Annotated in this window: 98 protein-coding genes and 1 pseudogene (2 of these 99 cut by a window edge); 53 read left to right on the forward strand and 46 right to left on the reverse strand. The window is 41.5% G+C overall.

Annotated features, from left to right (window positions below):
• Nucleotides 1–1269, reverse strand: partial view of an EAL domain-containing protein gene (locus NOS7524_RS03385; RefSeq protein ID WP_015137066.1) — the beginning only. Its footprint begins 1404 nt before the window's first position; only the first 1269 of its 2673 coding nucleotides appear in the window; the start codon lies at nucleotides 1267–1269; its stop codon lies off the left edge, out of view.
• 360 nt (nucleotides 1270–1629) lie between these two features.
• Here NOS7524_RS03385 and NOS7524_RS30390 point away from each other — a divergent pair, with 360 nt between their 5' ends.
• Together NOS7524_RS30390 and NOS7524_RS03390 are read left to right on the forward strand one after the other, a co-directional pair.
• Nucleotides 1630–1725: a DUF1466 family protein gene (locus NOS7524_RS30390; RefSeq protein WP_216087503.1), complete on the forward strand. Its 96-nt coding sequence runs from the start codon at nucleotides 1630–1632 to the stop codon at nucleotides 1723–1725.
• A gap of 1297 nt (nucleotides 1726–3022) precedes the next feature.
• Nucleotides 3023–6658, forward strand: a complete 3636-nt coding sequence (locus tag NOS7524_RS03390) for an NB-ARC domain-containing protein (RefSeq protein ID WP_015137067.1) — start codon at nucleotides 3023–3025, stop codon at nucleotides 6656–6658.
• A gap of 34 nt (nucleotides 6659–6692) precedes the next feature.
• Here the strand turns inward: NOS7524_RS03390 and NOS7524_RS03395 are convergent, their stop codons facing one another.
• Both NOS7524_RS03395 and NOS7524_RS27710 read right to left on the reverse strand, forming a co-directional pair.
• Nucleotides 6693–8123, reverse strand: a complete 1431-nt coding sequence (locus NOS7524_RS03395) for an MBL fold metallo-hydrolase (RefSeq protein WP_015137068.1) — start codon at nucleotides 8121–8123, stop codon at nucleotides 6693–6695.
• A gap of 17 nt (nucleotides 8124–8140) precedes the next feature.
• Nucleotides 8141–9592: a UPF0489 family protein gene (locus NOS7524_RS27710; RefSeq protein WP_015137069.1), complete on the reverse strand. Its 1452-nt coding sequence runs from the start codon at nucleotides 9590–9592 to the stop codon at nucleotides 8141–8143.
• A gap of 325 nt (nucleotides 9593–9917) precedes the next feature.
• Here NOS7524_RS27710 and NOS7524_RS03405 point away from each other — a divergent pair, with 325 nt between their 5' ends.
• The 3 genes from NOS7524_RS03405 (at nucleotide 9918) to NOS7524_RS03415 (ending at nucleotide 13633) form a co-directional block, all read left to right on the forward strand.
• Nucleotides 9918–10193: a Nif11-like leader peptide family natural product precursor gene (locus NOS7524_RS03405; protein ID WP_015137070.1), complete on the forward strand. Its 276-nt coding sequence runs from the start codon at nucleotides 9918–9920 to the stop codon at nucleotides 10191–10193.
• A 386-nt stretch (nucleotides 10194–10579) separates the two neighbouring features.
• Entirely contained in the window at nucleotides 10580–12079 is a 1500-nt protein-coding gene (locus NOS7524_RS03410) for an FAD-binding oxidoreductase (RefSeq protein WP_015137071.1), read from the forward strand.
• A 222-nt stretch (nucleotides 12080–12301) separates the two neighbouring features.
• Nucleotides 12302–13633 carry a tryptophan 7-halogenase gene (locus NOS7524_RS03415; protein WP_015137072.1) on the forward strand — a complete coding sequence of 444 codons (1332 nt, stop codon included), beginning with the start codon at nucleotides 12302–12304 and terminating at the stop codon, nucleotides 13631–13633.
• 67 nt (nucleotides 13634–13700) lie between these two features.
• On the opposite strand, the gene NOS7524_RS03420 is transcribed toward NOS7524_RS03415, so the two are convergent.
• A complete protein-coding gene (locus tag NOS7524_RS03420) occupies nucleotides 13701–14798 on the reverse strand; it encodes a GAF domain-containing protein (RefSeq protein WP_015137073.1) in 1098 nt (365 codons plus the stop codon).
• Nucleotides 14799–14877: 79 nt separating this feature from the next.
• Nucleotides 14878–15654: a MinD/ParA family ATP-binding protein gene (locus tag NOS7524_RS03425; protein WP_041555126.1), complete on the reverse strand. Its 777-nt coding sequence runs from the start codon at nucleotides 15652–15654 to the stop codon at nucleotides 14878–14880.
• A gap of 109 nt (nucleotides 15655–15763) precedes the next feature.
• Between NOS7524_RS03425 and NOS7524_RS03430 the strand changes: the two genes are divergently transcribed.
• The 5 genes from NOS7524_RS03430 to NOS7524_RS03450 are packed head-to-tail and all read left to right on the forward strand — an operon-like array spanning nucleotide 15764 to nucleotide 24909.
• Nucleotides 15764–16939: a DUF7005 family protein gene (locus NOS7524_RS03430; protein ID WP_015137075.1), complete on the forward strand. Its 1176-nt coding sequence runs from the start codon at nucleotides 15764–15766 to the stop codon at nucleotides 16937–16939.
• Nucleotides 16940–16981: 42 nt separating this feature from the next.
• Nucleotides 16982–18088 (forward strand): cyclic nucleotide-binding domain-containing protein, encoded by a 1107-nt coding sequence (locus NOS7524_RS03435; protein WP_015137076.1) that lies wholly within the window; start codon nucleotides 16982–16984, stop codon nucleotides 18086–18088.
• 30 nt (nucleotides 18089–18118) lie between these two features.
• A complete protein-coding gene (locus NOS7524_RS03440) occupies nucleotides 18119–19741 on the forward strand; it encodes an NHLP bacteriocin system secretion protein (RefSeq protein WP_015137077.1) in 1623 nt (540 codons plus the stop codon).
• 6 nt (nucleotides 19742–19747) lie between these two features.
• Nucleotides 19748–21961, forward strand: coding sequence for an NHLP family bacteriocin export ABC transporter peptidase/permease/ATPase subunit (locus NOS7524_RS03445; protein WP_015137078.1), 2214 nt, complete (start codon nucleotides 19748–19750; stop codon nucleotides 21959–21961).
• 11 nt (nucleotides 21962–21972) lie between these two features.
• The gene (locus NOS7524_RS03450) at nucleotides 21973–24909 is read left to right on the forward strand and encodes an NHLP bacteriocin export ABC transporter permease/ATPase subunit (protein ID WP_015137079.1); all 2937 of its coding nucleotides are present in this window, start codon (nucleotides 21973–21975) and stop codon (nucleotides 24907–24909) included.
• Between the two features lie 233 nt (nucleotides 24910–25142).
• On the opposite strand, the gene NOS7524_RS03455 is transcribed toward NOS7524_RS03450, so the two are convergent.
• The 6 genes from NOS7524_RS03455 to NOS7524_RS03480 all read right to left on the reverse strand — a co-directional run bounded on the left by NOS7524_RS03455 (nucleotide 25143) and on the right by NOS7524_RS03480 (nucleotide 31763).
• Nucleotides 25143–26744 (reverse strand): tryptophan halogenase family protein, encoded by a 1602-nt coding sequence (locus NOS7524_RS03455; protein WP_015137080.1) that lies wholly within the window; start codon nucleotides 26742–26744, stop codon nucleotides 25143–25145.
• A gap of 27 nt (nucleotides 26745–26771) precedes the next feature.
• Nucleotides 26772–27386, reverse strand: a complete 615-nt coding sequence (locus NOS7524_RS27715; protein WP_015137081.1) for a TIGR02466 family protein — start codon at nucleotides 27384–27386, stop codon at nucleotides 26772–26774.
• Nucleotides 27387–27476: 90 nt separating this feature from the next.
• Nucleotides 27477–29000, reverse strand: a complete 1524-nt coding sequence (locus tag NOS7524_RS03465; RefSeq protein WP_015137082.1) for a radical SAM/SPASM domain-containing protein — start codon at nucleotides 28998–29000, stop codon at nucleotides 27477–27479.
• A gap of 276 nt (nucleotides 29001–29276) precedes the next feature.
• Nucleotides 29277–29603, reverse strand: a complete 327-nt coding sequence (locus NOS7524_RS03470) for a Nif11 family protein (protein ID WP_015137083.1) — start codon at nucleotides 29601–29603, stop codon at nucleotides 29277–29279.
• 268 nt (nucleotides 29604–29871) lie between these two features.
• The gene (locus NOS7524_RS03475) at nucleotides 29872–30198 is read right to left on the reverse strand and encodes a Nif11 family protein (protein WP_015137084.1); all 327 of its coding nucleotides are present in this window, start codon (nucleotides 30196–30198) and stop codon (nucleotides 29872–29874) included.
• A gap of 245 nt (nucleotides 30199–30443) precedes the next feature.
• Nucleotides 30444–31763, reverse strand: coding sequence for an MBL fold metallo-hydrolase (locus NOS7524_RS03480; RefSeq protein WP_015137085.1), 1320 nt, complete (start codon nucleotides 31761–31763; stop codon nucleotides 30444–30446).
• Nucleotides 31764–31954: 191 nt separating this feature from the next.
• On the opposite strand from NOS7524_RS03480, the gene NOS7524_RS03485 reads away from it, so the two are divergent.
• Complete coding sequence (locus NOS7524_RS03485) at nucleotides 31955–33373, forward strand: TfuA-like protein (RefSeq protein WP_015137086.1); 1419 nt, start codon at nucleotides 31955–31957, stop codon at nucleotides 33371–33373.
• A 26-nt stretch (nucleotides 33374–33399) separates the two neighbouring features.
• Nucleotides 33400–34566 (forward strand): YcaO-like family protein, encoded by a 1167-nt coding sequence (locus tag NOS7524_RS03490; protein ID WP_015137087.1) that lies wholly within the window; start codon nucleotides 33400–33402, stop codon nucleotides 34564–34566.
• 216 nt (nucleotides 34567–34782) lie between these two features.
• Here NOS7524_RS03490 and NOS7524_RS27720 read toward each other — a convergent pair whose 3' ends face one another.
• Complete coding sequence (locus NOS7524_RS27720) at nucleotides 34783–35829, reverse strand: hypothetical protein (protein WP_015137088.1); 1047 nt, start codon at nucleotides 35827–35829, stop codon at nucleotides 34783–34785.
• 196 nt (nucleotides 35830–36025) lie between these two features.
• Here NOS7524_RS27720 and NOS7524_RS03500 point away from each other — a divergent pair, with 196 nt between their 5' ends.
• On the forward strand, nucleotides 36026–37171 hold the full coding sequence (locus NOS7524_RS03500) for an NAD(P)/FAD-dependent oxidoreductase (protein WP_015137089.1): 1146 nt from the start codon (nucleotides 36026–36028) through the stop codon (nucleotides 37169–37171).
• Here NOS7524_RS03500 and NOS7524_RS29815 read toward each other — a convergent pair whose 3' ends face one another.
• The 3 genes from NOS7524_RS29815 to NOS7524_RS30550 form a co-directional block, all read right to left on the reverse strand.
• On the reverse strand, nucleotides 37172–37324 hold the full coding sequence (locus NOS7524_RS29815; protein ID WP_015137090.1) for a hypothetical protein: 153 nt from the start codon (nucleotides 37322–37324) through the stop codon (nucleotides 37172–37174).
• A 48-nt stretch (nucleotides 37325–37372) separates the two neighbouring features.
• Nucleotides 37373–39154: a ShlB/FhaC/HecB family hemolysin secretion/activation protein gene (locus NOS7524_RS03505; RefSeq protein WP_171815340.1), complete on the reverse strand. Its 1782-nt coding sequence runs from the start codon at nucleotides 39152–39154 to the stop codon at nucleotides 37373–37375.
• A 448-nt stretch (nucleotides 39155–39602) separates the two neighbouring features.
• Complete coding sequence (locus NOS7524_RS30550; protein WP_015137092.1) at nucleotides 39603–40439, reverse strand: PEP-CTERM sorting domain-containing protein; 837 nt, start codon at nucleotides 40437–40439, stop codon at nucleotides 39603–39605.
• 484 nt (nucleotides 40440–40923) lie between these two features.
• Here NOS7524_RS30550 and NOS7524_RS03515 point away from each other — a divergent pair, with 484 nt between their 5' ends.
• Nucleotides 40924–41184: a hypothetical protein gene (locus tag NOS7524_RS03515; RefSeq protein WP_015137093.1), complete on the forward strand. Its 261-nt coding sequence runs from the start codon at nucleotides 40924–40926 to the stop codon at nucleotides 41182–41184.
• A 154-nt stretch (nucleotides 41185–41338) separates the two neighbouring features.
• On the opposite strand, the gene NOS7524_RS03520 is transcribed toward NOS7524_RS03515, so the two are convergent.
• Both NOS7524_RS03520 and phnF read right to left on the reverse strand, forming a co-directional pair.
• A complete protein-coding gene (locus NOS7524_RS03520) occupies nucleotides 41339–41647 on the reverse strand; it encodes a hypothetical protein (protein ID WP_015137094.1) in 309 nt (102 codons plus the stop codon).
• A 149-nt stretch (nucleotides 41648–41796) separates the two neighbouring features.
• Nucleotides 41797–42531, reverse strand: coding sequence for a phosphonate metabolism transcriptional regulator PhnF (phnF, locus tag NOS7524_RS03525; RefSeq protein ID WP_085999901.1), 735 nt, complete (start codon nucleotides 42529–42531; stop codon nucleotides 41797–41799).
• Nucleotides 42532–42837: 306 nt separating this feature from the next.
• Between phnF and phnG the strand changes: the two genes are divergently transcribed.
• The 13 genes from phnG (at nucleotide 42838) to NOS7524_RS03590 (ending at nucleotide 53873) form a co-directional block, all read left to right on the forward strand.
• Nucleotides 42838–43278 (forward strand): phosphonate C-P lyase system protein PhnG, encoded by a 441-nt coding sequence (phnG, locus tag NOS7524_RS03530; protein WP_015137096.1) that lies wholly within the window; start codon nucleotides 42838–42840, stop codon nucleotides 43276–43278.
• A 26-nt stretch (nucleotides 43279–43304) separates the two neighbouring features.
• Nucleotides 43305–43898 carry a phosphonate C-P lyase system protein PhnH gene (phnH, locus tag NOS7524_RS03535; RefSeq protein ID WP_015137097.1) on the forward strand — a complete coding sequence of 198 codons (594 nt, stop codon included), beginning with the start codon at nucleotides 43305–43307 and terminating at the stop codon, nucleotides 43896–43898.
• The gene (locus tag NOS7524_RS03540; RefSeq protein ID WP_015137098.1) at nucleotides 43898–44356 is read left to right on the forward strand and encodes a GNAT family N-acetyltransferase; all 459 of its coding nucleotides are present in this window, start codon (nucleotides 43898–43900) and stop codon (nucleotides 44354–44356) included. Before phnH ends, NOS7524_RS03540 begins: the two co-directional genes overlap by 1 nt.
• 51 nt (nucleotides 44357–44407) lie before the next feature.
• Nucleotides 44408–45604, forward strand: a complete 1197-nt coding sequence (locus NOS7524_RS03545) for a carbon-phosphorus lyase complex subunit PhnI (RefSeq protein WP_015137099.1) — start codon at nucleotides 44408–44410, stop codon at nucleotides 45602–45604.
• Nucleotides 45601–46020, forward strand: a complete 420-nt coding sequence (locus tag NOS7524_RS03550; RefSeq protein WP_015137100.1) for a fosfomycin resistance glutathione transferase — start codon at nucleotides 45601–45603, stop codon at nucleotides 46018–46020. The genes NOS7524_RS03545 and NOS7524_RS03550 overlap by 4 nt, the downstream gene beginning before the upstream one ends.
• Before the next feature lie 18 nt (nucleotides 46021–46038).
• Entirely contained in the window at nucleotides 46039–47226 is a 1188-nt protein-coding gene (locus tag NOS7524_RS03555) for an alpha-D-ribose 1-methylphosphonate 5-triphosphate diphosphatase (protein ID WP_015137101.1), read from the forward strand.
• A 23-nt stretch (nucleotides 47227–47249) separates the two neighbouring features.
• Entirely contained in the window at nucleotides 47250–47795 is a 546-nt protein-coding gene (locus NOS7524_RS03560; protein ID WP_015137102.1) for a phosphonate degradation HD-domain oxygenase, read from the forward strand.
• Entirely contained in the window at nucleotides 47792–48742 is a 951-nt protein-coding gene (locus NOS7524_RS03565; protein ID WP_015137103.1) for an alpha-D-ribose 1-methylphosphonate 5-phosphate C-P-lyase PhnJ, read from the forward strand. The genes NOS7524_RS03560 and NOS7524_RS03565 overlap by 4 nt, the downstream gene beginning before the upstream one ends.
• 20 nt (nucleotides 48743–48762) lie before the next feature.
• A complete protein-coding gene (gene phnK / locus NOS7524_RS03570) occupies nucleotides 48763–49533 on the forward strand; it encodes a phosphonate C-P lyase system protein PhnK (RefSeq protein ID WP_041555530.1) in 771 nt (256 codons plus the stop codon).
• Nucleotides 49534–49579: 46 nt separating this feature from the next.
• Nucleotides 49580–50326 carry a phosphonate C-P lyase system protein PhnL gene (gene phnL, locus NOS7524_RS03575; protein WP_015137105.1) on the forward strand — a complete coding sequence of 249 codons (747 nt, stop codon included), beginning with the start codon at nucleotides 49580–49582 and terminating at the stop codon, nucleotides 50324–50326.
• A 29-nt stretch (nucleotides 50327–50355) separates the two neighbouring features.
• The gene (gene phnM, locus NOS7524_RS03580) at nucleotides 50356–51492 is read left to right on the forward strand and encodes a phosphonate metabolism protein PhnM (protein WP_015137106.1); all 1137 of its coding nucleotides are present in this window, start codon (nucleotides 50356–50358) and stop codon (nucleotides 51490–51492) included.
• Nucleotides 51493–52012: 520 nt separating this feature from the next.
• A complete protein-coding gene (locus NOS7524_RS03585) occupies nucleotides 52013–52804 on the forward strand; it encodes a GGDEF domain-containing protein (RefSeq protein ID WP_235622392.1) in 792 nt (263 codons plus the stop codon).
• A 604-nt stretch (nucleotides 52805–53408) separates the two neighbouring features.
• The gene (locus NOS7524_RS03590; RefSeq protein ID WP_041555531.1) at nucleotides 53409–53873 is read left to right on the forward strand and encodes a response regulator; all 465 of its coding nucleotides are present in this window, start codon (nucleotides 53409–53411) and stop codon (nucleotides 53871–53873) included.
• A gap of 249 nt (nucleotides 53874–54122) precedes the next feature.
• Here the strand turns inward: NOS7524_RS03590 and NOS7524_RS03595 are convergent, their stop codons facing one another.
• The 3 genes from NOS7524_RS03595 to NOS7524_RS03605 all read right to left on the reverse strand — a co-directional run bounded on the left by NOS7524_RS03595 (nucleotide 54123) and on the right by NOS7524_RS03605 (nucleotide 56976).
• Nucleotides 54123–55769, reverse strand: a complete 1647-nt coding sequence (locus NOS7524_RS03595; protein WP_015137109.1) for an alpha/beta hydrolase — start codon at nucleotides 55767–55769, stop codon at nucleotides 54123–54125.
• 284 nt (nucleotides 55770–56053) lie between these two features.
• Nucleotides 56054–56425 carry a zinc ribbon domain-containing protein gene (locus NOS7524_RS03600; RefSeq protein WP_015137110.1) on the reverse strand — a complete coding sequence of 124 codons (372 nt, stop codon included), beginning with the start codon at nucleotides 56423–56425 and terminating at the stop codon, nucleotides 56054–56056.
• 53 nt (nucleotides 56426–56478) lie between these two features.
• Complete coding sequence (locus tag NOS7524_RS03605; protein ID WP_015137111.1) at nucleotides 56479–56976, reverse strand: hypothetical protein; 498 nt, start codon at nucleotides 56974–56976, stop codon at nucleotides 56479–56481.
• A gap of 172 nt (nucleotides 56977–57148) precedes the next feature.
• On the opposite strand from NOS7524_RS03605, the gene NOS7524_RS03610 reads away from it, so the two are divergent.
• On the forward strand, nucleotides 57149–58846 hold the full coding sequence (locus NOS7524_RS03610) for an NAD-binding protein (protein WP_041555532.1): 1698 nt from the start codon (nucleotides 57149–57151) through the stop codon (nucleotides 58844–58846).
• Nucleotides 58847–58883: 37 nt separating this feature from the next.
• Here NOS7524_RS03610 and NOS7524_RS03615 read toward each other — a convergent pair whose 3' ends face one another.
• The 5 genes from NOS7524_RS03615 to msrA all read right to left on the reverse strand — a co-directional run bounded on the left by NOS7524_RS03615 (nucleotide 58884) and on the right by msrA (nucleotide 64922).
• Nucleotides 58884–60044, reverse strand: a complete 1161-nt coding sequence (locus NOS7524_RS03615) for a hybrid sensor histidine kinase/response regulator (RefSeq protein WP_015137113.1) — start codon at nucleotides 60042–60044, stop codon at nucleotides 58884–58886.
• A 1-nt stretch (nucleotide 60045) separates the two neighbouring features.
• A complete protein-coding gene (locus tag NOS7524_RS27725) occupies nucleotides 60046–62727 on the reverse strand; it encodes a GAF domain-containing protein (protein WP_015137114.1) in 2682 nt (893 codons plus the stop codon).
• Between the two features lie 59 nt (nucleotides 62728–62786).
• Nucleotides 62787–63425, reverse strand: a complete 639-nt coding sequence (locus tag NOS7524_RS03625; protein ID WP_015137115.1) for a histidine phosphatase family protein — start codon at nucleotides 63423–63425, stop codon at nucleotides 62787–62789.
• A gap of 141 nt (nucleotides 63426–63566) precedes the next feature.
• Nucleotides 63567–64364: a peroxiredoxin-like family protein gene (locus NOS7524_RS03630; protein ID WP_015137116.1), complete on the reverse strand. Its 798-nt coding sequence runs from the start codon at nucleotides 64362–64364 to the stop codon at nucleotides 63567–63569.
• Nucleotides 64365–64463: 99 nt separating this feature from the next.
• The gene (gene msrA / locus NOS7524_RS03635) at nucleotides 64464–64922 is read right to left on the reverse strand and encodes a peptide-methionine (S)-S-oxide reductase MsrA (protein WP_015137117.1); all 459 of its coding nucleotides are present in this window, start codon (nucleotides 64920–64922) and stop codon (nucleotides 64464–64466) included.
• 327 nt (nucleotides 64923–65249) lie between these two features.
• Between msrA and NOS7524_RS03640 the strand changes: the two genes are divergently transcribed.
• Nucleotides 65250–65453, forward strand: coding sequence for a hypothetical protein (locus NOS7524_RS03640; RefSeq protein WP_015137118.1), 204 nt, complete (start codon nucleotides 65250–65252; stop codon nucleotides 65451–65453).
• A 139-nt stretch (nucleotides 65454–65592) separates the two neighbouring features.
• Nucleotides 65593–66777 carry an alpha/beta hydrolase family protein gene (locus tag NOS7524_RS03645; protein WP_015137119.1) on the forward strand — a complete coding sequence of 395 codons (1185 nt, stop codon included), beginning with the start codon at nucleotides 65593–65595 and terminating at the stop codon, nucleotides 66775–66777.
• Nucleotides 66778–67173: 396 nt separating this feature from the next.
• Here the strand turns inward: NOS7524_RS03645 and NOS7524_RS03650 are convergent, their stop codons facing one another.
• From NOS7524_RS03650 to NOS7524_RS03690, 8 genes and pseudogenes are all read right to left on the reverse strand, one after another.
• Nucleotides 67174–67365 carry a hypothetical protein gene (locus NOS7524_RS03650; protein WP_015137120.1) on the reverse strand — a complete coding sequence of 64 codons (192 nt, stop codon included), beginning with the start codon at nucleotides 67363–67365 and terminating at the stop codon, nucleotides 67174–67176.
• A gap of 329 nt (nucleotides 67366–67694) precedes the next feature.
• A complete protein-coding gene (locus tag NOS7524_RS03660; RefSeq protein WP_015137121.1) occupies nucleotides 67695–69050 on the reverse strand; it encodes a (Fe-S)-binding protein in 1356 nt (451 codons plus the stop codon).
• A gap of 27 nt (nucleotides 69051–69077) precedes the next feature.
• Nucleotides 69078–70370 carry an FAD-binding oxidoreductase gene (locus tag NOS7524_RS03665; protein ID WP_015137122.1) on the reverse strand — a complete coding sequence of 431 codons (1293 nt, stop codon included), beginning with the start codon at nucleotides 70368–70370 and terminating at the stop codon, nucleotides 69078–69080.
• 745 nt (nucleotides 70371–71115) lie between these two features.
• Nucleotides 71116–72117 (reverse strand): arsenosugar biosynthesis radical SAM (seleno)protein ArsS, encoded by a 1002-nt coding sequence (gene arsS / locus NOS7524_RS03670; protein ID WP_015137123.1) that lies wholly within the window; start codon nucleotides 72115–72117, stop codon nucleotides 71116–71118.
• A 40-nt stretch (nucleotides 72118–72157) separates the two neighbouring features.
• A complete protein-coding gene (locus NOS7524_RS03675; protein ID WP_015137124.1) occupies nucleotides 72158–73117 on the reverse strand; it encodes an inorganic phosphate transporter in 960 nt (319 codons plus the stop codon).
• A gap of 15 nt (nucleotides 73118–73132) precedes the next feature.
• Entirely contained in the window at nucleotides 73133–74101 is a 969-nt protein-coding gene (gene arsM, locus NOS7524_RS03680) for an arsenosugar biosynthesis arsenite methyltransferase ArsM (RefSeq protein WP_015137125.1), read from the reverse strand.
• Nucleotides 74102–74329: 228 nt separating this feature from the next.
• A pseudogene (locus tag NOS7524_RS03685) lies at nucleotides 74330–74719 on the reverse strand (response regulator transcription factor); the annotation flags it as partial.
• 265 nt (nucleotides 74720–74984) lie between these two features.
• Entirely contained in the window at nucleotides 74985–75272 is a 288-nt protein-coding gene (locus NOS7524_RS03690) for a Mo-dependent nitrogenase C-terminal domain-containing protein (protein WP_015137127.1), read from the reverse strand.
• Between the two features lie 314 nt (nucleotides 75273–75586).
• Between NOS7524_RS03690 and NOS7524_RS03695 the strand changes: the two genes are divergently transcribed.
• Nucleotides 75587–76222, forward strand: a complete 636-nt coding sequence (locus tag NOS7524_RS03695) for a class I SAM-dependent methyltransferase (protein WP_015137128.1) — start codon at nucleotides 75587–75589, stop codon at nucleotides 76220–76222.
• Nucleotides 76223–76686: 464 nt separating this feature from the next.
• Here the strand turns inward: NOS7524_RS03695 and NOS7524_RS03700 are convergent, their stop codons facing one another.
• Nucleotides 76687–77433 (reverse strand): creatininase family protein, encoded by a 747-nt coding sequence (locus tag NOS7524_RS03700; RefSeq protein WP_015137129.1) that lies wholly within the window; start codon nucleotides 77431–77433, stop codon nucleotides 76687–76689.
• Nucleotides 77434–77686: 253 nt separating this feature from the next.
• Between NOS7524_RS03700 and NOS7524_RS03705 the strand changes: the two genes are divergently transcribed.
• The 4 genes from NOS7524_RS03705 (at nucleotide 77687) to NOS7524_RS03720 (ending at nucleotide 83582) form a co-directional block, all read left to right on the forward strand.
• Nucleotides 77687–78541, forward strand: a complete 855-nt coding sequence (locus NOS7524_RS03705) for an S-layer homology domain-containing protein (RefSeq protein ID WP_015137130.1) — start codon at nucleotides 77687–77689, stop codon at nucleotides 78539–78541.
• A gap of 225 nt (nucleotides 78542–78766) precedes the next feature.
• Nucleotides 78767–80488, forward strand: a complete 1722-nt coding sequence (locus NOS7524_RS03710) for a cation:proton antiporter (RefSeq protein ID WP_015137131.1) — start codon at nucleotides 78767–78769, stop codon at nucleotides 80486–80488.
• A gap of 228 nt (nucleotides 80489–80716) precedes the next feature.
• Nucleotides 80717–82342, forward strand: coding sequence for an alpha-keto acid decarboxylase family protein (locus NOS7524_RS03715; protein WP_015137132.1), 1626 nt, complete (start codon nucleotides 80717–80719; stop codon nucleotides 82340–82342).
• Between the two features lie 76 nt (nucleotides 82343–82418).
• Nucleotides 82419–83582, forward strand: a complete 1164-nt coding sequence (locus tag NOS7524_RS03720) for a Glu/Leu/Phe/Val family dehydrogenase (protein WP_015137133.1) — start codon at nucleotides 82419–82421, stop codon at nucleotides 83580–83582.
• Nucleotides 83583–83590: 8 nt separating this feature from the next.
• On the opposite strand, the gene NOS7524_RS03725 is transcribed toward NOS7524_RS03720, so the two are convergent.
• Nucleotides 83591–84574, reverse strand: a complete 984-nt coding sequence (locus NOS7524_RS03725; protein ID WP_041555538.1) for an SDR family NAD(P)-dependent oxidoreductase — start codon at nucleotides 84572–84574, stop codon at nucleotides 83591–83593.
• A gap of 420 nt (nucleotides 84575–84994) precedes the next feature.
• Here NOS7524_RS03725 and NOS7524_RS03730 point away from each other — a divergent pair, with 420 nt between their 5' ends.
• The 9 genes from NOS7524_RS03730 to NOS7524_RS03770 all read left to right on the forward strand — a co-directional run bounded on the left by NOS7524_RS03730 (nucleotide 84995) and on the right by NOS7524_RS03770 (nucleotide 94499).
• On the forward strand, nucleotides 84995–85591 hold the full coding sequence (locus tag NOS7524_RS03730; RefSeq protein ID WP_015137135.1) for a hypothetical protein: 597 nt from the start codon (nucleotides 84995–84997) through the stop codon (nucleotides 85589–85591).
• Nucleotides 85592–85605: 14 nt separating this feature from the next.
• Nucleotides 85606–85983, forward strand: a complete 378-nt coding sequence (locus NOS7524_RS03735; RefSeq protein ID WP_015137136.1) for a hypothetical protein — start codon at nucleotides 85606–85608, stop codon at nucleotides 85981–85983.
• Nucleotides 85931–88678, forward strand: coding sequence for a hypothetical protein (locus NOS7524_RS03740; RefSeq protein WP_015137137.1), 2748 nt, complete (start codon nucleotides 85931–85933; stop codon nucleotides 88676–88678). Before NOS7524_RS03735 ends, NOS7524_RS03740 begins: the two co-directional genes overlap by 53 nt.
• Before the next feature lie 140 nt (nucleotides 88679–88818).
• Complete coding sequence (locus NOS7524_RS03745; RefSeq protein ID WP_015137138.1) at nucleotides 88819–89598, forward strand: hypothetical protein; 780 nt, start codon at nucleotides 88819–88821, stop codon at nucleotides 89596–89598.
• A 28-nt stretch (nucleotides 89599–89626) separates the two neighbouring features.
• A complete protein-coding gene (locus NOS7524_RS03750; protein ID WP_015137139.1) occupies nucleotides 89627–90673 on the forward strand; it encodes a hypothetical protein in 1047 nt (348 codons plus the stop codon).
• Between the two features lie 52 nt (nucleotides 90674–90725).
• Entirely contained in the window at nucleotides 90726–91538 is an 813-nt protein-coding gene (locus tag NOS7524_RS03755) for a hypothetical protein (protein ID WP_015137140.1), read from the forward strand.
• A 63-nt stretch (nucleotides 91539–91601) separates the two neighbouring features.
• Nucleotides 91602–92294 carry a hypothetical protein gene (locus NOS7524_RS03760; RefSeq protein ID WP_015137141.1) on the forward strand — a complete coding sequence of 231 codons (693 nt, stop codon included), beginning with the start codon at nucleotides 91602–91604 and terminating at the stop codon, nucleotides 92292–92294.
• Between the two features lie 10 nt (nucleotides 92295–92304).
• Nucleotides 92305–93855 (forward strand): TrbI/VirB10 family protein, encoded by a 1551-nt coding sequence (locus tag NOS7524_RS03765; RefSeq protein WP_015137142.1) that lies wholly within the window; start codon nucleotides 92305–92307, stop codon nucleotides 93853–93855.
• Nucleotides 93856–93857: 2 nt separating this feature from the next.
• On the forward strand, nucleotides 93858–94499 hold the full coding sequence (locus NOS7524_RS03770) for a hypothetical protein (protein ID WP_015137143.1): 642 nt from the start codon (nucleotides 93858–93860) through the stop codon (nucleotides 94497–94499).
• Between the two features lie 319 nt (nucleotides 94500–94818).
• On the opposite strand, the gene NOS7524_RS03775 is transcribed toward NOS7524_RS03770, so the two are convergent.
• Together NOS7524_RS03775 and NOS7524_RS03780 are read right to left on the reverse strand one after the other, a co-directional pair.
• Nucleotides 94819–95655, reverse strand: coding sequence for a DUF3153 domain-containing protein (locus tag NOS7524_RS03775; protein ID WP_015137144.1), 837 nt, complete (start codon nucleotides 95653–95655; stop codon nucleotides 94819–94821).
• 106 nt (nucleotides 95656–95761) lie between these two features.
• Nucleotides 95762–96280, reverse strand: a complete 519-nt coding sequence (locus NOS7524_RS03780; RefSeq protein ID WP_041555540.1) for a tetratricopeptide repeat protein — start codon at nucleotides 96278–96280, stop codon at nucleotides 95762–95764.
• Between the two features lie 172 nt (nucleotides 96281–96452).
• On the opposite strand from NOS7524_RS03780, the gene NOS7524_RS03785 reads away from it, so the two are divergent.
• Nucleotides 96453–96863, forward strand: coding sequence for a hypothetical protein (locus NOS7524_RS03785; RefSeq protein ID WP_015137146.1), 411 nt, complete (start codon nucleotides 96453–96455; stop codon nucleotides 96861–96863).
• 110 nt (nucleotides 96864–96973) lie between these two features.
• Here the strand turns inward: NOS7524_RS03785 and argB are convergent, their stop codons facing one another.
• The 3 genes from argB to NOS7524_RS03800 all read right to left on the reverse strand — a co-directional run bounded on the left by argB (nucleotide 96974) and on the right by NOS7524_RS03800 (nucleotide 100157).
• A complete protein-coding gene (argB, locus tag NOS7524_RS03790; protein WP_015137147.1) occupies nucleotides 96974–97867 on the reverse strand; it encodes an acetylglutamate kinase in 894 nt (297 codons plus the stop codon).
• Between the two features lie 130 nt (nucleotides 97868–97997).
• Nucleotides 97998–98549, reverse strand: coding sequence for a shikimate kinase (locus NOS7524_RS03795; RefSeq protein ID WP_015137148.1), 552 nt, complete (start codon nucleotides 98547–98549; stop codon nucleotides 97998–98000).
• Nucleotides 98550–98555: 6 nt separating this feature from the next.
• Nucleotides 98556–100157, reverse strand: a complete 1602-nt coding sequence (locus NOS7524_RS03800; protein ID WP_015137149.1) for an NB-ARC domain-containing protein — start codon at nucleotides 100155–100157, stop codon at nucleotides 98556–98558.
• A gap of 465 nt (nucleotides 100158–100622) precedes the next feature.
• On the opposite strand from NOS7524_RS03800, the gene NOS7524_RS03805 reads away from it, so the two are divergent.
• On the forward strand, nucleotides 100623–100817 hold the full coding sequence (locus NOS7524_RS03805) for a hypothetical protein (RefSeq protein WP_015137150.1): 195 nt from the start codon (nucleotides 100623–100625) through the stop codon (nucleotides 100815–100817).
• A 112-nt stretch (nucleotides 100818–100929) separates the two neighbouring features.
• On the opposite strand, the gene NOS7524_RS03810 is transcribed toward NOS7524_RS03805, so the two are convergent.
• From NOS7524_RS03810 to NOS7524_RS03820, 3 genes are all read right to left on the reverse strand, one after another.
• Nucleotides 100930–101634 carry a hypothetical protein gene (locus tag NOS7524_RS03810; protein WP_015137151.1) on the reverse strand — a complete coding sequence of 235 codons (705 nt, stop codon included), beginning with the start codon at nucleotides 101632–101634 and terminating at the stop codon, nucleotides 100930–100932.
• Between the two features lie 117 nt (nucleotides 101635–101751).
• A complete protein-coding gene (locus NOS7524_RS03815) occupies nucleotides 101752–102393 on the reverse strand; it encodes a flavin prenyltransferase UbiX (RefSeq protein ID WP_015137152.1) in 642 nt (213 codons plus the stop codon).
• A 17-nt stretch (nucleotides 102394–102410) separates the two neighbouring features.
• Nucleotides 102411–104762 carry a ribonuclease R family protein gene (locus NOS7524_RS03820; RefSeq protein ID WP_015137153.1) on the reverse strand — a complete coding sequence of 784 codons (2352 nt, stop codon included), beginning with the start codon at nucleotides 104760–104762 and terminating at the stop codon, nucleotides 102411–102413.
• Between the two features lie 997 nt (nucleotides 104763–105759).
• On the opposite strand from NOS7524_RS03820, the gene NOS7524_RS03825 reads away from it, so the two are divergent.
• The gene (locus tag NOS7524_RS03825; protein ID WP_015137154.1) at nucleotides 105760–106566 is read left to right on the forward strand and encodes a hypothetical protein; all 807 of its coding nucleotides are present in this window, start codon (nucleotides 105760–105762) and stop codon (nucleotides 106564–106566) included.
• A gap of 454 nt (nucleotides 106567–107020) precedes the next feature.
• On the opposite strand, the gene clpP is transcribed toward NOS7524_RS03825, so the two are convergent.
• Nucleotides 107021–107632 (reverse strand): ATP-dependent Clp endopeptidase proteolytic subunit ClpP, encoded by a 612-nt coding sequence (gene clpP, locus NOS7524_RS03830; RefSeq protein ID WP_015137155.1) that lies wholly within the window; start codon nucleotides 107630–107632, stop codon nucleotides 107021–107023.
• 105 nt (nucleotides 107633–107737) lie between these two features.
• Nucleotides 107738–107923, reverse strand: a complete 186-nt coding sequence (locus NOS7524_RS30400) for a hypothetical protein (RefSeq protein WP_041555132.1) — start codon at nucleotides 107921–107923, stop codon at nucleotides 107738–107740.
• On the opposite strand from NOS7524_RS30400, the gene NOS7524_RS29820 reads away from it, so the two are divergent.
• From NOS7524_RS29820 to NOS7524_RS03855, 5 genes are all read left to right on the forward strand, one after another.
• Nucleotides 107922–108074: a hypothetical protein gene (locus NOS7524_RS29820; protein ID WP_171815342.1), complete on the forward strand. Its 153-nt coding sequence runs from the start codon at nucleotides 107922–107924 to the stop codon at nucleotides 108072–108074. The two genes, NOS7524_RS30400 and NOS7524_RS29820, sit on opposite strands and share 2 nt — an antisense overlap.
• 195 nt (nucleotides 108075–108269) lie before the next feature.
• Complete coding sequence (locus NOS7524_RS03840; RefSeq protein WP_015137157.1) at nucleotides 108270–110336, forward strand: thioredoxin domain-containing protein; 2067 nt, start codon at nucleotides 108270–108272, stop codon at nucleotides 110334–110336.
• Nucleotides 110337–110396: 60 nt separating this feature from the next.
• Nucleotides 110397–110780, forward strand: coding sequence for a VOC family protein (locus NOS7524_RS03845; RefSeq protein WP_235622393.1), 384 nt, complete (start codon nucleotides 110397–110399; stop codon nucleotides 110778–110780).
• A 71-nt stretch (nucleotides 110781–110851) separates the two neighbouring features.
• Complete coding sequence (locus NOS7524_RS03850; RefSeq protein WP_041555541.1) at nucleotides 110852–111427, forward strand: molybdenum cofactor guanylyltransferase; 576 nt, start codon at nucleotides 110852–110854, stop codon at nucleotides 111425–111427.
• Nucleotides 111428–111969: 542 nt separating this feature from the next.
• The gene (locus tag NOS7524_RS03855; protein WP_015137160.1) at nucleotides 111970–112893 is read left to right on the forward strand and encodes an ABC transporter substrate-binding protein; all 924 of its coding nucleotides are present in this window, start codon (nucleotides 111970–111972) and stop codon (nucleotides 112891–112893) included.
• Between the two features lie 210 nt (nucleotides 112894–113103).
• Here the strand turns inward: NOS7524_RS03855 and NOS7524_RS03860 are convergent, their stop codons facing one another.
• On the reverse strand, nucleotides 113104–114369 hold the full coding sequence (locus tag NOS7524_RS03860; protein ID WP_015116159.1) for an IS701 family transposase: 1266 nt from the start codon (nucleotides 114367–114369) through the stop codon (nucleotides 113104–113106).
• Nucleotides 114370–114510: 141 nt separating this feature from the next.
• Here NOS7524_RS03860 and NOS7524_RS03865 point away from each other — a divergent pair, with 141 nt between their 5' ends.
• A protein-coding gene (locus NOS7524_RS03865) for an ATP-binding protein (RefSeq protein WP_216087504.1) crosses the window boundary here: on the forward strand, nucleotides 114511–115343 show its 5' portion. The gene runs 718 nt beyond the window's last position; 833 of the gene's 1551 nt are visible here — the first part of the coding sequence; its start codon is at nucleotides 114511–114513; its stop codon lies off the right edge, out of view.

The raw sequence follows: 115343 nt of genomic DNA on the forward strand, positions 1-115343 counted from the left end.
AGATTCTTCTTGCTTTGACCAGACACGCTCTTGGTGACAATCCGCTAAACCCAAAGCACCCCAAAATTGGTCTTCTAACCGCAGTGGCACTAACAGCAGGGATTGAATACTGTCTCGCATCAGGATTTCAGTTTCGGCAACAGGAAATTCCTGAGTCAGTCCCTGAATTGACTGTCCACTAGATAGAACAGTATACCAACGTGATAAAGCCGGAGACTGATAAACTTGATTTTGCCAGTGATGTTGTGAGGATTCTAAAGGTGAGCGTGTCCATTCACATTGCAGGCTGACTGCTATTTCTGCTGTTTGGGGATGGAGATGATTCTTAAATAGATAAGCACGATCTGCTTGGGCTGCTTCACCTAGTACAGCCAGGGCTTTTTCTAGGGCAGTTTCGTAGTCCATTTCTACAAGCAAATAATTGGCTGCTTCTGCCACTGCTTGCAGTAAGCGATCGCGTTGGCGCAGTTCTGCTTCCGCTTGCTTTTGCTCAGTAATATCTCTGATAATATAAGTTCTAATTAAATCACTTTCCGCTAAATGATGGACGGATTGTTCAAAAACTTTTTGACCAAAGGTGACTTCTCGGACAAAAGAATTAACTTTACGGCTTTTTACTTCAGTGATGATTTCTTTTAAGATGGGATGGTGTTTTCCCAACTCCCTCAATCTGGGAAACTTCACAGATGCGGCTGGATTGAGATAAGTTAAGTTACCCTCTAAATCTGTCTCAATGATGGGATTGGGGATGAGTTCAGGAAAAGATGCTAAACGAGCTAGAGCCGTTTCGGTAGCTCCTTCAAATTCAGGATCAACTATTGCGGTTTGAAAAGGTTGGACAGGACTAGATTGCTCAGATAGAAAATCTGATAAGTCTTCGACGTTAACCGATTCAGAAAAGGCCTGTTCTGATAGATTGGAAATAGCATAGTATTTAGCCTGAGCTTGGTTGCAACCAAAGGTGATGACATCTCCATGTTGGAGATTATGGGAGACGCATCTGTTGCCATTCACAATTAAGCCGTTGGTACTGCCTTGTCCCTTGAAGTTACCATCAATAATCCGAAAGCTATATTGCTCAGTTTTAGGAAGAGTTACCCGCAATAAAATGGCGTGCTGCCTTGATACTGAGCGAGAATGAAGGACAATGGCGTTACTGCTATGCCGTCCAATAGAATATGTCGCCTCTTGTAAAGGTATAGTTCGTTGTCCTTGTAAGTCCTGAACAACTAACAGGTGGCGTATTTTTTCTCGCTCTTTACCAGACATCGTTTCCTCTCACACACTCATGTCTTTGGATCTTTGATTTGCAATATACTCATTACACTAGGCGTTAACTTTTAGCTTTTATCAAGAAAGGCAGAGGGCAGAGGGCAGGAGGCAGAAGGAATACTGGCCTCTGTCCTCTGCCGCGACCATTCCCCGAAGGGGTTCCCGCAGGGTAGGGAGCAAGGGTTTAAGACCCCCACCAAATTGAAAATTTGGTGGCTCTTGTTTAGGAGGGGTCGGAATCCCCTTCTAAACAAAACCTTCTGCCCTCTGCCTCCTGCCTCCTGCCTTCTTCAATTTCCACAACAGCTATATTACCCAGATCAATGACAATGTATGAGGTTACTGGTGTTCTTCACAATGGACAATCCTCTAGAGGAAGATACTCATTTACCAGTCGGTTCTGCCATTAGACATCTCCAGAAATTAAATATGCGTTTTCCAGAAACCTTGTAGAAACGTTCTATAGAACGTCTCTACATTCTTTTTTGGAGATGTCTATTGTAAATCCTGTTATTTGTTTCCCCTCCCAAACAAATTAGACAAATCTAGGACTTGCGGCCGCTCTCTTTGACATTAGTCTTCTTAACTACCAAGAATAAATCAAATGCGTAATATTATACTTGGTATATTTGCGGATTTTTGTGTGAAATATCAGAGTGTGATTTTTAGCGTATACATATCTAACTTGTTAAAATTAGGAATTTTAACAAGTTAGATAACGCAAAATCATCATGAATGCAAATACTACTTATCTTATGTAAAAAAAGGCATAAGGCGACATTTTTAACACACGATTAACACTGATGATTGATATTTTGAACCATTCTCAATCATTATAGGGTGGGGAATGCCAACGCCCCTTGGAGCGATTGTGTTGGGCAGGGTAACAGTCCCCGTCCAACACCTTCCCTGTTGCCTCTTGCCTGTTCCTTGTTCCCTTTTAAGCTGTCCCGTTCGCGGTAGCGTTGCGTATTCAAGGAAAGGGCGATGCGGGGAGTATGCCAGTATTACAGTTTCTATTCATTAATTTAGGTTTTGGACAAGTTTTAGTATAATCAGTGGCCAAGCGCAAATAAAAATTTAATTAAAACAATCAAAATTTTGAATAGACCAAGCTAAGTTATTTTTTTAAAGGTCTTCTGTTGGGGAGCATCCACTTTGGCAAGAAACACCGGACGATTGGCAATCACGCCTATACAAACTAAACCCGCACAGGCGAGTTTTAGATAGTCGGCAAAGGCTGACTTCCGTACCAGACGCTACGCAAACGTTTGCGTACCCCCAGACTTCAGTTTGTTAGGGAGGCGGTACTAAGTATGGATCTATTTTTTCAGTGAGCTTTTTAATGATTGAGGAAAAACAGAAAAATGACAGTAAATTTACGCAAAAACATAAACGATTTTAGTCAAAAAAGCGAAAATTATGTGATGTGCTTTTGAAGCAATTAAGCAAAATTATTTATCAACCCTGGGGGGAGATAATGCTTTGAGGTTGCTACCGACCACACTCCGTATCAGTGAATGTAGCTTCTTTCTTGAGGAGTGGAGTTGCCACATTTTCCGAAATTCCACTGATATGTACGTCTGTACGATAAAATAATAAAAACTTCGCTGAGAACCTAACCGTGTCGAGACAAACAGACTAATCTGAGGTACTATCACCGCAGAAAGACCGGACTTAGGGAATGAGTAAACTTAAAAAACTTGATATTTCTGTTTTTGTTACTTCATTTAAAACAAATCTATAATTTATGGACGTTCAACAAGCCTTAGCCTTTGTTGACACTTTAATCTTTGAGAAAAAAGGTAAGCATCTAAGTGATTTGCAAAGGCTACTTCTGCATTCATCTTGGTCAGATCCGCACTTACGCTACCATGATATCGCCAAAACCTATGGCTATTCAGTGAATTATCTGAAGCAGGATATTGGTCCGAAGTTATGGCAGCTGCTGTCGGAGGTTTGCGGTGAAAAAGTGAGTAAAAGCAATTTTCGCTCGGCCTTAGAAAGGCGATTGCATCAAACAGATGTTACTGCTGTTGTTGAGGACAGTTTACCGTTGACAACTTTGAGTGAGCAGGTGATCGACACGCCAGATATAGTCAACACCCCTGTATGCGAGATGACAAGATACCAAGACTGGGGAGATGCACCTGATGTTTCCGTGTTCTACAATCGGACTGAAGAACTGGCAACCCTAAAACAATGGATAGTCGGTGATGGCTGTCGCTTGGTAGTTCTGCTAGGTATGGGAGGAATCGGCAAAACCCATCTCAGCGTTAAGTTGGCCGAAAAAATTCAGGATCATTTTGAATATTTGATTTGGCGATCGCTAGTTCCTGCCCCTCCGTTACAACAACTTGCCCTGGAACTCCTGAAATTTTTGACACAAGGAGAAGAAAACAATTTACCCATCAGACTTGAGGAGCAAATTTCTACTCTGATGCAAATTTTGAAAAAAAAACGGTGTTTATTAATATTAGATAATGTTGAGACAATTTTGAGAGGTGGTGTCTTAGCAGGTCAATATCAAGAAGGCTACGAAGACTACAGAATGTTTTTCCAAAGGTTAGGAGAATGCCATCATCACAGTTGCTTGCTCTTGACTACGAGAGAGAAACCGAAAGAAATTACCTTCATGCAAGGAGAAACCTTACCAGTTCGCTCTTTAAAAATAGAAGGACTAAATTTTCAAGCAGGACAACAACTTTTACAACTCAAAGGATGTTTTTTAGAATCCGAAGCATCTTATGAAGAATTTATTACCAACTATGGTGGTAATCCCTTAGCCTTAAAAATTGTTTCGGCAATCGCCAAGGATTTATATAATGGCAATATTTCCGAATTTATTAGAAATAAATCATTGATTCTAGGAGAGATTAACGGGATTTTAGATCAACAATTTAATCGCTTGCTTTTTTCAGAAAAGAGTTTTTTATACTGGCTAACTATCGAACAAGAAGCAATCTATGAGAGCGATTTGAGCGCGGGGATAATTCCCGAAATTTCCCCTGGAATCATCATTGAAACTGTTCAATCTCTTTTGCATCGCTCCCTGCTGGAGAAAAAAAACAAAAAGTTCTTCTTACAACCTGTAGTTAGAGAATATTTACAAAATAAGATAGTTGAGCAAATTTTTGCAGAGATAGAGAGCGAAAATATTCGCTTATTAAACCAATACCCTTTAGTAAAATCAGCAGCTAAAGAATATCTCAAACAAGTTCAGATGAAGCTATTTATCCAACCTTTAGCAGAGAGGTTGTTAACATCCTATAAAAATCTTGAAAAAATTGCCAGAAAATGCCAAAAAATTCTTGCAGATTTGCGAGATAACGTGAACTTAGAACCCGGATATGCGGCGGGAAATATCATTAATATCTTATGTCACTTACAAGTGGAACTCACGGGTTATGACTTCTCTAACTTAACTGTTTGGTCTGGCTGTTTACAAAAAACCAACCTCCACAATGTTAATTTTACTCACGCCGATCTTAGTCAATCAGTATTTGCCAAACAGTTAACTAGCATTTTATCTCTAGCCTTTAGTCCCAATGGTAAATTACTGGCTACTGGCGATGTGAATGGGGAAATTCATCTCAGGGAAATTGCCAATGGGCAGCTAATTCTCAGCTGTAAAGGACACGCCGGGTGGGTACATTCGATTACTTTTAGCGCCGATGGCAAAATGCTTTGTAGTGCTAGCAGCGATCATACTGTGAAACTATGGGACGTGTTCGACGGCAGTTGTCTGAAAACACTTGTAGGGCATCATCAGCGAGTGCGTTCAGTCGCCTTTAGTCCCGATGGCAAGCTTGTAGCTAGTGGCGGTAGTGATGCCACAATTAGGGTTTGGGATGCTAACACTGGTGAATGTCTCCAAGTTTTGTTAGGACATGAAAGTTATGTTTGGTCTGTCGCTTTCTCTCCTGATGGCAGAATGATCGCCAGTGGCAGTGAAGATAAGAGTATTAAGCTTTGGGATGTGAATAGGGGTGAATGTCGGCAAACCCTATTAGAACATCATCGTTGGGTGCGGGCGATCGCCTTTAGCCCCGATGGTAAACTGCTAGCCAGTGGTAGTGGCGATCGCACCCTCAAAATTTGGGAAACCGACACTGGCAAATGTTTACGAACCTTAACCGGACATACCCAAAGATTGCGATCGGTCGCCTTTAGTCCCGATGGTAAGCTGGTGGCTAGTGGTAGTGGTGATCACACAGTCAGGCTGTGGAGTGTTGCTGATGGACAAAGCCTCAAAACTCTACACGGTCACAACAGTCTTTTGACATCTGTTGCCTTTAGCCCCAATGGCACAATCTTAGCTACTGGTGGAGAAGATCGGTCTGTGCGACTGTGGGAAGTTAGCACGGGTAGCTGCATCGACATTTGGCAAGGTTACGGTAGTTGGATTCAATCAGTCGCCTTCAGTCCCGACGGCAAAACCCTAGCCAGTGGTAGTGAAGATAAAACCGTCCGCTTGTGGAATCTGGAAAAGGCTGATTCTGTCAAAACTCCCCCCGATTCTATGGTCTTAGAAGGACATCGCGGATGGGTTTGTTCTGTCGCCTTTAGTCCCGATGGCAAACATCTTGCTAGTGGCAGCAGTGACTATACTATTAAGCTTTGGGATGTGAATACGGGTCAATGCCTGAAAACCTTGCAAGGACACAGCCGTTGGATTGGTTCAGTGGCCTTTAGTCCCGATGGACTCACACTAGCTAGTTGCAGTGGTGACTACACCATCAAGTTATGGGATATCATTACGGGAAACTGCCTAAAAACTCTCAAGGGACATGAGGGTTGGCTATGGTCTGTGCAATTTAGTCCCGATGGAGCTACCTTAGCCAGTGCTTCTGAAGACAAAACTATTAAACTGTGGGATGTTGCCACGGGTAAATGTATCAATACGCTGGTAGGACATACTAGCTGGGTACAAGGTATCTCTTTTAGTCCCGATGGTAAACTTTTAGCGAGTGGGAGTTGTGATTGTACTATTCGCTTGTGGGATGTCGTTACAGGAGAATGTTTAGAAACATTACGGGGTCATACAAGTTGGGTACAGTCAGTAGCGTTTAGTCCTCATGGGGAAATTTTGGCTAGTGGTAGTTGCGACCAAACCGTGAAGTTTTGGAATATCAATACAGGTAAATGTCAGCAAACAATCCCAGCTCATCAAAGTTGGGTATGGTCAGTGGCTTTTAGTCCCAATGGGGAGATTGTGGCAAGCGGTGGTCAAGATGAAACGATTCAACTGTGGGATATTCATACAGGAAAATGCCTAGATATTTTGAGAACAAAACGACCTTATGAAGGTATGTGTATTACAGGAGCAAAAGGATTAACAGATGTACAACGAGAAGCCTTAAAATTTTTAGGTGCAGTAGATTAGATCATGTGCTGTCTTCTCTGTCTGCAATCCCCTGCTATAACTTGATAAGAGTATTACCCATCCGCATCATCACCTTTCTGGGTTCGCTGGGTTTTTCCCCATTGCTATTTTCATGACTCCATTGAGCGATTTCCTGATCTAATACCTTCTTTAATATCTGACGGTAAGGAAATTTCAAAGCAAGGGGATCAGACATTTGTTCTTCATCTGGTTTAATGATTCCTTGTGAAGTGGGCAAGTATATTTTTTGAAATCTGCGATAGTAACCACCAAGATTAGCATAATCCCAACCTTTAAGTTGTTTTAAAATTCCATAAAGACTGGAAGCAGTCATATAAGTAAATAGATTTGCTAAAGGATTTCTACCGACTTGAGCTTGAATATTGGGTTCTGAAAAATCAAAATTCCAAATTTTCGAGCCATCAGGAAAAATGATTTCCAATTGATAAATCACCTGCCATCGGCAATGCTCTATAAACAGAAACTTTTTATTTTTATTAATAAATTCAGCTAGATTAACACTAATTTCTTGACAAATTACCTCCTGCATATAATCGAGATCATAATTATCGGGATTACCATCTATCATTTCATTCCCGACTTGCACTGGTGAAAAATCCAAATCTGCTCTCTGATCAGAAATTTTGTTGACAAATTTGCATTGACCTGTTAAATGATTAAATTCGCCATGCTCAAAATTTAAAATATCGCCAGGATCTAACGCAAAAATATTTTCACCTATTTCTGGACAAGCAATTTTGATATCATGACAAAACCGTTCTCGCGTTACCGGGAATACAATTTTATTCAGCCATGAAGCACCACCATTACATCTAAAAGCATTAGAACCGGGAGCTACGGCTTTGGGCTGAATCGTACTAATCGTCTCGATTAACTTGCCATAAATATAATAGGGAAAAGACAAACTCATATTCATCTGATAGTTCATCTCTAACATTGGTTGCCATGTCGCTAAGAGGAAATCTATTTTTTCATAGCGAGATTTAATCAGACGAATAGTATTAAGACTCACAACTGTATCAACTTGGTTCCAAAAACATCCTGATTCGTCAGTAAAGATGACACCATATTCAGGTACTCGGTTTTCTGAACGAGTGGTTAACAAACTTGTGGAACCAAATTTTACTTGATTAAAATCTTTTAAAGTGTAGATATAAGAATATCCTAATTGACGCAGACAGTCTTCTATCAATTTGTCTTCGGGAATTAGTACATCGACGTTTTTTGGTAAATAAGCCAGAGAACGAATATGAAAGTGATCTAAGTGTTGATGGGAAATGATTAATACATCAAATTCTGGAATATTTTCATGAATCACTTCTCTCTGTGGACAAATATCAAATAAGCCTTCTTGGTGTGGGTCCCAGAGAACTGGGTCCATTAAAATTTGACAATCTTGTGTTTTAACGAAAAGAGAGGCGTGTCCAATTACATGAATTTCCATATTCTTAAAAGCTAGAATTAATTTGCTAATTTTTGAACTAACATTGCAGCAGCAAGCTGGATGCGTTGATATTTTTTAGACATAGCTTGAGAATTAGATTCGTCTCCCATCTGGTGGTAAATTTTGGCGAGTACGTTCACAGGGGGACTAAATGCTGGCATTAGTTCGCTTACCTTCAAGAAATGCTCGCACGCCTGTTTTAAATTGCCTTGTTTGGCGTAAATTCTGCCGAGTAATGAATGAGCGCCACAGGCCGTCATATCATCTTGTAATGCGGCGTGCAGAAAGTTGGCTGCACGTTGGGGATATCCTGCTTGTAGAAGCAAATTTCCTAACCTAAAGTTGAGTTGGGGGTGGCGATCGCCTATTTTCTTGTAAATTTGATGGTGCTTGAACACCGGGCGCAAATCACCCAATTTGCTATACAACAGCCCTAACGTAAAGTGAGCGATCGCCAATTCCTGTTGATTCACTTGGCTTACTTCTAGACGTTGTTCCAATTCTTCTAAGTTTTGCCGCTCAAATTCTAAATTACGACTTGCTAATTCGCTGATGGAACGTAGAACACTATCCCGATAATTAGCATCTAAACTGGCCGCTTGGTTTTGATAGTCTTGGGTAAGTTCAGGATGGGATTCTGCTAGGCTGAGTAGGTAGTAAGTTGCAGCACAGTTAGGGAACTGTTGTAGTTCCTCCAGGCAACCAGTGACAACAGATCCAGCGTCTCCTTGTCGCAATTTTTTGTCGAGATCGAATAAGCGCGAGTAATGGCTGGAATTTTGGCGATCGCCTTGCCACAAAGCAGCAAGATAATCTGCAAAAAACCGATAACGCAATGGTGTGTAGCCACTACTAACTGAACGAGTGATAGTCACAAAATCGGATGTTAAAGGCAACTGTTGCAAGCTAGTAAATACCTCTTGCGGATCGATCCAAGGTTCGTCAGCAGGCAATTCAATAAAATAGTCGATATCGATATCAATTAAGCTGTCTTCTGGCAGCTGCAATTGAGCTAGATCGCGATAGTCGCAAATAACTACATCCAATCCCAGCAATTTGCCTTCTACGATATTACCAACTAGCTTAAAACTCGCTAAATCTTCCAGGCTGAGTCCTTCCATTGATTGCAACTTGCCGAGAATCTCTTGGGTTTTTCCTTCCTGATTTTGCTCTTGTTGTTGCGGGGGATTCACCCAAATCAAACGTGAAATCATGCCCAAGCGATAAGCCGGATATAAGAAATCTTCAATACTATAGCTGTAACCGCGATCGGGCAGCATATGATGGGGCTTATCTAATTTAGCTAATTCCTCAGCCGTCGTACAATTTTCTAGTGCGGCCATGCGCTTCTGGCTGACTACCTGAAGGTCTATATGTGCATCTAAATAAATTAAAGTCTTACCTTGAATTCTCTGCTGCTTCCACTCTGGTAAGACAGCAGAATGCTCTTCAAATATGATAGTTTTCATGATTTTTTTTGGTTTTATGGGTATTATTTTAGTAAATAACCACTATAAATTGCATTCTAAATGTATTTAAAAAAAAGGTAAGATACGTGTTAAAAAAGTTTACGAACTAGAGTTGTAAATCTCAACTCAAAATCAACATCCTGAACTTTCCATAACTTTTATCAACTTGCAAAAAAAAATTGCAACGAACTCCTGAATTTTTAAGAACTTATCCAGATTGCGGTTCAATAACGGTTGGATTATAAAAGGATTATGTCTGATTTCTGATGATTTGATTCAGAAAACATAAATTCAATCTGGTTAAATAATTACTAGGAGAATTCAAATGTCTAAAGAAGCTGTTGAACAAATGTTCCAAGCTGCTAGAGAAGATGCAGCTTTACAACAGAAACTAGAAAGTGCTAGTGGATATGCAGAAGCTGTGAAAATTGGTGCTGACAATGGTTTTAGCTTTACTGAAGAAGAAGCACAAGCTTTCCTAGCTGAACGTGGCTTAATAGAAGGAGCCGAAGGAGAATTATCAGAAGAAGCCCTGGAAGCTGTTGCAGGTGGACTGTTCGACAACTGGAGAATTAGGATCAGATGGGGTGGTGGCTGGTAGTTCCTAGTTGTGATAACTCTACAGCACGGTGCAGTTTTGACTTGCTAGCTCGATTCATTGAGTAGGTTTTGGTTACGTTAGAGGTAAGTCATACAATAGTCCAAGAGAAAAGGGTTTATATCATTCCAGTCATGAAACCCTTTCTCTTGCCTAACTTTAAAATTACAATTTTTAATTAAGCTAAAATTTTATCCTTTTTTTTAAGATGTTTTTAATTGATATCTCAGACAAAGCTCAAAATTTCAACTAATTTAATTTATTGGTTTAGAGTAATTTAATTAGTCTTTATGAATTCAGCCATGAGTGTGAGTAATAAACTGAGAGTTAATCATGTTCTCAAATAAAACTCACGCGATCGCCCAACGTTAAGCAAGAGCAAAAATCTGATGGATGTACTGAAAGCTTGGCAAGAACTCCTACAACCAGAGAATGTTTTAACAGACGAAGCAAATATTGGTGCTGTCCAAACAGCAACATTTGCCACCAAACAGCGAGTGCTGGCAATGATTCGTCCAGGCGATCGCACAGAAGTACAAGAATGCGTCAGAATTGCGAATCAATATCAAACTCCCATTTATCCTATCAGTCGGGGCAAAAATTGGGGCTTGGGTTCACGAGTTCCTGTTCAAGATAACTGTGTAGTGATGGATTTGAGCAGGCTGAACCGCATTGTTGAATATAACGAAAAGCTGGCTTACATCACTGTAGAACCTGGAGTCACCTTTCAACAAGTATATGAATACTTGCGTGATATTAAGTCCAACTTATTTCTGTCTGTGATTGGCGGTTCTCCCTATGCTAGTTTAATCGGCAATGCCCTAGAAAGAGGAGATGGCTTTGGGCCTTATGGCGATCGCGCTAGTTACGTTTGTGGTTTTGAGGTAGTTTTACCAACGGGGGAACTTATTCATACTGGATTTGGACGGTTTGCCCACGCCAAAACTACATCTGTGAGTCGTTGGGGAGTCGGCCCTTCCCTAGATGGCATATTTGCTCAGTCTAATTTGGGAATAGTTACTCAAATGACTGTGTGGTTAACACCCATACCCAAAGATTATCAATCTTTTAATTGTATTGTTAAAGATCATGATTCGTTAGAAAAACTTATAGATATTATTCAAAAATTAATACTGCAAGGTACAATTCAGGAAAACTGTTTTAGTTTTTGGAATTGCTACAAAGTTTTAGCCAGAGAAGGGCGATATCCCTGGCAACTTTTAGGCGGAAAAACACCTTTTTCCCTCAAAGATTTAAAAGGTGTCGAACCTTGGGTTGGCAGTGGAAGTTTATATTGCGCCAGTCGAGAACAAGGATTAGCAGTACGAAAAATAATTGAGGAAGCATTAACTGGACAAGTAGCTCAAATATTTTTTAGAGACGATGACGATAGCAGTGAATCATCAGATTTAGGCCTTGGTGTTCCTAGTGAACTCAACATTAAAAGCACTTATTGGCGCAAGAAAATCAAAATTCCTTCTCATCTCGATCCCGATAGAGATGCTTGTGGTGTTCTTTGGCTTTGTCCACTATTTCCTTTCGATGGAAAGCAAATTGTCACAGTCTTAACAACCATTGAATCGACAATTAAATCCTATGGATTTGAGCCAAATATTGCCATGAGTTGTGCAACAAGTAGAAGTGTCAAAATGTTTATTGCTATTATGTATGATCGCGATGAATCTGACGCAGATCATCGAGCTATGTCATGTCACGATCAGCTATTACAATTCTTGCTGCAATCAGGATATATTCCTTATCGGTTAGGGATTCAATCGATGAATTCTTTACCTGTCGCCACAGATGATTATGATCAGTTAATTAGAAACTTGAAAAAGCAATTAGACCCTAATAATATCCTGGCTCCCGGTAGATACGATAGTCAATAATCATTACTCATTAGTTTTTACCCTATACCCCCATTTCTTATACCATTTCACGCAAAACCTGATACAGATCTAAACCCTGAAAGCTTTGCTGCATCTAAGTTTTTAATTGCGTTAGCGGAGCGGGGCGTTAGCCCATTGCGTTAGCGGAGCGGGACGTTAGTCCATTGCGAATTGCGAATTGGTATTATTTATAGGACTATTAAATTTGGAGTATAAAATACTATGAAAATTGCTGTCATTGGTGGAGGCACAGCAGGATATATTGCAGCATCACATATCAGCAAACATTTTCCTCAGTTTAACCTGTATCATATTTATGACTCTACTATTCCCACAATTGGGGTAGGGGAAGGTACAATACCGTACTTTTTAACATGGTTAGATAAAATTACTAACTTGAGCTATGCCGAACTAGAAAAACGATGCCATATTACTCGTAAATTTGGTATTAGTTTTGAAAATTGGGGAGTCGAACACGAACAGTTTTTTCATCATTTTTACCCCGTCGGTGAGACGTATGCTTATCATATTTCTGCCGTTGAAATCGTGAATCTTCTCCAAGAGTATATTTGTGCTACAAAAATTGATTGCCAGGTGATTGATGTTAAAAGTAACGGAATTTCAGCCAATATAATCTTCGCAAATAATACTAATCTAGAAGTCGATTTGGCAATTGACGCGCGTGGTTTTCCCAAATCTTTTGATGATGATTACATTCAAATGTCTTGGATTCCTACCAATGCAGCTTTAATTCGCCAAACTCCAGGAGATAATGATCATCTGATTGAGCTAAAAATGGGCAGCCATTTGTTGAAGTATCAATCTGCTACTAGAAGTATCGCTCGACCTCATGGTTGGATTTTTACAATTCCGCTTACCAATCGCACATCTTATGGTTACATTTATAACCGTAATCTTAATTCTCTTAGCGAAATAGAAGCAGATTTTGATGAATTTTTTCTGCATGAAAAAATTACCTACAGTGGACAGCCTAAAAATATAAATTTTCCTAATTTTACTGTACGCAATTGTTTTGATGGCGCTGTTTTTAAAATTGGCAATACATCTGCATTTATTGAACCTTTAGAAGCAACCGCCATCGGATATATTTTGCAACAAGTAGAAGCAATATCTTGTTGGGTGCTTCGTGCTTTTGCTAAAGTTGATCAGCGAGAGAAATTAGATGAAACCCAGTTGAGAGTATTCAATCAATATTTTCTCAACTACGCTTATAAGATTTCCATATTTGTTGGCTGGCATTATACGATGGGATCTCGCTTCAATACAAAATTCTGGGAATTTGCTAAAGATAATTTTTACCAAGAAATTACCAAATTAGAAAACGATCAGCTGTTAGAAGAATTTTATAGTCTTTTAGAATTGGCAGCCCAATTACCTCATCCAATTGAAAACTTTCCTGAATTCTCATCAACATTAGCAGAGATCACAAATATTTTCACAGCTTTGCTCGCAGGCTTTACCAAAACATTCGGACAGTGGACTAAGCCAAGTTTTACCGAAGTCGGATATGGTATTGGATATTTTTCTAATTAGAATTATGGGAAAAATCTACAAACAAACATGAACATGGGTATGGGGCATTTATCCCTATTCCCTTGTTTCAAATAGGATTATTGTTGTTTCTAAGTTGCTCGGCACGTTGCTGCAAATTTTGAAAGAAATCCTGGTTAACAATCTCTGCCACTTCGCTTTCTTTTCTCGATTGATCAATTTGAATTTGTAATTCCATTACTTGTTGTTTTAGTTTCTGTTCTCGTTTGTGAAATTCGCGAGACATATGAATCGCAGCTGCGGCTTGGTTAGCCAAAGCACTCAAAAACTCTAAATCTTCCTCTGTATAGCGGACAAGAGGAGATAAATTATCGACGTATAACACCCCGATAGTTTCCTGATAGTTTTTGAGGGGGACACACATACAATTCTGAATTTTGTCTATAAAAACAGAGACAGAATCAGAAAATCGCTGATCGTGCTTGGGATCTTGAGTAATAATTGCATCCCCACTTTGATAAGCGACATTGACTATCCGGCGACTGTAAAACTGTTGGTCATGATTAATATAATCTCGTAACTTCACAGCTTTTGGTTCAAGTTGTTGAGACTCTTCGTCAAGCAAGAGAATTACTGCCCGATCAATTCCCATAGTTTGAAACAGCAAATCCAGGATTTTTTGGAGAATTTGTTCAGGTTCATCAGGAGAACAGAGCTGTTTGCTAACTTCTAACAGAATTTTGAGTTTGTTAACTGATTTCTGCTCACTATTGTGAGTATTAAATTTGAGAATTGACGCATCTTTAGGCTGCTGGTTGACTAAATTTTCTAGTTGAACTGCCATTTGAGGCAGAGGAATTTGTTTGAAATTACCGCTTAATACTTCTTTAGCATCGATATGATGCACCTGGGATGTAGTTAGGTGATGCACAAATTTGAACGGAGCTGTACCGCAACAAATAACATCACCATCACCCAGTTGATAGGTATTGATTGGCACTTGATTGACAAAAGTATGATTGCGACTTTGACAATCTTGAATAGTCACTCCGTTGGCGGTGACGTGAATCTGTGCATGGTAACGGGATACGGTTTCTTCTAGTAAGACAATAGTATTACCGATTTGGCGACCAATGGTGTTAACCCCTGGCTTTAATTCATAAACTCTCTCACTTGGCGTTCCAGGAGCGTAGATTAAATAAGACACGTTTACTGCTGGGATATTCTGTAGCTATTACTTTACATCAGTGCCAAAAAATAGACACTTAGCTGGTAACTGAAAACAATTAAATTGTAACTGTCTTGCTAGTAATTTGTTTAGCCATTTTTTGCAGCACTGTACTGATAGGATGGTTACTGTATTTAATTGTAAAGATACCTTGACTAGCTAAACGTAGCATATCTGGAGAGTCAGGTAGGATACCCAACACTGGCACATTGTAAGTAGCTTGGACTTGTTGACACATTTGCTCAAAGTTGTATTCAGGTAAGGCTTTGTTAACGATGAGAAACAGATTAGGGACTTTGAGCCGCCGAGCCACATCCACTGTTACAGCTGTTCCCTGAAAATCTTGTTGATCTGGTCTCAAAATTAACAGCACAATCTGGGAAACTGTTAAGGAAAGTAACGTTTCTTCACTTAGGCCTGGATGGGTATCAACAAATAGATAATCTAGTTTTAACTCCTTAATCAGCTGCTGATAACCTGCAAATAATAATTCTGCATCAAAACCTTCTCTTAATATCCGAGAAATATCATTGATTTTGACGCTGGCAGGCACTAAATACAGTTTGCTAGTGGGAGTTCCCTGTCCTTCAAGAACATGACTCACATCACAGGCAACATCGCTAATTTTACTTCTACCCCAGAGAAAATCATTGAGTGTGCCATAGCCGTGCTTATTCCCAAATCCGAAGAGAATATGAATACCAGGGGAAGGCAAGTCAGTATCAATAATTCCAACGCGATTTCCCTCACGGGCAACCAGGGTAGCAAGATTAGCTGTGGTGTTAGATTTGCCAGTGCCGCCCCGATAAGAATGAATCGAAATAATTTTTGACATTTTGTTAACTAAGCTAAACATAACAAAAATAAAACATAGAGTATATTTTAAAACATCTTTTTAATTTAATATTATTCCTAACATACCTTTGTTGGCTTCTGCGGTAGTAATGAATTCTTTAAAGTTTTGTGCCGATATTTTGGCAGATTATGGAGCTAGCGAGTCAGAAATCCTAGAATTACTGACCTACAATCATAATGTCTTCGCTCCCCCTCTGCTAGAGCAACTGCACCAACCGCAGTCAGAATCCTATCTTGCTACTTGGGAGCAATATGCCAAAAATGCCGCCACCGTTGGGGCTTATGCAGCATTGCAACCGCACTTAGTGCAGTTACAGTTTCCCATTATGGCTGGTATCAGCGAAACAGAAGAATATCGCGCCGCAACGCGCAAAGGGAAATCAACCACTCAGATGAAGACTGCCACAGGGTTGACGTTGTTCCAACCAGAACAACTCCAACTGTATATTTATCCAACCTTAGCAGGTGGAATTCCAGTCTTAGTGGCAGGCAACCGACCTGATTTTACCAGCTTAGTCCAAGCACTGACCAGACGCAACGAACCCCATCCTGTGCCAGATTCAATGGGGGCTTGCATTGTAGCAGGATATAACAATTGGCATCGAGTCCACCAATATCAGCAACAATGGCTCCTAGAAAATCAAGATCATCAAGGAGATTGGGCAGCCGAGTTTCAAAGGTTAATTAAGCGTCCAGAACTGTATCAAGATCGGTTTATCTTGCTCAGTCGGGGGGCATATAGTAACGTTACCGCCACGGATTTAGGACTTGACGAGCAAACATGGCTCGAACTCTCTGGGAAAATTCGCTTAGAACACGAATGTACTCATTATGTAACACGGCGTTGGTTCGGCTCGATGCGAAATAACATCCTCGACGAGATCATTGCAGATTATCGAGGGATGATAAATGCGATCGCCACTTATCGGGCCGATTGGTTTTTACATTTTGTAGGTTTAGAAGCTTTTCCGACCTATCGTCAAGGGGGCAGATTAGAAAATTATCGAGGCGAACCGCCACTCTCAGACGGGGCGTTTAAAGTTTTACAAAGATTAGTTAAAAACGCTGCCGAAAATCTAGAAAAGTTTGAGCAAGAATATCGCCACGCAGTCAGAACCAAGCCAGAAGAGATGGCGATATTAATGGCTTTGACAACACTAAGGCTAGAAGAATTAGCCTCTGAGCAAGGAGTATCTCTGATAGAAACAGCCGTTAATGATCAAAAAAAACTTATTTTCAACGCCCATGAAATCGAAACTAGGTAAAAGGAAACCGTTGAGATATTCCCAATTAAATAGGTGAAATTTATGATAGATATTTTTCTCAAACAGTTAAGTAATAGTGATATCCAATGGCTCAAGCAAAACGGACACCAGCAGAACCTTCAGTCAGGAGATGTTTTAATTGAACAGGCGCGAACCTCGGATTTTTTCTACCTGCTCATTAGCGGCGAACTGACAGCCAGCATTAGTCAAAACCAAGGTGGCAGATTAGGCAATATTTTTGCTGCCCTAGAGGACGATCAAGATTTAGAACAAGAAATTGCCCGCTTTTCCCCTGGAGAAGTCATAGGCAAGATGCCTGTAGTCGAACTCACCCCAGCCGCAATGACTGTAAGAGCCGTAGAAAATTCGGCTTTGCTAGCCGTTCCCTATGAGTTACTCCAAGAACAACTAGAAGCGGATTTAGGTTTTGCGGCGCGATTTTATCGAGGCATTGCAGTGTTACTCTCAGAGCGGTTTGGGCGACTCATCCAACACTTTTTGCGTCACCAAAAAGGCCAAATTCCCCCACTACAGGATGTGCCACTAATTTTTGGCGAACTCAGCGATAGCGACGTTGACTGGATGCTAGGGGTGGGCAGATTGGAAGAAATATCAGCTGAAACAGTTCTGATCCGAAATGGTGAACAGATTGAAAATCTTTACATCATCCTCCAAGGTGGAATTGCTGTCTTCGTCAAAGAACAACAATCCAATCGGCTCCTCAGCCTCTTCACTGCACTAGAAAGCAATGAACAAACAGATGACTCCCTAGAAAGAGAAATCATGCGCCTCTACCGGGGAGAAATTCTGGGAGAAGCGATCACCTTAGATAACCCCATGTCAACTTACACCTTGAGAGCCTTAGAAAATTCTATTTTGCTGAAAATTCCCGAACAACAAATGCTAATCAAATTACAGCAGGATATCGGTACCGCAGCTCGCTTCTACCGTGTCGTTGCCATGTTGCTTTCAGGAAGATGGCAAGGACTAATTAGCCGTTTGGGATACGGGCGCACTCCCTACCAAATCGGGCAGAGTCTAGAACTAGGAGCAGAGTATGAAGATGAAATCGATCTCGATATCATGGATAACCTCACCCTCGGCGGAGCAAGATTTGACTGGATGCTCAAACGATTAAAAGTCAGTTAGACCTTTGTCAACGAGAAGTGCTTAGTTATTATGTCAGATTCATCAAACAAACTATTTCGTGAAGAAGCTTTAGAACGCCTATCCTCACCAGAGCGGCTCGACCAGCTCATGAACGTCGTCAATCCCAGAGCTTGGTTGCCTCTAGCTGGATTGGGATCATTAGTGGCTGTGGCTGCCGTTTGGAGCGTAGTCGGTCGGTTGCCCCTTACAGTCTCAGGACAAGGCGTGTTGCTCTATCCTCGCAGCGTTGTACAATTGCAAGCCCCAAGCGATGGGACAGTAGTCGAACTCAACATTAAATCTGGAGATAACATCAAAAAAGGAGATGTGATCGGTCTCATCAGCCAACCCGGACTGGAACAACAACTCCAGCAAGAAGAGAAAAAGCTGAGAGAATTATTAACGCAAGCCCAAGACAGCAATTCAGTTCTGACAACCAGACTAAATTCAGAACGGGCGAATCTAGCCAAACAGCGAGCTAACCTCAAAGCTAGCTTGCAACGAGAGTCTATCATCCCCACATTGCGCCAAAAAAACCTCAGATTACTCGCTCAAAATCGCGCTGCCATCGAAAAAAGACTGCGTAGCGACCAACAACTTTTACCGAGTTTGCGTCAAAGAAGCCTCGATTCTATTACACAAAAACGAGAAGGTCTTAACGATCGCTTAGAACAAATTAATAAATTACTGCCACAACTACAAACACAGCTAGAAGCTCGGCGCAAATTGTATGAGGAAAAAATCGTTAGTGCTGATGTGATGTTAAGCGCCCAACGAGAATACTTCGATAGTCTGGCCCAACTGTCTGATCTGGAAGCCCAACAAAAACAGCTAGAAGTAGAGCAAGCCAATACAGAACGGCAGTATTTAGATAGTCAAAACCAAACTAACGAACTCAACGTTAAAATCCAAGAAATTCAGGTTCAGCAAGTTGATATTGAAAGGCAATACCAGCAAAGTTTAAATACCCTGGACGAAATTAACTCTAAACTGCAAGACGTTAACAGTCAGCTGGCCAGGTTAGCTCAAGAAGAATTAGAAGCACAAATTAATAGAACCAATAATATTGAAGAGGTAAGAAGGAGAATAGCCCAATTAAAACGAGAAATAGAATTAAAAAGCCAAATTATCAGTGATTATGATGGCAAAGTCATTGAACTATCTGTAGTACCAGGGCAGATAGTGTCTGGTGGAACTCGTTTAGGAGCAGTGAATGCCAAAGGCACCGATGCCAAACTAATGAGCGTCATCTACTTCGCTGATAAAGATGGCAAACAAATCAAACCAGAAATGGAAGTGCAAGTTACCCCCAGTCTAGTCAAGCGAGAACGATTTGGCGGTATTTTGGGCAAAGTACAAACCGTGACACCTTTCCCGGTGACAGTGCAAGATATGTCAACCATCATCGGCAACCAAAATCTCGCTGAAAGTATGGCTGAAAGCTTGGCATCAGGCGGCGGTAAAGCGCCTATACAAGTGTTTGCAGAATTGGCAACCGCCAATACCAGAAGTGGCTATCAATGGTCGTCCTCCAAAGGACCTGACATCCAGCTGTCGTCGGGAACTACCGTACAGGTTCGCGTCAAAGTAGGAGAAATCGCGCCAATAGCTTACGTGATTCCGATCTTTAAGTCGATTACGGGGATTTATTAGGAAATTATGTCGATAGCACTGATTGGCAACTTTCTCAAACCCAGCGATCGCGGTCGAGTGCGAACTCCCACGATGCTGCAAATGGAAGCAGTAGAATGTGGAGCCGCCGCACTCGGCATTATCTTAGGCTACTACGGTCGGACAGTCCCCCTGACAGAATTACGGCGAGAGTGTGGCGTGTCTAGGGATGGCAGCAAGGCTTCTAACGTTCTCAAAGCAGCGCGGTTGTATGGTTTAAACGCCAAAGGATTTAAAAAATCCTTGGAGGAAGTGCAAACAATTAAACCTCCTTTTATCGTTTTTTGGAACTTCAACCACTTTTTAGTAGTAGAAGGATTTGCTGGTAAAACCGTCTATCTCAACGATCCCGGCACAGGGCCAAGAAAGGTTTCCTTCGAGGAATTCGACCAAGCATTTACGGGCGTAATCCTATTGATGGAACCGGGGCCGGAATTTCAAAAAGGCGGCAAAAAAAAGGGGATTATCAACGCTTTAACCTCTCGCTTGCAAACCTCACGTCAAGCATTGATGTTTTGTTTGATTGCCGGGCTGATACTGACAATTCCCCGCTTGGCGGTGCCAGCCTTTACGCAAGTGTTTGTCGATGAAGTTTTGGTAGAAAATCGCAGCGATTGGTTGCGTCCCCTACTTTTGGGGATGGTGTTCGTAGGGTTAATGAGAGGGTTGCTCGCTCGCCTACGACTGACTTATCTACGACGGTTACTGCTGAAGTTGTCCGTTGCCATGTCAGGGCAGTTTCTCTGGCACACAATCCGCTTGCCAGTTGGGTTTTATGCCCAACGCTTCGCCGGAGAAATCAGCAGTCGCGCTCAACTCAACAATAAAGTAGCTGAGGTACTCTCAGGGCGTTTGGCAACCACCGTAATCGACTCGATCATGATGGTGTTTTATGCCCTGATCATGTTGTTTTATGATCCAGTATTGACCTTGATTGCCATTCTCTTTGCTAGTGCCAACTTCGTTGCCTTGCAATCTCTGTCCCGCAACCGCGTGGATGCCAATATCAGACTCTCTCAAGAAACCGGTAAGGTAGCAGGTATAGCCATTAGCGGGATTCAAACCATTGAAACCGTCAAGGCAAGCGGGTTAGAGTCAGACTTATTTTCTAAGTTTGCTGGTTACTATGCCAAAACCATTAATGCCCAGCAGGAATTAGGATTACCTACCCGATTGTTAGGAACATTGCCGACAGTATTGACTTCCCTGGCCGTCACCTCGATTTTAGTAGTGGGGGGATTGCGAGTCATGCAAGGTTCCCTGAGTATCGGGGGACTGGTTGCTTACCAAGCCCTCACACAAGAATTTCTCAAGCCTGTTAACGACTTGGTGAATTTTGGTAGTACGCTGCAAGAGTTAGAAGCAGATTTAAATCGTTTAGATGACGTTTTAGAAAACCCAGTTGATCCAGAAGCAGAACGAGAAGTTGATCGTGACAGCAACAACTTAGAAATCTATAGCCAAGATTCCTTTAAATTGCAAGGATATATCAAGATACATGGACTGACATTTGGCTATAATCGCCTGGATGAACCCCTGATTAAAGATTTGAGCTTCAACTTAAAACCCGGTCAAAGAGTTGCTCTTGTCGGTGGTAGTGGTTCAGGCAAGTCTACCGTGGCTAAGTTGCTCACCGGACTTTATCAATCCTGGTCTGGCGATATCCTCTTAGACGGCATCCCTCGCCATCAAATTCCTCGCCCCATTCTGGCCAGTTCTTTGGCGATGGTAGAGCAGGAAATCTTTCTGTTTGCCGGCACTGTGCGGGAAAATCTCACCCTTTGGGACCCCACTGTACCAGAAGAAGATATCATCAGAGCCTGTCAGGATGCAGCCATCCACGATCTCATCCTCAATATGCCAGGGGGCTACAATACCCAGCTCAGTGAAGGCGGCAGGAATTTAAGTGGAGGCCAGCGTCAACGGTTAGAGATTGCCCGTGCTTTAGTGAGAAATCCCTCTGTCTTGGTTCTGGATGAAGCCACCAGTGCGCTCGATGCAGAAACCGAGTTAATTATCGATAGAAACCTCCGACGACGTGGTTGTTCCTGCGTCATCGTCGCCCACAGACTCAGTACCATTCGTGATTGTGATGAAATTATTGTCTTAGCGCGGGGAAAAGTTGTACAGCGAGGCACCCACGAAGAATTACGCAGCAGCCCTGGAGTCTATACCCGCTTAGTTGGTACTCAAGAAGGATAAATTATTGCACTATGACTATTGCTCGGCAAGGACGCACTGTTAAAGGTAACGAACCGTTGCTCTTAAATGATCCCCAGACCATCTGGTTCGTGAAATCGGGTTCTCTAGTCTTGCATGGCATCTTAGTAGAAAACGAAGAGATTAAAGGTAATCGCCGCTTTCTGTTTAACGTGGGTGCAGGAGAGGCCTTGTTTGGAGCTACTTTTGCACCCAGTACCGCAGACAACGAACAAAGAGGCATTTTGGCAGTAGCCCTGGAAGAAACCGAACTGCTGGAGTTGCCATTAGTGGAGTTGGTAGAGCAACTCAAAGATCGTAACTTGGAAGCGATCGCCCTCATTGAAGGCTGGCTTAGTCATTTAGGGGAATGGTTACAAGAGCAGCTAACAGCAGCCAACGCGCCCAATAATAGCATCATCGCCCAAGGCACACACTATTTATCACTACTCAAAGAGCAAACCCTAGTTCCGTCTCGCTCCTTGGGCAACCCCGAAGAAGTAGGACAAATGGTTTGGGTAGATGTGCGCCAGGGTAATACCCATTGGCAGGGTATTGCAGACTTTAAAGTTGATAGTTCTGCCCCACTCATGCCTCTGATGTTCGGCACTTGGTTAGAGGCAGAAAATTCCGTAGAAGTTTATACAACTCCCACCCTAGAACTAGAACAAGTCGAGCAGATTCCCGCCAGTCTTACCCAGTTACACGCTTATTTTTTCCACTACTTTAATCTCCTAGAGCAGCAACAAATCGAGTCAGAATTTCGCCGCTTTCAACAAAGGCAAAAACTCAACCGCCAGATGATTGAAAGCTCGATGGGAGAACTAGCATCAGTCTTAGACCCCCAAAAAGCAGAGTATTTTCATGAAGGGACTCCCTTACTGATTGCGGCTGGAGCAGTAGGGAGAGCAATGGGAATTCCCATCGTCGCCCCAGCAAAATCTGAAGACTTTGATCGCGTTAAAGATCCTGTGGAGGTAATTGCCAGAGCTTCCCAATGTCGTACTCGTCGGGTGTTGCTGATTGGGGACTGGTGGCAAGAGGAACATGGGGCTTTGTTAGCCTACACGAAAGCTAACCAGCCAGTAGCTTTATTGCCAGATCAAAATCAGCGTTATCTGCTCTTTGATCCCGAATCTTTGACTCGCAGACCAGTGGATAACGAGGCGATCGCTAACCTCAAACCAGAAGCCTACGTATTTTATCGCCCCTTGACCCACAATGTTACCAACGCGGTAGAGATTTTCCGTTTTGGCATCAAGGGCTATGAAAAAGATTTAGCCGCAATCATCATCTTGGGCATCTTAGCATCCTTGCTGGGCATGGTAACGCCCCAAGCCACAGCCATCTTAGTCAACGATGCCATTCCCGATAGCGATCGCTCTTTGCTATTCCAACTAGGACTGGGTTTGTTTGCGGCTGCTTTCGGCCAAGCCACCTTTCAGCTAGCACAGCAGATTATTACCCTGAGAGTCGAGAGTGCGGCTGATGCCTCTCTACAACCAGCCATTTGGGATCGCATCCTCAAATTAAGTCCGGCATTTTTCCGCGACTACGCCTCCGGCGATTTGGTGAATCGGCTGTTAGTCGTTAGTCAAATTCGCAGTCAAATCAGTGGTTCTACCCAGCGTACCCTGTTAACAGGTGTATTTGCACTCCTCAACCTCGTGCTGATGATCGTCTACAGCTGGAAACTGGCACTTGTAGCTGTTGGTTTGGCCGTTTTAGTCATCATCGTTACCGTAGTATCCAGTCGAATGATAGTCTACAAAAAACGCCTCCAAGAAGAATTAGATGGGGATATCAATGGACTGACGGTAGAACTCATCGAAGGCGTAGCCAAGTTGCGCGTTGCCGCAGCTGAAGAACGAGCATTTGCCTCTTGGGCGAAAAAATACAGCCAACGCTCAAAATTACAATCCGGAATCAAACGCATTGATGATAGCATCACGGTTTTTAATGAAGCCGTACCCGTTGTCAGTTCCGTACTCACATTTTGGTTTGCGATTCTATTTATTCAGATGGCTGCACTTGAGAGAACCTCCAGTGGACTATCACCAGGAACATTTCTGGCCTTTAATGCGGCTTTTGCTGTGTTTATTAGTGGCGCAACAGAAATCAGCAACACTCTGACTGATATTTTGGAAATATTTCCCCTGTGGGAAAGAGCCAGACCAATTGTACAATCACCCCTAGAATCCGATCCCAGTAAGGCAGATCCAGGGCGATTGACAGGACGCATTTCTCTAGAACACGTCACCTTCCGCTATCGGGAAGACGGTCCTCTCACCCTTGATGATGTCAGTATCCATGCCGAACCCGGAGAATTTATCGCCATAGTAGGGCCGAGTGGTAGCGGTAAATCCACAGTTTTTCGCTTGTTGTTAGGTTTTGAGACTCCCTTAAGCGGGACAGTGTATTATGACGGACAAGACCTAGCTGGACTGGATGTGCAAGCAGTGCGTCGGCAGTTGGGTGTAGTGCTACAAAATGTCCGCATTTCTTCTTCCCCCATATTTGACAGCATTTCAGCTGGGGCTTTAGTCACCTTAGATGAAGCTTGGGAAGCAGCCCGCATGGCAGGATTTGACGCAGATATTAAATCAATGCCAATGGGAATGCACACAGTGATTAGCGAAGGTGGTACTAATCTTTCGGGCGGACAAAGACAAAGACTTTTGATTGCCCGCGCCTTGGTTTTAAAACCCAAAATTCTCCTGATGGATGAGGCAACTAGCGCCCTCGATAATCAAACCCAAGCTATTGTCACTGCCAGTTTAGATCGAATGAATGCGACTCGGGTCGTCATTGCCCACCGTCTCAGCACCATTCGCAATGCTGATCGGATTTATGTTGTAGAAGCAGGGCGCGTCATGCAAGTAGGAAATTATGATGAATTGATGAAGGAAGAGGGGTTATTTGCTCGCTTAGTAGCTAGACAGTTGGATTGATAGGCAAATAGGCAAATAGGCAATAGGCAATAGGCAATAGGCAATAGGAAAGAAGGGAGAACAGTGTAAATAATTAAAGGTTTGTAGTCAGGACTTTAGTCCTAAAAAAAGGGCTAAAGTCGCTTACTACAAACTAATTTTCCATTATTTTATTTTGAATTTTGTTCGCCCTTGGCGTTCCCGTTCGCGTAGCGTCTCCGATAGGAGAAGGGTATTTTGAATTTTGAATTTATTTATTGCCTATTGCCTTTCACAAAGAGATTTGTCAAGATATCACGCTGATGAATATCTCTCAGATAATCAACATGATTAGGCAAACATTTTTTCAACTGTTGAGAATAGTTACTTAATTGAGTAAACAACTGTGTAGATAAACCTTGCTGATATGTGACAATAGGCAAAACTTTCTCAGGTAAATATCCCATTCCTGCCAAAATACAGACATAAGAATAATCTCCAAATAATGGCTGAGATACTGCCGAAAAATTCTGACTAGGCCACATGAATCGCCATTGTTCTAATCGCTGTTGCAATGAATCGGGAATCTTCAGGTTATATTTATTAGCTTGCCAAAATGGGGTGTCTTCTCTTTGAGTTAAGCAATAATGAAGCACAATAAAATCGCGGATATCTTCATATAAATTCTGCATTGTGCGATTGTAATTTTCCCTGAGCATGGGGTCAAATTTTTGGTCGGGAAAATTTTGGAGTAAATGATACAATCCCGCTTCAATCAGATAGATGCCTGTGGATTCCAAGGGTTCGATAAATCCACTACTTAAGCCAATGCTGACACAATTTTTTACCCATGTATTACGGGTTTTGCCTACCCTGATTTGGAGATGTCGGGCGGGAGTAGTATATTCTTGTAAGTGCTGTCTTAACTCCATTTCGGCTTGTTCAGGAGAAATAAAAGCACTAGCATAAACATAACCGTTGCCGCTTCTCTCTACCAGTGGCGTATTCCATGCCCATCCTGTACTTAAAGCGGTTGAGGTGGTGTAAGGATTAATGCCGCCCCGCTTTTCGTTATACTTGTCTCCACTTTCATATAATACTGGTAAAGCCACGGCGCGATCGCACAATAAGGAATCGCTATAAGAAATAAAAGGTTCTTGCAGTGCCTGATTGATGAGTCTGCCACTAAAACCCGAACAATCAATAAATAAATCTCCGGCAACTTCACCATGATTTTCTGTGACTAAATGGCGGATAAACCCGTTTTCATCGAAAGCAACATCTAAGACGTGATCAACAATTTGCCTGATACCTTCTGATTTTCCCTTCTGCTTGAGATAGGTAGCTAGCAATCCGGCATCTAAATGATAGCCATAGTCACCCACTGTAGTGTGAGGGTTGCGATTGTTGACAGACTTGGGTGATTTTTGAGCTGCACACAACTCGACGGCTGCAAAGCAACTAGCATCAAAAGCTGCCGAATTGCCCTGCAATTTACTTTGCAACCAATAGTGAAATAATGGTATCGATGAACCAGGAGTTTCTGGCAATCTAGTTAAGGGATGCCAATACTCATCCTTTCCCGGTAAACCCGACCAATTCACGAATTTAATGGCATTTTTAAAGGTAGCATTACATTTCACCATCCATTCACTTTCCGGAATGCCTAATAATTGCAATGTGCCAGGAAAGGTATGAATTGTGGCTTCACCAACACCAATGATGCCAATATCGGCAGACTCTATTAAGGTTATCTGACAAGGACTGCCTTGACCACTGTTTAAGATTTGATTTAAATATGTGGCAGATAACCAACCTGCTGAACCGCCACCCAGAATAACTATGTTTTGGATTTGTTGAGGATTTTGTAATTTCATAGTTGGTGTGATTTGTTGATGATTTGTTTAAGTGCCAATATTAAAAGCAATACAAATTCTTTCGTCTGGGGATTGATTGGGATGGACGTAATGATTGATATAAGAAGGAAATAACAGAAGTAGGTCTTGTTTAGGGGAATAAAAATAGCGATCGCTAGTATAAATACTACTTCTATTAATTAATTCATGAGGCATTGTCAAGCCTTGTTCTGATACTGGATTCAGAAAAACAATTTCTCCTGACTTTTCATCTGCTTGCAAATAATAAACCCCACTAAAAAAAGCATTAGGATGATTGTGGATGACATTATATCCCCCTGTAGGGTTGACATTAACCCAGGCTTTTTTAACAAATAATTGCTGTCTAGCTTCGACATCAATTTGATAATCTTTGCAAACAATCTCACTAAATACCTGCAAAATTACATCAAAAAATTCTTTAAAGAGCGGATGATGATTAATATCATCTCGACTTTGAAACGCATCTCTGGTGCTGCGATATTCCTGATAAATTCCCTTATCTAGATAAAGTTGATGAATTTCGTGAATGAGTTCAGCAATATAACTCTCTGATAAATTTAATTTAAACCCGTATATGGGAGTAAAAAATAAACGATTTTGAAATTTATGTTCAAATACCATATTTATCGTCGCCTATAAGTGTGGAAAAAGCCGTCCAGGCTTGATCAGCCTGGAGGCGAAGTTGTAACTATTCAACTCAATTTTTGTCCCCTAGCAACTACAGACTGTTTTATTTCGCTGCACCAGAGGTTTAGCATCAGAAACATAATTTTGATAAGCCTTGGCTACGTTATCACGGAAACGATTACCAAAACCATCACAATAGTTACTATGAAAATTACCAGTGTGATTCATCGCTAACACCGCACAACCACCACCACAGTAAAGGGCATAACGACATTTACGACAGGTAGGGTTACTGATCACTGTACGATTACGCCAAGTTTGATTTAACTCTTCGTTTAAAACTACTTCACTGTTTTCGGTGATATGACCAATGCGGATTTTTTTATCACCTGTTTTCTCCCAACAAGCATAGATATCAGCAAAGGGATCAAATACATACATTTTTTTATGTGCTTGACAAAAACTGGCTTTAAAAGGAGGCAGAGATTTTTTATTTTGGGATGGCTCTTTATATTGTTCAAATATCTCTCTAATCGTGTCAGGTAAAGCATCATCCGGAGGTAAAATAACTTCCATCTGCGGATATTCACGGCGCATTTCCTGTAAAGCCTTCTGCAAATGCCAGGAATTAAAAGTTGTTTTTACATCTGTGTTTTCATTAGAGGCATGGATGGGAGCAGTATAGGTAGCAAATTTTTCGTAGTTATGCCAACCACGCGCCATAATTTCCTCAGCTAACCGAGGCAATTGTTGGATATTGTTGCGGTCAATATTCATCCGCACACTCACCTGCACACCTAAGTCTAATGCCATGGTGATATTATCAGCTATTTTGTCAAAGGAACCACTACCATCTGCATAGATGCGGCGTTTGTCGTGTTCCAGTGCTGGCCCATCAAGGGTAATCTGCACGGATGAAATTTTATCAGGACTGAGTAAATCTTTATAAGCGTGTAACTCAGTTCCGTTACTAATGGCATCGAAACGCGCCTCACCGAGAGATAATGCCTTGTTAATAATGTATTCAATAATCGAGTGGTTTTCTGCTAGCAACGGTTCGCCGCCAAAGAAGGTGATACCGCGAGGAATATCTGCATCTGCTGGCACTCCATGACCTGCCTCAATTCGGGGCATAGCTGCAAAAATCCGATCAGCTATCTCCGGCTGCATTATTTGCAACAAGTGTTTAAAAGCGGGGTTAGTCCGCATATGATCTTGAAAACAATAAGCACACCGCAGATTGCAACTATAGGTGGGCATAATGATATAAGCTGGCATCAACAGGCTTTCAATCTGGTGCAGTTTCGTCGCCATTTTGACGAAAAATGCCTCTTCTTCTTCCTCCGTCATTTCGGTTAAGTAACCCCGCCGTTTAAGTGCGGCGATGGTTGCTGGAGAAGGTGCAACAATATCTGACTCCATAGGAGGTTCAGAAACCCATTCTCCGTACAGAGGTTTAGGGCGTTCCTTGACTTCAGCTGAACGTAAATAAGTAGCTATTGGTCGCTTAACTTTATCAAAAGCACCAGAGTAGCCATGCACAAGCAGAACTTCTTCTGGGTTGTTAGGCAAATCTACATAGATTGTATAACTACTTGTCCGCAGCATATTGTCTTTTCCTCATTGAATAAAGCTATGGAACTTTGGTTTTTTTTTATGAAAAGCTCTGAAAATAACAACCTGAATCGGTAAATATTTAAAATTTACAATTACTAATTAATAGACTTCTTGCATAAATATTTTTTGCCTCACGCAAAGACGCAAAGGAAAAAGTGAAAATCATGACTTTTGCAAGAAGTCTAATGTATTTGTTCTTGGATCATTAAGTAAGGCTGGTAAATCCCACCCTACATCAATGATTCAGAACATATCGCCCCTTATCTGTTACCAAGGACCCGGTATCCGACGTGACGGCCATCTTGAACCGTAACCACCAGCAATGGCTTCGAGAGCTTCATCTGTAAGTTCGCCCTCTACCCCTACTGTTTCAGATAGACTTTCTAGTTGACCATCAGCATTGACGCTGACTCCTAGGGATTCTAGTTCGCGCTGTAACTCTTCAGCAGTAAAATCAAGTCCTCGCTGTTTACCTAACTCTACAGTCAGATTAAATGCTGACTCAGAATTGGAAGTGCCACTTGTTATTTGGTTTTGCAGCGCCTCATCTTGCTGAATAGCTTCGATCATTTTTCTGGCATTTTCGGCGGACATATCTTCTAAATCTCCTGAATAAAACCGTTCAAGATAGTCTTAACCAGAGCATATGCAGCTTAGATAGAAAATGATAGAAAATATAGTCAATATTCTATCCACAGGGAAACAATGGGAGAGTCCAATTTTTGCAAGGATATGTCGAGAACCGACTTAAAGTTCTTGCCATCTTGGGATGCTCTCCCCTGCTAGACTGATATTAGAATGCAAATTGATGATGGGCAGATGTGTTGTTTTAGCACTAACCCAACACATTACCCTTCATCTTTTACCATTGACCGCATCTTGAACCACGACTATTGCCGTAATAAAATCCACCAGCAACGGCTTCGAGAGCTTCTTCTGAAAGTTCACCCTCATCTCCCATAGATGGAGAAAGACTCTCTAGCTGACCATCAGTATTAACACCAAATCCCCGTGCTTCTAATTCACGCTGAAATTCTTCAGCAGTGAAATCTAGTCCTTGTTGTTTACCTAACTCTACAGTTAGATTTAGTGCTGCTTCAGAGCTGGCGCTAGCACTTTCTATCTGATTACGAAGTGCTTCATCTTGTTGGAGAACGTTGATCATTTCTTTTGCATTTTCTGCGGACATATCTTTTAAATCTCCTTAATACAACTGCTCAATTGACTGTTTTTCAGTCTTGTTAAATCGTATCAAGGTAATAACTATTTGTGTTTCTGAAAAATTCAGGTCTTAGTTATGAAAAGTTCAGGAGTTGATAGTACGCACACGGAAAACTATCAATTCCGTAAATGCTTCATAATAAGTAACAATAATTTCATTGATGTTAATTTTTGTGAAATATTTGCGAAAAAACGTGATTTTGTTATGTTTCTTTACTCTTTATCATCATCTCGATTGTCAAAAATAAATAGTAAAGTTTTAATTAATAACCCAAATTTTGCTTTAATAGAAAGGTCTTTATTAGAATTAACTTTTAACGAAACACGATTGGAATACAAAATAAAGTCAATTAGTGATTCATCAAAATTATGAAAAATTAGTTGTTCTACAATACTGGCAGGAATTGAGAGTTTTACCAGGTATTCATTAGATATATCTGTTAGTGGTAAATTATTCACAGAAACTTTTGAATTTTTGAAATCCATTGTGTAGACGATATTATGATGATTGCCCATTACCTCAAGAGCAATAATTTGATTAATAAATATAGCTGGTACTTTTGCAGCTAAACGTCCTTGTAGATAACTGACAACTTTTTCTCTCTCTTTTTCAGCATTGCCAAAGTTGAATGTGGGGATATTTTCTGCTTGTACATATTCAGTAATATTTTGCAAATAGTCTTGGAGGGTTTCTCCCCAAAAGTTTTGTTTCTGAGCAAATTTGACCATATCTAGCTCTAAATTAATGATATCTCCTGGTTGTAATATCCAATGTTTCGCTTGTGGTAAATGAGCTAACAGTTTATTTATAAATATAGTTGGAGTCATTCTCTCAAAGCCATTTAAATGTAAATGATCGAGTTGACAATAACTCAACGTCATAGAATAGGGAATGATTTTCTCAGGCTTGAGAATTCTGATCAGGTCAATTTGGTATTGCAAAAACTTTTCTTCATCTTCTGCTACTTGTCTGCTGATAACTTCAGGCGAAGCATATAGTAAAATTGGTTGATAATTAGCAAAGTTAGTATAAAGCAGAAAAGCATAGTTAATATGAAATTTATCTGCGATTTTAGATAAAGTTTTAGGAGTTAATTGACAATCATTCTGATGGAGAATAACTTTATCTTTGATTTTGACTAGCAAAATAGTATCGACTGGATCATCCCAGTAACTGGTAACTTCTACTGAGTCATTAAGTTTGAGGGTTTCGCCATTCTGCAAAAGAATAATTTTGTCATAGCCTATATCTCGGTATCTTTTTTCTAAATCCGGTCTTTTGGCAGGTAAAAGAACTGTATCTACCTGATTTTTGAGTTGTCTGAGAGTTTCGGGATGGCTATGATCTACATGAATATGTGAACTATAAACATAGTCCAATTTACCAAACATCTCTGGTGTTAGTTTTCTGGGTGGGAAGTGAAATAAATTTGTAGCGAAAAAGGGTTCGAGAAAGTAACACGGATCAGTCAACAGGGAAAAATTTTCTGCTCTCAATAATAAAGACGCATGAGTAATATATTCAATATCCATTGTGGTTAGCTAGTTATGGTGATGAGGAAATAAATATTTTATAGCGGCGATCGCCCAAGGAAAGTTATGTAAAGTTCAGGTTTTCACTCTGAAAAATTCAGGTGATTAATTTCGATATTGGGAATTTTGGCAATTTCAACTAATATTATCGGTAATAAATCAAACTATATAGTAAGAAGAAAGTATAAGAGATGATTTATGAATCTCTAAATGTAGCTGTATTCTTAGGCCCGTCTTTACCCAGAAATCAAGCTAGTCAAGTTCTTGATGCTCATTACTATCCCCCAGCCAGCAAGGGTGATATTTACCGTATTATGGCTTCAGGTGTGAAAACAATCATTCTTATTGATGGGATTTTTCACGGTAAACCTTCTATTTGGCATCGTGAACTGATTCATGCCATCGAAGAAGGAATTCAAGTATTTGGTGCATCCAGTATGGGAGCCTTGAGAGCCTCAGAGTTAGAACCTTTTGGGATGGTTGGTCACGGTCAAGTGTTTACATGGTATCGTGATGGGCTACTGGAAAGTGATGACGAAGTAGCTCTTTTACACGGCACGGAAGAGTCTGGCTTTGTCTCGATGTCTGAGCCTTTAGTAAATATTCGCTATACATTACTCAAAGCAGTAGAAGCAAACTATTTGACGGTTGAACAAGCACACTCTTTAATCGATGAAGCTAAACAACTCTACTATCCACAGCGTTCTTACCAGCAGATACTTGAGAGTCGAGTAATTCAAGACTTACCAACAGAGAGCGTAACTAAACTTAAGCATTACTTACTCCACAGCCACACTAACATCAAGCAAATTGATGCTATGGGAGTCTTGAAACTATACGCCAACCTGAATCAAGAGCAAATATCAGAACCGAGGGGACGCTTTTGTTCTCCCTCTATAGATTTACAGTTCCAGCGATTAAACATGACTGGATTTGTGACTCCTACAGGAATGAGAGTTGGCAAAGATATTTTACAACTGCTCAAACAAGATATTAAACTGCAAGAGAGGATGCGATCGCAACTAGCAAAACGCTGCTTCCTGCTCACTTGGGCTAGACAGAATCAGATATGTTTTCCCACAGCACAATGGCAAACCTATCTTGCACAATGGCAACAAAAATATAACATTGTGAATGAGCCTCAATGGTTACAATCCAATGGCCTAACTGCATTAGCCTCCCAAGAAATCTTGGGAGAGTATTTTTTAGTTGATTGGATTATTCAGCAAGGGCCGAACTATTTCGGCATTGAGTGGAACTATCAAACAGCCCTGGACGCAGAGTTACGCTTAACTGGTAGTGTTGAATCACAGGTGAATCTGTGGGAACAGTTATCACAGCGTCGTTTGATTGTAGAATGGGCGAGACAAAATGGTGTTGTGTGTCCAGAAATAGAACTAAACAGTTATCTAGAAAAATGGCAAACACTCAATAGCTTGATGGATGCAGAGGAAAATCAAGCTTGGCTAGTAGAGAAAGCCTTGGAAGCCTGGATTGTTGACAAAGAACCGGAGTATTTTGGCATTTCATGGTCTTTTCCGCAAGCATTATTTCAAGAATGGCAAATTACCGGAAAAGCTGCACAAATGTTGGTAGTCAATAGTCCATAGTTAATAGTTCATAGTCCATAGTTATTATGAGTCTTGATAAAAATTACACTTATGGGACACATCGTTTAATTCCCCCAGAGCAAACTTTAGCTAATATCAAACCGCACTTGCTAGCGATGGGAATTACTCGTTGTGCTGATGTGACAGGATTAGATCGGCTGGGTATCCCTGTATACTGTGCGATTCGACCTACAAGGCCTTGGCTACAAGTCTCTAATGGTAAAGGCATCTCCCATGAAACGGCTAAGGTTTCGGCGTTAATGGAGGCGATTGAAGTTTTCCATGCCGAAACACCAGATGAGCGTTTGCGGCGCAGCAGTCTCAAATCTTTGCAGTCGAGCGGCAGAGAGGTTATAGAGCCTCATATTCTCCCAGAATACTGTTCTCCAGCCTACTTTCATCCCGAATTTATCCTGGACTGGGTACCAGGGCAAGAACTCATCACTAACACAGATGTCTGGCTACCCGCCAGTGCTGTTTATGATTGTTCTTCTCGTTATTCCCCTAACTTGTATCGGATTGGAACTAATGGTTTAGCCAGTGGTAATCATCTATTAGAAGGGACGATTCATGGTCTTTATGAGGTGATTGAAAGAGATGCGATCGCACACCTTGTAGTCCAAGGGCGCTTAAATCTGCAAACAAGATGTAAATTTATTGATATTAATACGATAGATGATCCCTTTGTACAACCTTTATTAGAACGCATCAATACTACTGAGTTTAAGCTTGTTCTCATCTGGGTAAAAAGCTGTATTGCTATCAACACATTTTGGGCTATTCTGCTTGATCAAAATCCCTATAACCCTGCACTCATCGTTAATGTAGGCTATGGAACCCATCTTAGCCCTAGTGTTGCAGCCACACGAGCTATTACTGAAGCCGCCCAGTCACGATTGACATTTATCCACGGCGCACGGGATGATCTCAACGCCGAGCAAATCTTTGAGAAAACTAACACCCATCGCCAACTGTACAATTATTTTGATCGCATCACCAGTACAACCTCCTGGCAAACATTAACTAACTTTGCTCAACATGATTTATGGGCAGATTATAACTATGTTGTACAGTCTCTCTCGAAAGCTGGTTACAACAATATTTATCGTGTCGATTTGACAAGAGAACCTTTTAATATTCCAGTTGTAAAAGTTTTCGTCCCTGGCTTAATCATGAATCATTCGTTATTTTGAGGGAATAGGTGACAGGTGACAGGTTACCTGACTTTTCACGGGATCTGGAAAACCCCTCTCCAAACCTCTCCCCTGCAAGGAGAGAGGCTTTAACTTTTCCCCCTTCCCTCGTAGGGAAGGGGGTTAGGGGGTTAGGTTTCGCGTTAGCTTTTCCACATAGCGTGAAAAGTCAGGCAGGTTACAGGTTACAGGTTTAAAAGCCTCTGATAAATCAGCTCAATCAGGCTTGAACCAACGATGACCAAAAGCTATATAAGCTTTTACTTCTAAAGGGCGACCGGGTTGATAAACTAGCTTGAGATGATTGATTGTTCGCCAAAAAACACTGATGCTACCTTGGCTGATCCATGAGTCTAAGTCTTGTAAATTAACAGGCCAAAGTTCTGGGTGATCTTTTTTCTGAATTAACCCAGGCCATTTGAGAAGGGCATCACGTTTTTGAGGTGTGCAGCATTCCATTGCTACTAAAAGGTTGAGGAATTCAGTCCAACGGGGTTCTTTTTTGGGTTGTTGATCCAAATAACATTCCAGTCCGATTCTAGAGCCAATCTGTTCTGCAATATCAAAGCACAAAACTATGCGATCGCTCAAGGGCTGAATCAGGGTGATCATCTCAGCTAAATCTGCCTTGACTGGTTCGCCTTGAATTTGAGCTAAGTAAGCGGGAATCATTTGAGCTGATAATCCACTGACATTGATTCGCAGTGGTTCTCCAGAACGCGATCGCATTGCCCCTATTTGACTGATGCCCACACCATCAGGTAAGGCGTTGACGCACTGCAATACTAAAGCCTGGCGCTGCTGCTCAATCGGACAATTCTGCAACCATGAGATGAGTTGGAAAAACTTGGATAAAGCTTCACTACTCTTATCTTTAAAGACTTCTCCCCGCAAACTAAAAAACCAACAACCTACCGTTAACCCATCTGTTTCGCCATCAAGATCAAATTCCAGCCAAATATCCTCAACTGCTTCCTGGGGTAGAGAATTCACAGTTGTCCATTCTTGACAGAATTGGCGGATTTCTTGCCAGAAGGGATATGATAAGAGCGATTCGGCGATCGCAATTTTCATAGGCTGTATGCCTACTGATAAATCTACTTGTGGTTGGTCAGCTGCCAAGCGGCATTCTAACAGTGTTGGTGACAAAGGTGGTAATAGTTGAGCCACCTGTTGTATAGAAGTTAATTGTTGTGGGGAAACGAGTACATCTGCGAGATAAGGAATAACTAAGCGCAAGTAATCTTGCAATAAGTAATTCATTTTATTAATAAATAATGAAAATTATTGAAAATTATACTTGTTAATTACCAAATTTTATTTTAAATTTTTTGATAAAAAATATTCTTGCTATGTTACATTTTTTACATTACTTTACATAGTTTGTTTTTTTCAAGTCGTTCTACTTACAATAAAAATCATTCTGAATTTCAAACTGATAAAAATAAACTGATAAATAATGAATTACGATTACGATCTGATTATAGTTGGTGGAGGACCTGCTGGCTCAACAATGGCTTTATCAGCCGCTAAACAGGGACTAAAAGTGTTACTCGTAGACAAAGAAAAATTTCCCCGTGACAAAATTTGTGGCGATGCTTTAACCGTAAGTTCTGTAGAAATTTTGCAGGAATTCCATCTCATAGATAAACTGCTGCTAGAACCTCACGGTTGTGCTAATAATATGATTTTTTACTCAGAAACTGAGCGTTTAATGCCTCCCAGTATGAATGACGCTCAATATATTTCTACATCAAGAAGATGGATATTCGATAATGTGTTATTTCAAGCAGCAAAAGCCTGTACTGAGACAAAAGAGGGATTTAAAGTTGAAAACTTGCTGATGCAAAACGGTTGGGTATTTGGCATTCAAGGAACATCTGCGGATGGGGAAAAACAGGAATACACCGCTAAAGTAGTAGCTGGCGCAGATGGTTGTAGCTCGGTAGTAGCTAGAAAATTAGGTTTATATCAATCTTTAAAACAGGATGGAGCAGTGGCGACTCGTGCCTACTATCGAAACCTTGATGTTTCGGGCAGCGAATTAGAATTGTACTATCTGCCAGAATGTAGACCTGGTTATTTTTGGATTTTCCCAGTAGATAAAGAAACTGTCAATGTCGGAGTAATCTTATTTGATCAAAACCTCAAAAGTACAGGTATTTTTCCGCCACAAATTCATCGCCAGTTAATCCAATCTCCCTTATTAAAAGCAAGATTTCTCCAAGCAGAACCAGTGGGAAATATTCAATGTTGGTATTTACCTTTAGCCAAAACAACCAGAACCATACATGGTAACGGTTTTATTCTATCAGGCGATGCGGCTGGTTTAATTGATCCGTTAATTGCTCATGGAATTGATCGAGCTATGGTGTCAGGAAAAATTGCTGGTGAGCTGTTAGGTTCGATTTGCAGAGGTAATGATTACAGTGCTGAAGCATTGCAGCCTTATGCTGATGCTGTCTGGAAACATTTTGGTTACATATCTCAATTTGCTGTTAAGTTTCGTGATCGTCTTCAGCACCAACCATTAGAGCCAATCAACTCCTTGTTTTACAAAAGTAAGGGAAAGTTGATTCCACATACTACGGGAGAAAATCTCTAATTACTTCTCTTGTAAAATATCTGGCAACCACAATAAGATAAGCATGAACAAGCAAACTACTACTAAGCCAATGCTGTAGCGAAATGCTTCTTTGAGATCAAAGGATTGTTGCATGAGATAGTGTGTCACGACTAGAGAAAAGTGGTGTGGCATAGTTACACAATGATTAGGTTGATTATGGATACAATACCGTAAGTCACATTAAAAAGGATTATAAACTACAGAAAAATATAACCCGTTCTCTTGCCATGTTCTGGCTTGGGAGTCAACAGATACCAGAGGAATACCCCAGTCAAGACGAGCAGTTAAGCGATCGCCTTGTGACCAGCGTAAACCCAAACCCACGGATGCTAAAGTATTAGGGTCGGGATTAGTTCGAGAATTATTCCAAACCATCCCAAAATCAACAAAAGGGATCACCTGCAATACACCACGCGACTGGGATAATCGCAGCACAGGTATTTGTACTTCTGCCGAAGCTAAAGCACCATTATCTGCCAAAAGAAAATCTTGGCGATATCCCCGCACACTATCTAAACCACCTATACCAAACTGTTCTAAAGGTAATAGACTTCTAGATGCTATTTGTGTATTACCACGTACAATTAATAAAGTTTCTGGTGCTAACAACCTCGCCCATTGGGCTTGTCCCTGCCAGGATAAAAACCGACTATCGGGAAGGTCATTATTAATCGTGGCATTAAATGCACCGATACCAAGATTAAATTGCGATCGCACTGCTATTACTTGGCGGCTATTGCGAGTCGTCCATTCTTGGAAAAACCGCAATGCAGATATGCGTGTCCGTCCTTCATCATCGGCACCCAAGGAAGGGAAAGGTAAGCGTTCTCTTTCTATATAAGTCGCTTCACTTTCCCGTCGGGAAGCCGTCAATCCTAGGGCGAATTCTTGGGTGGGAGTTTGCATCAGGGGTTGGCGAAGAGTCAATTCATAGTAGCGAGAGGAAGATTGAATATCGAGAATATTAAAAGGCTCCTCAATTACATTGCTAGATGAAGTGCCAAAATTAAAGCTGAGTGTACCGTTGCGAGGATTAAGGGGTAACGTGTAGCTGGTATCGAAGGTGTTGCTACCATCGGTGTTAGTATAAGCTAAACTTAATCCATCTCCCAAACCCAACACATTACCTTCTCTCGCTTGGATACGGCGGCGAAAACTACCCACACTAGGCGAACGACCATTATCTAAAGCTAATTGGCTGCTAAAGGAATTGGCTTCCCTGACTTGTACTTGTAATACACTCGTCCCAGGACGCGCTCCGGCTGACAGTTCAGCAGATAAATTTTGGATTAACGGATCAAGTTGCAGTAATTGTAGTGCTTCTAGTAACTTGTCTCGATTTAGCGGTGGGGATGTTGCAATAGCCAAGCGACTACGGACATAATTGGAGTTGAGTTTGCGCGTACCACTAATTTGGATATCTTCTAATTTACCTTCAACCACCTGAATTTTGATCACACCCGACTGAATGGTTTGCGGTGGGATATATGCACCAGAAGTAATGTAACCCTTACTGACGTAGAGTTCAGTAATTTTAGAGCGAGCCTGAAACAGTTCTGCTAAAGTAATTGGTCTATTGGTAAACTCAGCAGTCACTTTAGCTAACTCTTCTGGGCTAAATACCGTACTACCCACAACCTCAAACTGTTGGACAGTAATAGTTTGGGGAACATCCTCTGGTGTAGGTAGCTGAGGTTGGATATCTGGAGAAGAGGGCTGAAGTAGTTCTGCTGGTGGTGGTAGTAGTTGCGGTGGTTGCGGCGTTGGTAAAGGCGAAGGGGCGGGTGGTTGGACATCCTGGGGTGGTGGTAGTTGTTGTGATAGGCTGAAATTACTATTTGATATTTGTGTATTGTCAACAGTTTGAGCTTTTGAGGGTTGAGAATCGATACTGCTGAGTAATACAAAAATACCCAGAGTCAACCAAGATATTTTTAGCTTTTTTGGGCATTGATACATCATGCTAGTAGAGTGTTTTTAGCACCAATAAGATAGTTGTACTGCTAAGACTTCCGATGTAAATATTATTTCATTTATCGATTTCTTATAGGCTAAATACAACACAACATATATAGCAATCCGATTTGATTTGTGAATTTACTTGCGTAGGTAGGTGACAGATGACAGGTGACAGGTGACAGGGAAGAAAGATTATCAGGTGTACTGAATTTTTATGCGCTAGGGCAGGCTACGCCAACGTGAACGGCTCGAACTTCTCTCCTTGTCTCCCCTGCTCCCTACTCTGATGCGATCGCCTATCGCCTACCTTACATTGAGGCTAATTACCACTATCATAGAAAGTATCTTGTCATTATTAATACATCTATGCAGCTTACTATTATTCCCTTAATATTAAATTTAAAGCCCCTGCATTTTATGCAGGGGCTTTAAGCATCATGTATCGTAATAATTAAGCGTTGTGCTGTTTGCGTTTTAAAACTGAACTTGCACCAAACGCACCAAATGCCAAAAGACCTAAAACGGAAGCAGGTTCAGGAACACTTTGAGTAGCTACAGTATATTTAATATCGCCAATCCCAATCCCATGATTGGCAGGATTTCTCGTTGTCCCGTTGCCATCACCATCGGTAAAGACTAATTCAAAACCATCAATAGCACTAGCAAAACTCACTAGCAAACTACCCTGATCTCCGTTGTCATTATCTGACAAACCTCTAACACCATCTAGGGTGTAAGTATTAACTATCTGAATAGTATTTTGAGTTAAAACTGGACTAAAAATGGGATTAACAACTTGATTTCCTAAGAATCCTTTGATAATTACTCTGTCTTGCCACGAGTTTCTACTAATATCAATGTCATATACCATGAATGAAACATTGGTTAGGGGGCTACTAAAACCCTTAAAGGAAGTAGTCATAGTCATTGAGTTATCCCCTTTAGCCAAACCCACTCCTTCTGCATCTATTTGTAAATGCAAACTTTTGTTATCGTTTCCCTGGCTACCATTCAGAGTGCTGCTAATAGAGGGAGTTGTACTACCGCCAAAAGCAACAAACTTGGTTTTTGAACCTAACTCAAACTTGAAGTCAACTGTTCCTTCTCCGACATTAAAGCTGTTAACGTCACCCGACTTTGGAGTTGTCCATCCACTGGCTAGCTGATCCCAATCTATTAGGGTTTGAGTGTTATCTGCAACAGTTGCTTTGGCTATGCCTGGCATCAAAGTAGCTCCCGCTACAGCTAGAATACAACCAATGCGTGATACAAAACTTTTGTGGAACATATCAGTAGTTAACCTTAATTTTTCGAGGTAATAGATTCAGAACATTGAGCTAACACAGAGAATTGGAACAATGCAGAGATACAGCAAAGTTCATCAGAAATATCAGTATTACGTTTACAAAAGTTTGTATTTGTTAGCTTAAGTTCATCATGTCACAGCTAATTACAGATTGCCAGTAGCTTTTTTGTATCTTATTATTCTTAGTAATTATACTTAAAAATTTCAAAAACTAAAGTCTTTTTTTAAACTAACAGTGTAGGAAGCTGATTATAAAGGCTTTGACGATGATCCCAGCAATTTTTAAATTAGGTAGAGTAAATATGTTGCTGATGACAATTGTAAAATCTGTGTAAAGGCACAATTGCTGTAGAGTATTCAAGCGATAGATATGAGTAGGCAGTATAGCTATTTCTCAACTAACATCAGATTATGCCAAGCTAGTATGTTACCTAATCTCCAAATTACTTATTAGAGGTAATAAACAATGGGTCGAATCAATCCCTACACACTGCAAATGCAAATTACTCGAATGTTTGAGCAAGGACAATCATTCTTTGCTATGACCAAAGTGCAAGAATGGTTAAAAGAACGTCAACATAATCCATTAGATTATGAAATTATTTTCCATCAAAAACCTGCTCCCCCTGGTTCTCAAGAGGTGATGGTAGTAGAAATTGAATTGCGTCGGAAAGATGGGCAACCTGTAGATCCCTGGTTACAAGAACAAGCTAATCTTCATGCTTGATTAGGCTGGGGACTGGGGAATGGCGAGCCAAGTAACTAGGAAGAGGTATATGAGGTTTATTGAGTGTTTTCAGTTTGTAGTCAGGACTAAAGTCCTGATGTGGTTCGCCTAGCTTTTCAGGGAAAGGACTGAAGTCCGTACTACAAACTAGAAATTAATTGTTTTGAATTTCACGCGCCATTTTGATGTAATAGTCCATCTTGGCATTAGGACGGCGACGATCAGAAGTGGATATGTTGGGTGTGGTATCTGCCTGAGTTATTGTTGGCTGTTTCTCTGAATATTTCTTAACACTTTGGGCTTCTTCAGATTCTAGAAAATAACTGGGCTTATTAAAGCCAAATAACCTTGCTACAGCATTAAATACGTTTCTTATCAAACCAAAAATGTTTTTGAAGAGAACCGATACAAAAGCAGTAACACGAATTAAAGTGTTTTGAATGATTTGAGTTAGACGAGCCATAGTAGTAGTTTTTTATATTTATTGGTTATCTTAATATCATTATAATAATGTTATATATGATTTTTAAATATCTCTATAGATAGATGTGTTATTGTTAGCATCACCTCTTGGAATTGTGAATTAATTACTTTAAAATTAGAAATATATTGTTAACAATCATTTTCAAAAAATAACTCCATGCGATCGCCTCGAAATCGAGTTACGCCATATTCAATCACGTTACTTGCTTGATCAATGTTCACTGATTCAGCTAATAAAATAGGTTGATTGAGGGGGAGTTGTAGCCATTGGGCATCTTGCGGCTGGACTAACCGGGCTGAAACGCACGTACTCCGGCGCATATGGTCGCATCCATACACTAGATGCAGGAAACCAGAGATTGATTGTTTTTCTTGCAAAATTTGGATGTTTTTTGGGTCTAATATCTCAGGAAATAGCTTTAAAGGGAAATAGCCTGTACCGATACTAATTGGTTCTTCATCTGCTAAACTCAGACGCTCAATTAAAGCTACTGGCTCACCTAAATTAATTTCTAATCCGTTCGCAACTGCACTATCCGCAGGCACTTCTAAAGCACGCAGTAATTGATATCTGACTTGCCAACCTTGGGCTTTGAGGGTTTGGCCGTAACGGACTCGCTTACCAATGGCGTAGCGAATAGTTTGAGCAGCTACAAATGTTCCCCGTCCCCGATCAACTCTGAGCAATCCCTCATTTTTCAGGAGTGCGATCGCCTGTCTCAATGTATGACGATTAACGGCAAATTGTTCTGCTAGCTTACTCTCTGTCGGCAATTGCTCCCCCACTTGATAAACCCCTTGGTGGATATTTTGGCGCAACTGAGCAGCAATTTGGGCATAGATTGGCATTACGTCTTGGCTCATAAATTAATTATCAATATCTGATTGTCAAGTTATCGAAATTGAGTTAATCTAAACATCATCTAGATGTCTAGACAAATTTAAGAATAGTTTAAGCCATAGCACAGACAAATCAATATGATTGTGTAGGAAATTAATTAATTTTCCCTACACAATCTCCAGTTCATTAAAGTATCGATTCAGTAGTGAAAAACCTAACCCCCCAACCCCCTTCCCTACGAGGGAAGGGGGAGAAAAAATCCCCTCTCCTTGCAGGGGAGGAGTTCTTCTAGGAATACTGAATTGGTGTTCTAATCTCCAATCCCCAATATGCAAAGACAAACTTGGATGGCAACACTAGCAAAAGCTGAATTACAGCAACTAGAAAAATTAGTAAACAGATTGGGCAAATTGCCTAGTTATAGTTTTTTACGACCTCCAGAGATTGGTTTAGCGATGGTGCGTGGACGTGCGGGTGGTAGTGGAGAGCCATTTAACTTGGGAGAAATAACCATGACTCGCTGTGTGGTACAGCTAGAAAGCCAAGCAGAAAATCCAGGGTTTGGTTATGTCGCTGGGCGATCGCAACGTCATGCTGAACTAGCAGCTGTTTGTGATGCTTTACTGCAAACTCCAGATTGGCATGATCAGGTTCAAACCGAAGTCATTCAACCACTGCAACAAACGATCCAACAACAGCAAGAACTTAAACAACGTCAAACTGCTGCTACTCAGGTGAACTTCTTCACGATGGTTCGGGGAGAAGGGTAAAAAATTCAAAATTCAAAATTCAAAAAATGAATACTATAATTACGCATTTACCAGGATTTAAAGAGCCTATTCATGATGCCCAAAGGACTTTTCGGGGGCTGCTTGATGCTCATGCTCATCCGGGGAAAGAGTATGCAATCACAGCTAGTATGAATGCGCCTGCTGGGTTAACGGCTGCTTGTGCGGCGGCTTGTTTAACTCTGTTGGATTTAGATGTACGGGTGTGGATACAGTCGAGTTTTGCTCCGCAGGTGAAAGCTTGGTTGGTGTTTCATACAGGCTGTGGTTTTACGCAGCAACCACATGAGGCTGATTTTGCATTGATTCAAGATGTGACTGTTTTACAAGAATTATCTAGTTTCAGTTGGGGGACAGCAGAACAACCAGAAGCCTCAACTACATTGTTAATACAAGTAGCAAGTTTTATAGGAGGGCAACCTGTAACATTGACAGGCCCAGGAATTTTAGACAAGCAAGAGATTCAACCTACACTTCCTCAGCATTTTTGGGACTTTGGGAAAAAGAATCATCAAGCTTATCCCTTGGGTGTAGATGTGTTTTTATTTACAGATGATGCGGTTATGGGACTACCGCGTACAGCAAAAGTAGAGGTAGTGTGATGAGTTTTGAGATTCGCATTGCTAGCTGTGATGATTTACCATTACTGATTCATCTGTATGCAGAGATGGATGGGGAATTGCCTTTATCAAGCGATCGCGCCGCCGAAATTTTCGCTCAAATGATGCAAGTTCCTAACTATGACATCTATCTGGCTTATTTGAACCAAGAACCTATAGGCACTTTTAGCCTGTTGTATGTTCCCACAATGATGCACCGGGGATATCACAAATTTGCAGTGCTAGATGCTGTTACGGTAAGTCCTAAATTTCGGGGACAGGGGATTGGTAACCAAATGATGAAAGCTGCTATTCAAATGAGTGCTGACGCTGGGTGTTATAAAGTAACGCTGTCTTCAAATCTCAAACGCGATCGCGCTCACCAATTCTATCAATCATTGGGGTTTGAGCAGCATGGCTGGAGTTTTAAATGTGTCGTAAATCAGGGGAATGGGGAGTAGGGAATAGGGAGTAGTGAGTTAACAAGAAACAATAGAGAGAGATAAATATTTATGCCGTATGTTGCAGTTAAAGGTGGAGAACAAGCCATCCAGAATGCAGAGAAGTTGTTACAAAGCAGAAGACGCGGTGATACTAGCATTCCTGAACTAACTATAGACCAGATTGAACAACAACTAACCCTGGCAGTAGAACGGGTAATGTGTGAGGGTAGCCTGTACGATCGCCAATTGGCAGCCCTAGCAATTAAACAATCTTGGGGTGATTTAGTCGAAGCGATTTTTTTATTACGAGCTTACCGCACCACACTACCACGCTTTTACTACAGTCAACCTCTAGATACCAGCAAAATGCAAATTCAACGGCGAATTTCCGCCATATTTAAAGATGTACCAGGAGGACAACGACTAGGGCCGACCTTTGACTACATCCATCGCCTATTAGACTTTAAATTAATGGCTGAGGGAGAAGTTCCCACCGCACCAGAAGCCGAAGCCGATACAGAACCAGTTCCCCGCGTCATTGATACGTTAGATCGAGAAGGATTAATGCAAGCAGAAGGGGTACAAGAGGAAGAATTATTAACTGCGTCCCCTTCGTCTCCCTCATCCCCCCCATCTTCCTCATCCCCCTCATCCCAACCCTTCGATCTCACCCGCCAACCCCTAACTTTCCCAGCCGCACGGGATGCGAGACTGCAAAATTTAGCGCGTGCAGATGAGGGTTTTTTACTATCTCTGGCTTACTCGACACAACGGGGTTATGGGAGAAATCATCCGTTTGCGGGAGAAATTCGCATGGGGGAAGTAGAGGTAGTAATTTTTCCTGAAGAATTGGGATTTGAAGTAGCGATCGCAGATATTACAATCACCGAAGTCCAGATGGTGAATCAGTTTAAAGGCAGTAAAGAATTACCTGCTCAATTCACCCGTGGTTATGGACTTACCTTTGGTTATAACGAACGCAAAGCGATGTCAATGGCCTTAGTAGATAGGGCAATGCGTGCTGAGGAATTGGGCGAAACTGTAGACAGTCCGGCGCAAAATGTTGAGTTTGTCATGTACCACTCGGATAATGTGGAAGCTCAAGGATTTGTGCAGCATCTCAAACTACCCCACTACATCGACTTCCAAGCAGAGTTAAATTTAGTTCGTAAAATTCGCCAGCAACAAATCAATAGTCAAGTATCACCAGAAGTAACAGATTGCCCGGACGAGAACCAGGAATTAGTGATGGAGATAGCCAAATGATCACGGGTATTAATCACATTACCTTATCTGTTTCTGACTTAAATAAGTCCTTTAATTTTTATACCAATGTTCTAGGTTGTATAGCAGTTGCTAAATGGAAGAGGGGGGCTTATTTAATTGCAGGTAACTTGTGGTTGTGTCTATCTTTAGATCCCCATACCCGAACCAGTCCCAGCAACGAGTACACTCATATTGCTTTGAGTGTTGCTGAGGATAAATTTCAGGAATATAGCGATCGCCTGAAAAGTTTGGGTGTAAAGCAGTGGAAGCAAAATAGTAGCGAAGGTGATTCTTTATATATTCTCGACCCCGATTACCACAAATTAGAACTTCATCTAGGTGATTTGTTATCCAGAATTTCTGCTGCTAGAAAATGTCCCTATGAAGGGATGGAGTTTTTCCTCGATATTTTATAAACAGAACTCGAAATTATTATGACAATACAACAAATTACTAGACAAACAACAAAAAAAATCGCTATTCAAGGATTAGATGTATTAACTCCAGATGGCTGGGTGAAAGATGTCACAGTGTTAATTGCCGATGGGAAATTTATTAGTATTGATCAGGAAATCAGTCCCGATGAATATCAATTGATCAATGCCCAAGGGCTGCAAATGTTACCGGGGATTATTGATTTACATGGTGATGCTTTTGAAAGGATGATTTGCCCTCGTCCTGGGATTAATTTTCCTTTACCAATGGCGATCGCAGATAATGATCGCAACTTGTTAGCATCTGGTGTCACCACTTTTTACTGCTCAATCACAGATTCCTATGAACCGGGTTTACGCAGTCGCGATTCAGCCCGCAATTTAATTAACTTTATTTTGGGTGCAGGAGCGCAGATTTTAAAGTCTAATCATCGCATTCACATTAGACATGAAGAAGCTAATACTCAAGGACATCAAGAGTTATGTGATTGGTTAACCTCTGGGAAAGTTCAGCTTTTATCGATTAACGATCACCTTCCACCGCCAGGAAATCAGCAGCGATTGCAGCGACATTTGAAAAGTTTGCGCCAACGCTCAACACTATCTGAGTCAGAAGTTGCTGAATTACTCGCCCAAGTTACAGCTAGACGACAGGAAGGTGATGCACAAGTCGCACAATTAGTAGAACTAGCTCATACTTACAAAATCCCCTTAGCTTCCCATGATGATGACACCCCGGAAAAAGTCGCACTCAGCCAACAACGCCAAGTAGCGATCGCAGAATTTCCCGGTAGTATTTCTTTGGCTGCTCAATCTCGCGCCTATGGTGCAGCCGTGCTGATGGGTGCGCCTAATTTAATTCGTGGTGGTTCCCATGTCGGCTATATGAGTGTAGCCGAAGCTGTCCAACATGGAGTTGTGGATTGTCTTTGCTCCGATTATCACTATCCTTCCTTATTTGTAGCTCCCTTTAAGTTGCAGGAACTAGGCTTAATGTCCTTTGAAGACGCTTGGACATTGGTTTCCAGTCGTCCTGCTGCCGCCGTCGGAATTGGCGATCGCAAAGGTAAAATCGCCCCTGGTTTAGACGCTGACTTTATCTTAATCTCACCTGAACATCCGGTAACTTGTGCGATCGCTTCTGTCTACATAGCAGGACAAGAAGTTGCTAAATATCCCCTCAAATAACCACACCACTCCCCCTTTCTTTTATGAAACCTATCATCGAAGATATTATTCACCTGTTTAACGAAAAAGGTGCCGAGTTGTATGGTGCGGAAGCTGTCAGCCAGCTAGAACACGCGCTGCAATGTGCCGCCCTAGCCGAAATCGCCGGGCAAAGTCAGGAATTGATTAGTGCTTGTTTATTGCATGACGTAGGGCATTTAATTCACAGTTTAGGGGAAGATGCCGCCGCCAAAGGCATTGATGATCGCCATGAGTTTCGAGCCATACCCTTACTGCGTCAACTATTTGGCGCAGCTGTCACCGAACCTATACGTCTACACGTCGCCGCCAAACGCTATCTTTGCTCAGTCAACCATGAGTATTGGGACAGCCTCTCACCTGCATCCAAACGCAGCCTAGAACTACAAGGTGGGAGATTTTCCCCAACAGAAGCAGAACATTTCATCAGTCAACCCTACGCCCAAGATGCAGTGCAGTTAAGGATTTACGACGACTTAGCAAAAGTTATCAACCTGCAAACCCCCGATTTAACCCACTTTAAAAAGTCTCTTACCGCCTGTTTATTATGACTCCCACTCCCCAATCCCCAGCCCCAGGCTTTAACTTCGCCTACCTAGACGAGCAAACCAAACGCTCAATTCGTCGCGCCTTACTCAAAGCTGTTGCGATTCCAGGACATCAAATCCCCTTTTCTTCTAGAGAAATGCCCATGTCTTACGGTTGGGGTACTGGGGGGATTCAGGTAACAGCTGCTGTGATTGGTGAGTCTGATGTTTTGAAAGTGATTGATCAAGGTGCAGACGACACTACCAACGCCGTCAACATTCGCCGCTTTTTTAAAAAAGTGTGTGGCGTGGAAACAACAGAACGCACAGAAGACGCAACCCTAATTCAAACTCGTCACCGCATCCCCGAAACACCACTCAAAGCTGGACAGATTTTGGTTTACCAAGTCCCCATTCCTGAGCCTTTGCGTTGGTTAGAACCTTCGGCGGTGGAGACGAGAAAAATGCACGCCTTGGAAGAATACGGGCCGATGTACGTCAAGCTTTATGAGGATATTACTAAACATGGACACATTGCCACATCCTACGATTACCCGGTAATGGTGCATGACCGTTATTTGATGAGTCCTAGCCCAATTCCGCGTTTTGATAATCCCAAAATGCAGATGAATCCAGCACTGCAATTATTTGGTGCGGGGCGGGAAAAGCGGATTTATGCAATTCCGCCTTATACGAAGGTGAAAAGTCTGGATTTTGAGGATCATCCTTTTACGGTGGAACGTTGGGATAAGGCTTGTGAGTTGTGTGGTTCTACGGAGAGTTTTTTGGATGAGGTGGTGATTGATGATGCAGGGGGGAGGATGTGGATTTGTTCGGATACGGATTATTGTGGTCGGCGAACGCAAAGGGGCGCGGTGAACCAGCGTTGTAGGAGGGTTTCCCTCCGTAGACGACTGGTGAACCCAAAGGGAGGTTTACGCAAAGGGGCGCGGAGAGTGGAGAGTGAGTGATGAGTTGTGAAGGTTTATCTATGAAGTCTCTTTTACGAGTGAATGAGTTGAGTAAGAGTTATGGTGTGATTCGGGCTTGCGATCGCATTTCTTTTGACCTCTACCCTGGACAGGTTTTGGGGATTGTGGGGGAATCTGGTTCTGGGAAGTCTACTTTGTTGCGGGCGATCGCTCATCATATCTCTATTGACCAAGGTAATGTTACTTATAGGAGTCGTAGCGGTGAGGACTTGGAAATTACTGAGCTTCCTGAATCGAAACGGCGTTGGTTGATGCGAACTGAGTGGGGTTTTGTTGAGCAGAATCCTCGTGATGGTTTGCGAATGAAGGTGAGTGCTGGGGCAAATATCGGCGAACGCTTGTTAGATGTGGGTGTGAGACACTACGGCAATATTCGCGATGAAGCGGCTCACTGGTTGCGACAGGTAGAAATTGATCCCACAAGGATAGATGATTTACCTTCAACTTTCTCTGGGGGGATGCAACAAAGATTACAGCTTGCCCGTGTATTGGTAACACGTCCCCAGTTGATTTTAATGGACGAACCCACCGGGGGGTTAGATGTTTCCGTACAGGCGCGGTTATTGGACTTGTTGCGATCGCTAGTCCGAAATTTCCATCTCAGTGTAATTTTAGTCACTCATGATATAGGCGTTGTTCGACTCCTAGCCCATCGTCTCCTAGTCATGCAACAAGGACAAGTAGTGGAATCCGGTTTAACTGATCAAGTTCTCGATGATCCTCAACATCCCTATACCCAACTACTTGTCAGTGCGGCTTTAACTCCTTAAATCAGTGAACAGTTAAAGAATTCGACACAGAATTTCACTCCCATATATGAAACAACTATCTTCCCCCTACACCCCTACACCCTTACACCCTTACACCCCTAAAGAAAGTACACTGTTAGAAGTTGAAAATTTAACCAAAAGCTTTACTCTGCACCAACAAGGCGGTATTCGCCTATCAGTCTTAGAAGGACTATCCCTAAGTGTAAATTCTGGCGAATGTGTGGCTTTGTCTGGCGCATCTGGTACAGGGAAATCTTCATTTATGCGCTGTCTTTACGGTAACTATCGCGTTGATAGTGGTGCCATTTGGGTAAAACATGAGGAAAATTGGCTGGATTTGTGTCAGTTACAGCCCCATGAACTTTTAGCAGTCAGACAGAAAACCATTGGATATGTCAGTCAGTTTTTACGGGCAATTCCTAGAGTTCCAGCTTTAGAAGTTGCAGCTGAACCGCTTTTAGAATTAGGCATAGAAACCGAAGCGGCTTTTGATCGAGTCAAAGCCTTATTTCGTCGCCTCAACTTGTCAGAAAGGTTATGGCATCTCTCCCCTACAACCTTTTCTGGAGGGGAAAAGCAACGGGTAAATATTGCCCGTGCTTTGTCAGTCAACTATCCTATTTTGCTGTTAGATGAACCAACCTCAGCTCTAGATGCTACTAATCGCCAAGTAGTTATAGAACTTTTAGAAGAACGCAAAGCCGCAGGTTGTGCATTAATCGGCATTTTTCACGATGAGGAAGTGCGATCGCAACTCTGTAACCGGGAATTAACCTTTGGTGAAGATAATTAGGCTAATTTACATTTTGAATTCCTACAGTCATGAATGAACAAGTTTATACTAACTATCGCCTACAACTAACAGATCAGGAAGTGTTGGGTACTCTCGTTGTTAGAGATGGTTTAATTGCAGATATTCAACCGGGAGTAGTTAATCATGGTGAGGATGGCGAGGGAGATTATCTTTTACCTGGGTTAATTGAATTACACACCGATAATCTAGAACGGTGTATGTCCCCCCGTCCCGGTATTCGCTGGCCTTTAGCAGCCGCAGCCGTGTATCATGATCGCGATTTAGCCAGCGCGGGAGTGACAACTGTCTGTGATGCGATCGCTATTGGTGATGTGTCGCCTCAGTCTTCTCGTTTGACTGACTATGCACCGATGATTAATATCATCACCCAAAATCAAGCCGCAGGCAGCTTTTGTGTGGAACATCGCATACACCTACGCTGTGAATTGGCTTATGAACAGGTTTATGAAATCACGGAACAATACGCCGACAATCCTCTGTTATCCATGATTTCTTTGATGGATCATACTCCCGGACAACGGCAATTTGTGCATTTAGACAAATTCAAAGAATACTACATGGGTAAACATGGAGTAAAAGCAGACGAAATTGAAGACTTGATCATTACTCGTCAGCAACAACAACAAATATATGCTCAAAAAAATCGTCAAGCCTTGGTAGAACTCACTCAAGCTAAGGGTATTTCTCTCGCCAGTCATGATGATGCTACTGTCGAACACGTCCAAGAGGCTGTGCAAGATGGTGTAGTCTTAGCGGAGTTTCCCACTACTTTAGCCGCAGCCACAGCAGCACATAATTCTGGTTTACAAGTCTTGATGGGTGCGCCTAATTTAGTTTTGGGTGGTTCTCATTCTGGGAATGTTTCAGCAATGGAATTAGTTTTACACAACTTAGTTGATGTTATTTCTTCTGACTACGTGCCGCAAAGTTTGTTACAGTCCATCTTTATCATCACTCACAAAACTGGTAAACCGATTTACGAAGCTATGCGATTATTTACCAGTAACCCAGCCAAAGCCATTCATCTATTTAGCGATCGCGGTAGTCTAGAAGTCGGTAAGAGGGCTGATTTGATCACTGTTCATGATGATGGCATCGTACCCCGTTTGAGTGCAACTATTTGCCAAGGTTGCCGTGTTGCCTAAATTAAGTGTTTTTCAATGTGATGAAAAATACCATGTTTCTGATGAGTCTTTTTGAAAATCCCGAAATTTGACAACATTAGGACTCCTACTTGATTGACAAAAAATTCAGTAGTTGCGGGTTCCCCGAAATAATTATTAATAATTGCTGATATTTTGCAACCCGCACTTCATCAAAAAAGGTTCTTGCCTACACTCTTACACCCCTATAACCTTATTAAAGCTAGCAATTAAACAGCCAAAACCTGCTTATAAAGCACTCAAAACAATATTATTGTTACTGTTGTAACACAGTATAAATTTTTGACCTATCGAAATAATATTTTTGTTTGCGTATATACTCAATCCCTCGATAATTATGCGTTAAACTTTAACAGATATCGCTCTAGTGTAATTATGTAGAATAACAGTAGTGCCGAAGCATAATTATTGACTAAAAGTGCTGTTACATCGGGGGAATATGCCTTTAATCAAACTTTTAGAAAATAAACCTAAATCATTTTCAATCATACTAAGTATATTTTTGGTTTGTATTATAGGCTTGATAGACTGTTATATTTCCCCCGATATTTCTATATCATTTATATATTTAGTTCCCATTGGTATTGCTACTTGGTTTGCTGATAAATACATCGGGTTGCTAATATCAGTCTTCAGTGATGTCATTATTATCATAGCCAATCAAACTCAAGAGCAGCAGAATTTACATCCTTTTATTCATTATTGGAATGGACTGGTAACTTTAGCTTTTTTTCTATTTGCTAATTATTTATTAGCAGAGCTTAAATCGACATTGAAACATTTAGAAACCCTAGCACAAACTGATAATTTAACGGGGTTAACTAACAGACGATTTTTTTTAGAGATAGTAAATAGTGAAATTGAGAAATCTTGCAGACATGAGGAACCTTTAACATTAGCTTATGTAGATATTGATGATTTTAAAAAAATCAACGATAAGTTCGGACATGGTTTTGGCGATCGCCTGCTACAATCATTAGCTAACTCAGCTAAAAGTACCCTGCGTAAAATTGATGTGATTGCCAGAATGGGCGGTGATGAATTTGCTATCTTATTACCTCGTACTGATTATGATGCAGCAGAAGTAGTGCTGCATAGAGTACAAAAAGTTCTCTCAACATCAATGCGGGAACAAGGTTTATCAGTCACTGTTAGCATCGGGGCTATTACTTTTAGTCATCCTCCACAATCGGTTGGCAAAATTATCGATAAAGCAGACTCATTAATGTACACTGCCAAAAAGAAAGGCAAGAACCTATTGCAGCATGAGTTATTAGAAAAGATTGAAATTTGAAGCAAAATTCAGGTAATGAGAAATATTCCTACTCCTTTACTACTCAATGTAAACAAAAAACCTCGGCTATGAAACCGAGGTGATTAGGAGAAGTCCAAATGTCGATGGAAGATACCGATACTGAAGTCAGCTTGATATGAACTAAATTCACAAGAAACCTTTTTTAAGAGCGTTGACAATTCAGTTGATAATTCCGCCTAGTCAACTTAAACAACCTTGCTGCTTTACGGAGTGACAGACAACTTGGTTGATTTTTGGTTTGTTAGCTTTATGTAAATGATTGTAACGAATTTGCAACGAATTGGTCAATAAGACTTGACATAGAAAACCAAATATAAAATATAAGATTTCTTTATAAAATATTTTGATGCTAATAACTAATTTTATGAGAAGCTGCACCAAATAAATTCTGTAGTTGTAGAGACGTTGTATGCAACGTCTCTACAACCTATAAATTGCATCTTCATAAAGAAAAGATAAACGTATAAATCTAGTGTTATGGTAATCTAATTGACAGATTCATATCAGACAACTAGATCCCAACTAGCTTTCTAGTATGACTTCCTCCGGAATTGAATGGAGCAAATTAGGAGGCAAATATATCGTGGCAAATAGTTCAGAAGGACTACATCCACAAAATGTGACATATCACTTTTATTCACTAGCTGGATTACATATTCTTGTGGTAGATGATAACGATGATAGTCTATTTTTAACTGCTTGCATTCTGGAAAGCTACGGTATTAATGTATCAACTGCTACGTCTGCCTTACAAGCTCTAGAGGCGATCGCTCAATTTAAGTTCGATGTTTTAATTTTTGATATTGCTATGCCGGATATAGACGGATATTCATTAATCCGTAAAGTTAGAGAAAATCAGCTGTCAGAAGTCCGAAATATTCCGGCTATTGCTCTCACGGCTTTAGGTTCGGAAGAAAGTCGCAATATGGCATTAATATCTGGTTTTCAAAGCTATATTAATAAACCCATAGATCCCAGTATTCTTATAACAGAACTTATGAAAATCATGAAAAGTTCTGCCTCAGAAAATGGAAAAGAATTGGCATAATACCAATTAGTTAATAATTCAAAGTCCAGAGTCCATATTTATTTCCCCTTCCCCCTGCCCCCTTGCCTGATTCAATTACAGCAAATTCGATGTTTATGAGGTACAGCAACTAATTGAAAAAAGTAATAAGTAGTGAGTAATAAGTAAATTTCTTACTCATTACTCATTACTCATTACTCATTACTCATTACTCATTACTCATTACTCATTACTCATTACTCATTACTCATTACTCATGATGTACCTCACTTACTTCAAAAGTGCTGTATCCATTGAGAGTAGTCCTGGGGGAATTTCTCTCACTATGCGAAAAGGAAATACCTTTGTAGAAGCTACTTGAGCATAATCGGGGGTGAGAAAAATAGCGTATTTCTCGGCTTCTGGTGTGAGTTGTGCTGCCATTGCTAAAGCGATCGCCTGGACAAATTTGCGAACATCGGCAGCCTGTTCACCAACAACTTCACCCCCAGATAAAGGTGTATTGGGTTGATTGGCTTGATCTAAAGTCGTGCTGGGGTCTTTTACACTCAAATGAGTACCACCAATGACACCAACTAACCATTTTGGGGCAGGAATTTTACTAAATCCAATCAATTGTTCAGTTAAAGCTGGAGTAGTTTTATCGGCAGAACTTGCCACAACTAAAGTAGGTACTTGTACCTTAGTTAAACCAGTTTCACCAAAAATCAAAGAAGTTGTAGGATTGAGTGCGATCGCTTGTTTAATTCTGGTATCTCGTAGTTGATAGCTGTTGTCTGGTAGTTCTTGGGCGATACATTGGACAGTTTCCCCAATACTAGAAATAGCCAATTTCTGCTGACAGCGTTGTTTGAGTCCCGCCAATTGTAACTCACCGCCAGCCACTGCTAAAGCTGTACCACCCCCAAAAGAATAGCCTACAACCATGACATTATTAGTTGCTAGTTTGCCTTGCAGGGGATTATTTGCAGTTTGATTGAGTGTTGTCAACTCATCCAGGACAAAACTAATATCTTTGGGGCGCTCCAAAAACTCCTGGGGTTTTAACAGTCTGGTTTTGCCTTGAAGAGCTAAATCAGCATTGCTTTGATTACTACCAGGATGCTCTAAAGCTGCAACTATATAACCGTGAGAAGCTAGATGTTCTGCCAAATAACGTAAATCAGTGCGAACTGAACCCAAACCATGAGAAAATACAATAACAGGCTTTTCCCTAGTAGCAGCAGTTGACCAGTAAATATCCACAGGAATATTACGATTCCGTTTTTGGTCATTGAAACTTAACTTCTGCACTTGTACAGAGGCGCTACCTGATTGGCTAGGATCAAAAGGTAAAGAAATCTGTGCTTGTCTAGGAGCTAATTGCGGAGCCAGAGCAAACATCAACTGTTGTGTCCGCCAAAAAGCAGTATTTAAACTCCCCATCACAGCCAAAGCTTGGGGTAAATTAATTTCTAGGCGTTGACTAGGATAGGCAGAAATAAAGCTGAGGACGGATAACCCTTGGGGAGAACTAGCGCCGAGTACCAATGCAGCTCTGAGGCTTTGCACACTAGCTTGATCTTTGCGAACTACAGCTGTTGATAAGTCGTTGAGAATAGTTGTACCAATCTGAGTGTTAAGTAATCTGCTCAGAGTCACCACATTCAAAGGAACTCGCATTCTCAGCATTCCCAACAAAGTACGGCGTTGTTGTTCAGATAATCTCTTCGTAAATAAGTCTAAACTCCTGGGAAATTCGCCAGTTGCTGCTGCTGTTTTTAAATCAGCCAAGGGAATAGATTCCGCAAACAACCCGTAACGTATCACAATCGTCTCAGCCGCCTTGGCAGACGTGTTTAACCCAAAAAATTGTGTAAGAGCCAGTGCGCTAAAGAAACTAGCAATTAATTTGAGACTTTTTCTACTTTTTACCATAAAATCTTCACCAATTCCTACTAGGGGAATATAGCGAATATTTAGTGTCTTTAGCTACCCTTTTTAGAAGAAGCAGGGGAGCAGGGGAGTATGTAGCATCAGCTTCTCTTACGATGGCGTAAGCCCACCCGCAGGGTGCGAGTAAGGAGAGAGACAAGGGAGAATTTCTTCCTAACTCACCAATCCCCAAGCATTCTTTACTTTTGAATTTTGTAGCTTGCTTCTCTAACGATGGCGGAAGCCTTGTCGTAGACTATTTTGAATTGATTTGTCTCAGTCCCCAATCAAGATATTGATACAGCTATGAACAAACAGATGAATAACAAACCCAGTATTAACAGCAAAGCCTGATTTCGTTTGATCCAAGTGTTGACAGTTTCTGCCAAACTACTAGCAGCGCGCTGTTGTTCTAACTGCGATTTCCTTTCCGCAAGATTTTGGTAAAGGGTACAGTCTTTAGCGTAGGGACGTTGGGGAAAGTTGCAAGTATGATCAGCATGATACGTACAGCTATCACACAGATACTCATTTTTGTTAGCACGGTGTAGGGGAATACCTGGATGCCCATATGCTTTGAGTGCTGTGCGACAATAGGGACAAGTAAGAACCTGACTATCAATAATTTGCTGACAGTGGGGACAAGATACAGTAGCCACAACTGAAACCCAATTCAGTAAACACTCTGATTCTAGCTATTTTCCGGAGCTAATTAATCAGCGATCGCCCACCGTACATAAGGACGAAAAGCTGTCACAGTTTTGTAAACAATCAAGCTGTCTGGGGCATTAATATTCCGCAAATCTACACGAAAATAAGCTTTTTTATGTTTAAATTCTACGTTGTAAAAAGCATATTCTTGTGAGCTAGCTTTGCCAATACAAGCAGCATAGTTACTGTTTAAATTGGAAACAAATTCTACAAAACGCTGATTTTTAGATGGCACTAATTTTGTTTCATCTGCAAAGGCTCTAGTATCTGCAATAACAGTATGTTCTGCACCGCCTTCATAGGGTAGCCCAATCCACCACAGCCCAACAGTTTTTGGACAACTACCACTGGTGCGTTGTACCTGTAATTGGACATTGGGTGTAAAAATCGGCCCTGGTTCTGACTTTGGCTGTGCAGATGTTTTAGTTGTGATTGTTCCTACTACAGCTAATGAGCCGAAAATACTGGCAAGAGTGATAATTTGAGTGAGTTTTTTCATCAACTTAAGTATTTAGTTTAAGCTATTGTCATGACATTGACTGGATGTTTTGGATAAAAGTGCCAATAGGTGTGGAATTATCGTGTTTTCAGTTACAGTTCTGCTTCCAGGAAGTGAGCCACAATGTTGATGAATCAATATGCAGCCCTTGCTAATTAATCATGCTGCTTACATGAAACCTCGAATTATCGTTTGTGGCTTAGGACTTACAGGATATAAAATCTTTCGTTTGCTCAGACAGCAGGGCGCGTTCGTGATTGGCATTCATCACAAACCTATTCCCGGTGAAGCAGCAGGCGATGTGATTGTTGGTAATTTATGTGCAGCTGCTACCTTGACAGCAGCCGGAATTCAACAGACACACACTTTAGTCATAGCCAGTTCAGATGATGAGCTGAATTTATCAATTATGATGCAGGCGCGGGTGCTAAATCCCCGCATTCGGATTATCAACCGCTTTTATAATACAAACTTGGGTGAACGCCTAGATCAAACTCTCCCAGATCACTTGAGCATGAGTGTTGTTGGTTTGGCAGCACCATTATTCACTTTCGCAGCTTTGGGAAATCAAGCGATCGGGCAGATCAAGATATATGAGCAGACTTGGCCGATTCAAGAAGAATATATTGATGAAGATCATCCTTGGCTGGGGCGCAAGCTGAGTGATTTGTGGGAAGATCCCACACGGATGCCGATTTATTACTTACCCGTAGAAGGTGAGATGAATTTGGTGGCGGCGGTGCTGTCAGGATCAGAATTAAAGGTAGGCGATCGCTTAATTGTGGGCATTCAACCTCGTATCCGTCAAACACGCCGTTCCCTGATTAAAAAACTGCTGAAAATCTTGACCAGTATACGGCAGTTTCAGCAACACGGGCAATCGGTCGTAGCGGGTGCGATCGTGCTACTAGCAGTGATTTTGACTGCTACTCTCACGTATATGTCTACTGAGTTAAGTTTGTCGATGGTTGATGCCCTATATTTCTCCGTAGGCATGATTACCGGAGCCGGTGGTAACGACCAAGTTATAGAAAACGCTCCTAACAGTATTAAAGTATTTACCGTGGTGATGATGTTGGTTGGGGCAGTGGTGATTGGTATTTGGTACGCCATGCTCACCGATTTTGTCTTAGGTAGCCGCTTTAAGCAATTTTGGGATGTAGCCCGTGTACCACAACGTCATCATTATATCGTCTGTGGTTTAAGCGGCATTGGCAATAGAATTGTGCAGCAACTCCATACTAAGGGTTATGAAGTGGTAGTCATTGAAACTGACTGTAATAACAGATACATTAATTCTGTGCGTGGTCAAGGTATTCCGGTAATTCAAGGTGATGCTAGTTTCCGCACTATCCTGCAAACTAGCAATATTACCTTGGCTGCTGCTGTACTGGCTGTAACTAACAATGATGCCACTAATCTAGAAATTGCTCTCAAAGCCAAAGGTTTAGCGCCCAGAATCCCGGTAATTGTCCACTATGCCGATCCTGATTTTGCAGGTATGGCACAACAAGTATTTGACTTTGAGGCTGTACTTAGTTCCGCAGAATTGGCAGCCCCGGCGTTTGCAGCTGCGGCTTTGGGTGGACGCGTCCTTGGCAATGGCATCACCGCAGATCGGCTATGGGTAGCTTTCGCTACTTTAATTACACCTTCACATCCTTTTTGCGGCAAGTTAGTCAAAGAAATAGCCATGTCTGCTGACTTTGTACCTTTGTATGTAGAAACCAATGGTCAAAATATCTACGGATGGGATTTATTAACAAGTTATCTAAGTGACGGTGATGTTTTATATTTGACTATGCCAGCGAACAAGTTATATCAATTGTGGCGCGATGAGCGAGTCTGTGGTACACAAGCCTATCCTTAGAGCAGAACAAAAATATCAATGATTTTTAGAGGTTTTCTTAATTGGGAATTGAGAATAGATAATTTTGAATGTTGACTTCCTCTCGCTGGCAAGGAATTGTGACTATAAACTGACTACCAACGTTGACTTCACTTTCAACAGTAATCTTGCCGCCATGAGCATCGACGCACTTTTTGACAATTGATAAACCTAAACCTGTCCCTGGAATTTTACCGACATTGATGCCGCGATGAAAAGGGGTAAATAGCTTGGCTAAATCTTGAGGAGTTAATCCAATACCTTGATCTGTAATTTGAAATTCAACATAGTCTGGCTCACACCGTAATCTAAAAGTGACTGTACTATCTTCTGGAGAATATTTGAGGGCATTTTCTAGTAAATTGCTCAGGATATGTTCCAATAGCTGGGAATCCAGATGATAGAAAAGATGCCCTGTATTGTCACATTCTGCAACTGTAAACCCCAGTCTATTAGCAGTTTGAGGACGAGACTGTAAATCTTCTACAAGACTGGAGCAGAAATAATAAATATTTATGGGTATTGGTTGACACTGAAACTGTTCTTGCTCCAGTTGTCCCACAACTAAGACATCTGTCATCAGTTGTGCCATATGCTTGATAGCTGCTTTACCTCGTTCAATATGAAGCCTTCTTTTTTCGGGAGTAAGTAAATCCGGCTGTTCCAGAAGTTCGAGGCTCATGAGTAGTGAACTCAACGGGTTGCGAAATTCATGGGAAACAATGGAAATGAATTGTGATTTGAGTTCGTTGAGTTGTTTTTCTTTTTCTAAAGCTTGCTGTATGGCTTGTTCGGCGCGATGGTTAGCCAAAGCCACCTGGATAGCAATACCGAGATCCTGTTCCTCGAAGGGTTTAACAATGTAGCCGTAAGGATGGGCGGCGATCGCTTCCACTAATGTAGACTCATCTGCATGGGCAGTCAGAAACACCACTGGTAAATTAAACTGTTGGAGAATTTTTTCTGCTGCTGCAATGCCAGTTTGATCACCTTGTAAGTAAATATCCATTAAGACTAAATCTGGTTTAGTTTTGCCGACTAAATCCAGAGCTTTTTCCGCCGAATTAGCAGTTCCAACGACGTTATAACCTAATTTGTTGAGATGCCGTTTAATATCTAAAGCAATCACCCATTCATCTTCAACAATTAGGATACTAGAGTTAGAAGTAGTGCTTGCCATACTACAACCTTTTTGGAAAGAGAATTTTAAACTCACTACCTCCTTGCCTATGTAATTGGATTGTGCCTCCAATTTGTTCTGTTAATCCATATACAAGTTGCATCCCTAGTGAGGCAGTACACTGAGGATCAATATGGGCGGGAATGCCAACGCCATTATCTTTAATCACCAAGCAATAATATCCGCCATCATCCCACCAGAACCTCAGCATAATTTCGCCTTTGTGATCGGGAAAGGCATACTTGAGGGCATTGGAAACTATTTCATTGATGATTAAGGCGCAGGGAACAGCAGTATCTAAGTCTAGCTCTAAGTCAGCTACTTCTAGTTTTACACGTATTCGTGAATGAGTGGAGGTATAGGATTGGACTAAATTGTTAACTAATTCTGGAATATAGGTAGCAAAGTTAATGCGAGCTAGGTTTTTAGAACGGTAGAGCCGTTCGTGGATGAGTGACATTGTTTTGACTCGACGCTGGCTTTCGGTAAGTAATTTCAGGATGGTGGGATCTTCAATGCTGCTGGCTTGCAGGTTGAGGAGGCTGGAAACCATTTGCATATTGTTTTTAACTCTGTGATAGATCTCCCGTAGTAAAACTTCTTTTTCTTTGAGTGATGCGCGGATCTGTTCTTCAATTTGTCGGCGTTCTTGAAGTTCAGTTTGCAGTTGCTGATAAAGTTCCGACTGCTGGATGGCGATCGCTAGTTGATTGGCTATCTGTTGCAGCAGTTCTATCTCCCAGGATTCCCAGTGGCGCGGAGCGGAATTTTGGTAAACTGCTAACAAACCCCAAAGATGATCTCCTAAGAAAATAGGCGCTATGGCATAGGCTTTGGCTTGAAACTTTTCCAAAAAAGCGATGTGGCAATCCTGGTGTCCAACGGTGTAAATATCTGTGACGGCAAAGGTTTCGTGATTTTTGTAGCGTCCGCCTTCAGTTGCTTGTAAATAGCTATCTTCCCAAACTTGTGGAACATCGTTTTCCACCAGTTTCACCCAACCTGCACCAACGGACTCCACAATACAACTGCCACTCCAATCGGGATAGAAGCGATACACAACAACCCGATCTGCTAGCAAAGTTTGCCTGACTTCGGTGACAGCCGTTGTGAGGATGGCATCTAGATCTAAAGACTGACGAATTTCCTGGGTAATGAGCCGAAGTAATTTTTCCTTTCTGGCTTGTTGCTGTCTGGCTGCTTCTACCTGTTTGCGCTCTGTAATATCATTACCTGTAGTCAGACAACAGGGAATTCCATCGACATCAATGTATTCGGCAGAAGCTAGAAAAGTGCGTACCTCTCCAGTTTTGGAACGAATCACACATTCGAGATCACGAACACTGCCATTTGCTAATACTTGCTCACGGATAATCCCTCTATCCCCAGGATTAGCCAAAAAGGTGAATTCATCTACATGATGGCCAATCAATTCCTCATGGGAATAACCAAAAAGCCGACAAAACGCGTCGTTAACTTCCATAAAGCATCTTGATTGTAAGGAAGTAATTACAATGGGATAGGGTGAAGCTTGAAAAATTTGCTCAAACCTAGCCTCGGCTTGCTGGAGTTGTTGGGTACGTTCTTGAACGCGCTGTTCTAGTTCTTGGTTGAGTTGTTGTAAGGCGGCTTCGGCTCGCTGGCGTTCGATCAGTTCTTGCTGTACTTGTTGATAGAGTTGGGCTTGTTGGATAGCGATCGCTAACTGATCTGCCACTTTTTTGGTAAGTTCTACTTCTTCATTTTTCCAGGGAATCTCAGTTGCCGATTTAGTCAGCGACAAGCTGCCCCAAATTGTACCGTTGACTACGATAGGCGTTAACAACCAGACTGGTGGGAAACTCTGGGCGATTTTTTGGTTAACTGGATCTTGAACCTCATCCATGCCATTAATCCGCACTACTTGGAGTTGCTTCAGTTGGGCAGCATAAAGATTGCCCTCATCGGGAATTTCTAAACCTGTTGGATCTGGTATTGATTCATTTAAGAGATGAACTGCCACAATCCGCCAGCACTGCTCATCGGGCAAATACTGCACGATAGTAGTTCGTTCTACTCCCAATAAATTTGTGACTTCTGCCGTTGCTGTCGAAAAAATAGTTGTTAAATCCAGGGAACTGCGAATACTTTGTACAACTCGATTTAAAGCTTGCTCTTGCTGTGCCTGACGCTGTAAAGCAATTTCGGCAGCTTTACGTTCAGTCACATCCCGCGAAATACACAGTATCGACTCAATCACGTTCTCATGAGTCAACTCAGGTGCGATCGCCATCTCAAAAGCACGCAGTCCTTGGAGTGTCTCTACTTCAAATTCAATAATCTGTTTTTGTCCGGTTGACAACAGCAATTGGGCGGCATTTTCCCAGGTGTTAACCATCGCCTCAGACATTCCGAGTTCCCGACAACTTTTCCCCAAAAATACCTCCGAGGAAATGCCTGTAATTTGGGTAAGGGCTGGACTAACGTAAAGATGCCGCAATTGGGGATCGAAACGTTCGATAATGTCAGGAGAATTTTCTACTAGGGTTTGATACTGTTGTTGTGACTTTTGTAATGCTGTTTCAGTAGCTTGGCCATCGGCTAGTTCAGTTTGTAATAGCACACTAGAGCAACGACTAAAGAAATTCTGCCCAGCCTGAAGCACTACTTGCAGAATTCTTAGCAGCAAACAATTTTGGCTCATATCAGCGAGGTTTTGATAGTGTCACAAAAGCAGTATCACTTGCTTTTGATCGTAAACCGCTATGTTCCCGGACGAGAGCGGAGATGATCAGGTATATGATGGCGATCGCCTAGTATTTCTAACAAAGGGCCATTAACGTCAAATTTAACCATACTTACCGACGCGACCAAAATATTCACCCGATAGCGATAGCGTCCCAAATCAATCCCCAGTAAACTACAAAGCATAATCCGAATCGTGGCTTTATGGGAAACTACTAAAACATTGCCTTGGGGATGTTTTTCTTGAATTTCCGCAATGACAGGCATAGAACGGTTAGCAATATCTACCGCAGTTTCTCCACCTATTGGTGCATTCCAAGCTGGTTCTGTCAACCATTTGACATAGTTTTCTGGGTAATTCTCTTGGGCAAAGGATTTACTCTTAGTTTCCCATTCGCCGTAACTACCTTCTCTAAGTCCGTCACGCAACTGCATATCTATACCGATAGCATCACAAAATGGCTTGGCAGTGGCAATTGTGCGCTTCATCGGGCTAACATAAACCGCTTCCCACTTCAATTTTTGATAAATATTGGCAAAACTTTCTGCCATCTGCATCCCTTCAGAGGTCAACTCTGCATCAGTTTTACCGCAGAAATTACCACTTTGACTAAAAGTAGTTTCTCCATGTCGCAGTAAATATAAATTGAGTGTCATAGCTGGTATCGCGATTGGGATCAAGGAGTTTGTGCAACAATAAAATACCATCAATCTTCCAATCAAGTATGTTAGACCACGACAAAGTAATCAACCAAAAAAGTCAATCAACCACAAATTTTTGAAATCGAAGATAAGTATTTACTCGTACAAAAAAGATAAGGGATTGCTCATATTTTCAGCAAAACCCAGAATACCGCGATCGCGATGTTCGTAAATTAATTTACCTTGAGAATCAAATAGAAAAGTTCCTCCCCGTTGTGTCAAATAAGATGAGTCTGGTACATAAATATTCCAGTTGCTCAAAACTTCGGTCATGTTTCGCAGACGCAGGGTTGCTAATTCAAAAGGACGTTGAAAGCCTTTCCCTCCAGCAGCTTTGAAAAACGCACCTTTGATGGGTGGTAAAGGCGTATCTTTCACAACTTCCTCATCAGCAATTAACTGTGGTGCTTTCTTATCACCCCTATAACCCCGAAAAACCTCCTTCAGCGTTCCAGGGCTACCAATCCCAGCACACATTAACATTAAATTCAGCCAAGCTGTTTGTGACGTTGATAGCATGGGGAATTGTATAGATAAACCGCGATAAAGACCTAACAAAGCGTGTATTTCTGCTTTTGCATCCACAAACAACCATTCTTGAGGAAATCCCGTATATTCACAAAACTTGATTCCTGAATTACGGTTTCCAATGCCAATAGCTCGAATTGTGATGCCTCTAGCTTCAATTTTCTCTTTTTCTCTGAGCAACCACCAAGCGTATTCTAAATTATCAAAATCTCCCAACTGCGACCAAATAAGTACGAGCAACTTTGAAGTATGGGTGCAGCCATCTAAAACGGGTTTAATCTCTCCATCACTAACTCGCAAGCGTTGAGTGTGATTCAAAATTGAGTAAATATCTGGAGAGGCGATATATGCTGTTTCTTTCATCATTTGAAAAACTAGGATAATTGGTGTAACTTAATACTCGAAAATTTCTTAGAGGAAAAACTAATCACTAAATTTTCATCTAAGAATCAACCAAGTGATCGTTTAATGTCTGCCCTTCTTCTCAAAATATTGTTGATGTTCTTCTGTTGCTAAGTAGTATTCACTCTTGTGCTTAATCTCGGTGACAATATCGCGTTCAAACTTGCCTGACATCTGAAGCTTGGCTTTTGACTCCTTCGCCGCTTCTGCTTGCTGGGCATTGTGAAAAAATATCACAGACCTGTACTGTTCTCCTCTATCTGGCCCTTGGCGGTTTAGTGTTGTTGGGTCATGAATATCCCAAAACACTGCTAACAAGTCCTCATAACTAACAATTTGAGGGTCATATTCTATTTGCACCACCTCAGCATGACCAGTTATCCTCGATAACACATCAAGGTAAGAAGGGTTAGGAAAATGCCCTCCCATGTAGCCAACTGAGGTTGATACTACTCCTTTAACCTTCCGAAATGCTGCCTCCACACCCCAGAAACAGCCAGCCCCAAATGTTGCTTTCTCCATTATTGTTCTGCACTTCCATCTGTAATTATTAAGTTATGTAAAAATTCTAGCGTGTGGAGTATAGGCTAAAAATTAGATGTCTATATGTGGGCGTTGGGTTTGAAAACTTCAGTATAGTGCGATCGCCTGCGGCGGGGCGGAGCATCGTCGCGCCTATATTTTCCTTGCTACTGTCACTCCTAGATAAAAGTTAAGTTTCCAGTTAAGTGAGCTTTTACCTTTAATTACTTAATTTTTCTGTATCGACTTTTATCTTGGCAAATTTTATAAAAATAACAGAACAACTGCAATCATCGAATATTTCTCAAACAATAGAAAGGAATGGTTATGTCTATTCAAGAAAGATCTCGTGCGATTATGATACGCCAATATCAGCAAATCAAGAATCGTCAACAATCGATGCTGATGCGTGCTGCACAACAAATCGGTTTTCCAGATCAAGAAGCATCCTACTACTGGAACCCAATTCAAGGCGGGATTGATCCTACTACAAGAATGATTTACGGCCGCAGCAATGCGGCCATGAGCTAGGACAAAATAACGAAGTTCAAAGATATCGGGTAGGTGGATGCCTAAGTCATACCAATTCAAAATACCCTACGGGTAGGCTTGCGCCTAAAAAATCTTAAAACCCTTATAAAATCAGGATTTTAGGATTTAAATCTGTTCTATGATTTCAGTGAATTGGTATCAGGAAGATAAGTTAGGCATCCAGTTACTGGCCAGCAAAGGAATTTCTGAATACGGAGTGGGTAATCTAACGAGGTATAAAATCATGAATTTCCTCGCCTCAAAGAAACAATCATCGATGGCTGTAGTAGGAGCATTGATGATAACTCTAGGAGTAGAACAAAGTGCTGCTGCTGCTACATTTAACCCTGCTCCTCAGTTTGAGAGTGCAGTCAGTTACTCTACTACGATTCCTAGAAGTGACGGTGGTGTAGATCCGGCTGATATTTACTACCCAGTTTTGTCCAGTACAGATCCTGAGCAGAGTTCACTGCCCATTGCTTTGTTCTTACAAGGTGCGCTGGTTGACAAGTCCGACTACTCAACGTTTGCTAGCACTGTGGCTCGTTATGGGTTTGTAGTAGTAGTTCCTAATCACATCAGAACAGCAATTAGCCCAATGGGTGCAGTTACAGGACTTCTCGCTGAACAACAGCAAGTCAATGATGTTCTCTCCTACATCAGAAATGAGAACTCTACACCTTCATTACCTATTGCTGATTTATTCGACCCCAGTACGCTAGTCTTGCTAGGACACTCATTTGGAGGAGCAGTAGGAATAGCTGCAATCCAGGGCAACTGTTTTCCTGTCTTATGTACTGAAACTTTTAATCGACCCCAAGAATTGAAAGGGGGCGCATTTTATGGCACTAACTTCTTGATTGGCCAAGGTAGTGGGGGACTGTTTATTGATAATGATGGCATTCCTATGGCTTTGGTGCAGGGTAATCTAGATGGTGTTGCAATGCCCTTGAATGCTGAACTCACATATGCTGCTATTCAAGATCCTCCCAAGGCTTTTATCAGTATTCCTGGTGCTAACCACTATGGCATTACCAATGAAGATAATCTCATACGTGACCCTATCAGGCCAACACTAGAGCAAGATGTGGCAATTGAAACCATTGCTCGTTGGAGTGCGCTTTTTTTACGCGGAACTGCACTCAACGACAAGGGAGCATTTGATTATGTCTTCAATACAGGTGATGCTTTGGATGAGAATGTAAGTGTGGAGAGCGTTGCCAAACCTATACCTGAATACACTTCTGTAGTTAGTTTACTGGGATTAGGGGTAATGGGTGCCAGTTCACTACTAACACGTCAGCAGAAATTAGTTAAAAAATAAACGCAGTGATCAATTTGTGATCTACTCTCGGTAGGTAGCCGAGGGTTTTTCATTTGCAATGATGGAATTTAATTTTGAATTTTGAATTGATTCATTACCTATATTTTATTGGTAGCACCGCCCCTACACTTAGATGAAACCCTAACACTGTTGTTTTGCTCGTCTATGGTTTCGGCTTTGGTGATTGGGGAGATTATGTGCAGCAGTTCCAAAGCGATCGCTTTATCAATGGTATGAGTTTGGCATTTTGCCTTCGGTAAATGTGCGATCAGTTATGCCGGTTGTGGATATTGGTGATGGGGTGTGGGGGATTGGGAGCGACGATGCTCCGCCCCACCGCAGGCGATCGCAAGAAGCACCAGCAACCAACTTGATCTGGGATTGTAAGTTGCCTATTCAAACATCAACATTTATCTGTTCTATCTGTCTAGCAGCTTTATCCCATAATTTAGCTGTAATCTCATCTTGCCAATGTGTTCGGAGATTTTCGGCTTTTTTGTGACATATTCGCTCTAACATCTCTAAAATTGCAGCTAATGTCAACTTATCGATTAATGCTTCTACAACTTCCATATCTTCTGGTTTCATAAACGATACGGCTGGAAACCGCCTCTGTGTTTTACCAAAGAAAGGCAGAGGGCAGAGGGCAGAAGGCAGAAGGGATTTATCCCTTCTCTAATTGCCCGAACCGTCTCTTGCGACAGTCAGGAGCAAGGGTTTAAGACCCGCACCAAATTGAAAATTTGGTGGCTCTCGTTGAGGTGGGGTTTGAATCCCTATCTCAACGAAACCTTCTGCCCTCTGCCTCCTGCCTTCTGCCTTCTTCAATTGCTTGATGAAGTATAAAGGCAATTGTTCATTTACCTCTCTGTTCAAAGTAGTAAAAAAAATTGAGGAATTTGTGAGGAAGTAAATTTTTACATTTTCAACTTCACACCCCGAATTGCATAATCTAATAATTCCATCGGGTGCATCACAGAAATTTCCTTACCTTGCAATTGTAAATGCTTAGTAATTTGCAATGAACAACCAGGATTAGCAGAAGCAATTAATTCCGCACCAGTATTTAATAAATTCTGGACTTTTTGTTTACCTAATTCTTCAGCAACTTCTGGCTGGAGCATATTATAAACCCCTGCACTACCACAGCACAAAGCCGCATCTAATGGTTCTTTTAAACTCACCCCCGGAATTTGTCTTAATAACTGCCGTGGTTGTACACTAATCTTCTGTCCATGCAATAAATGACAAGCATCCTGATAAACTAAATTCACAGGTTTATCAGTCAATGGTGAAAGTTTCGCTGTTAAACCCACATTGGCTAAAAACTCTTGAGCATCTTTAACTTTAGCTGCGAAATCTTGAGCTTTCTCCCGATATGCTGAGTCATCTGCTAATATATGACCGTATTCTTTTAAAGTATGACCACAACCAGCAGCATTGATAATCACATAATCTATATCTGTATCAGCAAAGCTATCAATCATCTGTCTCGCTAAAGCTTTTGCCTGTTCCGTTTGTCCTTGGTGTTCTGGTAGTGCGGCACAACAACCTTGGGATTTGGGAATGACAACTTCACACCCATTCGCCGTTAACACCCTCACCGTCGCTTCATTCACAGGTGAAAAAAATAAGCGTTGTACACATCCCAAAATTACCCCCACACGATAGCGTTTTTTACCCTGTGCGGGAATCACAGTCGGTAAATTATCTTGAAATGTTTTGATAGTAATTTCTGGCAGAATTGACTCCATTGCTGCCAAACGTGGTGAGATTTTTTTGAGTAAACCTGTAGCCCGCACAAGTTTAGGAAATCCTAACTTTTGATAAACAAACAGGGGAATTAGTAAAATGCGTAAAATATCTGGGTTAGGGAATAAAGAGAAGATGAGTTGACGAATTAATTTGTCTGACAGACTGCGGGGATAATTCCGCTCAACTTGGTGACGAGTAGCAGAAATTAACTTGTCATACTGCACACCAGAAGGACAAGTAGACACACAAGCCAAACATCCTAAACAAGAATCAAAATGCTGGACTGTGGCTGTATTTAAAGCAATTTCCCCCTCATTAATCGCATCCATTAAATAGATTCGTCCCCTAGGGGAATCCATTTCTTTGCCAATCACTCGATAACTAGGACAAGTTGAAAGACAAAATCCACAATGTACACAACTATCAATTAACTTCGGGTCAGGCGGATGATTTTCATCAAACCCTTTCAAATTCTTCAAACTGGCAATATTATTAGTAGAATTGTCTGAAACTTGCATCTTAATTATTCCCCTCTCTGTGTCTGTTTAAATTCCACCAACAAACCGACCAGGATTTAAAATATTTTTGCTATCAAACTGTTCTTTAATCCGACGCATCAACGACAAAGCATTACCTGTGTATCCCCACACATCGATTTGTTGTTTCACTGCCACAGGTGCTTTAATCACCGTTAAAAAACCATTACGAGATTGACAAAGCGATCGCACTTTTAAAACCTGAATTTTATCCTGAACTTGCACTATACCCAAACCACTGCTGAGATGAACCAGTCCAATTTCCACTCCCGTCAAAACCTCCACAGCAGCAGTCGGTAATATTCCTATTTTGCAGGTAATTGCCGACTCTGAGGCAGGAGTATGTATTTGTTCTTGCAATCTCTGCCATAGACTGTCTTCATCTGCACCAGAATAAACTGCTCCTTCTAATCCTAACGTTTGCCCTAATTCTAAAACTCGATGAGATTGTTCTTTTACACTCTCATTAATACTTTGGAAGCGTGCAATTAATCCCATGCCTGCACCTAAACCTAAGCTAGATACTAATTGCATAGATAACAAATCAGCTTGGGTGGGTGTCAAAGCCGAACCGCGTAAAGTATTAGCTGCTTGCGAAATCGCCTCAGCCTTACCAGTCAACACCACCGTCCCCGATGTTTCCTGTAAGGGATAAACCCGAAAAGTAACTTGACTTATAATTCCCAATGTCCCGTATGAGCCAGTAAACAACTTCATCAAGTCATAGCCAGCCACATTCTTAACTACACGTCCGCCAGCTTTAGCAATTTGTCCATCAGCACGGATAAAAGTAATACCTAAAAGTTGGTCGCGCACACTCCCATAACGCTGTCGTAAGGAGTTAGTATCAGCAGTAGCAACAATCCCGCCAATGGTAGCTAACTCTGGTGTAGAGGGATCAAGGGCGAGAAATTGACGTGAATCTGTCAAAAGCTGCTGAAGATAGCCAAATTTCATCCCTGCTTCCACGGTGATAGTCAAATCACCCACAGCGTGTTCAATGAGTTGATTGAGGCGTTCTGTACTCACCACCACATCAATATCTTGCGCTAAACCACCCCAACTGAGTTTACTTCCACTACCGCAAGGAAGGACGCGCCAATTATGACTGTAAGCAGTGGCAATGACTGCGGCTAATTGTGCTTGGGTTTGGGGATAGACAAGACAACTGGGGGGTTTGCCAGTGATAATGGTGTTCTGCCCACCGTAGGCGATCGCCCGTAGAATCTGAGGATTGTCTTCTGGGTATACAGTGTTTTCTGCGCCCACGATAGATGCAAGAGTAGAAGCAATAGCTATCATCAGTTTATTCTTGAGTCCCTACATCTCATTCTCTGTGATGATGACACAAAATCAACAACCCTTACCCCAACTGTTCCATTTTCAACCTTGGCTGTGAACCATCACTGTAGCCCGGTTTGCCGCCGTACATGACTGGTGTGAGCGTAAAAGTAGCGACGTAGGAGCTTCACCCGAAAGGTACAACTCGTTTCAACGGAACTACCTTGATTCCGGCAAAAAAAACCGCGAAACTATTAAATATAGTTTCACGGCTTTTAGTGTGGTGTGAGGAGCTTAACTAAATATCATCATAGGTCAACTGCTCAGTGATGACACACTCGTAACAGTTTTGGTAACAGAATTTTTCTCCAAAGATTCAGACTATTGTCTCAGAAAGTTAATCTCACAATGAGGCTCAATATTAGAGATACCCTGCGGGTAGGCTTACGCCTGCGTAGCAAAGCAAGCTACAAAATTCAAAATTAAGCAAGTCAGATGCTATCTAGCTTTTACGGTTTGCATCTGGTTAGAGTGTACCTCATGTAACTAAGTTTATTGCTAATGGGAAATAAAAACCGTGAGATTATGAGAAATCCACGGTTTTATGTATGGTGTGAGGAGACTTAATATAGACATAATAATAAGCTCAGTTGAGCTAAATTGGCATATAATTAACAATGTTTGTCATAGAATTAGCTTTTGTTGACATAGAGCAAGTTTTGGGCAAATAAACTTATAAAAACTTGGTTATGCAACGTCTCTAAATTTAGACTAAAGTGCCGCCACAGCTAGAACCACATCCAGCCGTACAACCATAGCAATAGTCAGCAGTTTGAATCTCATCAATCAAGTCTAAACTACCAGCATCTAGCAATTTAGCAACCGTGATAGTTTCACCATTAGCAGTTTTGGCAGGCAAATTCATCATCTGATTAAAGTCACAATCATAGATATTTCCTAGATAGTCTACTGATAGTTGATCACGACACATTAAATGCCCAACTGTACTAGGATTGAAATGGGACTCTAAAAAATGCAAGTAGGTGCTATACAGTTTTTTTCGTTCTAAATGTAATTTTGTTCTGCCTACAGGTAAGTTAGTGATTGTAAAAAGATTATTAAAGACAATACCAAAATGTTCTTGTAAAAAGATTTGATAATCTCGTTCTAGTTTGGACTGTTCGGGAGCTAAGGAAAAATTTTCACTTGTTGGTAACTGTGGATTATAAACCAAATCCAAAATTAAGTCGGGATTTGTACCATAACCCAATTGATTCAGCCATTGCAAAGCTTTAATAGAAGCATTAAACACACCCGTACCCCGCATTTTGTCAACATTATCTGCTAGGTAGCAGGGCAGAGAAGCCACAACTCGCAGTTGATGTCTGGCAAAATATTCTGGTAAATCACCAAAACCATCTACAAAATAAATCGTTAAATTAGAACGGACAATTACCTGTTTACCATTCTTTTTAGCGGCTTCTACCAGTGGCTTAAAACCATAATTCATTTCTGGTGCGCCACCAGTCAAGTCAACAATCTGAATTTCGGGAAATTTAGCAATTAAATCAATTAGTTGTTCGCAAATTTCGGGAGATAATTCTTCTGTGCGTTTGGGACTAGCTTCTACATGGCAGTGGTTACAGGCTAGGTTACAACGCTTACCTAAATTAATTTGTAAAATATTAATCCCTTGTTTGCTAAAAGTTTCACTGAGTTTATCTTTAAATGGTGTGAGTTTTGAATCGTTAGCTACTTGATATGACATTGATATCTAATCCTTAAAACATAAAAAATCTGGTAATTTTTTAGCGTTGTAATAATCTATAGGTTATACCGCCAATAATTGTGGCAACAGGTAAGGTAAAAATCCACGCTAGCACAATTTGCCAACAAACCAATTTATTGACTTTATTAGTCATGACACCCACACCAAAAATCGAACCGACTGCAACATGAGTTGTAGACACAGGTAGACCGAAATAACTAGCTGCAATTACTAAAGTGCTAGTAACGACATTGGCTGATAAACCCTGTATGGAATTCATCGGTGTAATTTTGATACTGATAGTTTCAGCAACCTTTTGTGAATTGAGTAAACCACCTAGTGCCATAGCCATAGCAATGGTAATCATTGCACCTTTAATGGAAAAGTAATCAATAATTACAACTAGAGTGACGAGTTGATAAGTATGATGAAAACCTCTAGCAAAGTTGATCAGTCCAGCACTGATATAATGACAAATATCGATGAGTTTTTGGCTTGGTTGTAGATGGAATCGAGAATTAATATAGTCAACTAAGCTGTAGGTTCCTGTTGCCAAGGGAATTGCTAGAATAGAACTAAAAAATAGAGGTGCAATCAAGGAACTTCCTAAAACTGTAAAATTAGCCTTCAGTCCGATCGCAACTAATGCAGCACCAAGTACAGCACCGATTAAACTGTGGGATGTAGAAACAGGCAAACCTAAAAAGGTGGCAAGTAATACAGTTAAAGCTGTGGCAATTACTACCGCCAGATGAAATTCAGTCCGACTAGCGATCGCATCATCTAATATCCCTTGCCCAGAAAACTTGATCACTGATTTGCTTGTTAAAAAAGTAGATGTTAATGCCCCAGCAAAAGTCGTCAAAGTCGCCCATAAAATTGCTGTTTGGTAGCTAGTGGTGCGACTGCCAAACAGCGTTGCTACACCCTTAAAATTGTCGTTTGCTCCTTTAGCATAAGCCAGGAATAGCGTAGCGATAAATATACTTACTAACAACATTTTGGGGATGTGAAATTAACAGCAACCACCACCATCATAATGCCAAGTTGAATCGGTAATTATGATTTCTGATGGCTTTAAATTTCCTAGTTTAGCAGCAGTTTTGTCGCATACAGATGCCGGAATGCCACGTTGCAGAATATGGCCGGCTGCATCATCAAAAAACGGCTCAGAACCAGCATAAATTGCTGTTTTACCCGTGAAAATACAAGCGCCATCTTCTGGAATTGCCACTTTGAAAGCAACCGAATCGAGACTTTCTAACAGTAGATGCTTTTCTAACTGATAAGTTTCCGCATCTAGCAAGCGGTAAGGACGACGAGCGCGAATTTCAATTTGGCCAAAGCCAGCATCAATAATACGCTGAGTATATTCTTCGTAGGTAAGTGCGCCTGATAAACACATCGCCCGTAATCGCTCATCTTGTTGTAAATGCGCGGGTATGGGACGGGTAGCAATGGGATCACTCATTTGCAAGCGTCCACCCGGCTTTAACACCCGATAAGCTTCTTTGAGCGCACGAGTTAAATCTTCAGGTTCAAAAATATTAAACAGGCAATTCTGAGCCACGATATCCACAGAAGCATCAGCCACAGGTAAGTTGAAGGCATCACCTGCACGAATCTCGACAAAGCTGCTGTCAAACCAAGGATTGTCCTTTGCTGCCAACTCTAAGTTAGAAGCGGCAGCTGCTCGCATTGCCTCCACGGGATCAACCGCAATCACAGCACCCGGACGACGAGAGAAATAGGCAAATTGCAAAGCTTCCAACCCGCCACCAACTCCAACATACAAAACTGTGGGTTGGTTGGTGAGTTCAGTTGGGTGAACAGTGGTACCACAACCATAGTTCATTTCCTGCATTTTGCAAGGAACTTTCAATCCAGGGAGTTGCAAGGGTGTACTTTGAACACAGCAAAGTCCTACCTGTGGCGTTTGAGCAACTTCACTATAAAATTGTGCGGCTGTTTCTAAATATGTCATTACAGTCTAAGTTTGGCGTGTTTTGGTATATATGTCATTCTGTGCATCCTAATATATCTAACTATCAACTGCATGAGTTTTTGCTGAAAACAGCCTTAAGAATCTTGGTTTGTCAGGGTTTAGGAGTGTAGAAGTATAGGGCTTGAGAGAATAAATATTAAATCTGCAAACTCCCAAATATCTGCGATGTCTATAGCAGTTCCCAATTTTATAGGAGAAACGCTATTTTTCCTTGTTTTTTCGTAAATGAGTATAGACTCTAGCTAATAATTCCTCAACGGTGAAGGGTTTAACTATATAATCATCCGCACCAATATCTAAATCGGTAATGCGATCGCCTACGGTAGGGCGTAGCCCATCGCTCAGTTCATCTTTAGCCGTTAATAAAATTATCGGCACTTTATTACCTATACTTCGCAAGTGCTGGCAAAGTTCCCAGCCCGATACACCCGGTAATATCCCATCTAAAATAATTAAATCTAGATGTAATTCCCGTGCTGCCAACATAGCAGTTAAGCCATCGTAGGCGACGCTCACCTGATACCCTTCATAATTTAGTTCTAATTCTATAAACCGGGCTAGTTTGACTTCATCCTCAACTAGCAAGATGTGGGTCATATATTATTTGGCAAAAGTAATAAGGCAGGGTTAAAGCGATGAGATGCCTATACTCTGGGCTTATTACCGATTGCACATAGTCTGATTACTGCCACTGTGCCGTGCTAGCCAATTATATGGACATCTAAATAGCTGTAAGTTAGCTTAGTATACTTTTGCGTAAGTAACAACCGTAGTTCTGTAATTACAGATTTGGTAGGGTGGGTAATTTTTACCTTGTGGACATTACCTACCCTACAGTTAATAAATTACTAATTATCATGATTTAGCAATAAGTTGTGATATCTTCACCGCACTCATCAGCCAGATAACAAAGTGCCTTGAAACGCAAACCCACTACCTCTTCATAGAGAGGATTTAATTTACACATGGGCGGAATGTGAAACATCTGACGACCAAACAGCTTGACATCTCTTTCAAATGGACATTGAGCAGGAATAGCTTTGCACAACAAATGGGCTAGTTTGGCGTTATGAATTTCGGTACCTTCTAACCATCTACGAATAGGATAGAGTAAGTCATGGTGGCAAAGAACTTGAGTAACGCTGGTCATAATTAATCACCTGGATAATTCTCACTTGTTTTGTGTATTGGCACTTATATAAATAAATACGGTTGGGTTTTGTGTTTTTATGCAGTCGTGGTTGTTGTTTGAGTTCTTAACACAGATAACTTTGATCTTTGGCAACACTATTAGCTACACTTTCCGGCTCTGGAGTTACGGAAGCTCGTCAAAAAATAACCCCATACCTGTTGTCCTAAACGCTAGGCTAGAGATGGCTGGCTTTTGTTGTAATTCAATTTTTGGGAGGCGCAGCTAAAAATTCATTGCTGAAAGCAGCCAGCACAAGCAAACTGCGAAAACTAATGACTAACGAATTTCTCAGTACCAAAAAGCTAATTTTTGACCGTTGGGCCCCCAGTTATGACTGGCTCTTACCATCTGTGTTTTACAAAGCTGTCCACAAACGGCTCTTAGAGTACGTCGATTTGCCAGAGCAAGCCAATATACTGGATTTAGGTTGTGGAACTGGTCGCTTGCTGGAGCGCCTAGCTACTCAGTATTCCGAACTGCGGGGTACTGGTTTAGATTTATCTCCTAATATGTTGCGATTAGCACGACTGAGTAACCGCCACCATCCCCGGTTAATCTTTCTGGAAGGCAAAGCGGAAGCTCTACCCTTTGGTGATGGTCAGTTTGATGCTGTGTTCAACACAATTAGTTTCTTACATTATCAACAACCAGAACAAGTTTTACAGGAAATAGCGCGGGTGCTTTCTCCTGGAGGACGCTTTTACTTGGTTGATATTACTACCAAACGAGAGAAACAACCGCGAATATTGTCAATTTCTCATCAAAGCGTTAAATTCTACAGCCCTCATCAACGGGAAATCCTCGCCTCATCTGCGGGACTATCATGTTTGAATCACCATTATTTATTAGGGCCTGTCTTACTGACAATTCTAGCTAAACCTCAAAAAGATGTGCAAATGTCGTTTTAGCTTGAATATCGGGATGGGGGATTGGGGATTGGGGACTAGGAATTTTAGAGTTTAACTTTGGGATTTTAGCTTGAACTCATTCCCGAATACTCGCTCTATTGCATCTACTTGGCTAACGCAAATCCAAAATCTAGGGAGTGGGGGGTAGAGAGTAAGCAGGTGACAGGTGAGCCGGCGCGGTCTTGGGGGTTTCCCCCATGAGCGACCGGCGAACCCGAAGGGTGACAGGTGACAGGTGACAGGTGACAGGTGACAGACTTGAAAGCTCATTAGGGTAAAGGTTTTATGCTTGCTTGATGTCCTAACTTATATGGCGACTGGGGAATACCAAAACATAAATTATCCAGAATTGACAGTTTTAGTAGGGTGCGTCAGTGTGAGAAAACCTAACTACACCAAGAAGTTATTCATACTGACGCACCCTACATTTGGAATATTTTTTGCTTTGTAAGTCCCCTGCTATATCAATCGGCGTTCAAAAATTCTAAATAACCATTGCTGAGTTCTTTGACTGCTAATTCATAAAACTGTTTACCATGTTCTGGTGTGGCTAAGGCTGGATTAGAACCCATGCGTCCGTCTGGGTAATGAGCGCGAAAGTCAGTAGCACTATAAATCCTATGTCCAGACGCTACTTCTGGCGATAGGGGTGCTTGCTTAATTGCTTCTGGATAAACATATTGAGTTACAGCTACTTCACTAGGGGTAGCATGAGAACCTTCTTGATTACCGTATAATTCTTTTGCTAATTGGTAGACAGAACTGCACATAAACCAATTAGCAACTTGACACTGCACCTTTGAGGCGTTGGAAAGTTGCAAATCCTCCAGATGGGCGTAAGTTTCAGAGAATGCCGCTTTGAGAGTGGCGATGTTACCGCCGTGGCCGTTAATAAAGTAGAACTTGGTAAAACCTACTTTGGCGAGACTGATAACATAATCTCGGACTACCTGAATTAACGTACTGGGGCGGAGACTGATTGTACCTGGAAAGGCGGTGTGATGTAGTGCCATCCCCACATTGATTGTAGGGCCAACGATCGCCTGTGTCACTTCACCCACACCCCGCGCGATCGCCTCAGCACAAATCGCATCAGTACCAATTAAACCCGTCGGCCCATGTTGCTCTGTGGAACCAATCGGAAAAATCATCCCTGGGGATGTTTGCAAATAGGCTTCAACTTCTGGCCAGGTACTTAAATGCAGTAACATTTTGACTCAATATCCTCAAGATAATTTTGGCGCTAGCAACTTTTTGCGATTGCATATTCTTGCTAACTCACACATATTTACAAAAAATAGCAGGGGACAGGTGACAGGGGATAGGTGATAGGGTTAAAAGTCTCTTAGTGTGGGCGTTTTATATTCAGTTTATGTCCTAATATTATTGGCGACATCTGTATACCCAATACTCTTTACCCAAGTTATTTTTATACTTTTAACACATACAAGTGGAGACAATGTGATGATTTATCCTCATTTTCAATGTATGGTCAATACTGTTGCCTCTTCTGCTGTAGCTTTGGTTGTGCTGGGAATCAATTATTCATCTTTGGCTCAATCCCCACAACTAGGAAATTGCATTCAAACCACTAATAGTCTCAGTCTGTCTTCCCAAAAAGTTGTCACAAGTTGTCAGCAAATACTGAGCTACCAATTGTTAATTGCTGAGAGTACAATAACAAATTTTACTGATATTAGTGGTGTCTACGGCGAGAAAGAGATTAAACAACTAGCAGAATTGGGAGTGTTAAAAAACACATCCAGTGAATTTCAACCCCAAGCACCGGTTACTCGTGGTCAATTTGTGGCTTGGTTAGTCAAAACCTACAATGAGTTACATCGAGAGCCAATTCGTCTGCCTCAGAATAACAGTTCGGCTTTTCCTGATGTATCGTCCTCTCATCCCCATTTTACATTTATTCAAGCTGCTCATAATGCTGGTTTTCTGGCTGGGTTCGATGATGGCAACTTTAGACCAGATGATATTTTGACACGAGAGCAGATGATTGTTCTCAAAACCAACTTTGATTCTAATCCTAGACTGAGAAATTATCCAAATGCTCTGCGTGACTACCGTAACTTTATAGGTAAAACAAGAGGCTTTACTGATACTGATCAAATTAGCGATAGGTATGTTCCTTTCATCGCTTTTGACTTAGGTAATGCTGCTAGTGGTAGAAACTTTGCACGAGTTTATGGCCGTACCCGTATCTATGCACCTAAAAAAGCCGTGACACGAGCCGAAGCAGCTGTCATTCTGTCTCGGTTCCGTAAGGGTGGAACAGTAGAACAGGCTTTAAAAAGAAGAAATCGCTAAAAATTTGTAGTGAAGACTTAAGTCTTCACTACAAATTCTTATAGATCTATTACTAGGGATAGTGTTGCAGAAGCTAAAACCACAGGCAAAGTAACATTAGACAATAAAGAATTTGATTCATACATTGTGGTTATCAATTTTCAGCCATGTTGCCAATGAATTAAAACACCAAAAATTACGTAAATATATTCTCAGGACTGATTAGTTAATCAACTGTAGAGAGAAATGGCAGCAGAGCATGGCTTGATTCTTGATCTTACAACTGTACTAGGAGCTTCAGCATTGGGAGGATATGTTGCCAACAGACTGCGCCAACCTGTGCTGCTAGGCTATTTAGCTACTGGATTAGCAGTGGGGCCTTATGGATTTAAGCTGTTAAGTGATGTGCCGCGCATTCAAGCCTTAGCATCGATTGGTGTGGCTTTTTTGCTGTTTGCTTTGGGTGTGGAATTTTCTCTCACAGAACTGAAACGAGTCAAGGATATTGCTATCAGAGGCAGCCTACTGCAAATTGGGTTAACTACGGCTTTAGTGGCATCTTTAACAATTGCGCTGGGTTGGGTTGGGGGTTTCACTGAAGGGATTTTTGTGGGAGTAGTTCTTTCTCTGTCTTCCACGGCAGTAGTATTAAAAACCTTAGCAGAAAGAGGCGAAACGAATACACTCCACGGTCAGGTAATGCTGGCTATTTTAATTGCTCAAGATTTAGCTCTTGGCTTAATGTTAGCAATTTTACCTGCACTGAAACAACCGGAAAGTATTGCTTTGGCATTAGGTATTGCCTTACTGAAAGTTTTGCTGTTTTTAGGAGCTGCGATCGCCTCTGGTCGTTGGATAGTACCGAAGTTAATTAGTAACGTTGCTGCCACGGAAAGCACGGAGCTATTTGTCTTGACAGTGATTGCTTTGTGTTTAGGTGTGGCTTTGGTGACAGCTAAACTTGGTCTTTCGATTGAAATGGGTGCATTTGTAGCTGGGTTAATGGTTTCCGAGATTGACTATGCAGATCATGCTCTTGCCAAAGTTTTACCTTTAAGAGACACCTTTGCCTCTTTATTCTTTGCCTCCATTGGGATGTTAATTGAGCCAGGGGTATTTATCGAGAACTTGGGGTTAGTTTTGGGACTGGTGGCTTTAGTCATGCTGGGTAAAGCAATAATTGTCATGCCCATCATTTTAAAATTTGGCTACTCTCTTAAAACCGCCATCCTCACCAGTTTTGGGATTAACCAGATTGGAGAATTTTCCTTTGTCTTAGCCTTAGCGGGTTTACAACTCCAACTCATCCCAGAAAGAACTTACTTTCTACTGTTAGAAACCACAGCCGTCACCCTGGTGTTAACTCCCATATCACTCAATATCGCCCCGAAATTAGTCAACCATCTCACCCAGATGCCCTTGTTTGCCAAATCCATGCGGCAATTTGCAGAACCCAAAAGCTTGTCTATTCCCGAAAGCATTAGTGGCCATGTCGTAGTTGCAGGTTACGGGAGAGTGGGGCAAGTAATTGTGAATATTTTGCTCAATCAGGGTTATTTAGTCTTAGTAATTGAAAACAGCGAAGCCGCCATTCAAAGATTGAGAATGCACCGTATTCCTTACATTTTTGGCGATGCTGATTCCGAATTAGTGCTAGAGAAAACCCACTTAGAAACAGCCAAAGCCTTAGCAATAGCCTTACCTGATCCTGCCAGTTCGCGGTTACTGCTCCAACGAGCATTAGCGATCGCCCCAGAATTAGATATAATTGCGCGATCGCACCATGACCGTGAAATTGACTTCCTCACACAAATGGGAGCCAAAGAAGTTGTACAACCAGAATTTGAAGCCGCCCTAGAATTAGGCGCACACCTCCTAGCCACATTAGGAGAACCAAAAACTCAAATAGATACAGTCATCACCAATATTCGTACTGATAGATATCGCAGTATCCGTCCAGATAGATGAAGAAGAATTTCTTGAAAAAGTTATGTTTCTTTGCCAAAACAACTTCTTTCCTCTCCCATCATTCACAATATAAATATCAAACTCAGTCATTCAACCTTTGCGCCCCTACCCTGCGGGAACGCCTAAAGGCGAATGCGTTAACCTCCGCGTCCCTCCGCGTTTAAAAAACCTTAAATAAGTCCCTTCTGCCCTTCTTAATAAACCTAATTTGTGGAGAGGTAAATTCAAATGCCTCAACTAGCTCCGCATATCTTCGATATCTTATACAAACAAGGTGTACAACACGCCTTTGGCATCCCTGGAGATTTCGCCTTAACACTATTTGATGCCCTAGCAGCCAGCCCAATTACACCCATAGTCATGACTCACGAACCCTGTGTTGGCTTTGCTGCTGACGCTTATTCTCGCATTCGTGGCTTGGGTTTAGCCGTAGTTACCTACAGTGTAGGTGGATTAAATATGGTAAACGCCGTAGCAGGTGCTTATGCTGAAAAATCCCCCTTAGTGATTTTGAGTGGTTCACCAGGCATCAAAGAACGACAACAACATCACTTACTACACCATAAAGTTAAAACCTTCGATACTCAAAGACGAGTTTACGAAGAAATCACTCTCTACGCTACCACCCTCACAGATCCTAAAACTGCCGATACTAAAATACATCGTGCCTTAGACTACGCTATGACCTTTAAGCGTCCAGTCTACCTAGAAATTCCCCGCGATATGGTTTATGCAGAGATTGAGGAGGTGGAAAACTATTCCCCACCCATCAAGCGTACTGATCCGGATACCCTCACAGAAGCCCTAGCAGAAACCCTAGCAATGCTGCATCAAGCTCAATCACCCGTGATTCTTGCTTGTGCCGAAGTACACCGCTTTGGTTTGCAACCCCAAGTCATAGCACTAGCAGAGAAATTGGGTGTGCCTGTTTGCTCGACAATGTTAGGTAAGTCAGTTTTTCCGGAAAGTCATCGCCAATACATTGGCATCTACAACGGTGAAGCAGGTGATACCCATGTGCAGCAAATCGTGGAAGCTTCAGACTGTGTACTGATGTTGGGTGTGTTCATGAGCGATATTAATCTGGGTATGTTTACTGCCCATCTCCACCCAAGCCATACTGTTTATGCCACATCGGAACGAATTGCCATTAAGCATCACGAATACCCGAATGTGAGGTTTGAAGATTTCATTAATACTTTGTCTAGCAGCCCAGATTTACCACACAGAGAATTATCTCACAGCATGACGATGAAACCCCGTGTGACACCATCCGAGGGGCGGATTTCCATGAGTGGATTACTCTACGAACTCAACCAGTTTATTGACAATAAAACCTTACTGGTAACTGATGTAGGAGACACCTTATTTGCTGCCGATGATATTCAAACCCAGGAAGGCACATCATTTTTGGCTCCTGCCTTCTACGCCAGCATGGGGTTTGGTGTTCCTGGTGTGGTTGGCGCACAATTAGCTGATCCCTTCCGCAGAGCGATCGCATTAGTTGGTGATGGCGCTTTCCAAATGACGGGGATGGAATTACTCACCGCTAAACGCTTAGGATTAAATCCCATCGTCATCATTATTAATAACGGCTCCTTTGCCTCCCTGCGAGCAATGGCTCATCAGGATGCAGCATTTGTCAACATCCCCACCATTGACTATGCCCAATTAGCCCAAGTCTTAGGCGGTAACGGCTTTGTAATTGAAACTGGTAAACAATTACAACAAGCTCTACACACAGCACGAGACAGTAACACCTTCAGCATACTAGATGTGCGCCTCCTCCCAGATGATGTCTCACCTGCTTTGCACAACTTAAGCACACTATTCGCCCAAACCCTCAAGGGGTAAGGCAGGAGGCAGAAAGGCTTATTTAAAGACAATTGCTGTCATCTCCACCCAACAGAACTTAAGGAGAAAAACCCAAATGATGTCTCTAATCTCCAAACCTTCCCCCAATCTAAAACAATCAATAGCTCTACCCATTACAGGTGATTCAGTAAATATTTTTCAATTTGCCGATGACCTTGGCCCCTCCAAAATTATCCATATTTATGAACCAATTACTCAGTTAAAAGCCATTGTCGTTGTTGATAACGTTGCTTGTGGCCCGGCTATTGGCGGAGTTCGCATGGCAGCCGATGTCACCACAGAAGAAGTCTTTCGCCTCGCACGAGCCATGACTTTGAAGAATGCGGCGGCTGAGTTGCCCCACGGTGGCGGTAAATCTGCAATCTTAGCTGATCCAAAATTACCTTTACCAACTAAGGAAAACTTGATCCGTACCTTTGCCCGTGCCATTAAAGATATTCATGATTACATTCCTGGCCCTGATATGGGAACTAATGAACAGTGCATGGCTTGGATAAAAGCAGAAATTGGGCGCGCGGTGGGACTCCCCAGAGCAATGGGCGGTATTCCCCTCGATGAAATTGGTGCTACTGGCTTTGGTGTCAGTGTTTGTGCAGAAGTCGCTAGTAAGTTCTGTAACCTTGATTTGCATGGGGCGCGGATTGTTATTCAAGGTTTTGGTTCTGTGGGTAAACACGCAGCCCGGTTCTTAACTGCTGAGGGCGCAACACTAATTGCCGCCGCAGATTCCCAAGGTACAATATTTAACCCTCGTGGTATCAATGTTCACGAACTAATTGCTATTAAAGAATCAGGTAAGAGTGTCATCGAATATGCCCACGGGGATAAACTCCATCGAGATGCCGTCATTGATATCGAATGTGACATCTGGATACCAGCTGCCAGACCTGATGTCATTCATACTGATAATGTCAACCGCTTAAATACTCGGTTAATTATCTGCGGCGCAAATATTCCTCTGACAGAAGAGGCAGAAAGGATATGTCATGAACGCCATATTTTGGTAGTGCCTGATTTTATTGCTAATGCAGGCGGTGTGATTTGTGCGGCTGTAGAGTATGGCGGTGGTAAGCCAGCAGATGCTTTACCGGCTGTTGCCACTAAAATTCTGCACAACACTACGCTAGTGTTAGAAACATCTGCCAAAACAGGAATGCTACCAAGGCAGGTAGCTGTAGAACTCGCTCATCAACGCGCTAATATTGCTAGAAAACTTTGAAGCTATTATTAAATCTTGGGTGATTGTAAGGTACTCAATAGTATTAATGACCAAGGTACTTTTAGATCAGGAATCAGCCAAGAATATTTTCTCAAGGCAGGTACAGCTAAGGGGAGCAGAAACCGCAGAGAACGCAATGATGCTGGCAAATTGCCATCTTGATCTACAAGTCTGTATTGTTTAGCCAATTCAGCTACAATCTGCACGCGTCCTGTGCGGCGGATGACATTGGGTTCTGAAGCTAATTTGGCGATCGCCCGTCCTGTTAACAGGGGAGTTTCCCAGTTATATCGCTCACTGATGACAAAATTTTGTTGGTCAGTAGGATTTTGCTCCTCCATTTCAGAGGCTAGTCGAGAAATGTGTTCTGTACCAACAATACCTGGCCAAAGGGAAATAACAGTAATGTTATCAGGTTTTAGCTCTACGGCCATATCAGCCGTTAAGCGATCGCACGCTGCTTTACCTGCACCATAGGCTACACCAAATATATAAGACAAGCCACCCCAGGAGGAAATATTACAAATCAGTCCCCGTTGTTGTTGGCTCATCATCCTCGCCGCAAAAATACTGGCTACATAATGGCTACGTAGACCAACATTATTACAAGCATCCCAAAGTCGTGGTTCACTTTCCCAGAATGGCTTACCCTGAGCAGCTGTTAATGCCTGGACTCCACCATAAGCATTATTAACTAATAAATCGAGTTGTCCGTGCTGCTCATCTTGGATACGTTCAAACAGTATACGTACCTGCTCATCGTCGCTATGATCTACTTGGACGGGAATACATAAGCCCCCAGCTTGAGTCACAGCTGATTGCGTCTCACTCAGACTACCTCCAACATTTTCACTGCTAGCGGAGTTACTGTCTAACCTGCGCCCTGTAATGTATACCGTCGCCCCCGCTTCACCAAGTCCAATTGCAATTCCCTTACCGATACCCCGTGTTGCACCTGTGACTAATGCCACTTTTCCCTCAAGGTATTTCATGCTCGCTGGTTGGTAACTGTATGTATCCCATTGTGCCATGCCAAAGACTGGACATTTAGCCATCTATACATTAATCTAGTTCCGGAATACTTTTGCAGGCGATCGCTCACTTTTACTAAATAGCAGGCTGTAATATTGAGCCACTAGCTCACACAAGTCTGAAATTTTTCACTACTGACTAAGATATTTCTGAGCAAAAAAGCAGTTTTGCAAGCTGTCAGTGTATGCTCTATCCAGACGATTTTAACCTAAAGTTAAGATTTTATTAACTATGCTTTAACAATGCGTAATGGTATTGATAGATATCCTAAATTAAGACCTATAAGTTTTTGAATAGCGAGTGTTATGTCATGCTAAATTATCAAAGTTTAAACAATTGCCTAAACTTACATTGGGAATAATTAGTAGGAAAATTTATCAATGCCTAGACAGAGTGTTCATACCAAAATAAATTTAGTTCAATGTACTGATAAATCAATCAAGATATTAAAATTGTTACAGATGAAATTGGTGGAATCAGTACCATTTTTGTTAGCCTGTGCCGTATTGTTAAGCGTCATCAGCTTAAAAAGTCCCATTTTACTATTTTGTTTGCTATTTGGTAGTTTAATCGCCATAGTAATTCAACAAGTTGGACAGCAGTTAAATTTACCAAAGCGAGGGCTAATATTATGTCAGATATTAGCAGTAGCTATCATTCTCAGTTTATTTTGGTTAGATTATTTTGCTTACCCTGCACAAGCGCAATTTTTTGGCAAGGCAGAGAACTTTTTCAAAACTACATTAACATCAGGAGCTACAAATAACAGTAATAGCCAAACAGCAGTCAGTTTAATTTTTAATGTGTTACGAGGCATATTTTTACTGTATATTGCCATATCTCTGATTGGTGTGATCAATGCAGTCCGGAAAGACGAAGATTGGCAAAGTGTAGCGAGAACTCCCCTATTAGTAGTTATCGCTGTCACAATTGCAGATGTGTTAACAGGATTTGTTATTGGTGATAATAGTAGATAAATAATAGATAAGTTATGTCTGAGGAACGGCAACAAGAATTTCGTCCAGTTAATCAAATCTTAGGCTCTCAACCATCATTAGGGCCAATTCCTGCCGATCAAATATTTCCTTGGACAGTTATTTGCCTAAGCTCATACTTGATTGTCAATGGTATCTTCGGAGGAATGTTTCCAGATGACTTTCAAAGGTGGCTGTGGACAATTCTCATTGCTGGTTGGGGAATTGCTACTTGGTGGATATTATCTGGTGGTAGAAGTTGGCGTTTTTTAAGCAAATTTATGGGAGTTCCCACTTGGACAAGAGGCTTTGCTCGTTATCACAGCTTACTGGAAGTTAACCATGAAGCAAAAAATCGGAAAACAAAGCGTCGGTATCGCCGGACAAGAAAGTAGATTAACGCCTTTTGAAGATGCGTTACATTTGTCAACCATGCTTCGTATCGCCCTTGATGGGCGTGATATTGGCGCTTATATTTTAACCAAAGGAACTCAAAAAGATAAATTCTGCTTTGTTTTTGGTTTTGAATGTAGGGGCATTCATACCACCTTAAGAAAGGAACAAATAGATCCAATATTTAATAACATTGAAGCTGGATTAAAAGACATCCCGGACGGGGAAACAATGACACTACACATGGGATCTTTTAGTTCGGATCAACAGCGACAAGACGAACTAACAGATTTAATTAGACGCGCTCCCTCCCGTGATATTAAATATCTATTAATGGCTGAAAGAGCCAGGGTACAAGAACTAACAAAAGCCGGGATTCGCAAGCCCAAATTCTTGCAAATTTATGTGACATACACGATTGAACCCAGTGCTACCCAAGCCGATGATTGGATTGAGAAGCTGTTAGCTAAAGCTGAAGGCTGGTGGTGGAAATTTAAGGGTGATATTGCAGAGATTGAAAACCAGCGTATCGAAAGTATTATTACCAAAGCTTACCAACAAGGATTTTGCCGTTGGGAACAACTTTTATCTAATAAAATGGGTTTGGATATTCAACCTCTGACGGCAGCAGAATTGTGGACAAATATCTGGCGGAGATTTAACGATACACCAGCAATAGACATTCCCCAATTAGTGAATCTGGATGAAAATGGCTTGCATGAACAAGTTTATTCAGAATTAGCTAGTACAAAATTGCTGATTGAAAATATCCACAGTACAACCATGCTGATGGAGTCTGGTGTACCTTGTGCCGATCGCCGTTGGGTTAATGTTAACAATAAATATATTGGTGCGCTGACTTTTCTGGAAAAACCCGGTGGCTGGCCAAATAAATTTGCTCAACTGCGATATCTCTGGGAATTACTAGCTAGGGAAACAGTAGTAGACACAGAGATTGTTTGTCAATTGACAGCAGCAAATCCAGCTTTGGTAAAAACTACCTTGCAAAGAGTGCTGAAGCAGTCAAATATGACAGCACTGATGGCGCAGGAAAAAAGTAGAACAATAGATGTCAATGCCCAATTAAAGTTAAAAAAATCCGTCGCGGCTCAAGAGCAATTGTATGAAGGTGCAGTTCCTATTTATACGGGGTTAGCAATTTTTGTCCATCGCCCAACAGTGGAAAAATTAGATGAAGCCACAAGATATATTGAAAACTGCTTTCAACGCCCGGCGCAGGTAGTCAGAGAAATTGAATATGCTTGGAAGATTTGGTTACAATCGCTGCCGATAGTTTGGGAAGGATTGTTAGTTAAACCCTTTAACCGTCGTCAGCTGTATTTAACCAGTGAAGTACCGGGGTTAATGCCTTTAGTACAAACTAAAGCCGGAGATAAACATGGCTTTGAATTGATTGCCGAAGAAGGTGGTACACCGATACATCTAGACTTATTCAATCAACATAAAAATTTGGCTTTATTTGCTACCACCCGTGCAGGTAAATCGGTGTTGGTATCGGGGATTTTAACCCAAGCTTTAGCCCACGGCATTCCTGTAGTGGCGTTGGATTTTCCCAAACCGGATGGCACATCTACCTTTACTGACTATGCCGAGTTCATGGAGGGGAACGGCGCTTATTTTGATATTTCTAAACAGTCCAATAATTTATTCGAGCAACCAGATTTGCGATCGCTTGATCCAGAACAACAGCGCGATCGCTTGCTTGATTATACCGCTTTTCTGGAATCAGCACTCATGACAATGGTCTTAGGCTCATCCAGTGATAATCAACTTTTAGCACAAACCGTCCGTTCCCTTCTCAACTTGGCTTTAAGTGCCTTCTTCGCCGATGCAGGTATTCAAGAAAGATATCGCATGGCAATTCAGGGAGGATTCGGCAGTACAGCTTGGCAAAAAACCCCTACCTTAAAAGACTTTCTTTACTTCTGTTCACCAGAACATCTGCGCCTAGATGCTGTCAGTGGCAGAGTTGAGGATGCACTCAGTCAAATTCACCTCCGTTTACGGTTTTGGCTCTCTAGTCGTGTAGGACAAGCTATCTCTGCGCCATCCAGCTTTCCTACAGATGCTCAGCTGGTGGTGTTTGCACTGCGAAATCTCTCAGATAACGAAGACGCAGCTGTACTATCATTGAGTGCCTATTCGGCAGCATTGCGGCGTGCCTTAAGTAGTCCAGCTTCTATATTCTTTATAGATGAAGCCCCGATTTTGTTTGAATTTGACCAAATTTCGGATTTAGTTGGCAGGATGTGCGCTAACGGGGCGAAAGCGGGGATTAGGGTAATTTTATCAGCCCAAGACCCCGACACCATCGCCAAATCGAAAGCGGCATCCAAGATTTTACAAAACCTCACCACCCGATTAATTGGACGGATTCAACCAGTTGCTGTTGATAGTTTTGTCAACATCTTGAAATATCCCCGCGAAATTATTGGACGCAACGCCACCGAAAGCTTTTTTCCACGCAAAGAAGGAGTTTATAGTCAATGGCTACTAGATGATAACGGTGTTCCTACCTTCTGCCGTTACTATCCAGGCTACGAACAATTGGCGGTAGTTGCTAACAATCCGAATGAACAAACAGCACGTCAACAAGCTATGCAGCTTTACAGCAATAAATATGAAGCAATTTCCAAATTTGCGCGTCAATTAGTAGCTTCGTTACGTGGGAGTTAGTTTTTACAATTCAAAATTATATATAGGACTCGTATTTGATGCGTGAAAAACCCTGATAATCTTTCTTCCTGTCACCTGTCACCTGTCACCTGTCACCTACCTACTCCAGTAAATTCAAAAATCAAATCGGATTGCTATAAATGAAAAAAATTACTTTCTTCACATTGGCTTTTTCCACATTATTAATTTGGCCAGCGATGGCACAGTTGGGTAGAGTTTGGAGTGACTTTCAATATTACTCGGTAGATTTTCAAAACTATCTGAGAAATAATCTGAGTGATACGTTACAACCTCTAGAAGCCACTACTCAAAATGCTCTCAATAGTTCTAGTGGCGATTTAAATATACCTAATCCTGTGGCTGCGGGGCAACAAGCTAGGCAAAGTCTTTTATTTTTTAGCTCTATTCCCGATAAATTTGATAACAATCAGGCGGTACATTCTAATTTGGTTAGCAATGAAATGAATCGAGTAATTACCCGCAGTGCAGTAGTGGGTGTTTTGGGTAGAGAAGCACAAAATAGGACTAAAAATAAATTAGAAAATACGGAAAGAACTATAACTAATATTGAAAGGTATGTGCAAGAAGCTGATCAAGCGCAAAATTTGATTAGTAATCTAGTTAATGCTGCGGCTAATGTTGCTAACAATCCCCTGTTAGATGCTAATAAAAATCAAGCCAATTTACAATTACAAAGTATAAAAATTCAAAGCGAACAAGCGAAACTTGTCAGTGAAACATTAGCGCAATCTCTACAAACTAATCAGTTTTTACAATATTCCAACTTAAATTTAGCCAATATTTCGCAGCAGATGGAAGAAGCAAATAGAGCGCGGAGAGTTGATACATCGACAGAAGCGGCGCGATTGTTACGCACGACTTCCCAAATAGATTTATTTGGTAGAGATATTAATAATTAAAATTTTACCTACTTTTTGATAAATTAAAATGTGGCTTTACACACAAAATTTAGCTGAAATTGGCATCACCGATACTTTTAATAGTGGTGCAACAACTGCCCGCCGTCTGGCGGAAAGTTGGGATAATCAATGGCTTGATTTATTACAAAACAACACGAATAATAACTTGTATGGTGCTTTAACTAATTTGGGTGTATTTTTTGCAGTTGGCACCCTACTTTTCTTCGTCATCCAGTGGTTTAAAGATGTTATTCACAGTGAATATTCTCGCCCAATATCAGCCCTTGTTTGGCCGTTTATCGTAGTTGTGTTGTTAAGTAATGCTGGTAATGGCAGTATTCTTTCTACTTTGACATTGGGAGTGAGGAATTTTATTAATACTGTCAATCAGCAAGTGATTACTACAGCCAATGCTAATCAAGTTTATCAACAAGCATTGAATATGAGTGTGGCGGAAGAAGTCGCCGGTTCTTTACTGCGTCCTTGTCAATCATTGACTGGTGAACAACAAAGCCAATGCTTGACTAGAGCCAGCGAAAGAATTGATCAGCTTTGGCGGGAATATAGAAATTTATATGGGAATCAAACATGGATAAATAGACTAGAAAATCAAGTCAATCAGATTAGATTTGGTACGGGTTTTCTCTCGGAAACTAACTTTAATGCTTTGTTAGGAAATACTGTTCAAACTACTATTAAAAACTTTTTAATCTCTTTGCAGTATGCCTTTCAGAATTTGATCGAAGCGACTATGTTACTAATAGCAGCTTTAGGCCCCTTAGCTGTGGGTGGTTCTTTGCTACCTGTAGCGGGTAAGCCGATTTTTGCTTGGTTAACAGGGTTTTTAGCGGCAGGAATTGCCAAGATTTCATTTAATATCATTGCGGTATTAACAGCCGCAGTCATAGTCAATGGTCCAGGACAAGATCCTAATGCTAATCCTGATTTAATGTGGTTCATCATCTTTCTAGGGATTTTAGCACCACTGCTATCATTAATTTTGGCTGGTGCAGGGGGTTTGGCAGTATTCAGTGCTATTAGTAATACCTCTAATTTGGTGAGGGAAAGAATCTAAGAATATGTGGCGTTATGGGATGACATAAATCAGCAAAATTAAGGTGGAAATCATGGTGAATTTGTTAACGAAAAAGCAAGAACAAAAAATCAGTGTTTTAACAACCTTTGCGATCGCCACTTTTAGTTTACATCTATTAGTATTATTTATATTTCTATCTCAAGGCTTGAATATTCGGCAATTGAGTGAGAGAAAACCCCCTAATTTTGTGCAAACAATCGATGGGCAACCAATTAGTAATACTGACGAATTAGCCAGAAACCCACAAGCCATACGGCAATTTGTCAGTAAGACTATGACATCAATGTTTAATTGGTCGGGAACTCTCCCACCACGAACCATTGAGGAAGTCGCTAAACCCCAACCAGACCCAGGAATATTAGTCAGAACACCCACAGGTGGAAGCCAAAAAGTAACCACTAGCACTTGGGTAGCCAGTTTCGCTATCTCAGAAGATTTTCGCAAAGGTTTTTTGAGTGTGTTGGCTGATATGACTCCGCCAGAGGTGTTTGCTAGCAATGCTAACCAAGCTATGTCAGCACAATTAATTATTAAGCGTGTTTATCCCCCTGTACAAATCTCGCCAGGGAATTGGCGGGTGGGAATGGTGGCGGATTTGGTACAGAAAAAACAAGTTGACGGGAAAAAGTTAATTACTCCTTTTAATAAAGATTTATTGGTGCGTGCAGTCGATTATTTTCCTTATCCCTTGGCAGAAAATAGCACCGATTTACAAAGAGCAATTTATAGTAGTCGTGCTGATAAGTTGGAAATTTATGAGATTCGGAATTTGTGTTTAATTGATGGCTATGACAATGTGAGCGGTAGTCAGTCTAATCCTTGTGGGAATAATTTTATTCGGTAAGGCTCATGCACAGACGCTAGAGAAGAGAAATAAGAGTTACCCAATCCCCAATCCCCAGCCCCTATGCAATTAATTAAATCTGAAAATAAAAAAAGTAGTATTCTGCCTTTATTTGCTGTTGCCACATTTGGGTTACATCTGTTGAGTTTACTGTTGCTATTGTTTCATGGGTCGATGTTACAAATATTAAATCAGCGACTTATGCCACGTAGTTTAATACAACTGGGTGATGGTCGTGCAATTACGGTAGACCCGAAGTCAAGTGTGGAGAGATACCCGGAGACGGTTCGTCGGTTTGTGGGTGAAACTATGACTCTGATGCTCACTTGGTCACAAACACAGCCACCTGCCACTATTTGGGAAAGTAGTTCACAACTGTTGGCGAATAATTTACAACCCAAATTTTTATCGGAAATCAATAATTTAAATTCTGCGGCTCGCATTGCTAATACTAATAGAAGGGACGAACATATATTGATCATTCAAAGAATTTCTCAACCAACTCCTATTGGTGATGGTCAATGGCAAGTCGAAATGCTTGCCCATCAATTAATTTTTAATAGTTCTGATAATTTAGGTAGGTCAATTCCTTTTAATAAACAAATTCTAGTGAGAGCGATAGATGAACAAAAACCTGCATTACCAACTTCACCATTACCTTGGCAATTAGCAGCTTACCGTCTGGGGGAAGCTCGATTAGAAATTTACAATATCTGCGAACTTCAAGATAACAACTGTTCTAGCAATTTCAACTAAGCAATACACCATGACTCCATACTCCGTCACTCCCGAAATTTCACCTAAACAACTACCTAATTTCACTCCTGATAATGACCAGTTAGCCGTCGATACTGCTGATTGGGAATCTACGATGGCAAGATTAGTTGGGTTGCAAGAAAAATCTCCTACTGTTGATGTTAAATCAATAGATGATGTTGCGATCGCCCAGCCATCTGCACCAACTGAGCAACCCCTAGCTACTAACCCCTTTGCCAAATTAGCCTTAGTCGGGACTGCCACTTTAACTATTATGGTGGTGGCTGGTGCATTTTTATCACAGCTGATGAGCGCCAACAATCAACAGCCACAACCCAATAATATAGTTGCATCACCCACTCCCTCACCCACTTCTAATCTCTCTCCACAAGCCAGCCTCCAGCAAGAAGTAGAAACTCTCAAAACGAAATTAGCTCTGGCTGAACAAGCCCAGGCTGTAAAAGTTGCCCAACAAAATCTCAGGAATGCCTCTACACCTGCTGTTCGTCCTACATTTACCCCTGCACAGAATAATAATAGTGATCAAAACAGGGTACAAACCGCCCAAGCAATCACACCTGCGCCACGGACTGTAATAGTCGAGCGAGTTCCAGCCAACCCCTACCCCCAACCACCCGTTCCTATAGCAGCTGCTGTCACACCGCAGTTACCACCCCCCCCAGTGCAGCCCAATCCTACACCCTCTCAACCTGACCCTTTCGAGGAATGGTCAAGATTAGCCAAGTTGGGTAGCTACGGACAGGTAGATATGGCATCTGAACCGATGAGGACTGCAACACCTCCAGCCCCGGTAAATAATACACCACCACAACCAATAAATCCTAGAGCAAACCAGGCGCAACGGACACCTGCTGTGATTAGTCGAGTCCCATCTCAAAGTCCGACAACCCTCAAGGTAGGAACAAGTGCCAAAGCAGTGCTAGCTACGGCTGTGTTTGGGGAAACTACCAGAAGCAGAGGAAATAGCGGTAATGACAACGATGATCCCAACTTGTTTGTTGTGCAGTTGCGAGAACCCCTCAAAAGTGCCGATGGTGCGATCGCTTTACCACCTAAAACTGAGTTATTAACGCAAGTCAGTTCCATTTCGGAACGGGGATTAATCCAACTCAAGTTAGTCAAAGCCATCTTGCCAGATAACGGCAACTTCTCAGAACGAGATATACCTGACAATGCCCTGATTATCCGTGCTTCTGGAGGTAGACCCCTAGTAGCACAGCAATATCCCAATCGCAGCTCGTCAATAGCTTCGATGGATGCAGGACTATTTATTTTAGGTGGGATTGCCAAAGCCGCAGAGTTATATAACCGCATCGATTCACAAGTTACCGTCAATGGCGGTAGCACCGTAGTTACCAATAACAGTTCTCGCCGTGATATACCTGCTGGGTTAGTGGAAGGGGGTTTGAACTCCATAGTGCCTCTGATTTCCCAGCGCAATCAACAGGCGATCGCGCAAATGATGCAACAAAGCAATGTGTGGCTTTTACCAGCCGGCACCGAAGTAGAAATATATGTCAATCAATCCATACAGTTGTAATCATGAGAGCTAATCACGGGAACAACCCACAACCAAATCAGAAAATAGGCATTGGTCATAGCAATTTAAAATTAGAGAATTCCGGGGAAAAAACCTCCCCCACTCCCTCATTCCAGCGTCATTTTTTATCTGGCGTATCCCTGATTTTTACAACTGCAATCTTACTACTAGCGGGTCGTGCTATAGCTAACAATGCCGTTCTGCGGTCAATTTTTTCCTGTCAAGCTCAGGGTTTAGGAGGAGTCATCCCTACGATTACAGTCTGGTATCAACAAGGGACAAACTTAAGCTTTATTCCCGCCGGTGAAACTATCAGAAAAGTCTGGCTCAATGACCCATCACAGGTAACACTAGACTTTGACGGCCCCATGTGTATGCAGTTTGGTCAAGCAAGCGGTGCTACAGGCGATTGTCAAAACTCAGCTGCCAATGTCATTCAACTGCGACGCATTGCCAAACTCAACATTCCCGGACTACCTAACACTAACAATACACTTTTAACAGTAATTACTGATGCTCAAGGTCAACCGAAGCTCTACACCTTTAGAGTTCTCTATGGAGATGATGCACCAGAGTATCATACCTTAGCGGTTTTTGCTGATCCCCCTCCGCCTGGAGAATCATGTGTCAGAGTTGCTCGCTGATGGGTTAGGGACTGGCAATTTAAAAAGCTCTCATATTGATGATGAGTGTAGGTTTTTTACAAAGATGCTCAAAGAGCAACAAGGGAGACAAGAGAAATCAGCCAATAAATTGTAAATTAGTCTGTTATCGTCACCGCAAAAATTAGCGCATTAAAAATCTTGATTCACCCTGGTGTGAAAGGGTGCGTCAGTATGAATAATTTCTTGGTACAGCTAGGTTTTCTCGCACTGACGCACCCTAAATTTTGGATATTTTTTTATCTGGAAGTCCCTGAGTGCTGAGTTATGAACTCAGCAATCTAGGCAATACAAAGCATCTTTATTCAGGTTTGGTAGCAAACTGTAATCTGGGATCTGGCATGAAAGTATATCTGAGATATATTCCACCCCAGACAAACAAGATAATTAATAAACCACCAATACCTAAAGGGCTAGGAAGCCAAAACACTACTTCGATGTGGTTCAGTTCACCGGGTTGGAGTTGCCATACTAATTGCTTACCTCTTTTCTCTGGTTCTACAGCCGTTTCTGTTTTTTGAATGTTCTTAGCTCCCCAAGGAGTTTTTAAGCCAAATTCTAAATTGAGAATAGAACCAGCATCAGCTAAGACGTTACCTTTACTGGCAATTAAAGAGAGCGATCGCAAGTCTAAATCGTAAATTAATTTATTCCGTACTACTAACAAAAAGTTATTTTGGAATAAGAGGAAATTAGACTCAATTTTGGGTAATTCAGAGTTGGATTCTTGTGGCTCAGACTCATTATTTTGCTGGTAATGAGAACTAAAGAAATCATTAAACTTGGTTTGTAATTCTCGACCATTACTAAAAGGAATTGTCACAACGACTTCCTCCTTAGAAATCCGTCTAGCCGTACCTTCTAGTTTACGAGCGCGTTTTTCTATACTGTTTAACCATTCATATACATAATCACCGCTAAAACTGGTAAGTCTTTCTCCTAACTTAATATGCTGTACCAGTTCACCACTATTAGAGTTATTAAAATTAACGCCTACATCGTATTGAACACACCCAGATAATAGTAGCGATATCAACAATACAAATGGCAGAATCCTGCGACTATTTAATTGTGCTAATACTAATTTAAATGGTCTAATTAACGCCATTAACCCTTTGCCAAAAATAGAATAGTTCATTAAATATAATCCTCCAAAAATTAAATAAATCTTCCTGTTTTGACAGTGCTGAGTATTAAATACTCCCCCCCTACTTCCCAATCCCCAGTCCCCAATCCCCAATCCCCTAAAACCCTTGCCAAACCAAGTAAGAAATAGTCAACCCAATTGCAATCAAAGCTACCCAGATAAAGCGATTATCTTTAGTATTCACCTTAGTCAAATCCACAAATTCGACTTCAGCAGGTTTGCGTGTAGGGGATTTGCGTGGCTTGGCGGCTATCCGGATTTTGGCTTCATTATCAGATAGTGCAGCCAAATCAGGAATCTCTGTCATCCAATTACTTGGTCGTTTCAGCTTGGGTGCTTGTAGGATATAAACTAACCTGCGTGCTTGCTCACGGGTTTCTGAGTGGGGATGACGACGCAGTTGTTGACAAAGCGCGATCGCATCTTCTGTGCGTCCAGAGGCTTCATAGGCTGTTACTAACCAAATATCTACTTCACCCCCCAAGCGGGAGTTACGTTCCAATAAAGCCCTTGCTTTCTCTAGATTTTCGACAGATTCCCGATATTTCCCATTTTCAAAGGCGATTTTACCCGCTTGGTATCGGGTTCTAGCTAGTTCTAAACTTTCTGTACTCACCACTTTTTATCCACCAATCAGCACTGCTTTTATTTTGCCAAGCGTCCTAATCTTCTTGGAATCTTTGTAAATGCCGGCAATTTTCAATTCGATAAACTTTTAAAATTTTATCTAAGTAGATGCCGCTATTTTCTTAATAAAAATTGAGATTCTCAAAATTAGGTAAGCAAATATGCTGAAAATTAAGCATTTTTTCCCTTTTCTAGGGGCAGGATTAACTCTAGCGGTGATCAACACCACAATTACCCCAGCTTCTGCCCAAAGGATAATTGTAATTGATGGCAGTCATTCTTTTGGATATAGCCAACAACCGCCAGTAAGTTCTTTTATCTATGGCAGTCCTATTCCTACCCCAATGCCTGTAGATCCTGCAACTGGACTCATGCCCAGAAGCAGCAGTTATCAGTCTTATCCCAGAGTCAGGCAGAAAGTCATCAATAATGCCACCCTATTTAATCCCACACTGATTAATCCCATCATCCAAGACTCAACGCTAGTAAATCCGGTAATCATCAATAATTCTTGGCGACGTACACCATTGAGACGATCCCGCGTAATTGTTCATCCGGCATGGAAGTATTAGGGATTGGGGACTGGGGATTGGGGACTGGGGACTGGGTATTGGGAAATCTCCCCCATCTCCCCCATCTCCCCCCACTCCCCCCACTCCCTCATCTCTTCCCAATGCCTTTTTCAACCAAACTGCGAACCGAGAATCATTGTCCCAATCCCAACATCGGTGAAGATTTCGAGTAATAAAGCGTGGGGAATGCGCCCGTCGATAATGTGGGCTGCACGTACTCCTTGAGCAAGCGATCGCACACAACAATTAACTTTGGGGATCATGCCACCACTGACTACACCACTGAGAATCAATTCACGGGCTTCCCGAATGTCTACTTTAGGAATTAAGGTTGAAGGGTCTTTATAATCTTTTAAAATACCTCTGGTGTCAGTCAGTAAAATTAACTTTTCTGCACCTAAAGCGGCGGCGATTTCCCCTGCTACCGTATCAGCATTAATGTTATATGCTTGTCCCGATTCATCTGCCGCTACGCTAGAAACTACGGGAATATAACCATTACTAGCAAGAGTTTCTAAAATTTTGATATTAACGTTACTGACTTCACCAACAAAGCCAATACCCTCTTGACCTTGAGGACGGGCAGTAATTAAGTTACCATCTTTACCACACAGCCCCACAGCCAAACCACCAGCTTGGTTAATTAAAGCCACAATCTCTTTATTAACTCGACCTACCAGCACCATTTCCACAACATCCATTGTGGGGGCATCTGTGACACGTAGGCCATTCTTAAATTGTGCTTCGATGCCTAGTTTATCTAACCAACTGTTAATTTCCGGGCCACCACCGTGGACTAAAATTGGCCGCAAGCCCACACAGGATAAAAACACAATATCACGGATAACTTGGTCTTTGAGGGTGCTATCTTTCATGGCAGCACCACCATATTTAACAACAACGGTACGACCGGCGAATTGTTGAATATAAGGTAGTGCTTCACTTAGCACACGCACCCGCGTCGCTTCAGTTTGCCTGATGTACTCAGAATCGTTGACCATCATGGATAGAAGTTGAGACTTACACATTTATGCAAGCCAGTGTAAAAGACTTTTTACCCAGCCACAATCTCTTATTACATATCTTTTTTGATTGGGGACTGGGGATTGGGGCAGAATAACTATTGCCTATTGCCTATTGCCTATTGCCTATTGCCTTTTTCAAAACACTAGGAATTGCCGCCATGACTTTTTCCGCAATCTGTTCTGGTGTTTCTCCCTCGATGACTGGAATTCGTAAATCTGCTTGGGCGTAAAGAGGTGTGCGCTGTTCAAGGAGCGATCGCAGTTTGCCTTTGGGGTCAACATCTTGTAGCAGTGGTCTTGTGGTATCCTCAGCTAAACGGTTATAGAGTAACTCCACTGGTACATCTAGCCACACAATTAAACCGTGGTGCAAGTAACTCCAGTTTTCTCGCCGTAACACAATACCCCCACCTGTAGCGACAGTCAGCTTAGTATAGGCGCAAACTTGCCCTAACACATCACTTTCCAACTGGCGAAATGTTGCTTCCCCTTCTTCAGCAAATATCTGGTTAATAGATTTTTTCGCAGACTGGGCAATGACATTATCGGTATCAATAAACCCATAACCTAATTGCTTTGCTAGTAATTGCCCGACTGTGGTTTTACCAGCCCCCATCATCCCAATTAGATATAGGTTGACTCCTTGTAACAAACTACTCACGCTAATTTAAAACTCCGTTTTCAGACGACTTGCTTGTGTGTGGTTTTTGTGGTGTGCTGTCAAAATAGTCTGCATTAATAAGCAGTTTTCTGGTTCGGCACTTAATTTAAAATTTTCCTCCATTAGTCGCTCAATTGTATACTCCATCCATGCTGGTGTTTGAAAAAATTTCCCAGCTTTTTGTTCAATCAGAGAACGTTTTTGTAATAAATCTACTGCTTCCAAAATTAATCTCTGTGAGAATTTTGGCGATAATCCTGGTATAGTATTTTCTTGTAACTTGCGTACTGAAACCAAATCTTGATGAATCGCCAGCCAATACATCACATTTCTTTCTAACTGCGATAAGCGATTAAACTGTTGGTCTAAAATGACGCGCATATCCCCAAAAATTACAGTACCTTGAGCAATAAATTCTGCAATATTACTACTAAATAATTCTTGAATAGCTGTAGCTACAATTTGCAAAAATAACGGATTACCTGTATACCAATTGAGTAATACTTGTAATTCTGGCTCAGAAATATTCTGTAAACTTTTAGCTTGGAGAATAGAGAAACTTTCTCGTTTACCTAGTCCTGTGAGTTTGAATGAGCGAACAGGTAATTTCTCCCCTTGTGAAGCAGCTATATCTGGAATTTTTTCCCGACTATTGATTACTAAACAGCTTTGATGTGTAGATTCTGCTATGCGTTTAATTAATTCTCCGTATAACTCATATCCTTGATGATATTTAATTGGCGCTAAAAGCTGAGTACCAGCAGAATTTTCTTCGCCAGAATTACTGTTATGTGCGTATCTATTTTCACTAATTAAAATCGTATCAAAACTATCTAAAACAATTAAACAACGTGCAGAGCGTAAACAATCTATCAATTGGGAGATTTTTTTTTCTACAGTGTCTGATAAAGGATGATCTGATTCTGGCTGAATAGTTGTAATGATTTGATCTAATATCCTCTCTAGGGTAGGTGCAAGACGTAGCGATCGCCAAATAACATAGTCAAAATCTTCTTGTATCTCTTGAGCTAACTTCACGGAAAAAGCTGTTTTTCCAATCCCACCCATGCCCAAGAGTACAACTAGCCGACAGTGTTCTTGTAAAATCCATTGTTGAATTTTTGTTAGTTCTGTTGTCCGTCCTTGGAAACTGCTAATATCAATTGCTTCACCCCAATCCATCACAGGGTTTGGTGCAATTTTTACTAAGTTAGTTGCTTCTGCTTCGTGAATTTCCTGATTAACATTCACTGGTTGTAACTGTAACCTATCTTTTTTATACCCTGCTTTTTCTAATAGATAAGTTACACGACTCCAATTCTTGACTTTAATTGCATATCCTGCTTGAGTAGTCAGCATTTCTTCAATATATTTATAAAGTCCGTTCGACAGATAAACTCTGACGGTGCTGCTACTACGACTTTGATACACGATATTGGCAATTTCGGCAGGACTACAGCCACAAAGTAAGCCTCTGAGGAATTTTTTTTCTACAGGAGTTAAAGCTTTCCCTTTAGTTGATGCCAAATCTATGTATAACTTTTCTAACTCCCAATTCTTTGTGGCCTCTATAAATTCCTCTATTTGATGGGAATCAAATGTTGTCATTACTATTTTATATGTATTTAATGTAACATTGGCAATATCTTAACGATTCTTCGATGAAGTGAGCATAAATCAAGAATAAATTTATAACGAATTTCCTAACTGTTGTTAGGTGACTTAGTAGTTATGAATTAGTTATGGTTAGGCTTAACGGAAAATTAATATAACTTGTTTGAAACTTTAAGAGTAAAAGTTCCGTCAATCATAACTAGGATTACTCTAACTTTAACAAAGCGGTTTTACTGGTGCATCTTACGGAGTTTTCCACAGCACAATATTAGGATTTTCAACTTTAGTTATGGCAGGCTTTATCAATTAAAAATTGCAGATCAAGGTGTAAAAAATGACTCAATTGCCAGGAATATTCAACATCTTTGCCACTTTCCAGGTTGAGGCATAAATAATACTACATATCTTACGGTCGATAGACCAAATTAATTTAATGTGGTGTGTAATGAGGCATCAACCATGACTCGAATTCGTGACGTTGTGCAACAAGCTTTAGTAACTGGTTATCTCACGATTGAGGCGGAAAATCAACTCCGGTATCTGTTGACTACGCAGTATGATCTTGAAGATTTGAACGCCTTTATGACTTTGCAAGAAGCTGCTATGAACGGTAACGTCAAGCAAGAGTCTCGTGAACGCTGCGGCATCTCTTAGGAATGGAGGTGATAGGTGACAGGTGACAGGTGACAGTGAAAAGGATTTGGTTTGTTTTTTTCATTGTTTGCTAGTCTGTCGCCGCATTAGTCGGTAGCTTGTAATTAAAGCTTCATTTGCGTGATTTATCATCTTCAAAATCATCATCTTCAAAAAATCCCCAATCATCATCGTCGCTTACATCATCAGCTATATCGTTGGCTGGTGGTTGATAGGGGGGAACAATGACTCGGTAATCAGCATCATAGACTGATTCCGTCTTGCCTGCGGCAGTATTTTTTGGCTCACGGTAACTATAAGAATAAAAAGAGCCAGATTGAGAACCGCTTTTAGGTTGTTGTGGGCGTTCGTAGGTGGAAGAATCTCGAAATGACTCAGATTGAGAACTGTTTTTCGGTGCTGTCTGTGGCTGTTCTCCAAAATCCCAATCATCGTCAGCATTACTATTCGTTTCCCAATCATCAAATTCGTTGCTAGGGGTAGACTCTGTTCTACTAGCTGACGGTGGAGGATTGGGTGGGGGAGGCGTAAATTCTTCTTTACGGCTAGCCGTGGTACGTCGGGAATTGTTAGCTGTGTTGAAGGGGATTTGGCGTGGTTGTCCCCCAAAATAATTTGATAATTGAAACAAGCTAGTAATTAATAAAGATGTGCCAGCACCAGCAGCCGTGCTGAACAAAATCCACAGAGCTAGCGGTATTGGCTGGCTACGCATACCCAAAAATACTAACGATATAATAGGCGACCAGTTTTGAACTAACAATAGTGTTAGTCCTCCCATGATTGTGATTAATAGAATTAAACGAATTACAGCCATAAATCAGGGATTGGGGATTGGGGATTGGGGTTAAGGAGCAATGGGGATTGGGGACTGGGGATTGGGGATTGGGGGGGACTTTCCCCTTTTCTCCCTGCCTCCCCTACTCCCTACTCCCTACTCCCTACTCCCTCTTTCATTTTTACTTCCTTGCCAGCGTTGAATGGGGATGCAATCAATCTCTAGTTGATCTAAAGTGCGGGCAACTACGAAATCAACTAAGTCCTCGATGGTTTGAGGATTGTGATACCAAGCGGGAATGGCAGGCACAACCCTGACTCCAGCTTCTGCCAAGGTGGTTAAGTTACGCAGGTGAATCAGGCTAAAAGGGGTTTCGCGGGGAACGATAACTAATTTACGTCCTTCTTTCATTTGAACATCGGCTGCTCGTTCTAATAAGTCGGAACTCAAACCTGCGGCTATCTTGGCGACTGTACTCATGCTGCAAGGGATAACAATCATCCCCAAGGTACGAAAGGAACCACTGGCGATATTTGCTCCAACATCACTCCAAGGATGGCAGCGCAGTTTACCGGCAAGAGCAACTCCGGCTTGCTCTCGCCAGAATTGCTCTTGTGCGGTTGGTTCTGATGGCATCCGAGTGTCCTGTTCGGCTTGCCAAACCATGTAAGTTGATTTAGAGGCAACTAATTCAATTTCATAGTCTGCTGCTAACAGGTATTTTAGGGCGCGAACGGCGTAAATCAGACCAGATGCTCCTGATACGCCGAGAATTAGGGGTTTGCTATGGTCTGTCACCGGTGCTTAATAAAAATTTACTCATCATCAGCATACGGTTCTAAATCATCAGACTCAAGATCGTTGCCTAGGTAGATATCCGCACTGTCACCATTGACACCGCCGATACTTAAACCTTTCACCATGCCATCACTACCTACGGTGACTAAATCTATTTGCTGGCGATAGTAATCAACGCTTTTTACTTGGACAGCGACGCGATCGCCTAATCTATAGGAAGCACGATTTTTTCTGCCAAATAGTGCCTGTTGTCTGGCACGGTACTCATACCAGTCATCTTTAAGGGAACTGACGTGTACCAGTCCTTCCACCCGTAAAGGTACGCCAGGATTTTTGGTTTCTAACTCGGTGGCTGGGACTTCAATTTCTACAAAGAAACCGTAGGATTGTACGCCAGTAATTACGCCTTGGAAGACTTGACCGATGCGCTGTTTCATTAATTGGGCTTTTTGTAACCCTGCTAAATCGGCTTCGGCTTCTTGGACTTCTTTTTCTCTGTCATTGATTTGGGTAATTACCCTGGTTAAATCGCTTTGCAGTTCCTGTTGTAGTTCTGGGGGCAGAACGTTCCAGTTAATTTCTTCGTGGCTGGAGGAGTGGCGCAGGTTAACTCGTTCTTTGACACGGGTGGTGCGGCGATCACGTCCGTGTTCTAGTAGCTGATAGTACACTCTTTGCATCAGTAAGTCTGGATACCGTCGCAAGGGTGCAGTACAGTGTATATACTGAGAAAGTGCCAAACCAAAGTGATTACCTTTGGTGGTGCTGTAAACTGCTGGTTTGAGGGTATCTTGCAACAAATAAGTCAGCACTTGTTCGGAGGGGGATTCTGCAAACGCTCTGGTTAGTTGTTGATAATCTAGGGGTTCGATGTCTACGTCTGGTTCTATTGCTAGTTCTACACCCAAGTTAATTGCTAACTTCAGCATTTCTTGCACATCTTCAGCATCTGGTGTGCCTTGAGTGCGCCAGATTGCCGGCACGCCTAATGCACTCAAATGATTAGCCATGAGCTGATTTGCCAATAGCACGAATTCTGTAAATAGCGATCGCACTGGCGAATCATTGACGACGACAGCGCCCAAAATCCCTTCATCGAAGTAGGGGTTTTGAGTGGAGGGCAGATTTAACTGCAAGCTACCACGGGAGAGGCGGGCTTGTTTCACGCTCTTGGAGATACTGAGTAAATTGTGCAGTAGTTCAATTACCTCTGGGGATTCTTTTCTGGCCTCCCCTTGGAGAATTGCTTCTGCTTGTTGTTTGCTCAGGGCTGTATCTACGTGGATCACACTGGGTTGGATTTCCCACTCTAAAACTTCACCAGACTGGGCAGAAAAGGTAATTAAAAACGACAGTGCCAGGCGATCGCTTTTCGGCACTAATGAACAGCGTTCAGCTACGGCATCTGGCAGCATGGGCAGTACCAAGTCTCCCAAATACACTGACCGACCGCGTTTGATGCTTTCTCTGTCTAAGGGTTCATCTGGTTGAACATAGTGAGATACATCGGCGACGTGAAAACCTAATTGCCAATTACCCGCCACGGTTCTTTCTAAACTGAAGGCATTTTCTACTAATTTAGTATCATTATTTACTTCTGTGATCGTAATAGTAAATAAATTACGTAAATCTAGCTTGTTTTTTAGGTCTGCTTTCAGCAACCTTTTGGGTAACTTGGCAGCTGCTTCTAATATTGACTCTGAGAAAGTCCGGGACAGGTCATGCTTACAAGTAACTAAATCTATATCAGCTGCGGCTTCGGCATCGCTACCGAGAATCTGCACAACTCGACCTACGGGAGGATATTGGGCTAAGGGATAACGTAGGACTTCTACATGGGCTAGGTGATCGAGGGCTTCATCCAGTCTCATCCCGTTAGCTAGAAGTTTGAGTTCAAACAGTAGCCGATCATCTAAGGGAACAGCCCGGAAACCCCCTTCTACCTGTTTAATCCGTGCCAGTAAAGTATGATTGGCCCGTTCTAAAATCAACTTGACTTCCCCTTCGGGAGAACGGCGACGACTACCTTCTTTCAGAACTCGTACTAAAACGCGATCGCCATTCCAAGCATTACTCAAATGACTTTCTCGGATATAAATATCCTCTGCCCCTTCCACATCTTGAATAGCAAAGCAAAAGCCTTTACTCGAACAACGTAGTTTGGCTTCAATGACACCTTCTTCTGAGATGCGGCGATACTTACCCCGTTCCTTCACCAACAGACCGATTTTCTCCAACACTTCCAGGGCAATGTGGAGTTTTTCTAAATTATCTTCATCCTCGCAACCCAGTTTCTTTTCCAAAACTTTGCGAGCTACCAATTTATCATCGGTGAAATTGGCAAGGAGTGTAGCGATTGAAAATTCCATGCAGTGAACCGACCTTTGGTCAAAACGTCATTGTTGGTTGAATCTGGTTCTTTGCCGTATACCCTCACGGCCTACAGTATATTAGCTGGAAACGAATTACCCTGAAACAGAGTTCCCGCAGTTCCAACAAAAGAAGCTAGCCCACCTTAGCAGGAAGACGCTTCTGAACGAGACGCTGCACGTAGCTTGCTTCTCCGGAGGAGTACACATCTAACGAACTTCTCACTGCACGTCAATCTCAGAGTTAGCCTGCGTTAGAGTCCTTTTACCTAGCTAATCTCATAGAGTACGCCTGAGATAATTTTTTCCACAATGTCATTACGCGACTGTTTTTGAGATCCTGGGTTGGGATGAATCTCCACATTACCCAAAAAAAGCGATACACAGTGGAAAATACAGGTGTTTGATTGTCTAGGTTTAGGGTACTTTTACGCCATCAGACTCTGATTTTTTACTAGGAGAAACTGCCGAATCATCCAATCTGCCCATATGTAGAATCGGTAACAATTGGGTGGCAGTCTAACAAGCAGTGAGGGCGAACCTTATCTCCATTATTGTAGATTTAGAGCGCACTTCCAGAAAATAGTTCTGGATCTCGAATTGGGTAAATAGTATAGCACTAATAATCAACCCACTGAGAGTTATTCAACTGCCGTAGAAATTAATCTTTTCAAAAGCTACCGCTAAAATGAGGACATACGAGCTAGATCATCATGGTGCTTTTATCTGCAAATTTGGTTGTTAGTAGTGAGTAAAAATTACTAGGCGATCGCCTACGATATTATTTTTCTACCGATATAAAATTGAGTAAATGTAACGTTAAAATACATATATTCAGCCCTGTTAACAAAGTTTAGTCAAACCCACAAAGATTTTCTTTTTGACAAAGCTTGGTTGACAACTTGGGTAAGATGAAGAATTGTAATGAATTAACAAGGTGGCTGGGCTACACCAGTAAAACCCCGTTATTTCCTAGACTTAGATTGGTGGCAGTATGATGTTGGCTCAATTCCACAGCTTGTATCCCAACGGCAGTTTAATCTCTGAATTAGTAGAAATTTTTCAGGGTAAATACATCGTTAGGGCTAGCGTGCAAATTGAAGGTGTAACTCGTGCTACAGGTATGGCAGCAGCTGAAACCGTAGAAGTAGCCGAAGACCAAGCCAGAACTAGAGCATTGATGGTTTTGGCAATGGCGAACACACCACAGACATCAGCCGTAACTGTTTCTCCCCAACCAGCATCTCAGGTACAGCTGACTCCTACTTTTAATGAGCCTACTTATACTGCTCCCAAAGAAAGTGATTTTAGCAATTATCAAAGGTCAATCAGTAGCGATCGCATCTCCTCTACAACTGATACACCTAGCACCAGCAGCAGCGATACCCAAAGCCCAGATTTCAGTCCCAGTTTACCTGTAACTAACTACCAAGAACCAGAATTCGATACCCCCATAGAAGACATACCACTGATGTCTGCTAAACAGTCAGACAGTGCTTCCTTACCAGAGATGACGGCTAGTAATGTCACCCCCTTTACACCTCGTGCGGCCAGTCCCCAAGAGAACGTTACCACTGTACCAAGCACAGGGAAGAGAAAGAAAAAAGCCGAACCTGTAGATTTATCTGATGTCATTGCCAAAACAGATGTCGAATTGCAGCGCCTAGGCTGGACACCAGAACAAGGAAGAGAGTATTTAATTAAAACCTACGGTAAGCGAGGACGGACTTTACTGACAGAAGACGAATTACACAGCTTCCTCAAATACCTAGAATCACTACCAGATCCCATTGCTGGGTTTTAAATTATATAGTTCCTTAATTTCCCTCCTCGCAATCCTGCACTGTTTAAACATTTGGGTGCTTGATGCAATAATATGTGGCTCGCTTTGCCTAAATCCCCCTTTTGCAGAGGGACTTTGGTTCTAGTTCCCCCCTTTTTAAGCTATGCGTTACCCACATCTTTCTTTACAATCTTAAAACCCTTGCTCTATAAGCATCTTAAGGACTGAAACTTTAAGCATACTTGACAAATCATCATTTATTCTTCTCGCTAAAACAGTGTTTTTATTGAGAATGAAAAACGAACGAATCAGGGTTCTAGAGACGTGAGTTAATACTCTCGAAATGTTAAGAAAGATGTTTATAATGGTTAGCTTTTTAAGGGGGGGTTAGGGGGGATCAAAATAATGCGGGATAAGGTGAGCAGACTTGTGACACCTTAGCCTCACTTGCTGAGACGAACTAGGGGTGAATTAACTAACTCACAACAGCCACCGGACGACTACCAGCAGAGCTTCTGTCAATCACTTGGTCAATCAAGCCATATTCCTTAGCTTCGTCTGGCGACATGAAAAAGTCTCGTTCCGTATCTTCTGCAATGCGCTCAATTGGCTGACCAGTGTGTTCAGCCAAATAATCATTTAACCGTTTCTTATGGTATAAAATTTCTCGCGCCTGAATTTCGATATCAGTTGCTTGACCTTGAGCGCCCCCTAGAGGTTGGTGAATCATAATCCGCGAATGGGGTAAACTCATCCGCTTGCCTTTAGCACCAGCACTTAGGAGAAACGCTCCCATACTTGCCGCCAATCCTGTACAGATGGTACAAACATCAGGGCGAATCTGTTTCATCGTATCAAAAATACCCATGCCAGCAGTCACAGAACCACCAGGAGAATTTATATACAAATAAATATCTTTTTCTGGGTCTTCAGCATCTAAAAACAGTAATTGGGCAACTATCAAGTTAGCCAAATTGCTGTCAACCTGTTGACCCAGAAAGATAATCCGCTCACGCAACAGGCGTGAGTAGATGTCAAAAGCGCGTTCACCGCGACCCGATTGTTCAATGACGATAGGAATAGTCATGCAGCGTATTTGTAGCTATTTTAAATTCCATTTTATCGAGGACAACGCTTTTCGGGGGGAATAGGAAGAAGTAGGGGAGGCAGGGGAAGCAGGGGAAGAAAAATCTCATGTCCAATCCCCAATCGTTCGATAGATGCCAAAAATCCCTATAGGCACTTTTGATAGTGAGAGTACGTCTAAAGAAATGACCATGCTGGTTATTTCTAACAAATCCGATAAACCAAGAGTACAGGGTGTAGTTAAATTCACCAAACTCACTAAAAATGCTATCAACTGAGGGAGACCTGCCATGCCAAAAAGACTTGTGCAAGCCGCCATCATCACTTTTTTACTCCATGTGATTGCAGGACTTAGCCCAAATACTAGACTTCAAACCAGGACGGTTTCACCCTCAACAGAAACACCAGTACAAATGATTAGTATGTTGTTGCGTCGCAATTAACAACTCTCAAAAGTCCCCAACTAGCGCAGCGACGCACTGACAACATATAAAATCAACACTCTTTTTGATTCTTATCTGTAACCTGTAACCTATCACCTGTCACCTCTGTTTCCAGAGAGATATATATTCAGGCATTGAGGTAAACACTGACAGCAGGTAGACTGGGCAAAGAAGGCAACTACCTGCATCAAAACCATGACTAATCGCCTTGCCCAAGCCCAAAGTCTCTATCTCCGCAAACACGCCGAAAACCCGATTGATTGGTGGCCTTGGTGTGATGAAGCTTTTGCAACTGCAAGGGCAGAGGATAAACCGATTTTTCTCTCCATTGGTTACTCCAGTTGCCACTGGTGTACTGTCATGGAAGGTGAAGCTTTTTCTGACCAAGCTTTAGCTGAATATATGAATGCTAATTTCTTGCCTATCAAGGTAGACAGGGAAGAAAGACCAGATATTGATAGCATTTATATGCAGGCTTTGCAGATGATGAGTGGTCAAGGAGGCTGGCCTTTAAATGTCTTTCTGACACCAGAAGATTTAGTCCCGTTCTATGCTGGGACTTACTTTCCCTTAGAACCACGTTACAACCGTCCTGGTTTTTTGCAAGTGCTGCAAGCGTTGCGCCGCTACTACGATACAGAAAAAGAGGAGTTGCGCCAACGTAAGGCTGTGATTTTGGAATCACTTCTCACCTCTGCGGTGTTACAAGGTGACGCTACCCAAGAAGCTGAAGCACAGGAATTGCTAGGGCGGGGGTGGGAAACTAGCACGGGGATCATTACTCCTAATCAGTACGGTAATAGCTTTCCGATGATACCCTACGCAGAATTAGCACTGCGGGGAACTAGGTTTAATTTTCCATCTCGCTATGATGCCCAGCAAGTTTGCACCCAGCGCGGACTAGATTTAGCACTGGGAGGCATTTACGACCATGTAGCCGGGGGGTTTCATCGCTACACAGTTGACCCCACCTGGACAGTACCTCACTTTGAAAAGATGCTCTATGACAATGGTCAGATTGTCGAGTTTCTAGCTAATTTGTGGAGTGCAGGCATACAAGAACCGGCATTTACTAGGGCGGTGGCTGGTACTATCGAGTGGCTACAACGAGAAATGACTGCACCAGAAGGTTATTTCTATGCGGCTCAAGATGCTGATAGTTTTACCAATCCTGCCGAAACTGAGCCGGAGGAAGGAGCTTTTTACGTTTGGAGTTACACTGAGCTAGCAGAACTATTATCACCAACAGAATTAGCGGAATTACAACAACAATTTACTGTTACTCCTAACGGTAACTTTGAAGGTAAGAATGTCTTGCAAAGACGTAATCCAGGACAGTTAAGTATCACCCTGGAAACCGCCTTGGATAAATTATTTACTGCTCGTTATGGTGCTGCACCGGATGCACTAGAAACTTTTCCCCCAGCCCGTGACAATCAGGAAGCAAAAACTAGCAATTGGCCGGGACGCATTCCTTCAGTCACAGATACAAAGATGATTGTAGCTTGGAACAGCTTGATGATTTCTGGGTTAGCCAGGGCTGCGGCAGTGTTCCAAGAACCTATTTATGGAGATATTGCAGCACGGGCAGCAAAATTTATTTTACAGCATCAGTTAGTTAATGGGCGGTTTCATCGGCTGAATTATCAAGGTCAGCCCACTGTTTTAGCTCAGTCTGAAGATTATGCTTTCTTTATTAAGGCTTTGCTGGATTTGCAAGCCTGTTCTCCTGAGCAGAGGTTTTGGTTAGAAAATGCGATCGCTCTCCAAACGGAATTTAATGAATTTCTCTGGAGTGTAGAATTAGGTGGCTACTTCAATACAGCTAGTGATGCTAGTCAAGAGTTAATTGTGCGGGAACGCAGTTATGCTGATAATGCTACACCATCTGCTAACGGTGTGGCGATCGCTAACTTAGTCCGTCTCACATTGCTTACTGATGACCTCCATTATCTAGATTTAGCCGAGCAAGGCTTAAAGGCTTTTAACAGTGTCATGCAACAAGCACCCCAAGCTTGTCCAAGTTTGTTTACAGCTTTAGATTGGTATCGTAACTGCACCTTGATTCGTAGCACCACTGAGCAAATCAATGTCTTGATCCCCAAATACTTACCAAATGTGGTCTTGAATGTGGTATCTAATTTACCCACAGATAGCGTTGGTTTAGTTTGCCAAGGTTTGAAATGTCTCCCCTCAGTCGCCAGTTTAGAGCAGTTGTTACAGCAAGTGCAGCAGAGCCAAAATAGGGGTATAGCAGTGTAAAAGTACAGTATATTACTTCAAATTTCACCCTTACACCCCCACACCCCTACACCCTCTTGAATGATGAATCAACAACCCGTACTCAAAAGCATCACCCCTCTTATTCCGGCTGGCGGTGATATAGAAAAATCTATTGCTTTTTATGAGCAACAATTAGGTTTTACAACTATATATACAGAAGGTAATCCCATTGAGATAGCAATCATCCGGCGTGATGCAGCAGAAATTATTCTGCAAAGAAATGATGACCGAAATCTAGCCGAATGGACAACCTTTCGTATTCAAGTTGAGAACATTGAGCAACTTTATCAGGAGTTGTTAGCACGGGGTGGAGAAATGATTCATCCCAACGGTAAGTTAGAAAGCAAGCCTTGGGGAATGAAAGAGTTTACTGTGCTGGATGTGGCTGGTGTGGGGATCACATTTTATGAGGTAGATAGTTAAACAAGTTCAAATTTCTGGAATTGTCTATGAATCAAAGTTGGGAATCCAAAATCCAAAATCTAAAATCCAAAATGGACATAACTGCTATTGTCTTAGCTGGTGGTCAAAGTTCACGGATGGGTGAGGATAAAGCTTTGATGTCTCTTGCAGGTATGCCACTGTTGCAAAAGGTGTGTGGTATTGCCGCCCAGTGTGCTGATACTGTTTATGTGGTGACTCCTTGGACAGAACGCTATCAACACCTAGATTTACCCAACTGTCAATTTATTAGAGAATCCCCCCATCCCCAAGGACCTTTAGTCGGCTTTGCTCAAGGTTTAACGCAAGTACATACTGAGTGGGTTTTGCTGCTGGCTTGTGATTTGCCGAAGTTACAACCAGAGTTATTACAAGAGTGGATAGCCAGACTTGATAGTGTAGATGATGATGCGATCGCAGCTTTAACTCATCACTCTAAAGGCTGGGAACCCTTGTGCGGTTTTTATCGCCGTCGCTGTTTACCGCAACTACTAGAGTTTATCAATCAAGGCGGGCGATCGTTTCAGCAGTGGCTGCAAAATTATCCTGTATACGTTTTACCCTTACCAGCACCGGAAATACTTTTTAACTGCAATACACCAGAGGATTTTGCTTTGCTCAGAGATTGAAGCTCAAGTTTTCTCTGAATGGTCAATACTGGTATAAAAATTCTTATATAAAAATTTTAAATAAAGTATGATTTGTTATCTATCAAACATTAGTTACTCAGTTTATTCCTGTATATTAGGTAAAGCTTTTCTCAAAAACCTTGTATACTTCAAAGCGAGTAGCACTGTCATCTGATTTTAGGGGATTTTGGCTAGTGTGTTTACTCGCTTTTTTTTACAGCCACGGTTTCGTATAAATAAATATAATAATTTTTTGTATCGAAAATTACATTTTTCACTATAGCTGTAGCCGATGAGATTAGGAAGTCAGGAAATCATAAAACCATTACCATCAGAGGCTTTTAAACCTGTCACCTATTACCTGTCACCTGTTACCTATCACCTGTCACCTGTCACCTGTCACCTGTTACCTATCAAGAAGTTAAAACTCAGGCTTTGATGCTGTTAGCATATTAAATAGTTAAATTATCTGCCAATCATTTCTTAACAGTAAAATGATTTGACCGATATTTCTCTATTTACAAAAACACAAGAATTACACTATGCTTCGTTCTTGGATATCATCTGCCTTAGCAATTATATTAAGTATAATTATCACTGCTTGTGCAACTACAACTACTCAACAGTCATCATCACAAATTACAAATAATTCTGAAATATCTAACACAAATCCCCAGCAATTACCCACAGTAAAGGCTAAAAGAGTTGTAACCCTTTCATCTTTGGCTACTGATATCATCTATCAACTTGATCAAACTAAGCTTGTAGGTATTAGTGGTAGCGCATTATTTAAAAATGATCCACGTTTCCAAAATATTCCTCGTGTCAGTGAGGGACAAACTCCTCCAAATTTAGAAAAAATTGTGGCTCTCAAACCAGATTTAGTTATTGGTGCAGCAGGTTTTTCTAATCAAGTAGTTCAACGACTGCAACAATTAGGAATTGCTACTTTACTAACGCAGGTGAATAACTGGGAATCATTAGAAAACCTGACAAAACAATTAGCTCAATTAATTGATGCCAATCCTCAGTCTTTATTAGACCGATACACAAGTTTTTTACCTGAGCAAGTAACTCAAAGTCCTTCTACACTTGTATTGGTCAGTGTACAACCGATTTTAGCTCCGAATAAAAACAGTTGGGCTGGAGATTTACTGGATAAATTTAAAGTCAAAAATTTAGCAGCACAATTACAAAATAAAAGCCCAATTGCCGGTTATGTCACACTTTCAGCAGAGAAAGTGATAGAAGCAAATCCTGAAGTGATTATTGTGGTTAGTCCACCACAAGGTGCTTCTCCAACAGAAGTTTTAAATACTTTTAAAAAAGCAGCTTTTTGGCAAAAACTGCAAGCAACTAAAAATAATCGAGTTTATGTTTTTAATTATTACGGATTAGTGAATCCGGGTAGTATCGATGCTATTGAAAAAGCTTGCCAGCAGCTTCATCAAAGCTTATTGAAATAATTCATCAGGTTTTAATCAACCATGTTATTTTTTTGACGCTACTGGGAAAAGTAATACTAAAGCTATGGTATTTTTCTCCAGTTTACGAGCATTTTGGCTGATGCTGAAAACTATAAACACTGGGAAAGACATAGCAATTAGTGCTTAGTCTTACGTGTGGTATGTATGCTCAATTCCCTAAATAGTCTATTAACGGGACTTAGACAAAAATCAAGCCCAAATGTAACCCAAACTAGCTTTGTAAGCAGCAAACACGTCACGATTTAAGTTCAACCAATCAATAAATCGAAAAGACATGGCTGTTCTGAAAGCTTCTAAAGCTTCAGTAAAAGTATTTAAAGGTTTGTTTGCCCACCGTCGTCTTAATCCTCCAGTTAACTGATGCCAAAGAATAAAAGTATAGGCACAGAAAACCAAAATAAAATGGCGCAGTAAACTCCTTTTATCACGAACTTGATATTCTTTAAGTCCTAACCATCCTTTAGCTTCCCTGTAAAAAACTTCTACCCAATTCCTTTGAGAATATGTATCAACTATCCATTGTGGTGTAACAATTGATGAAGATATATTAGTGATGAAGTAGTCAATATCGGTGGCTGCTGAGAAAGTAGAAGCATTCATGACGATAGCAATATTTCGCTTTCCAGTTAAACTTGATATTTCCACTTCACAAGTTACTACCCATAATGTTTTGGGTTTATCCAAATCTGTTTGAATTTCTGTGAAAGCCTCTTTGGGTAAGCTCTGGGCTAATTCATCTAACCGAATTGTTTGTTGAATATTATCTGTTTGATTAACTGTTACTTTTCGATTTTTAGCTAATCCTCCTAAATATTTTAATTGCCGTTTTTCCAACTCTAATAAAAATGATGTATTGTTGCCATATCCAGCATCTACAATTACTATCCCAGGTTGATATTTTCTGTTTAGGGCTTGATCTATTAACTTGATTGCTAGTTCTGGTTTTTTCTCAAATAGAGGATCTTGTTTTCCTTGAGCTAAAGAATCAGCGTGTTGATATAACTCTATATCTAACGGTAAGCTTTTTCTGCCATCATATAAATGCGTTGTTACTACTACGATTCCATTATCTGTTTTGCCAATTTCTCCAATATACTGTCTCCCCACACCAGCAGTAAAATTACCACTTTTTCTATGACCAGAATCATCAATTATTAAGCTAAAACCTCTACTAATTCTCGTTTGACTGCACTTATTCATGATTTCCAATCGACGCTCATTCACCTGCCCACTAGACCAAGGTGCTTCGGTCAAAAAGTGATGTAATCGGTGGTAAGTTACACCTACAGCATTATCCGCCATTTGAAACAGGTTTTTTCTCTCACTTTCCCCCAGTAATCCCCCTATATAGTGTCTAAACTCTCTTTTTTGAGCTTTATGAGTAAACACATCATCAAATCTTTGACACCATCTTTCAAAGCACGGGGGCATCGCTGTGGGAGTGGTTTCTTTCATGAGCTTTTTCTAACGTGAAAGCTATGTTAGTTAAGCATTATACTCTTTTTGGGCTTAATTTTTGTTTAAGTCCCGTTAAAGGTTCAGTTTACTCAAACTCCAGTCAAACTGAATTCTAAATTATCAACATGGTTCATATTGTTGACTGCGATTACAGTTGCGATCGCCAGTTCTGCTGCTATCTATAAACTTAACCAGATGGCAGAAGTCAGTAATAATACTAGGCTGCTCTTAACTCAGGTAAAAGAGCAAGTCAGCCGACTCAATGCTTTGGAATGGGAAGGTATTTCTAAAGGTAAAATTGATGAAGATTTAACTGAAGAACTTGCGGAAAATCAGCAAAGTACCGATGCGATACTTAATGATTTGCGACGAATTAATCAAAAAAATAATCTGAAAAATATTTTTGATTTATATAAAGTATATAAATCAAAAATTGACAGTGCGCTAGAACTAATTGCCCAAGGAAGAACCAAAGAAGCAATAGAAATTGATGCAGATTCCATTGATGAAATCTATGATGATTTGTATGCTGAAGTAGCAAACCTAGAAAAAGTGTATGTAAAGGAGAAAGAACAGACTAGAAAACTAGCAGATATTGGCACTACCTTGTCTTTAATCTTATCAGCAGTAATTATTGGCACTTTGTACCGTAATTTTAGCAAAAGCTTGTGGTATAAAAACCAAGATTTGGAAGCAGCTTTGCAAGAACTCCAGCAAACGCAAAATCAATTGATTCAACAAGAAAAAATGGCAGCCTTGGGGCAACTTATTGCTGGGGTAGCACATGAAATCAATAATCCTTTGGGCATTATCAAAGCATCAGCTAGCAATACTGGGCAAGCACTACAAGAAGCCCTTGTTGAACTTCCCTCGTTACATCAGCGATTGAATGTTGAAGAACAAAAAAGCTTTTTTCAATTGATTACTCAGGCACTCAAAAACCAAGTATCAGTTTCTTCTCAAGAAAGCCG

This window comes from Nostoc sp. PCC 7524 (assembly GCF_000316645.1).
Classification (GTDB): domain Bacteria; phylum Cyanobacteriota; class Cyanobacteriia; order Cyanobacteriales; family Nostocaceae; genus Trichormus.

Coding starts and splice junctions, on each gene's coding strand:
- msrA (WP_015137117.1), bottom strand. CDS start 64,922: ATGGAGAAAGCAACATTTGGGGCTGGCTGTTTCTGGGGTGTGGAGGCA.
- NOS7524_RS29820 (WP_171815342.1), top strand. CDS start 107,922: ATGCCAAAAAGACTTGTGCAAGCCGCCATCATCACTTTTTTACTCCAT.
- NOS7524_RS27715 (WP_015137081.1), bottom strand. CDS start 27,386: ATGGTATTTGAACATAAATTTCAAAATCGTTTATTTTTTACTCCCATA.
- NOS7524_RS03810 (WP_015137151.1), bottom strand. CDS start 101,634: ATGGCTGTAATTCGTTTAATTCTATTAATCACAATCATGGGAGGACTA.
- NOS7524_RS03440 (WP_015137077.1), top strand. CDS start 18,119: ATGTCAGATTCATCAAACAAACTATTTCGTGAAGAAGCTTTAGAACGC.
- phnH (WP_015137097.1), top strand. CDS start 43,305: ATGAATACTATAATTACGCATTTACCAGGATTTAAAGAGCCTATTCAT.
- NOS7524_RS03660 (WP_015137121.1), bottom strand. CDS start 69,050: ATGCAAGTTTCAGACAATTCTACTAATAATATTGCCAGTTTGAAGAAT.
- NOS7524_RS03435 (WP_015137076.1), top strand. CDS start 16,982: ATGATAGATATTTTTCTCAAACAGTTAAGTAATAGTGATATCCAATGG.
- NOS7524_RS03485 (WP_015137086.1), top strand. CDS start 31,955: ATGATTTATGAATCTCTAAATGTAGCTGTATTCTTAGGCCCGTCTTTA.
- NOS7524_RS03730 (WP_015137135.1), top strand. CDS start 84,995: ATGCCTAGACAGAGTGTTCATACCAAAATAAATTTAGTTCAATGTACT.
- NOS7524_RS03640 (WP_015137118.1), top strand. CDS start 65,250: ATGTCTATTCAAGAAAGATCTCGTGCGATTATGATACGCCAATATCAG.
- NOS7524_RS30400 (WP_041555132.1), bottom strand. CDS start 107,923: ATGGCAGGTCTCCCTCAGTTGATAGCATTTTTAGTGAGTTTGGTGAAT.
- NOS7524_RS03735 (WP_015137136.1), top strand. CDS start 85,606: ATGTCTGAGGAACGGCAACAAGAATTTCGTCCAGTTAATCAAATCTTA.
- NOS7524_RS03840 (WP_015137157.1), top strand. CDS start 108,270: ATGACTAATCGCCTTGCCCAAGCCCAAAGTCTCTATCTCCGCAAACAC.
- NOS7524_RS03710 (WP_015137131.1), top strand. CDS start 78,767: ATGGCAGCAGAGCATGGCTTGATTCTTGATCTTACAACTGTACTAGGA.
- NOS7524_RS03545 (WP_015137099.1), top strand. CDS start 44,408: ATGCCGTATGTTGCAGTTAAAGGTGGAGAACAAGCCATCCAGAATGCA.
- NOS7524_RS03820 (WP_015137153.1), bottom strand. CDS start 104,762: ATGGAATTTTCAATCGCTACACTCCTTGCCAATTTCACCGATGATAAA.
- NOS7524_RS30550 (WP_015137092.1), bottom strand. CDS start 40,439: ATGTTCCACAAAAGTTTTGTATCACGCATTGGTTGTATTCTAGCTGTA.
- NOS7524_RS03515 (WP_015137093.1), top strand. CDS start 40,924: ATGGGTCGAATCAATCCCTACACACTGCAAATGCAAATTACTCGAATG.
- NOS7524_RS03665 (WP_015137122.1), bottom strand. CDS start 70,370: ATGATAGCTATTGCTTCTACTCTTGCATCTATCGTGGGCGCAGAAAAC.
- NOS7524_RS03760 (WP_015137141.1), top strand. CDS start 91,602: ATGCAATTAATTAAATCTGAAAATAAAAAAAGTAGTATTCTGCCTTTA.
- NOS7524_RS03615 (WP_015137113.1), bottom strand. CDS start 60,044: ATGGCAAGCACTACTTCTAACTCTAGTATCCTAATTGTTGAAGATGAA.
- NOS7524_RS03850 (WP_041555541.1), top strand. CDS start 110,852: ATGGACATAACTGCTATTGTCTTAGCTGGTGGTCAAAGTTCACGGATG.
- NOS7524_RS03465 (WP_015137082.1), bottom strand. CDS start 29,000: ATGCTGCGGACAAGTAGTTATACAATCTATGTAGATTTGCCTAACAAC.
- NOS7524_RS03480 (WP_015137085.1), bottom strand. CDS start 31,763: ATGGATATTGAATATATTACTCATGCGTCTTTATTATTGAGAGCAGAA.
- NOS7524_RS03715 (WP_015137132.1), top strand. CDS start 80,717: ATGCCTCAACTAGCTCCGCATATCTTCGATATCTTATACAAACAAGGT.
- phnK (WP_041555530.1), top strand. CDS start 48,763: ATGAAGTCTCTTTTACGAGTGAATGAGTTGAGTAAGAGTTATGGTGTG.
- NOS7524_RS03630 (WP_015137116.1), bottom strand. CDS start 64,364: ATGATGAAAGAAACAGCATATATCGCCTCTCCAGATATTTACTCAATT.
- NOS7524_RS03405 (WP_015137070.1), top strand. CDS start 9,918: ATGTCTAAAGAAGCTGTTGAACAAATGTTCCAAGCTGCTAGAGAAGAT.
- NOS7524_RS03705 (WP_015137130.1), top strand. CDS start 77,687: ATGATTTATCCTCATTTTCAATGTATGGTCAATACTGTTGCCTCTTCT.
- NOS7524_RS03475 (WP_015137084.1), bottom strand. CDS start 30,198: ATGTCCGCAGAAAATGCAAAAGAAATGATCAACGTTCTCCAACAAGAT.
- NOS7524_RS03690 (WP_015137127.1), bottom strand. CDS start 75,272: ATGACCAGCGTTACTCAAGTTCTTTGCCACCATGACTTACTCTATCCT.
- NOS7524_RS03390 (WP_015137067.1), top strand. CDS start 3,023: ATGGACGTTCAACAAGCCTTAGCCTTTGTTGACACTTTAATCTTTGAG.
- NOS7524_RS27710 (WP_015137069.1), bottom strand. CDS start 9,592: ATGAAAACTATCATATTTGAAGAGCATTCTGCTGTCTTACCAGAGTGG.
- NOS7524_RS03775 (WP_015137144.1), bottom strand. CDS start 95,655: ATGAACTATTCTATTTTTGGCAAAGGGTTAATGGCGTTAATTAGACCA.
- NOS7524_RS03520 (WP_015137094.1), bottom strand. CDS start 41,647: ATGGCTCGTCTAACTCAAATCATTCAAAACACTTTAATTCGTGTTACT.
- phnG (WP_015137096.1), top strand. CDS start 42,838: ATGCAAAGACAAACTTGGATGGCAACACTAGCAAAAGCTGAATTACAG.
- NOS7524_RS03605 (WP_015137111.1), bottom strand. CDS start 56,976: ATGAAAAAACTCACTCAAATTATCACTCTTGCCAGTATTTTCGGCTCA.
- NOS7524_RS03805 (WP_015137150.1), top strand. CDS start 100,623: ATGACTCGAATTCGTGACGTTGTGCAACAAGCTTTAGTAACTGGTTAT.
- clpP (WP_015137155.1), bottom strand. CDS start 107,632: ATGACTATTCCTATCGTCATTGAACAATCGGGTCGCGGTGAACGCGCT.
- NOS7524_RS03740 (WP_015137137.1), top strand. CDS start 85,931: ATGAAGCAAAAAATCGGAAAACAAAGCGTCGGTATCGCCGGACAAGAA.
- NOS7524_RS03770 (WP_015137143.1), top strand. CDS start 93,858: ATGAGAGCTAATCACGGGAACAACCCACAACCAAATCAGAAAATAGGC.
- NOS7524_RS03720 (WP_015137133.1), top strand. CDS start 82,419: ATGATGTCTCTAATCTCCAAACCTTCCCCCAATCTAAAACAATCAATA.
- NOS7524_RS03645 (WP_015137119.1), top strand. CDS start 65,593: ATGATTTCAGTGAATTGGTATCAGGAAGATAAGTTAGGCATCCAGTTA.
- NOS7524_RS03450 (WP_015137079.1), top strand. CDS start 21,973: ATGACTATTGCTCGGCAAGGACGCACTGTTAAAGGTAACGAACCGTTG.
- NOS7524_RS03470 (WP_015137083.1), bottom strand. CDS start 29,603: ATGTCCGCCGAAAATGCCAGAAAAATGATCGAAGCTATTCAGCAAGAT.
- argB (WP_015137147.1), bottom strand. CDS start 97,867: ATGATGGTCAACGATTCTGAGTACATCAGGCAAACTGAAGCGACGCGG.
- NOS7524_RS03845 (WP_235622393.1), top strand. CDS start 110,397: ATGATGAATCAACAACCCGTACTCAAAAGCATCACCCCTCTTATTCCG.
- NOS7524_RS03555 (WP_015137101.1), top strand. CDS start 46,039: ATGACAATACAACAAATTACTAGACAAACAACAAAAAAAATCGCTATT.
- NOS7524_RS03505 (WP_171815340.1), bottom strand. CDS start 39,154: ATGATGTATCAATGCCCAAAAAAGCTAAAAATATCTTGGTTGACTCTG.
- NOS7524_RS03595 (WP_015137109.1), bottom strand. CDS start 55,769: ATGGTAAAAAGTAGAAAAAGTCTCAAATTAATTGCTAGTTTCTTTAGC.
- NOS7524_RS03500 (WP_015137089.1), top strand. CDS start 36,026: ATGAATTACGATTACGATCTGATTATAGTTGGTGGAGGACCTGCTGGC.
- NOS7524_RS03415 (WP_015137072.1), top strand. CDS start 12,302: ATGAAAATTGCTGTCATTGGTGGAGGCACAGCAGGATATATTGCAGCA.
- NOS7524_RS03565 (WP_015137103.1), top strand. CDS start 47,792: ATGACTCCCACTCCCCAATCCCCAGCCCCAGGCTTTAACTTCGCCTAC.
- NOS7524_RS03745 (WP_015137138.1), top strand. CDS start 88,819: ATGAAAAAAATTACTTTCTTCACATTGGCTTTTTCCACATTATTAATT.
- NOS7524_RS03855 (WP_015137160.1), top strand. CDS start 111,970: ATGCTTCGTTCTTGGATATCATCTGCCTTAGCAATTATATTAAGTATA.
- NOS7524_RS03725 (WP_041555538.1), bottom strand. CDS start 84,574: ATGAAATACCTTGAGGGAAAAGTGGCATTAGTCACAGGTGCAACACGG.
- phnM (WP_015137106.1), top strand. CDS start 50,356: ATGAATGAACAAGTTTATACTAACTATCGCCTACAACTAACAGATCAG.
- NOS7524_RS27725 (WP_015137114.1), bottom strand. CDS start 62,727: ATGAGCCAAAATTGTTTGCTGCTAAGAATTCTGCAAGTAGTGCTTCAG.
- NOS7524_RS03755 (WP_015137140.1), top strand. CDS start 90,726: ATGGTGAATTTGTTAACGAAAAAGCAAGAACAAAAAATCAGTGTTTTA.
- NOS7524_RS03765 (WP_015137142.1), top strand. CDS start 92,305: ATGACTCCATACTCCGTCACTCCCGAAATTTCACCTAAACAACTACCT.
- NOS7524_RS03700 (WP_015137129.1), bottom strand. CDS start 77,433: ATGTTACTGCATTTAAGTACCTGGCCAGAAGTTGAAGCCTATTTGCAA.
- NOS7524_RS03675 (WP_015137124.1), bottom strand. CDS start 73,117: ATGTTGTTAGTAAGTATATTTATCGCTACGCTATTCCTGGCTTATGCT.
- NOS7524_RS03750 (WP_015137139.1), top strand. CDS start 89,627: ATGTGGCTTTACACACAAAATTTAGCTGAAATTGGCATCACCGATACT.
- NOS7524_RS29815 (WP_015137090.1), bottom strand. CDS start 37,324: ATGCCACACCACTTTTCTCTAGTCGTGACACACTATCTCATGCAACAA.
- NOS7524_RS03800 (WP_015137149.1), bottom strand. CDS start 100,157: ATGACAACATTTGATTCCCATCAAATAGAGGAATTTATAGAGGCCACA.
- NOS7524_RS03825 (WP_015137154.1), top strand. CDS start 105,760: ATGTTGGCTCAATTCCACAGCTTGTATCCCAACGGCAGTTTAATCTCT.
- NOS7524_RS30390 (WP_216087503.1), top strand. CDS start 1,630: ATGGACAATCCTCTAGAGGAAGATACTCATTTACCAGTCGGTTCTGCC.
- NOS7524_RS03610 (WP_041555532.1), top strand. CDS start 57,149: ATGAAACCTCGAATTATCGTTTGTGGCTTAGGACTTACAGGATATAAA.
- NOS7524_RS27720 (WP_015137088.1), bottom strand. CDS start 35,829: ATGAATTACTTATTGCAAGATTACTTGCGCTTAGTTATTCCTTATCTC.
- NOS7524_RS03560 (WP_015137102.1), top strand. CDS start 47,250: ATGAAACCTATCATCGAAGATATTATTCACCTGTTTAACGAAAAAGGT.
- NOS7524_RS03455 (WP_015137080.1), bottom strand. CDS start 26,744: ATGAAATTACAAAATCCTCAACAAATCCAAAACATAGTTATTCTGGGT.
- NOS7524_RS03425 (WP_041555126.1), bottom strand. CDS start 15,654: ATGTCAAAAATTATTTCGATTCATTCTTATCGGGGCGGCACTGGCAAA.
- NOS7524_RS03695 (WP_015137128.1), top strand. CDS start 75,587: ATGACTAACGAATTTCTCAGTACCAAAAAGCTAATTTTTGACCGTTGG.
- NOS7524_RS03445 (WP_015137078.1), top strand. CDS start 19,748: ATGTCGATAGCACTGATTGGCAACTTTCTCAAACCCAGCGATCGCGGT.
- NOS7524_RS03860 (WP_015116159.1), bottom strand. CDS start 114,369: ATGAAAGAAACCACTCCCACAGCGATGCCCCCGTGCTTTGAAAGATGG.
- phnL (WP_015137105.1), top strand. CDS start 49,580: ATGAAACAACTATCTTCCCCCTACACCCCTACACCCTTACACCCTTAC.
- NOS7524_RS03625 (WP_015137115.1), bottom strand. CDS start 63,425: ATGACACTCAATTTATATTTACTGCGACATGGAGAAACTACTTTTAGT.
- phnF (WP_085999901.1), bottom strand. CDS start 42,531: ATGAGCCAAGACGTAATGCCAATCTATGCCCAAATTGCTGCTCAGTTG.
- arsS (WP_015137123.1), bottom strand. CDS start 72,117: ATGTCATATCAAGTAGCTAACGATTCAAAACTCACACCATTTAAAGAT.
- NOS7524_RS03550 (WP_015137100.1), top strand. CDS start 45,601: ATGATCACGGGTATTAATCACATTACCTTATCTGTTTCTGACTTAAAT.
- NOS7524_RS03785 (WP_015137146.1), top strand. CDS start 96,453: ATGCTGAAAATTAAGCATTTTTTCCCTTTTCTAGGGGCAGGATTAACT.
- NOS7524_RS03430 (WP_015137075.1), top strand. CDS start 15,764: ATGAATTCTTTAAAGTTTTGTGCCGATATTTTGGCAGATTATGGAGCT.
- arsM (WP_015137125.1), bottom strand. CDS start 74,101: ATGACATATTTAGAAACAGCCGCACAATTTTATAGTGAAGTTGCTCAA.
- NOS7524_RS03395 (WP_015137068.1), bottom strand. CDS start 8,123: ATGGAAATTCATGTAATTGGACACGCCTCTCTTTTCGTTAAAACACAA.
- NOS7524_RS03540 (WP_015137098.1), top strand. CDS start 43,898: ATGAGTTTTGAGATTCGCATTGCTAGCTGTGATGATTTACCATTACTG.
- NOS7524_RS03410 (WP_015137071.1), top strand. CDS start 10,580: ATGGATGTACTGAAAGCTTGGCAAGAACTCCTACAACCAGAGAATGTT.
- NOS7524_RS03650 (WP_015137120.1), bottom strand. CDS start 67,365: ATGAAACCAGAAGATATGGAAGTTGTAGAAGCATTAATCGATAAGTTG.
- NOS7524_RS03490 (WP_015137087.1), top strand. CDS start 33,400: ATGAGTCTTGATAAAAATTACACTTATGGGACACATCGTTTAATTCCC.